Genomic DNA, 115,343 nt, shown 5'->3' with positions numbered 1-115,343 from the left:
CTTGGGCATGTCTTGGGGCGGGATACCCGTACCGTTATCGGTGACGGTGATTAGATTTTTTCCTTGCTCTTTGTGAGCTGAAATCGTGACTTGTCCGCTGATCGTGTCAGTTTGTTCACCATCGGGGGAAGAAAATGCATGAGTGAGGCTATTGGTGATCAAAATCGTCAGCACTTGAGCTAATGCACCCGGACAGGTAATCAGGTGAAGATCTTGCTCAATGCTGATAGAAAGGGTGTGAGGCGTTTTCTTAAAATTGGGTTGCATGGTTGCCACGATCTTTGCGAGATATTCTTGTACAGAAATCGTCCGGTAGTCCGGGCTCGATTGATCAACGGCGATTTCTTTAAAATTAGAAATGAGCTTGGACGCTTGTTTCAATTGTGAACTCATTAAGTCTGTCGCTTGTTTGGCATCCTCAACAAAATCGATAAGCGCATTTCGGGTCAGCTGACCGGATTGTACTTTGGTATATAGCTCTTGGACTTCTTCATGGAGGTGGGAGGTTCCGGTAATGGCAATGCCTAATGGCGTGTTAATTTCATGTGCAACCCCGGCAACTAATCCACCTAATGCTGCCATTTTTTCTGACTCCACAAGTTCACGTTGGGTTCTTTTGAGATTCTCAAGTGTGGTTTGTATCTCTTGATTGGCCCGTTGCAGAGCAATGGTTCTGGCAACAACCCGCTGTTCCAGCGTTTCATTTAGCTCTTGGAGTTCAACTGTTCTTTCGGCGACTTTATCTTCCAGTTCGTTATTGGTGGTCAGCAAATTCTCAGCAAGGTTATTAAAACTGCGTGCCAGTTCATTCAGCTCCTTCGCTTGAGTCGGACTGACTTTCGCTCTCAACTGATGTTCTCCGAGACGAATTCTGCGACTATCGGTTGCCAGTTTGACAATCGGAGATGAAATCGCCCGTCCAAGCGCCTGACCAATCATGATCGCGATGATTCCCAACACACATGCCGCGATCATCAGCAAATATTGATAATGCTTCATCGGTTGCATGATTTCATGTTGATCGACCTTCACGATGATGGTCCAGTTTAATGCTTTCAAATAACGCGCTACAGCGATTACATCGGTATTGCGATAGTCATTTGACCGAATTATATCTTGGGTATGATGTTCAATCGCCTGAACCAGTGAGTCACTGTTGACGAGAGCAAAAGATGTTGCATCCTCGGGTTTGATTAGATGCTGAGGGTAACGCAGAGGCGTGACATAGACTAACTTCCCGGCTTGGTTTTCAGTAAAGAGTACGGTCTCCCCAGAGACGCCCATGCCTGTGTAACTTTGCGTACTGTTCAGAAGTTCATCGGCTGCCAGTGTTACCACCATGACAGCGATTTTTTCATTTTGAAGGAGCAGCGGGGACTCGATGTGTACGTACAGTCCTCCGTTTAAGTCACGGGTCATGGTCTTCAATATAATATCGCTTTGACTGTGGTCAGTCAGATGAAGTGTGGCTGCGACTTTATTGGATTGATTCGGTGCTGTCCGGGTGATGATTTCACCATTGAGTTTTTTCAGCTGAATTAACTTCACTTTTGAGACGGCATTGATGGCATCTTCAATGATACTGTCTATTTTTTGTAAGGATTGCGGATTGGGATTGCGTAAATACTCGTGAAGACTTAAACGCAACTGCGTTCTGCTTGCAATCAAGGCGACCCGATCTTTCCATGCATGAATGAGATTATTGAGTTGGTCTTGCTGGTTGGTTGCAACCACATTTAAGAGCTTATCCACCGATTGATTGAGTAGCTTTGCACCCGCTTGATTTGAGATGTAGCCAAATGCTCCCATACATAAGAACACCAGAAGTAAGCAAAAAATTGTGATTCGGTAATAGATAGACATGTGCTATCTCCAGTCATCGCAGCTGAGAATCATAAGGGTCTAGTTGCTATCCACTCAGTTATGTAAAAGTTTATTCATATACTAAAATTGATTAACAAAGCAGCAAAAATCAAGTTCCACATGATGAATGGACGAATGAAAAGTGATCAGATTTGGTTGGGATCAGCGAGGTAGGGAAAATGTCAGAGCAGGATATGCTATTTGATGAGTCGGGTAATCTCAGTCAATCAGCGCCAACGAATGCATCTAATGAGGCGCCTTCAAAGTGGAAAATCCTGATTGTCGATGATGAGGAGGGGGTCCACACAATCACGAAGCTCGCTTTGAATCGGACTCAATTCGCCGGGAAAGGACTCTCATTTCTCAGTGCATATAATGTGGCTCAGGCAAAAAAAATTCTGTCATCTGAAAACGATATTGCCGTCATTTTATTGGATGTGGTGATGGAAACGGAAGAGGCCGGTCTGGAAGTCGCTGAATATATTCGTGATGTACTGAACAACCATCTGATTCGGATTATTTTGCGGACCGGTCAGCCGGGGACTATTCCGGAAAAAGATATTATTGAACAGTATGATATTAATGATTATCGGGAGAAGACCGAACTGACCAAACGTAAACTGCATTCGACTGTTTATACGGCGTTGCGCTCCTATCGTGACATGTTGGCTCTAGAAAATCACAAGATCGGTCTGGAAAAAGTCATTGCTGCAACAGCCAATATCCTCAAACAAAAATCAATGGCAAGTTTTGCTCAAGGTGTGTTGGAGCAAGTCTCATCGTTACTGTATATGAATGACGGAACCATGCAGCCGGAAATTAAAGGCGTACTGGCTGAAAAAGATAGCGATGATGTACATGTGCTGGCTCAGGTCGGCGATGTCTCCGCGCAAGCGTTTCAATCATCAATCTCTCAGGAAGAGCTCGATGTGATTGAGGACAGTGATCAGGCGCTTCATTACCAAGAAGACAATATTTGCCATATTTCCAAGATGAATGGTGTGGAGACCATCCTGAATATTACCGGGAAACATGAGTTCAAAGATGTTGATGTTCATCTTATCGAGATGTTCTGTAATAACATGGCAATCGCTTTGGATAATTTACGGCTCAATGATAGTTTGAGAAATACGCAAAAAGAGATTGTTTATGCGATCTGTGGGCTGGCTGAAAGTCGCTCTAAAGAAACGGGGAACCATGTCCGGCGCGTTGCTTATTATTCCCGGCTCATGGCGGAAGAGATTGGTTTGAGCCCGAACCAGTGTGAAGAACTTTTCTATGCGGCCCCACTCCATGATATCGGTAAAATTAGTGTGCCTGACTACATTTTGAATAAGCCGGATAGATTGAATGATGAAGAATGGGAACTGATGAAAAAGCATACCACTGTGGGTGAAAATTGTTTGAAGTGTTCCCATCAGCCTGTCATGCAAGCCGGGGCAATCATTGCCAGTCAGCACCATGAAAACTGGAATGGTCACGGCTACCCGCAAGGCCTGTCCGGTACGGATATCCATATTTATGGTCGTATTGTTGCGTTGGCGGATGTTTTTGATGCGTTGGCCAGCAAGCGTTGTTATAAAGAACCCTGGGGTGAAGAAGAGATTGTCGCTTATATTCATAAACAGTCAGGGGTGAAGTTTGATCCACAATTGGTTGAAATCTTTGAGCGCCGACAAGCGGACTTTTTCCGGATTCTTCAAGAGTATGACGATAATCAGTCATATCTGTCCTCAGTATAATCAACGGATGCGGGAACCCAATTGAAAAGCGCAGCCGAATGGCTGCGCTTTGGTTTTGGTCATTAGAGATAACGTTTCAGTTGATAGAGCTGTTCGAGCGCTTGTCTCGGAGTGAGACTGTCAGGATCGAGTTCGGCAAGGCGTTTCTCAACTTCAGATGGCTCCGGCATCAGGCTCAGTTGGTTGGCAATATCAACCATTGGTGATTGTTTGGTCCGTTTGCCATCCAACTGGTGACTTTGCTCTAGCTGGGATAGTTTCATCCGGGCATTTTTAATGACGGCTTTGGGGACTCCGGCGAGACCGGCAACCGCGAGTCCGTAGGATTTACTGGCTGCGCCTTCTTGTACTGCGTGCATAAATGCAATGCTATCGCCATGTTCAACGGCATCAAGGTGGACATTGGCCAGATGCGGCAATAAATCAGGGAGTTCGGTTAATTCGAAATAGTGTGTGGCAAATAATGTTAACGCGCCAATTTCAGTTGCCAGCCATTCAGCACTGGCCCAGGCCAGAGAAAGACCATCGTAGGTGCTGGTCCCCCGTCCGATTTCATCCATCAAGACTAAACTGCACTGGGTAGCATTGTGTAAAATATTGGCGGTTTCTGTCATCTCAACCATGAAGGTTGAACGCCCTGAAGCCAGATCATCCGAGGCACCAATACGAGTGAAAATACGATCCATCAGGCCAATTTGGGCCGATTCAGCCGGGACGTAACAGCCAATATGCGCCATTAAAGCAATCAGCGCGGTTTGGCGCATATAGGTTGATTTCCCTCCCATGTTGGGACCGGTAATAATCAACATCTTGCGTTGCGGGTGGAGTGCCACCGGATTGGCAATAAAGGGATCCTGCATCACTTGTTCGACAACCGGATGACGGCCAGATTGAATATGGATGCCCGGCTCATTCGTCAGTTCAGGACGGCAGTAATCGAGCGTATCAGCGCGTTCTGCCAGATTTTGCAGTACGTCCAGTTGGGAAACGGCAGCAGAGAGTTCCTGCAGCCGGGCCAGATCAGGCAATAATTGGTCAAATAATGCTTCCCAGAGTTGTTTCTCCAGTGCCAGTGCTTTTGATTTCGAGTTCAGCACTTTATCTTCATGTTCTTTGAGCTCGGGAATGATATAGCGCTCTGCATTTTTCAAAGTTTGACGACGCACATAATGCGGTGGTACCAGATGGCTTTGTCCACGGCTGACCTGAATATAAAAACCATGGACATTGTTATAACCGACTTTCAGCGTATCAATCCCGTGACGCTCCCGCTCGTCATGTTCGAGTTGTTCCAAGTATTCGGTGGCACCATCGGCCAGATTACGCCATTCATCCAGTTCGGCATGATAGCCGGGTGCGATAACCCCCCCATCGCGGATGACGACCGGTGGATTTTCGACAATGGCCTGTTCCAGCAAGGTGGCGACTGACTCGATCGGTTGACAGTCTTGAGCCAGTTGCTGTAGATGCGGATGGCTCAGTGACGACAGACTGGTCTGTAATGCCGGGAGTTGATGAAGCGCATGACGCAGCCGGGCCAGATCTCTCGGGCGGGCTGAACGGATGGCTAAACGAGCCAGAATCCGCTCGATATCACCAATCTGTTTTAAGACCGGTTGCACATCACTGAAAATTCCCTGCTCTTTGAGTTCTCCAATCGCATCAAGCCGGTGATTCAGCACTTCAATCTGACGCATCGGTTGGTGAAGCCACCGTTTGAGCATCCGGCTACCCATCGGGGTGGCACAGTGATCGAGAATTTCCGCCAGTGTGTGTTCCGTTCCCCCGGATAGATTTTGGGTTAGCTCCAGATTCCGTCGGGTAGCCGCGTCCATAATCACGGTTGTGTCTTGGCGATCATAGGTCAGGGAACGAATATGCGGCAGGGCCGTTCTTTGCGTATCTTTCACGTATTGAATGAGACAACCGGCCGCGCACAGGCCTTTTTCCGCATTCTCGACCCCGAATCCGATTAAATCTTTGGTGCCGAACTGTTGATTTAACTGCTGTCTGGCCGTTTCCAGTTCAAATTCCCATACCGGGCGGCGACGGTTTCCTTTCCGGCTGCCCATCAGATGAACGGCTTGAAAGTCCTCAGGAAAGAGCAGCTCTTTTGGCGTGGTTCGCTGTAACTCGGCTGCCATAGCTTCTTCACTGTCCAGCTCACAGAGCTGAAAACGGCCCGACGTCATATCTAGGGTGGCATAACCAAATTGCTGGCCTTGTTGGTATATCGCCGCGATCAGGTTGTCGAGTCGTTCAGGGAGTAGCGCTTCGTCAGTGATGGTTCCCGGTGTAACGATGCGGACAACCTTTCGTTCTACCGGGCCTTTACTGGTCGCGGGATCACCGATTTGCTCACAAATAGCAACGGACTCACCGAGCTGAACCAGCTTGGCCAAATACCCTTCAACTGCATGGAAAGGGACGCCCGCCATGGGGATCGGTTCTCCGGCTGATGCCCCCCGTTTGGTGAGAGAGATGTCGAGCAATTGCGACGCACGTTTCGCATCATCATAAAATAGTTCGTAAAAGTCCCCCATACGATAAAACAGCAAAATATCAGGATTTTCGGCCTTGAGCTTCAGATATTGTTGCATCATGGGCGTATGTTTACTTTCTGGTGCTTTATTGGCGGTGGGATGTTCGATCATGTTTTATATTCAATACCAATTGGTCGTGATAAATGACTCACCGGGAAATTCCACAATTGGGGATGTGCTGGTGGCCGGAATCATAATGATGAAGCTTTGCGCTCGGAATCATGACACACGAGTGCTGAGCAATGGGTGAAAAGAATAGCAAACCTGCGATGAAGAGCGCAACAAACGCTTCGACTAAGGGGGGATGAAACGTTTGTGCGCTCTGTGAATATATCTGAGAGAGGCACAATACCTCTCTCTGGCGCGCGGAGATTATTTCAGTTCGCTCGGCAAGTCGGCAATATAGACCGCCGGTACGCCTTCAAAATCACTGGTAAACAACACGCCCTGATCATTGGGTGTGAATGAAGGGTGGGGATGGGTGATTTGGCGGTCACCATCGAGCACCTGCCAGGATGTACTATGCTTGGCTAGCCGGGCAAATGTTTTCTTACGGGTATCGAGAATATAAAGAAATGGATCATTCTCGATATTATAGCTATCCGTGTCATTGACATCCGGTGGTGTATCACAGCCGTCCCCGACCATCAGCGACCCGTCAAAGTTACTCATTAAGTGAGAGCATGGCGGCATTTCCATCACCACTTCATTCTTGAGTGTTTGAGGATCAACCCGGCAGATCACCCGTTCGGTTTGTCCTTTCATATACGAGACATAAGCCATCGCACTGCCGTCAGGAATCCAAAATTCGTGGGTACAGGATTCTCCCGGCGCATGAGATTTCACTTTCCGGACATGATTGCCGTCACCATCGACCAGCCACATTCTGGCATCGACGAGATCATGCGGCCCTTCATGACAGAATCCGATCGTATCATCATCAAATGGACGATAAATCGGGTGACCGAGCCAGGCATCTTCCTGATGGATAACTTTGACATTGCCAGTGGCAATATCGACCTGAATCAGGCGGCAGGTTGGATTGGTATGATAAAACTCAGCAAATTTTTCCCATGAGGTCAGTGGTTGCCAGCTATCTTTATGGATTTCGATCCCGACCAGCTTAGTACAAGAGGAATTGGCAACCCAAGTGCCGTAACCTTTCCACATCTCATCGACAGTATAAATTCGAGTTTCTTCGAGCGTCTCGAAATCAACCTTCATCAAATTGCGTTCATTTTTGACGTAGAAGAAGCTCCGGTCATCGGATGAAATAAAACCACCAAACGTGTTGTCGCCGGGGCCTTCTGTTAATTGTGTTGCTTGTTGCGTGGTCAGATCGACCAAATAGTAATTGCGGTTCGTGTCGAAGTCCCCGGCAAATAACAGTTTTTGCCCGTCTTCAGTAAAGCACTTTTGATAAAAATAGTTGCGATGACAGATGACATCTTTGGGAGTCAGTCGCGTCACTTTGACCTGTGTATCTGAGTCGATGAAGCTTTCAAAATCAAGGCTGATGACATCACCTTTAGCCATGAATATTCTCCTGTTCTGTCAGGCTGCCACGTCGGTGGCAGCCTTTATATGATGGTTTAACAAACATTCAGCAAACTGAGCTAACAAACTTTGTGTTAACGCACGGGAATCGCCTTGCCCTGAAGTTCGTCTATCCGGGCACTCTTTTTCAATGCAAAACCGACGATGAAAATGACGGCTGCGCAGGCTAGGAACATCAGCCGTCCCCATAGGGGGTTCGGGATGAGTACCATCAGGGTCAGACCACAAGCCATATAGGTCACTAAGGTGCCGAGTTTAGCGCGTTGCATCCGGTCAAATTGATCCTGATCTTTATCGGTGACCACACATTCTCTCTCTACATCGGCAAAGAACTTTTCAGTTTCAACTTTATAGGTATCTTGAGACTCTTTGTAAAAGAGTGTGGTCAGACAGAAGAATCCAGCGGTCAGGAACAGATGCGCGGCAATGGTAATCATGGTCCGCATTTCGCTGGTTTCTCTGCCGGTCAGGGTGTCAATACCAAACCAGCCAGCAACGAATTGTGGGGTGAAGACTTTCACCACTAACAGTGAGACCAACATGCCGAATACAACGGTTGCCCATGGTGCCCATTTCGGTGTTTTACGGATTAAGATACCCAAAAACAGTGGCACAAGAATCGGGGATTGCAGTAAGGTCGCAACCTGCATCATTAAGTCAAATAAGCTCAAGCTCTTCAACGAGTTAAAGAATTGAGCCATCAAGATGACCAAAATCCCATTGACCAGACAGGCCAGTTGGCCGACGCGCAGCAGTTCTTTGTCATTGGCCTGACCACGACGGACAATATTGGAGTAGAAACTACGCACGAAGATCCCTGAGTTGCGGTTCAATGCCGAGTCCATTGATGACATTGTGGCTGCGAAAAGACCGGCCATCAGCAATCCGACGGTACCTAACGGCATTGTTTCACGGGCAAAAACTAAATACACAGCGTCTCTGGCTTTCGCGCCGAGCTCCGGATACGCTTTGGCTGCGTCAGGGTACAGAATCGCGGATGCCCAAGGCGGAATGAACCAAATCACAGCACCGACCATCATCATGATTAACGCCATTAAGGCCGCTTTACTTGCATTCCGTGAATCTTTGGCATTCAGGAAACGATATGATTCCTGCATGTTGTTGATACTTTGTAACTGTTTGACAATGAAGAAAATAAAGGTACAAACCAACAACAGTGGATAATTCATATCTGGACCGGAAACAAACCCGCCGGGGAATTCACGGATAATTTCTCCCGGACCACCGACGAAGTATAGAGCAACCACGGCACAGGCGACTGAAACTACAGCAACCACCAGCGTTTGGATAAAGTCTGATGCGACGACACCCCATGCGCCACTCAGCAGTGAAATGATGAGTACTGCCGCGCCTGTAACATAAATCGTGGTAATGATATCGGCATTGAAGACTGCTGATGCGAAAACACCCAGTCCATTCAGCCAAACACCGGCATTAATGACACTCAGTGGAATAATCACCCAAGTAAAAAATTGCTCGTTCCCATTACCGAAACGGCGTCTGATGCCTTCGGTTGGTGTATCAACACGCATTTGGCGGAAACGGCGGGCAAAATAGAAGTGGGCAAAAACATAAGCCACCATATTACCGATAAAAACAGCAAGTACCGCGAACCCATCGTTAAATGCTTTCCCGGCCGCGCCGGTAAATGTCCAGGCAGAAAATTGGGTCATGAATGCGGTTGCACCAACCATCCACCACAGCATCTTACCGCCACCTCGGAAGTAATCACTGGTACTGGCGCTCGCCATTTTTTTAAATATGAGACTGATTGCGATCATCAGCACGAAGTAACCTGCAATCACAAGATAGTCATATTGCATTGCTTATCCCTTTATGAGTATTTGAATGATGCTATTTTTATCCAAAAAAATAAAAAGGTGTGTGATTAATATCAAAACGATGGTTCATTTTTAATTTTTTATAATTAAGTGTGAGCTGTGTCGAGATTCAGAGCGAGCCACTGATCCGAATTGGATCCGTCGGTTTGCCCGAGGGAAGCAGAGATAGATCACCGGATAGATAAAGTGCTGACTCACAAGTGGTGATTGAATGAGTGTAGGACACCTTGGCGGACAGGGAATGAGAATCTATATAAATCAGCTGGTTATATTGATTTATTTGCGAGGGATGTCAGGTTTCTGGGTGAAACCTGACAAGTCACATCAAAGTAGGAAAGAGGTTGATCAGGGGTGTTGATTCAACCAGGTTTGAATATGTTGTACCGCGGTTTGCCCGGGGATTTTTGCCTGTGATGAAATTTTGGCAGCTTGTTTCAGTTTTGATAATGCCTCTGTAGCAGGGTGCAATCCCTGATCATCGGTAGACTGGCCGTTGACAATCAGTGTGTTGTCCCGACGAGTTTCTGCATTCACAACATCATCATATTGACTGTTTGAATAAAAGCGATAAGAGCGATTACCTGTGAATGTGCCCTGTTTCTGTGTCGCCGTGTAAGGACTTTTTCTAATCAGGAAATTGAAACGTTTGTTATCAATGGCAACGTTGTTTTCGAGGGTCAAACGCCCCGGATTGAAGTTATCGGTGAAGCCGTCCATATTATTTTGATAAGCAAGGTTATTTTTAATGATATGTGCGACGGGGAGTCCTTCTCCGCCAAGCTTGAATCCGTTCCCCCGGCTGCCGCCTCTGGCTTTGACCTGAAGCGTCTGACCATTTTTATAAGAGATCGAGTCGATAATGGTTACAACACCATTGGGGCCATCTTCCACTTTATTGAATAAATCCCAGCCGTCATCGATGTTGTGGTGAGAGATACAGCGGATAAAGGTATTGCCATCTCCGATACGCATTTTCGCAGCAAAACCGTCGGCATTGATCTGGGATGGATCCATATTGTTATAGCTTTGACTGTTCTGGACAAGGTTATGACTGGCCCAGAATGCGCGGGGAGATTTTGCCGGTGACGTAATTTGAAAACCCGTATCTGAAGCATCATGGGTAATAATGCGATCAAATGTATTGTGACTGCCATGGACAATATAACGAGCGCCTGCGACTTCCAGATGAGATACATGCCAGTAGTTTGCCTGATGGGTAATGTCACCGGTGAAACGAACATGATCCCCGCCGGCCTGCAAGGTTTTGACCTGACCATCGCGGCCACTGGCGGTGATTGGAATGAGTAGCGCGCCATATTCACCATCTTCTAGTGTGATGGTACCACCCGGAGGAAGGAGTTGAATCGCTTTTTCGAGGGTGAGTCGGCCATGATCTCCGTTAGGATTAACGCGTAAATGCATCGGATCTTTGAGTGCAACTTTGGTCACGGTTTGCTGATATTGTCTGACAGAACGGTCGGCACCTTCGGTCGGGGTAAAGCGGAGCGAAAAGTGCGTTGTCGGCGTTGCTAAATGCGTTTCAGCGCTGAAGAGTTGCCCGGCGACTACTTTTTGGTTGTTCACCAGTAATTTATCGTCCTGATAGAGCGTAAATGATCCGGTGCTGCTGGCCCGCGACTGAAATTGATAATTCGCGGTGGTAGATTGTTTGGGAGAGGCTGCCTGTAATACCAATGGTGCTGGTTGGGGGTGATAGGCTGGCACATTGGTCAGTGTCCCCGGCTGAACCGTCAGGTGAGCATTGCTGATGGTGACTTTGGCATTCCGTGAGGCAAAAAAACCAACATACTGATACTTTGGATCCTGCATGGCGATGATATTGGTATTCGCCCCTTTGATGTCATGGCTCTCTTTAACGTCGCCATAGTGATAAGTCACGCGATAGCCCGTATCGCTGCGGCTGAGTGACATCTGATAAGTGATGTTGTTGCCGTAGGGGACGCCTTTGATAAATTCATCCCGGACGATATGGTTTCCTTTGGTTCCCCAAGGCTGATAAACGCCTTCCCGGTACGTGGCATTGAGATTGACCAGCCCGTTATTTTTCTTTTTATTCGCACGCAGGGCATGCATGACCATATTGGATGCCGCCGGGAATTCTTCCGCACCGGGAGGTTGTGGATCTAAACGCGGAGAGCCGAGAATGTCACGGACCATGATGCCGGCACCTTCCTGACGATTGGGGCTGGAACCCGTTTCCGGACCAAGCTGATTGAGCGTCATGTCGGCTGATAAAGTGAAATTCGCATTGGCGGGAAGTCTGGTGTAATAGAACGTCATCCCTTCGTGTGAATTGGCCAGCTTGCCCCCACGACTTTCAATCGTAAAAGTGTTGAGCAATGGGCCCGGTTGTACAGGTTGACCATTGATGGTGACAGCATTGAGTCCGATTTTTTCCGGTAAAATTGTCGATGCGAAATTCAGGTCGGTTGACTGACCGAAGGTAATTGCCTGCCAGGTTAAATCCTGAGGCGCGGGGAGGGCGCTATATTGTGAGCAGGCAGATAAAGACAAAATCGACGTCATCAGTAGTGTCGTTCTGTGCAGTTTCATCATGGTGAACCTCATATTGAAAAAGAGAAGGCTGAGCTCGAAGCCGTGTGAGATCTCCACATGTCTTCATATGACAGCCTGAGACTGTGTTAGCGCTATTTATTCCAGCGCTATTTGTTCAAGAGCGACGTTGTACTTATCGCTATACTGTTCCTGAGTTTATGTTCCCGATCTATGGTTTTGCGGCAGTTCAGTTTGTGTCACGCTTGCGAAGAGCGACTTTTTAGAGGGGGCAGATATCGATGAAATACGGCGGGTCCCGATGATTGGGGGGCCGCATCCCCAGTGCAGTGCGGATTCGATATCTGCCAGAATGATCAATAATTAAAATCAGTCACTTAGAAGTTGTATTTCAAACCGACCCGATAGCGGGGAACGTATTGATCTTTACCTGCTGTACTTTTGGTGGTTTCCTGAGATGTCAGCCCGAATTCGACAAATGGACGCCAGCCGCTGTCCCAACCTTGGTATTCCGCGAAAAAGTTAACCAAATTCAGGTAATTGTTATCGCCGTTATAACCACTGGAAACCGACTGCTCGAACTTGCCTTCAAAATCAACCCCGACTTGGTATTGATCGAATTTATAGGCTGTGACGAAGTTGATTTGACTGTAATGTGAATTCGGTGAATCGTTGGACGGCACTTTCATTCCGTAGCGATAACGGAGGGATGCGTTCCAGCTGTCACTGATTTTATAAACGCCTTTCAGATCAAATTTATGCACGATGGCACTTGAAGATGAGTCAAGCGCATAGGCCGGTTGAATTTTAAAGTCTTGATTGATGGTGTAGTTGTAGCCGATTTTGGTTTCGTGACCAGCACTCTTCATTTCACCGAAATTGACCGTGTCTTTTTCGTAACCCCATTTCACTTCTTCGCTGATACCAATGCCATTCTCAAACACATGTGAAATTGCCAATCGATCACGATGGCGTGCGGCTTTTTCACCTTCCTCAGGAATGAATTCATGGCGGACGTTCAGTGAAGTCGCATGAGCTGCGCTTGCAGTTAAACCGAGGAGTAGAGCAGAGATAATTAGTTTATTATTCATATTGAAACACCGTTTTGTTATTTGTATTCTCATGGTTCAATTTATATCCACTTTCAATGTCTTTGAACTGGTTGGTATAAATAACGTGATCTGTGAAGCGGTGTTTTAATATAAATGTATCAATAAACGTGATCTCTTTAGTGTTTGTGGGATTTTCTTGATGGTCTGGTGGCCATGAAAAGACGGAATGGCATGGTTTTTAATGTTGATGATTTTATATGATTGATAATATTTATTTTTTAAGCATGTTTCTTCTGGGGCTCGATGCGTGTCATTGACCGTGCTCTGAAGGATTGCTGAGATTTTACGGTGTTCTCTCCATAATTTGAATTCATATTAGGTTTGTTTTGATATCCAATGTGCCGCATATGTTTGCTTGAAATGAATAAATTGAACGGTGTTTTTATTAAAAATATAAAAATGAAACCGTATTTCACATTTTTTGTTTATTAATTTACGAAATGGTATTCAAGATCACAAATATGAGCTTGAGTACTGGCAGTTCAGATAGGATTCAGTTTAATAGAAATTATGAATCCGAATGAGAAGTTCACCTGAATTGACCATTCGGCCACTGTTGATTTTTTTTCAGAGGACGAGATCAATATGTATGAAAGTCGTAAGTTGGGACTTGCTTACTTGTCGCCTTATATTATCGGGCTATTAGTTTTTACTGCATTTCCCTTTGTATCGTCATTTCTGATGAGTTTTACCGATTACGATCTGATGAGGTCACCCGAGTACGTCGGTGTTAAAAATTATCGGTATATGCTGACGGAAGATGATTTGTTCTGGAAGTCAATGAGTGTCACATTCTTATATGTGTTCCTGACCATTCCAGTGAAGTTGGCGTTTGCCTTATTCATTGCTTTTATCCTGAACTTTAAGTTACGGGGAATTCGCTTTTTCAGAACAGCATATTATATCCCTTCAATCCTTGGCAGTAGTATTGCGATTGCAGTGTTATGGCGAGCATTGTTTGCCATCGACGGGGTATTAAACGGCATGTTGGCTCTGGTTGGTATCGATGCGGTCAACTGGCTTGGTGAGCCATCTTTTGCGCTGTTTTCTATCACGCTGCTGCGGGCGTGGCAGTTTGGTTCGGCCATGGTGATCTTTCTGGCTGCTTTGCAGAATGTTCCTCAGTCTCAGTATGAAGCCGCATTGATTGATGGTGCCAGCAAATGGCAGATGTTTATCAAAGTTACGGTGCCACTCATTACCCCGGTCATTTTCTTCAACTTTATTATGCAAACCACGCAGGCTTTTCAGGAATTTACTGCACCTTACGTTATTACCGGTGGCGGGCCGATGAAGTCAACTTATCTGATCTCGCTCTACATCTACGAAACCGCATTTAAGTTTTTTGATATGGGTTACGGGAGTGCACTGGCATGGGCATTGTTTATCGTCGTGGCCATATTTACATCGATCACATTCCGTTCTTCGAAGTACTGGGTGTTCTATTCAGGTGATAAGGGAGGTAAATAACGATGGCTTCAGTCATAAGTGTTTCTGCCGAGCAGAACAAAAGTAATCATAGCTATGTGGAGAACAATCGCACCATTCGCCGTGAAAAAATCAATGCTGCGATTCGTTATACCATTCTGATCATTGTCGGTGTGATGATGCTTTATCCGTTGCTGTGGATGTTTTCTGCCGCAATGAAACCGAACCATGAAATCTTTTCGTCGATGAACCTGATTCCGAGTGAATGGAGTCTGGACGGATTCATCAATGGGTGGAAAACCGGGACGGAATACACATTCGGACATTATATCCTGAACACCTTTGCTTATGTACTGCCGAAGGTTTTTGTCACCGTGGTTTCATCAACAATAGTCGCTTATGGCTTTGCCCGGTTTGATATTCCATGGAAAAAGTTTTGGTTTGCTACGCTCATTGCGACGATTTTGCTGCCTCAGTCGGTGCTGTTGATCCCGCAGTATTTGATGTTTCGTGAAATGGGGCTGCTCGATACCTATTTGCCGCTTTATCTACCTTTCGCATTTGCCACGCAGGGATTCTTTGTCTTCATGTTGATTCAGTTTCTGCGTGGGGTTCCGACGGATATGGAAGAAGCTGCAATGATTGATGGATGTAATTCTTTTCAGGTGCTCTGGCATGTTGTCGTGCCCGTTATTCGGCCTGCGATTATCTCTGTGGCGCTGTTCCAGTTTATGTGGTCGGTAAACGACTTTCTTGGTCCGCTTATCTACATTTCCAGCGTTGAAAAGTATCCCATCGCATTGGCACTGAAAATGTCTATCGATGTTACGGAAGGTGCAAGATGGAACGAAATTCTGGCAATGGCTTCAATCGCCATCATTCCTTCAATTCTGGTGTTCTTCATGTCACAGAAATATTTTGTCGAAGGTGTCACCAGCAGCGGTATTAAAGGTTAAATTTTGAGGAGTAATCACAATGGCTGAAGTGAAGTTTAACAAATTAGAAAAGGTTTACTCGAATGGTTTTAAAGCTGTCCATGGTGTTGATTTAACCATTCATGACGGTGAGTTTATGGTTATCGTCGGTCCTTCTGGCTGTGCGAAATCGACGACCCTGAGAATGCTTGCCGGATTGGAAAATGTAACCGGTGGCGAAATCGTCATCGGTGGACAAGTTGTCAATAATCTGGCCCCGAAAGATCGGGGAATCGCGATGGTGTTTCAGAATTATGCGTTGTATCCCCATATGACTGTCCGGGAAAATTTGGGCTTTGGGCTAAAACTGCAAAAACTGCCCAAGCAGGAAATTGACCAGCGCGTCGAAGAAGCAGCCCATATTCTTGAAATCGAAGAACTACTCGACCGGTTACCCAGACAACTGTCTGGTGGTCAGGCGCAACGTGTTGCCGTCGGACGGGCGATTGTGAAAAAACCCGATGTATTTTTGTTTGATGAACCGTTATCAAACCTTGATGCCAAACTGCGGGCATCCATGCGTGTTCGAATTACCGACCTGCATCGCCATCTGAAGCGTGAAAATCACCCGGCAACAGCGGTTTATGTTACCCACGATCAAACTGAAGCGATGACGATGGGGGACCGAATCTGTGTGATGAAGCAGGGCGAGATCATGCAGGTCGATACTCCGGATGAACTGTACAACAACCCTGTCAATATGTTCGTTGCTGGATTTATCGGTGCGCCGGAAATGAACATGTGTGATGTCACGCTGGTTGAGCAGGGAGATGACATGGCTGCCCTGTTAGACGATCAAGTTTTACAAATTCCTCCGCATAAGGCGGCCAGAATCCGCAGTCATGGATATCAGAAAACTGTGTTGGGGATTCGTCCTGACAGTATCACGCTTGCGCTGACGGAGCCGGGTATCGATCAACAAACCATCACCGGAGATGTGATTCGGATGGAAAATATGGGGCATGAAGTGTATGTCCATTTCCGTGCCGGACAGCATGAATTTATCGCCAGAATCCCGATTGATGATGTGCGCGATAAGCTCAACATGGAATTAAGAACCGGGGTGACATTTATGGTGGATATGAATAAAGCACACATCTTCGACAAGGAGACGGAAAAGAATATCTCTATACAACAATAAATAAACTGGAGAATAACAATCACTTATTTGGAGACTAATCCATGAATAAAAAGGTACTGACTACACTGATTTCTGCTGTTATTGCAACCGCTTCTGTGGCGGTTCAGGCTCAAACAGAACTACGCATGTCATGGTGGGGGGGGAATAACCGCCATCAGGCTACGTTACAGGCATTGGAAAAATTTCAGGAAAAATATCCTGATATTAAAGTCAAAGGTGAATACACCGGCTGGGACGGGCATTTATCTCGTCTGACGACACAAATTGCGGGCAATACTGAACCGGATGTGATGCAGACGAACTGGAACTGGATGCCGCTCTTTTCCCGCGACGGGAATGGGTTTTATGATATGAATGCTCAGGCTGAAACGCTGCATTTGTTTAATTTCCCCGGTGCGCTCGGCCTGACGACCATTGATGGCAAACTGAATGGGTTGCCGGTCAGCATGACTTCCCGTGTATTCTTTTATAATCGCAATATGTGGATGAAAGCTGGCGTTGGTTATCCTCACTCATGGGACGAATTGATGAAAGTCGGACAGGCTTTCAAAGAAAAGCTTGGGGATGACTACTATCCGTTGGTCATTGAAGCGCGTGATGTTTTTGCCATGAACCGTTCTTATTTTATTCAGAAATATGGCAAAGATATCATTAATCACGACACCAACCTGATCAACTTCAACCAAGAAGAGATGACACAGTTCTTCCAGCTTTATGTCGATCAGGTTAAAAGTCATCTGTTCCCGTCAACCAAAGAGTTTGCGTCTTACGGAAAAGGGAACATGTACGAAATGCGTCCGTGGATCGATGGTCGTTTTGGCGGGTTGTATATGTGGGATACCGCGATTGGTAAATATGCAGCGAACTTAGCGCCACCGATGACTCTGGAACTTGGCCCCTATCCGATGCTTGACGGGGCAACGGACTCAGGGTTGTTAGCAAGACCTTCGATGATGTTTTCTATCGGGCGGAATACCAAACATCCGAAAGAAGCTGCTTTGTTGGTTGATTTCTTGCTCAATGATCCGGCCGGGGTAAAAGCGATGGGCTTGGCTCGTGGTATGCCCATCAGTCTGGCAGGATTTAAAACCTTACAGGATGATGGTCAGATTGATGACAAAAGCTTGCCTTATCAAGGCTATCGTTTAGCTCAGCAGTTGCCGAAGCATATTATCCCGACACCCTATACCGATAATGCACAGTTGCTGGAGTTATTTGAAGAGTCAATGCAGCAGTTGGATTATGGTCAGACCGATGTTGAAGGTGCAGCGAAAGGTTTTCTGCGGCGTGGCAACCGGGTATTAAAACGGATTGCTGATTAGCAACATGGTTCTGTTCGCCGGATGAGTGGCGTTTTTATACTGTATTTCCATTCGATAAAAGCCCCGGTCACGGGGCTATATCTATTTTAAATTGGAGGATTTGCATGTCTGCATTGCGACATTCGCGTCTGGCGCTTGTGACTCGGTTTTATCAGCAAGCGCTGACATTGGCACATGCTGATGCTTCGCCACTGCTGGCGGATGGCATTTGTGTCACCTCCGGTGAGCCGGTTTGTTGGACCTACCCCGATGGCCGGCGTGTGGCGATGAGTAACTTTGCCAGTCAGCAAAATCTGATGCGTGGGCTGACAGCAATCAGTATCGTCACCGGAGATAAGACTTTTCTACAACAGGCACAAGAGACGACAGCCCATTTTCTGGATCACCATGTTGATCCGCACAGTGGATTATTTCACTGGGGTGGCCATCGGTTTGTTGATCTGCATTCCGGTCATCCGGAAGGACCGGAGAGTAAAGCACAGGTACATGAGCTGAAACATCATTTTCCTTATTATGACCTGCTACATCAAATTCGCCCTGAGGTGACGACGAATTATCTGAAAGGATTCTGGGCTGCCCATGTCACCGACTGGCAAAAACTGGATCTCACTCGACACGGTGAGTATGGTCAGCCGTTTCCCGAGAATATTTTTCAACAGCACACGCCTGAGCCGGTCGTTGATCCCCGCCAATGGCCGCAATTGCCGGAGACGGTCGGTTTAACGTTTGTTAATGCCTCAACCGATCTGATCTATGCCGCGGTACATTACTACCGCTATAGCGGTGATGAGGATGCTTTAAACTGGGCCAAGCACTTATATCATCAGTTTGTTTTAGCTCGTCATCCTGCGACCGGGATGCCGGTTTACCAGTTTTCTTCTCCACAGCAGCGAGAACCGGTCCCGGATAATGATCGTTTAACTTATTCTTGGTTTGGCGATCGGGCTGCCCGCCAGTTTGGTCTTGAGTTTGGCGAGATTGCCCGTGAGGCCAATGTCCTGTTTCGTGATTGTTGGCCGCTCATTATGGATAACCCGCTGGCGATGATGGCTTGTGCCGAGCAAGTCGGTGATCGGCAGTGGCTTGAATGGGTGAGTGACGGATTGAAAGCTTATTTTCGTTATGCATGGGATGAACCGGATAACCTCATGATTCCTATGTGGAATAGCGGATTAGATATGACTGGCTATACCTTCGTCCGGGATGGCTACTACGGCGATAAAGGGACAACCTTAACGCGTCAGCCTGCCGACCCGGCTTATTTGTTGCCGTTAATGAAAGCCGCATTTTTGACGGAGGATCCTGAATTATACCAACTGGTGAGCCGTATGTTTGCGCGCTTTAATTTAGGAGAACTTGATCCGGCGACACTTGCTCCGGTTCATCTTGCTCAAACAACGACGTGCGCATCGGCATATTTGATTTTTGCCCTGTTAGAGCTGAATCAATACCATCCCACTGCTGATGTGTTGCATTTGGCCGATGCGGTGGCTGAGAATCTGTTGGCACACCATTACCATGCCGAGAGTGGATTGTTTATTGCGCACTCTCAACAGGAGAATGCACGGCTCGATGACCCGATTCCCTATGCCTTAGTTGCGATTGAAGCGGCATATCAACAGTGCTATGCACAGCTCCCGCCATTATTCTCGACCGGTGGCTATTTACACGGGGAACAACGTATTCACGGAGACATCAAAATTGTTTACGACCGCGATGTCATTTATGACCAGCCTTATCCTGAGATGGCTATGGTAACAGGACCCAATGTGTGAATCCCAAATGTGTCAATCAAATCAGATCCGCACTCGCTTATCCCGGCCTGCGGAGGGTGATACGTCATCGGTATTGGGTGTTATTTCAACGGGATATTTGGCCATTTACCTGGCCGATTTTTATTGAACTGACTTGTGTGGTCATGATGGGCATCATCAGTACGATTCTGGTGAGCCGACTCGGGGCACAAGAGACGGCTGCCGTGGGGATTACGGATAGTATCACTTGGGTCGTCATTTCACTGCTGTCTGCGATTGCCTTGGGGGGATCGGTGGTGATCGCACAAGCTTTTGGCCGCTTGGATCGACAAAAAGCCGAGGATTGTGCCAGTCAGGTGATGTCATTAAGTGTCCTGATGAGCCTGTGCGCTTTAGTGCTGATCTATTGTCTGGTTACACCGGTTATCTCAGTCGTTGCTTATGGGGCAACCGAACAGGTCATGAATTTGAGTGAGCTCTATCTGCAGCTTATCGTTTTCAGCTACCCGGCCTTAGCTATCACACTCGCTGGTAGTGGGGTGCTGCGAGCCGTCGGAAATTCTCGTCTGCCGGCGCTCAGTAATATTCTGATGAATCTACTCAATGTTGCGTTCAGTTACCCGTTGATTTATGGGACTGATGCGTTTTTTCCCGGGAGCTGGAGTGGTTTGGGCGTGGTTGGTTCAGGTATCGGCATCATTGCTGCCCGATGGATGGGGGCGCTCCTTATCTTGGTTTGTCTGGTGAAAAATTCAGTGCTTCGGGTGCGGCTTCAGCAGTACTTCCGCCCTTTTCAGCGAGAAACACTGGTGGAGATTCTGGCGATCGGCATTCCATCCAGTGTTGAGTCGCTGATGTTTAATCTGGGCAAACTGATCACGCAGATCATGGTTGCCGGTATGGGGACGGTTGCGATGGCGGGGAATGTTGTGACCTTTTCGGTATTGCTACTGTTAAATATCCCCGGTAATACATTAGCGATGACATCGACAGTATTAATTGGCAAACGTCTGGGGCAGCATAAACCGAATGTTGCATCTCAGGAAATGAAGTTAATTTTCTGGCTTGCCACCGGGCTGTTGACGTTGTTTGCGTGTCTGATTGTGCCAATGGCTGAAACAATTGCCCGTTTTTATATTGCTGACGATCAAGTGGTCGGTGTGGTCACCCATTTGCTGTTGATCAATGCACTCATGACACCAGTTTGGGGCGCTTCTTTTGTTTTACCGGCAGCATTTAAAGGGGCGAGAGATGCAACATTCTGTATGTGGGTTGCGATTGCCAGCATGTGGGGCGGACGGATGATACTGGGATATTTTCTCGGGATTACGCTGGGAATGAATATCTATGGTGTCTGGCTGGGGATGTATGCCGACTGGTGGATCCGTGGCAGTATTTATTTTTATCGGATGGTGACCCAAGGGTGGCTAAGTGTTTATCGGCGACATTCACCCAGAGTAAACTAGCAAAAAAGCACCTGAGTCAGTAACACAGGTGCTTTTTTTGAAAGAGAGATATGGCTGTGCGATCAGCCGATGATTGTGGCAACTTCTTTGACCAGCGCGGCCAGTTCATCCCATTTTTCATCATTGATGAGTTGATTCGGAACCATCCATGTCCCACCGCAAGCCAGCACACTTTTGATATCCAGATAGGTTTTAATATTCTGAGGACTAATACCGCCGGTAGGCATAAATTGGACAGGATAAACGGCTGAGAGTGCTTTGAGCATGGCAGTACCGCCCGATGGTTCAGCCGGGAAGAACTTGAGTGTTTTCAGTCCCATTTCCATAGCCTGTTCAACCAGACTTGGGTTATTGACTCCCGGGATAATGGCGATTTGTCTCTGCTGGCAATATTTTACCGTGGTTGGGTTCAAGCCCGGGCTAACAATAAAGTCTACGCCTGCCGTGATCGCTGCATCTACCTGAGCGGTTGTTAGCACTGTTCCGGCCCCGATTAGCATGTCTGGATAAGCTTCACGCATATTGGCGATGGCTTGTGCCGCTTGTGCTGTGCGAAAGGTTACTTCAGCACAAGGAAGTCCGTTTTCGATCAGAACCTGAGCCAGTTTGACGGCTTTTTGTGCATCTTCCAGCGCAATGACCGGGATAACCCGGATGGTGGCTAACTGCTGTTCGAGTGTTTTCATTTTTTTTCCCTTATTTTCAAATGCTTGGTGTTATATCCATACAGCTTCATCTGTCCCTACACGGACTGACTGTCAATCTTCGGCATGTGCTGTTGAGGAATAATCGCGCCACGATGTTGAATCACCAATCCTGCCAGCTGATGCGCTGACCGGGCAGATGCTTCACAGGATTTGCCTAACAGGCGGGCGGCGAGATATCCGGCACTGAAAGAATCACCGGCTGCCGTTGTGTCCACGATCTGTTTAACCGGCTCAGGGGAGACCGACCATTGAGATGAATCGCAAGCGACGATACAAGCCTCTCCGCCCTGTTTAATCACAATCTCTTTCACTCCGAGCCCTTGCGTCCGCGCAAGTGTCTGACTGATTTGAGTATCTCCCCAAAGCGCCGTTTCATCATCAAATGTCAGGAACGCATAATCGGTAATCGCTAATACTTGGGTGTACCAATGTTGGGCTTCCGTTGCATTTTCCCATAACGTTGGGCGGTAATTATTATCAAACGCAATGGCTATTCCATCTTGATGACAGAGGCGCAGTGATTCAAGTAAAATTTCGCGGCAGTCTGAAGGCAGAATTGCCAGACTAATACCACTTAAGTAAATTAAACCATGTTGTGCTAAACGTGCTGCAAGCTCGGTTGGCGTTTGCTGTCGTAACCAATACTTAGCCGCAGAGTCATTACGCCAGTAGAAAAAGCTACGCTCACCATCGTCTGCGGTTTCTATCGCATAAATGCCCGGTAATTTGTCAGGGGAGATGTCAACCATCCGGGTATCAATGCCTTCCTGTTGCCAGGCGTTGAGCATATCTTGACTGAATGGGTCTTTTCCCAAGCCTGTCACATAAGCGGTGGTAATCCCTTGCGAATGCGTTAATCTCGACAGATAGATCGCGGTGTTGAGTGTATCCCCGCCAAACCCTTGTTCGACCCGATGATTGGTTCGCCGCAATTCAACCATACATTCACCAATAATGGCGACCTGAGTTATTGGCAACATAAGAAGCTCCTGAGAATAACAACCGAATAAAAGGCTATCTTATTTTTTATTGATTTAAAAATAAAATAAGGTTTCATTTTTATGTGATTAAGATCTTTGATTATTGATTCTTCGCACGAGACATCAAAACTCACACGTCATCGTTTCTGGGTGTCAGGTACAGAAAAAGTCAGCCTATGACAGGCTGACAAGCAACTGATTCTTAATCTTTGGTAGGTAGAACAAATCAGTGAAACTATTTCAGCAAGTCACGCACATACGCGGCAATGTCTGGCTTTTTACAATTGTCGAAGAAACATTCTTGGAAACGTGGTCCTGATACAGCTGTTTTGACCAGTTCTTGATCAATGGCTTTTAATGTATCGAGATAGTTATCTTTAACAACCGCAGATTTGACCTGATTCAGGATTCCGGCATTTTGCTTTTGTGGTGCTGCGCGCTCCAGTGGGTAACCCTGTCCACGTTCGCCAGTGGTGAATGCTTTTTCAAAAATATAGCGGATATTGAGTTCTGCTCCCCAGCCATAGCCTTTGGCAAAGGCGAGTGAAAGTGCATTACCGTTGTTGATCTGATTGAACAGAAATGCATCCGATGGTTCCAGACAGTATCCACAGACAACACCCGGATGAATGTTGAGAGACATCATTGCTCCCTGACCCGTACCACATCCGGCCACAACGAAATCTACGGCTTCTGAATTGAGCAGCAGACTGGCCATGATGCCAAGATGAATGTAAGTCAGGTGGTGATCGTTTTCATCACTCATCCCCACGTTGTAGACTGAGTCACCTTGTGGTGTCACGACTTGAGTCAACTCATTCAGGACCACAGCGTTTTTAGCCGCTTGACTGTTTTCCATCATTAACGCGATTTTCATGTTTATGCTCCTGCGGTTGAATACCGCAATATAGATTTATGATTTGAGGAAATCTTGCCGCATCGGTGTAAAGTTATCGAGTAACACGCCGGGCTCGAGACAGACACACCCGTGCATGACATTCGGCTCTTTATAAAGCACGTCTCCAGCTTTGACGATTTTTGTTTCATCGCCAATCGTAAATTCAAATTCACCGGATAATACATAAGTCAGTTGTTCGTGGGGGTGGTTATGCATCGGACCAACAGCGCCTTTTTCAAAATGAACTTCAACGCTCATGATATTATCGCTGTAGGCGAGTATTTTCCGTGACACACCACTCCCAAGATCTTCCAGCGCGACATCTTGGTTATAAACGAACATTTTTTCCCCTCTTTAACTGGATTGAAGGTTCATCAATCGGAAATCATTGCAGATTCCCGATTCTGTCTATGGCTCCAAATTAACGCGCGAGCCAGCCGCCATCAACAGCAATGGTATAGCCATTGATATAGTCTGACGCAGACGATGCCAGGAATACACAAGGGCCAGCTAAGTCTTCAGGTAGTCCCCAACGTGCCGCTGGAATTCGTTCAACGATTTCTTGGTTACGAGATTCATCAGCCCGGAGAGCTGCTGTATTATTGGTTGCCATATAGCCGGGGGCAATGGCGTTGACATTAATCTGATGCTGTGCCCATTCATTCGCCATTAAGCGTGTAATGCCCATTACACCACTTTTGGATGCTGTGTATGAAGGAACCCGAATACCGCCTTGGAAAGAAAGCATAGAAGCGATATTAATGATTTTGCCGCCAGTACCCTGTGCAATAAATTGTTTAGCAACCGCCTGAGACATAAAGAAAACGGATTTCACATTGATGTCCATGACATCATCCCAGTCTTTTTCTGAAAATTCGATCGCGTCATTGCGGCGAATAATGCCAGCATTGTTGATCAGAATATCAATGTGACCAAGTTCAGTAACCGCACGATCAATAATATTGGGGATATCGTCCAGCTTCATCAGGTTGGCTTGAATGGCAACAAACTTGCGGCCGAGCGCTTCAACCTTTTCAATGGTTTCAGTCGGGTGAGCAATATTGACTCCGACAATATCACAGCCAGCACCTGCTAAACCTAATGCCATTCCTTGACCTAATCCGGTGTCACATCCAGTGACGATTGCAACCTTTCCTTGCAGGTTGAATGAATCGAGAATCATATTCTGCTTCCTCCAGTGGTAACATGCAGCGCGAATGAATCATGGTCGTTCACGTTTTGTATGAATCACACTACACAAAAAAAACATTGATGACAATTTTTTTTGAAACAGTTTTTCATAAAATATGATTCATGTATTTATTTTGGGTCATTCTTGTGTTGGTTCTAAATTTTTGAAATGCCTTTTTTAAATTACTGGCCCTCTGAATTCTCTTCGTTATAATGAAAAAAAGACTAATTTGAGGAATAGGTTATTCATGCAAAAATCTACCCAGCCAGAAGCCGTTTCTTCGGTATTGAAAGTATTTAGTATTCTTCAGGCGTTAGGTGAACAAAAAGAAATCGGTGTATCTGAGTTATCTCAACGACTCATGATGTCTAAGGCAACAACCTACCGCTTTTTGCAGACGATGAAGTCTCTCGGGTATATCTCACAGGAAGGAGAAGCGGATAAATATTCTCTGACCCTTAAGCTGTTTGAACTTGGTGCAAAATCCCTTGAGTACGTTGATTTGGTTTCTCTCGCTGATAAAGAGATGCACTGTATCTCTGAAAAAACCAATGAAGCAGTGCATTTGGGGGCTTTAGACGACGGCGCTATCATCTATATTCATAAGATTGATTCCGGCTATAACTTACGGATGCAGTCCCGTATCGGACGACGTAATCCACTCTACAGTACCGCAATTGGTAAAGTTTTACTGTCTGAGCGTGATGAGTCTTTTGTGCGTCAGGTTCTTCAATCTGTTGAGTTTGTGAAGCATACCGATAAAACATTAGAGAATGTGGATCAGTTGTTAGCGGAACTGGCGTATGTCAGAGAAAGACATTTTGCTGAAGATAATGAAGAGCAAGAATCTGGTTTGCGTTGCCTCGCTGCGCCGGTTTATGACCGATTTGGGAATATTATTGCCGGGTTGTCGATTTCGTTTCCAACCATTCGTTTTGATGAAAAACGGATGTCTTATTATGTTGGGTTACTTCATCAGGCCGGCAAAAATATTTCTGAGCAACTCGGGTATCATCAGTATCCGGTTTAAATGCAACAGGCTCGGTTTGTAAAATGGCAGCTCAGGCTGCCATTTTTTGTGAGAATCAAACGTTGTGAATCCGGCTTTCACAGCGTGGGAGCGTCCGATATTCGGTTGACGGTTTGCTTTGACTTAATGAGTCTCTAAAATGAATGGATTGAGAGATCATGAATCACGGCGATACAAAGGGAACATCAATGGAATTACATGAAGCTTTAAGTCAGCGTGTCGGAGAATTACTTGCCACATATGGTGATATTTTAGTCACTGCCGAATCCTGCACCGGTGGCGGTATTGCCACTGCCATTACCGAGATCGCCGGGAGTTCGGCTTGGTTTGACCGGGCGTTTGTGACATACAGTAACGAGGCCAAAATGCAAATGCTGGATGTCCGGGAAGAAACGTTGTCGCAATGGGGCGCTGTCAGTGAGCCGACGGTTTTAGAAATGGCCGCAGGCGCTTTATTACATTCTCCGGCATCACTGGCTGTTGCGGTCAGTGGGATTGCCGGTCCCGGTGGCGGCAGTGTTGAGAAACCGGTCGGCACCGTCTGCTTTGCCTGGAAAGATCGTTCGGGCTGGGAAAAAGTGGCAACAGTCCACTTTTCAGGAAGTCGCACGCAAGTTCGTTCACAAGTGGTTTACCATGCTTTGCAGACGATTCATGATTATCTGCAACATGAGCGTGTCTCACCGTAATACCGTCATGAAAGCAACCCCACGATTTGATCCTCTGAATCGCTTCATTCATTTTTCATAGCTTTATTGATGAGATTGAATACGTGATATCCCCAAGGGATGACCTGAAAGTGATCTGATCCCAAGGATTCAAACCTGTCAGGAAAATTCATCAACAGGTCTGGACACTGTATGAATTTACAGTATAATCATTCAACATATTTCGGGGAACAACCCATAGACTTAATATCTGAAAGTGACTGTCTGGAGAACGTAATGGACGAGAACAAACAAAAAGCACTGGCCGCGGCACTGGGACAAATTGAAAAGCAGTTTGGTAAAGGGTCAATCATGCGTCTTGGTGATAACCGTACCATGGATGTTGAAACGATCTCTACCGGGTCTCTTTCTCTGGATATTGCTTTAGGTGCCGGCGGTTTGCCGATGGGGCGGATTGTTGAAATCTACGGCCCGGAATCTTCAGGAAAGACCACCTTAACTCTGGAAGTGATTGCTGCTGCGCAACGTGAAGGAAAAACCTGCGCATTTATCGATGCGGAACACGCATTGGATCCGGTTTATGCGAAGAAGCTTGGTGTTGATATTGATTCGTTATTGGTCTCTCAGCCAGATACCGGTGAGCAAGCATTAGAAATCTGTGATGCACTGGCACGTTCCGGTGCAATTGATGTGATGGTAGTTGACTCGGTTGCAGCATTAACGCCGAAAGCCGAGATTGAAGGTGAGATGGGCGATAGCCACATGGGGCTTCAGGCGCGGATGCTATCTCAGGCGATGCGTAAGTTGACCGGTAACCTGAAACAATCGAATTGTATGTGTATTTTTATCAACCAGATCCGGATGAAAATCGGGGTCATGTTTGGTAACCCTGAAACCACTACTGGTGGTAACGCACTTAAGTTCTACGCCTCTGTTCGTTTGGATATTCGTCGTACCGGATCAATTAAAGAAGGCGATGAAGTCGTCGGTAATGAAACGCGTATCAAAGTGGTGAAAAACAAAATTGCTGCGCCATTTAAAGAAGCAAATACGCAAATCATGTATGGTCAAGGGTTTAACCGCGAAGGTGAACTGGTTGATTTAGGCGTGAAGCATAAACTGGTTGAAAAAGCAGGGGCTTGGTATAGCTATAACGGAGATAAAATTGGTCAGGGCAAAGCGAATGCTTGTAAATACCTGCGTGAAAATCCTGAAGTTGCCAAAGTCATTGACCATAAAATTCGCGACATGTTGCTGAATAATAATCCGATCCCTGAAGATGATCAGGAAGTGATTGAACCCGCATTTCAGCAAGAAGAAGAGAATTAATTCGCGACGTACTCAGATGACGCGCTAAGCGATAAGATGTCAAACAGCCCTGCAGTGATGCGGGGCTTTTTTTAAGGGGGGATTGCCGATGCATAAAGCACATCCGAGAACTTGTCTGGAAACAGCGATCCAGCTCTTAAGCCGCCGGGATCACGGTCGAACTGAGTTGTACCGAAAACTAGTGGTGAAAGATTTTGACGAGAAAGACGTCGAACAGGCTGTTCTGGCTTGTGAACAGTATGGCTATCTGGATGATGTCCGCTATACACAAGGGATGATCCGGCATCATCTGGCGAAAGGTCACGGTAAGCTGAGAATCTATCAGGCACTGAAGCAAAAGCAAATCGATGAGTCAATCATCGCTGAGCAGTTAGCTGAACTGGATGTTGATTGGTTTGAATTAGCAAAATCAACGGCTGAGAGAAAGTTTGGTTCCGGCATTGAAACGTCTGAGAAAGATCCGAAAATGTATGCTAAACAAGTCCGTTTTTTACAGTATCGGGGCTTTGATTTCGAACAGATTCAGTATGCCTTGGCTTCGGACAACAGCGATTGATGTTATCCCCGAACCCGGAAACATGCAGCACTGGCCAACATCGTGCTCGGCCTGTTATTGAACGGTCATTGGCGAAGATCAGACCGGGGGCGTTATCCTGACGTCATCCCACATCGTTTTTATCCCTCTCTGTTTCATTTCATCTCAAGGGGCTTCCGACAGGAATATATACCTTTTCAAGCGCATAAAGTCGATGAGCGACTTGGTTTATCTCGGGTGACACTTCAAAACAAAACTAGGCGAACCTTTATCCATGCTTTACAATAGTGCGCAAATTTTTAGTTGAATCTTTGAATATTTCAGGAATAGCACATGTACATGAGCACTGACGAGGTTCGCCGGGCGTTCCTCTCGTTCTTTGAGACAAAAGGACACCAAATCGTAGACAGTTCATCTTTGGTCCCTGCCAATGATCCAACACTGCTATTCACGAATGCGGGGATGAACCAGTTTAAAGACTGTTTTCTTGGTTTAGAAAAGCGTGATTATACCCGTGCTGTGACAGCACAACGCTGTGTTCGTGCCGGTGGTAAACATAATGACCTGGAAAATGTTGGTTTTACTGCGCGGCACCATACATTTTTTGAAATGTTGGGTAACTTCAGCTTCGGTGATTATTTTAAGCAAGATGCTATCCACTATGCGTGGGAGTTTTTGACTGAAGTCCTCAAGTTGCCTCAGGAGCGTCTGTTAGTCACGGTGTATCAGACTGACGATGAAGCGTTTGATATCTGGCACAAGCAAATTGGTCTTCCTGCCGATCGCATCATCCGTATTGGTGATAAACAGGGAGGCAAGCCTTATGAGTCGGATAATTTCTGGCAAATGGGTGATACCGGTCCATGTGGTCCGTGTTCTGAAATCTTTTATGATCATGGGGACAGCATCTGGGGCGGTCCTCCGGGATCACCAGAAGAAGACGGTGATCGATTCATCGAAATCTGGAACAACGTTTTCATGCAGTATAACCGCCATGCGGATGGAACCATGGAACCGTTGCCCAAACCATCTGTCGATACAGGTATGGGGATTGAGCGTATTTCTGCCATTATGCAGAGCGTGCATTCTAATTATGAAATCGATGTTTTCCAGACCCTGATTAAAGAAGCGGCACAAGTGATTGGGTGTGATGATCTGTCAAATCAGTCGCTTCGTGTGGTTGCCGATCATATTCGCTCTTGTTCGTTCTTAATTGTTGATGGCGTCGTCCCATCAAACGAAGGTCGTGGTTATGTCCTGCGACGCATTATTCGCCGTGCAGTGCGCCATGGTAACAAACTCGGTGCTGAGGGCGCATTCTTCCATAAATTGGTGGGACCGCTGGCTGAGGTGATGGGCAGTGCCGGTAACGAGTTGAAAAAACAGCAGGCTGTGGTTGAAAAAGTACTGCGTATCGAAGAAGAAAACTTTGGCCGAACGCTGGAACGCGGGATGTCGATTCTGAATGAAGCGCTGGAAAACCTGGATGGCAAAGTTCTCGATGGCGCAACCGTCTTCAAACTTTATGATACCTATGGTTTCCCTGCGGATTTGACCAATGATGTGGTGCGTGAACATGGACTCAGCATTGATGAAGCCGGATTTGAACAGGCTATGGAAGCACAGCGTCAACGTGCGCGTGAAGCCGGACAGTTCGGTACGGATTACAACACCATCATTAAAGTTGATGCATCAAGTCAGTTCTGTGGTTATACAGGCACAGAAGGGCAGGGCAAGATTGTTGCGATGTTTGTCCATGGTGAAGCGACAGAAACGTTATCATCCGGTGATCATGCGATGTTGGTCTTGGATGAAACGCCATTTTATGCCGAATCGGGTGGCCAGTGTGGCGATGCCGGTGTGATTCGTACCGATAGCGGTGTGTTTCAGGTGGTAGACACTCAGAAGCAGGGCAATGCAATTATCCATTATGGCTCATTGGTTGAAGGCGTTCTGAATCAAGGTGAATCCGCCAAAGCTCAGGTTGATGCTCAAAGACGTTGCGCCATATCTCTCAACCATTCAGCGACGCATTTGCTGCATGCAGCATTGCGCCGCGTTCTGGGTGAGCATGTGACGCAGAAGGGGTCATTGGTTCGGGCGGAAAACTTGCGGTTTGACTTCTCTCATATGGAGGCAATGACTGCTGAAGAGCTGAAAGAAGTTGAACGGTTGGTCAACCAGCACATTCGACGGAATCATACAGTTGAAACCGACATCATGGGACTTGATGAAGCGAAAGCAAAAGGTGCGATGGCTTTATTTGGTGAAAAATACGATACCAAAGTCCGCGTCTTATCTATGGGCGACTTCTCGACTGAACTGTGTGGTGGTGTTCATGTGAGTAATACCGGTGATATCGGCTTATTTAAGATTGTGTCTGAAAGTGGTATTGCTGCAGGGATTCGTCGGATTGAAGCTGTGACGGGTGAAGCTGCGCTGGACATGATTGAGCAGCAGCAGGCAATTTATGAAGGGAAACTGGCTGAAGCAGCCCAGAAATCAAGACAGCTGGAAAAAGAAATCCAGCAGATAAAAGATAAACTGGCATCTCAGGCGAGTTCCAATCTACTTCAGCAAGTCAAAGAGATTGCCGGCGTGAAGGTTTTGGTCGCACAGCTACAGGGAGCGGATAATAAAGCGCTCCGTGGTATGGTTGATGAACTGAAAAATCAGCTGGGCAGTGGTGTGATTCTGTTAGGCAATGTCAATGATGATAAAGTTGGCCTCATTGCCGGTGTGACGAAAGATCTGACGAGTCAGGTCAAAGCCGGTGAGCTTGTTAATCTGGTGGCTCAGCAAGTTGGTGGTAAGGGTGGTGGCCGTCCCGATATGGCTCAGGCTGGCGGGAGTGATGTGAATGCATTGCCTCAGGCTCTGGCATCAGCAGAAACATGGATTGAATCCCAGTTGTAATCTGAGTTGAGTTACATGTAACTTTAGATTGATTCAAAATAATTATTTATCCCTGACCAAGTGGTTTAATTAGCGTCTGTAAACTAAGCTGATAAGCCACTTGGTTTTGTTTTTATCATATTTTTACGGCGATGTTCTTTGGATCTGAGATGACATCGCCATGTACCGAATGATACTCAAACAGATTGTCTGAGTTGATTTCTGAGTGAGACTTTGTCTTAGGAAGGTGACGACTGGTGAAAACTCCCCTTATAGTTCAAAAATTTGGTGGGACATCGATGGGTTCGATTGAACGAATCCATACGGTAGCGCAACATGTAATCGATGCGAAAGCGCGTGGTCAGCAGGTGGTGGTCGTGGTGTCGGCCATGTCTGGTGAAACCAATCGATTATTAGATTTAGCCCATCAGGTTGATCGGGTTCCAAATGCTAGGGAATTGGATGTGATTTTATCGGCTGGTGAGCAGGTTTCGATGGCTCTGCTGGCAATGACGCTGCATAAAATGGGGTATTCAGCGCGTTCATTCACGGGTTCCCAGCTTGGTATTGTGACGACAAATCAGCATAATGATGCGACGATTCTACAAGCGGATACTGCGAAAATTCAGCAGCTATTGAATGACGATACGATCGTGATTGTTGCTGGCTTTCAGGGCGTGAATGAGAATGGTGATATCACGACGTTAGGACGTGGCGGTTCTGACACGACGGCGGTGACGCTTGCCGGAATGCTGGCAGCTGATGAGTGTCAGATATTTACCGATGTCGATGGCATTTACAGTACTGATCCCAGAATTGTCGGCAATGCCCAAAAACTCGATGTTATCGATTTCCCGTCAATGGAAGAAATGTCCCGCAAAGGGGCAAAAGTGCTCCATTTGCCATGCGTTCAATATGCGTGGCAAAATCAGGTGCCATTGCGGGTTTTATCGACCTTTGAACATAATGAGGGAACCCTCATCCGTGGGGAAGACTCACCGTATGACGTGTGTGGCATTGCGGTACAAAAAGAGATGATCAAGCTGAGCTTTGAATCTCATCATGTTGATTCCATTCTGAAACAATGCCATTTGTTAGGAATTGATGTATGGAATGTGATCGGTGATGCAGAATTTACAGCTTTACTGATTAAACAGGATGCCAGTGCCAAGTTGGGACTGGTGTTTGAAGATAAAATCCGTAATAGTAAGCCAGTTAGCTTACTGACGGTTGTCGGCAAGAAAGCGAATGATTTGATTGATTCAACATATCAATTGCTTTGTTCTGCCAATATTCTGATAGATAGTGGTTATTCTGACAATTTATCTCATAGTTTGGTGATCGCGCCTGAACAAATAGATAGTGCAGCAAATGTCATTCATGAAGCTTATGTCATTTCCGGTTCATTTGTTGATCATGAGCCCAAACAGCGTTTTATGGGCTGATTTTGTATGAGACAGTTTACCCCTATAGGGTTTTTAATAGATAATAATGTGGTTAAGGCAAAGCAGAGATGACTCAAGGAGCCAAAGAATGCTAATTTTGACTCGCCGTGTAGGCGAAACGCTCATGATAGGTGATGAAGTCACGGTAACTGTCCTCGGTGTGAAAGGCAACCAAGTGAGAATTGGTGTCAATGCTCCCAAAGAAGTATCTGTTCACCGTGAAGAAATATACATGCGTATTCAAGCAGAAAAAGGAGGAAGTAGTAGTTCAGGTACACCGAGCTATTAATTCCCGAATGAAAGGTTGGCAATTATTTTGTCAGCCTTTTTTATTGCTACGCGATAGCGATAATTCTCACTATCTTCTTCATTTTTATCGCACTGATGAGACGATTCACAAATCCAGTTGTTTGGTGATTTCAGACGAGTTATGACTTGGCTGGCGATAAAAGAATCAATTTATTTCACATTGATTAAATAGCCAACGCTTAATGCGTTTTTTCCCGTTTTTTCCAAGAAAATGTTTGACATATTTTTGGTAAATCGTAATATGTGCCTCCGCAAGACGGTGAGGTGGCCGAGAGGCTGAAGGCGCTCCCCTGCTAAGGAAGTATACGGTTTGTAGCCGTATCGAGGGTTCGAATCCCTCCCTCACCGCCATGTCTTGCCTGATACATGAAGTATTGCGCGCTCGTAGCTCAGCTGGATAGAGTACCTGGCTACGAACCAGGCGGTCGAAGGTTCGAATCCTTCCGAGCGCGCCACTTTGTGACTGTGTTGTGGTGAGGTGGCCGAGAGGCTGAAGGCGCTCCCCTGCTAAGGGAGTATACGGTTTGTAGCCGTATCGAGGGTTCGAATCCCTCCCTCACCGCCATTAGCGGCGACACAGTGTCAGTGAATATTGAAGTATTGCGCGCTCGTAGCTCAGCTGGATAGAGTACCTGGCTACGAACCAGGCGGTCGAAGGTTCGAATCCTTCCGAGCGCGCCACTTTGACACTCAGTGACAATATCAGTAAATTGATTTAACAGTGCGCTCGTAGCTCAGCTGGATAGAGTACCTGGCTACGAACCAGGCGGTCGAAGGTTCGAATCCTTCCGAGCGCGCCATTACTTCAATTTATATAAAGATGCATTTCATCAGCGCGCTCGTAGCTCAGCTGGATAGAGTACCTGGCTACGAACCAGGCGGTCGAAGGTTCGAATCCTTCCGAGCGCGCCATTTCTTTACTTTTCTTCTTATTTTCTTTCCGATTATTCTTTTATTTTTTGATAGCTTACTCACGTATTACTGTCTTGATTTATTCCTTTTTTCTATCTTTCTCTCAGCATTTGCATAAACTTTATTCGATACTGTTCGCGTTGAATTTTTGATGTGATATTCGGGCTCTCGGCCATATGTCTGGTGGCATGACGTCAGTCAAACTGGAGAGTAGCCCGTTTTGAATTTGTTGATACGGATGTTGAACAAATACCTACCCAGAAAATCGATGAAAAGGAAATAGAATGAATCATATAGGAAGCTTATTGTCGGAAGCTGCTACCTTAATGATGACAGGAATGTTGGTCGTCTTCGCATTTCTGACGATCATGGTCTATCTGGTCACTCTGATGTCTAAAATTGTTCCTCAAGAGACACCACCATTATCGCCTGACGTCAGTCAGTCTCCACAAAAGCCTACCCATTCAACGGATGTTAGCCCTCAGGTTGTTGCTGCCATTTCAGCAGCTGTACACCAATATCGCTCATCAGCCAAACATAAATAATATAAATAGGAGTGTTGTATGTCTAAACCATTGGCACTTACTGATGTTGTTCTCCGCGACGCGCATCAGTCTTTGTTTGCGACTCGGATGCGTATTGAAGATATGTTACCCATCGCATCGGCGCTTGATCAGGTTGGTTATTGGTCTTTAGAAACTTGGGGAGGCGCAACGTTCGATTCCTGTATCCGTTTTCTGGGAGAAGACCCGTGGGAACGCCTCAGAACGCTGAAACAAGCGATGCCGAAAACCCCGATGCAGATGCTGTTGCGGGGGCAGAATTTGTTGGGATATCGTCATTACGCAGATGATGTGGTCGAAAAGTTCGTCGAGCGCGCGCATCGTAATGGGATGGACGTGTTTCGGATTTTTGATGCGATGAACGATGTCCGTAACTTCGAGAAAGCGGTTCAATCGACGATTAATGTCGGTGCTCACGCGCAGGGCACACTGTCTTATACCACGAGCCCCGTTCATAATATTGATATGTGGGTTGATCTGGCGAAGCGTTTGGAAGATTTGGGCTGTCACTCCCTTTGTATCAAAGACATGTCAGGGTTATTGAAACCGTATGAAGCGGAAACATTAATCCGGAGAATTAAACAGGCTTGTGATGTACCGTTAGCATTGCATTGTCATGCAACGACGGGTTTATCGACTGCGACAGCTATCAAAGCCGTTGAAGCCGGAATCGATATTTTAGACACAGCGATTTCATCGATGAGTCAGACCTATGGACACACGCCGACAGAGACGGTTGTCGCTATGCTTGAGAACAGTGAGCGAGATACCGGTTTGTCTCTGGCTCAGTTGGAACCGATCGCCGCTTATTTTCGTGATGTCCGTAAGAAATATGCGCAATGGGAAGGACAGCTTAAAGGCGTTGACTCTCGTATCCTGATTGCTCAGGTGCCCGGAGGGATGCTCACCAATATGGAAGGCCAGCTAAAGGATCAGGGTGCGGCGGATCGGATTGATGAAGTCTTGGCTGAAATTCCGCAAGTTCGTCATGATCTCGGTTATATCCCTCTTGTCACACCGACATCACAAATCGTCGGGACTCAGGCGGTGATTAACGTACTGATGGGTGAACGTTATAAAAATATTACCAAAGAAACTGCTGGTGTTTTGAAAGGGGAATACGGTGCGGCGCCTGCACCAGTTAATGCTGAACTTCAAGCCCGGGTCCTTGAAGGACAGCAGCCCATTACCTGTCGTCCGGCGGATTTGATTGAGCCTGAAATGGCGCGATTGACTGAAGAGCTGACTGAGAAAGCAAAAGGGGAAGGGATTACTTTAGCGGAATCGGTTGTTGATGATGTTCTGACATATGCGCTTTTCCCTCAGGTTGGTTTGAAATTCCTCAAAAACAGAAATAACCCCGACGCTTTTGAACCCTCACCGACCGTTGTAACCGGTGCTGGCGTTGATGCGCAAGGTGTCAATGCTGCTCATGGGGGAGACGCTTCTCTGAATGTTGCAAACTCTCAGGTTGTTGAAAGTTCTCCGATCGTTGAAACTTATAGTGTGAAAGTCGATGGGCAAGTCTATGAAGTTGAAGTCGGGCCTCAAGGTCAGTTAACGACTGTCACACCCGTATCGAAGAACGCATCACAACCGAGTGAGACGGTTTCGACAAGTCATGCTGAGGTCATTGCTGCGCCTTTGGCCGGCACGATTTTTAAAGTGAATGCTTTGCCCGGTCATCCTGTGAGTGAGGGGGATGTACTGATTGTCTTAGAAGCGATGAAAATGGAGACCGAAGTCCGTGCGGCTAAAGATGGAACGGTGCAGGATGTTCTGGTCAAAGAAGGGGATTCGGTACATGTCGGTTCACCTTTATTTAGTTTGGCATAAGGGTGACTCATGGACGGATTACTAACCTTATGGGCAGAGACTGGCATCGCAAATTTTGAATTTGGTCAAATTTGCATGATTCTTGTCGGATGTCTGTTGCTATTTCTGGCCGTCGCCAAAGGGTTTGAGCCCTTACTGCTATTGCCGATTGGCTTTGGTGCTATTTTAGCTAATATTCCGAACGCCGGTTTTACCGAGCCGGGGGGATTACTTTATTACATTTATCATGTCGGTATCGAATCCGGTGTCTTTCCGCTGTTGATCTTCATGGGGGTCGGCGCCATGACAGATTTCGGGGCGCTGATTGCCAATCCCAAGACGTTATGGTTGGGCGCTGCAGCTCAGTTGGGAATTTTTGCCACGTTGATAGGCGCTATTTTACTCAACTTAGTACCGGGGATGGCGTTTTCGATGGCTGACGCGTCATCAATTGCCATTATCGGTGGTGCTGATGGCCCGACAGCAATATTCCTGGCGAGTCGCTTATCTCCTGATTTATTAGGGGCGATTGCAGTTGCAGCATATAGCTATATGGCTTTAGTACCGATTATTCAGCCACCAATCATGAAAGCGCTGACTACGCCGGCAGAACGGCAAATTCAAATGGCGCAGTTACGGTATGTGGGCAAGCTGGAGAAAATTTTCTTTCCGATGCTGGTGTTATTGATGACGATCCTCTTTTTGCCGTCAGCGACGCCTTTAGTCGGGATGTTTTGTCTTGGTAATCTCATGCGGGAAGTCGGGGTTGTCGAACGTTTATCAAAAACGGCCCAGAATGAACTGATTAATATCGTGACGATATTTCTTGGTTTAGGGGTTGGTTCCAAATTGCAGGCAGATAAGTTTCTAAATCTCGAAACATTAGGCATTTTAGCATTAGGGGCTGTGGCATTTAGTATTGGCACGGCTGGTGGGGTATTGATGGCTAAATTGTTGAACAAACTTTCTAAAGAAAGTATCAATCCATTGATTGGCGCTGCAGGCGTTTCGGCTGTCCCGATGGCTGCACGCGTGGTTAATAAGGTTGGATTACAGGCAAATCCGCAGAACTTTTTACTGATGCATGCGATGGGACCGAATGTGGCCGGTGTTTTGGGTTCAGCGGTCGCGGCGGGGATTCTTTTAGCGCTAGTCGGTTAATTTTTCTGCAAATTTACCGTCAGAGGTTCACGATACAGGGCAAAATGATATATATTCAAAGGAATACCCTCGGGTATTCCTTTGATTTTTACATCGTTATGAATAGGTAAAGGAATTTTGGATATGGACAACAAGCAAATTGCGATAACCCAGTTTGGTGACGAAGATGTATTGGTGATTCAATCCAATTCGATACCTGAACCCGGAGCCGGAGAAGTGTTGGTCAAAGTTGCTTTTGCCGGAATCAATCCAATCGATGTAAAAACCCGTTCCGGTTTAGGATGGGCTGCTGATCAGAATAAAGATCAACTGCCATGGGTTCCCGGTTACGATATTTCCGGGACGGTGGTTCGATGTGGTCAGCATGCTGAACGCTTCCAGATTAATGATTTTGTCGCTGGCTTTATTGGTTTTCCTTTGAAAGGTGGGGGCTATAGCCAGTATATCTGCGTGCCAGAAAGTGAATTAAGTTATGTGCCACCGTCAGTCACACTGGAAGCGGCTGCAGTATTACCATTGGCTGGCCAGACTGCGGTGCAGGCGTTAAATAAAGCGCAGGTCAAAGAGGGGGATCGGGTCTTGATCCTTGCCGGTGCCGGCGGGGTCGGGCATTTAGCGGTTCAGATTGCCGTGGCTGCAAAAGCGGAAGTTTACACCACTTGCAGTGAAGAGAACCTGGATTATCTGGCAACGCTGGGCGCTCATGCAATCAATTATAACTTTGCTCCGGTTTCGGAACGGCTTGAAGATGTGGATGTGCTCATCGATCTGGTCGGTGGTCAGGTCGCATTAGATGCTTTGAAGTGTTTAAGAGATCAGGCCACGGTCGTTACCGTACCGACTGTGACGGCTGAGATGATTTGTGAAAAAGCCAAGTTACTTGGTTTTGATGCCATGGGCATGTTAGTTGATCCGGATCCTGAGCAACTGGATACCATGCTCTATATGGTTGGTGTCGGCTTGTTGAAAACAGAAATTCAACACATTTATCCGCTTCATGAGGTGCAAGAAGCACATCGCCAAGTCGCTACGGGTCATACGCGAGGCAAAATTTTGCTTGATATGCAATGTTAGAATTCTTGGAAACCTTTATTTCAGGATTCGGTTTTTCTTTTCAGGAATCAGCGCTTTGGGCGCTCTTTATCGGTGGTTTTCTGAGTGCCACAATTCTACCCGGTGGCTCTGAAGCTGCTTTGATTGCGACGCTCAACCTTCACAAATATCCGACGTTTACAATTATTGCTGTCGCCACTTTGGGCAATACGCTCGGTGGCATGGTGAACTACTGGATCGGGATATGGCTGCCGAACAGAACTCAGGAGAATAAACGCGGTCAGAAGTCTTTAGCCTGGTTAAGACAATACGGTTACTGGGCTTTGTTATTTAGTTGGTTGCCCGTAATTGGTGATGCAATGTGTATTGCCGCTGGCTGGCTGCGGATGCGCTTTCTTCCTTCTATGTGTTTGATCCTGATCGGTAAAGCGATTCGCTATGCCATTTTGGCAGCATTATTTTATGGTTTGTTTTAAGGAGATAAGATGAGAAAGCTATTGCTTTGCCTTCTCTGTCTGGCTATTTTTTCCGGTTGTTCTTCCGTTCGCGATTCAGATGCTCTTCCTCAAGGTGTGACTTTGGTTGAAAAGCAGTTGCCTCAGCCAGGGAAAGTTCAAATTCCGTATTCCAAATATAAATTAGCCAATGGCCTGACGGTCATTTTATCTCCGGATCATTCTGATCCATTAGTGCATGTTGATGTCACTTATCATGTCGGTTCAGCCAGAGAGTCTCAGGGAAGAACCGGATTCGCTCATTTTTTTGAACATATGATGTTCCAAGGTTCAAAGCATGTGAAGGATCAACAGCATTTTAAGTTGGTTACTGAAGCCGGTGGAACTTTGAATGGGTCTACCAATCAGGACCGCACTAATTATTATGAAACGGTGCCTGCTAATCAACTTGAAAAAGTGTTGTGGCTTGAGTCTGACCGAATGGGCTTTTTGCTAGATGCGGTCTCTCAGCGAAAATTCGAAATTCAGCGTGACACCGTTAAAAATGAACGGGCTCAGAATTATGATAATCGTCCCTATGGTTTGATGTGGGAAAAAATGGGCGAAGCAATGTTTCCGCCGGGGCATCCCTATTCATGGCAGTCAATCGGATACGTTCAGGATTTGGATCATGTTGATGTCAATGATTTAAAGGCATTCTTTCTCCGTTGGTATGGCCCGAATAACGCGGTTTTGACGATTGGTGGCGATATTGATACTGAACAGACATTAGCTTGGGTCGCAAAGTATTTTGGCTCTATTCCTCGAGGACCAGAAGTAAAGTCTCCCCCAAAACGTCCGGTTACATTGACGGCAGACCGATATGTCACGATGGAAGATCGTATCCAACAGCCGATGGTTGTCATCGGGTGGCCGACCGAATATAAGGGTGCCAAAAGTCAGACGGCACTGGATGTTCTGGCGCAGGTGCTGGGGGATGGAAATAACAGTTTACTCTATCAGTCACTGGTCAAAACCCAACAAGCGTTAAGTGCCGGTGCTTTTCAGCGATGCGGTGAGCTTGCCTGCACATTTTATGTATATGCGATGGCACCATCGGATAAACAGCATGATTTGCAACAACTATCTCAGAAGCTACTCAATATTGTCGGCCAGCTTGAACAGCAAGGGGTAGCGCAACAACGACTGGATGAGATTAAAGGGATGGCAAAAGCGGATGCTGTTTTTGCTCTGGAAAGTGTCAAAGGCAAGGTTGCTCAGTTAGCCAGCAATCAGACATTTTTCGGCCAGCCGGATCGGTTGCAGCAGGAGCTGGACAAGCTTGAAATGGTTTCTTCTGCGTCAGTTCAGCACGTGCTACGACAATTTATTGTTCATCATCATAAAGTGACTTTAAGTGTGGTACCACGAGGTAAGCGTGAGTTGGCAGTCAGGTCTGCAAACTTTGTTGCCCCTAAACATATCAGTGCTGCCCCACGTCATATTGATGATCAGGATCTGGCATTCCGGAGCGTATCCGACTCGTTTGATCGTTCGGTGATTCCTTCAGTGTCTGGTCCTGTCACACTGCATATGCCGAAGCTCTACAGTGCCTATTATGAAAATGGGATTGAACTGATGGGGACGGTCATGACGGAAACACCGACCGTTTTGGTGAACATTAACTTACCGGCAGGAAACCGTTTTGTCCCTCAGGGAAAAGAAGGACTGGCTGAATTAACGGCTCACCTGTTATCGGAAGGGAGTCTGACTCACTCAGCCGAGCAAATTCAATCCGAGCTGGATAAACTTGGCTCTGTGATTTCTGTTGATACGCAAACCTACAGTACCCGTATTACTATCTCGAGTTTGAGTAAGAATTTGACTCAGACACTGGCCATTGTTGATGAGATGTTGTTTCAGCCTAAGTTTGCCATGTCAGATTTTAAGCGGCTTCGCAATCAGATGATTCAGGGCGCGATTTATCAACATCAAAAGTTAAGTTGGTTAGCCTCGCAAGCCACTCAGCAAGTTTTGTTCGGTGATTCGTTGTTTGCACGTATCAATGAAGGGACAGAAACATCGCTTGCTGCCATCACCTTGGATGATGTGAAGTCGTTTTATCGCCAACACTACACGCCGCATGGCACTCAGATTGCTGTCGTGGGTGATATTTCCAAGCAAGAAGCAATTAAATCCATTGCTTTTTTGTCGGATTGGCAAGGTGATGATGCGCCATTGTTGGATCCTCAGATTGTCCCTGAACTGCACGGGCAGAAAATCTATCTTGTTGACAAGCCCGGTGCGATGCAAAGTATTGTTCGCTATGTCCGTCGGGGATTACCGTTTGATGCGACTGGTGAGCCGTTCCTGACACAATTGGCGAATTTTAACCTGGCAGGAAACTTTAATAGCCGGATGAATCAGAACCTGAGAGAAGATAAAGGCTATACCTATGGTGTGAATAGTACACTGGCGGGAAACCGGGAAATTGGCGTCATTGTCTATAGCGCCTCGGTTCGCAATGATGCGACAGTGAATGCGATTCAGGAAATACAGCATGAAATGAAGCGTTACAGCCAATCGGGCATGACGGCTGAAGAGATGCATTTTATGCGTCAGGCTGTCGGACAACAAGATGCGCTGGCTTATGAGACGCCGTCACAGAAGTCTCAATTGCTCAATGGTATTATGGCCTATAGTTTGGATCATGATTATCTTCAGCAAAGAAATCAGATCGTTGCGACTGTTGGTCGAGATGTATTGGATCAACTGGCAAAAAAATGGTTCAATCCGAAGGATTATCAGATTATTGTTGTGGGTGACATGAAGACCCTGAAACCGAAGTTAGAAAAGTTAAATATCCCGATGGAAGATCTTGAAATCGTCCACTAGAGTACACATAAAGACAATATGAGAAGCAGATTATATTGTCGGTGTGTCTTAGGATTTTCTGACTGGGTACGACAAACTTACAAGAAGCGAATAATATTTTGACTAATTTTGCCACACGACTAAAGTTGGTTGCTCAACAACCGGGTATCGTTAATGCTTTTAATCGAGGTGTTGAACGGGAGACATTACGATATACCAAGGATGGACAGTTAGTACAGACACCACATCCTAAAGCCTTGGGCGCTGCACTGACCAACCAGTTTATTACCACAGATTTTGCAGAGCAGCTGCTTGAGTTTATCACACCGGTGAGTCAGGATATTTCGACATTGATTCAGCAACTATCCGATATCCATCATTTTGCTCAGGTTACGATCAATGACGAAGGGCTATGGCCGATGTCGATGCCTTGTTATGTCGGTGATGAAGAGAATATCGAACTCGCAAAATACGGGACGTCGAATATTGGTAAAATGAAAACGCTGTATCGTCAGGGATTAAAAAATCGTTACGGCAGTCTGATGCAGATTATTTCCGGCGTTCATTTCAACTTTTCTTTTCCTGAAACCTTCTGGGATGCTTTATATGGTAAGCAATCCGATAGTGAACGTAGTGCTTCGAAGTCGGATGCTTATCTGGGTGTGATTCGAAACTATTATCGATTCGGCTGGTTGCTGCCTTATCTATTTGGTGCATCACCGGCATTATGTTCATCATTTATCAAAGGTCGCGAAACATCACTACCTTTTGAAAACATCGGTGAAACGCTATTCCTGCCACATGCAACCTCGTTGCGACTCAGCGATTTGGGTTATACCAATAGTGCTCAGAGTGTTCTTAAGATCGGCTTCAATAGCCTCGACGAGTATCTTGAAGGGCTTCGTCAGGCGATTCATTCGCCATCGGAAAAATTTGCTCAGATCGGTGTGAAAGTGAATGGTGAGTACCGTCAGCTGAATAGTCATGTGCTTCAAATCGAAAACGAATTGTATGCGCCGATTCGGCCTAAGCGGGTCACACAAAGTGGTGAAAAACCTTCTGAAGCATTAGCGAACAGAGGTATTGAATATATTGAAGTGCGTTCATTGGATGTGAATCCATTTAGTCCGATAGGGATTACTGAAACGCAAATACGCTTCTTGGATTTGTTCTTAACTTGGGCTGCTCTATCGGACTCTGAGCCGATGGATGACTGTGAATTGGGTTGTTGGAGAGAAAACTGGCAAAAGGTAATTCTCGAAGGAAGAAAACCCGGGTTAGCGCTACAAATTGGCTGCCATGGTGAAGTTTTGACGCTGCAAGACTGGGCGAAGCGCGTTTTCGGTGAATTAAAACTTGTCGCTGAATGGATGGATCAAGCCGCGGGAGATCGTGCTTATCAGGATGTTTGCCAACAGCTATCGGCTTGTATTGATCTGCCGGAAAATACCTTATCCGGGCAGTTCCTTGAACAGATCAAACAATCTGGCGGATTAGGTAAAACGGGCAGAGCCCTCGGTGAAACTTATCGCCAACAGCATCTGGCGTCTAGCTATCAGTATTACACGCAAGACTTGATGGAACAGGAAGTCACCCGTTCCGTGATGGAGCAATATCAGATTGAACAAGATGATCATTGTGATTTCGATGTATTTTTACAGCAGTATTTTGCTTATCTGAATGATCAGGAAGAGCAGCCCGTCCGGGCCGCATGTGAATAATTACCGGGAATACAGATGTTCGGTTGTCGTTGTTGTGACTGATTCTCTAAACATCAAGTGTGTAGTTTAGTGAAGGTGATTTGAGATAACCTTGTATGACCAAGAGATACAATTGATACTGGTGTTTAAAACCAGTCAAACGGAGAATTGTCATTATGCCATTATTAGATAGTTTTACGGTCGATCATACACGTATGAATGCACCGGCCGTTCGTGTTGCTAAAACCATGAATACCCCTAAAGGCGACACGATCACAGTATTTGATTTACGCTTCACTGTTCCGAATCAGGATATCCTTTCTGAAAAAGGTATTCATACACTTGAGCATTTATTTGCTGGCTTTATGAGAGCACATCTCAATGGTAATGGTGTTGAAATCATTGATATCTCTCCGATGGGATGTCGCACTGGTTTTTACATGAGCTTGATCGGTGTACCTTCTGAACAGCGAGTTGCTGATGCTTGGTTAGCCGCAATGCAAGATGTGCTGAAAGTTGAAGACCAGAACAAAATCCCAGAATTGAACATTTATCAGTGCGGAACTGCAGCAATGCACTCTCTGGGCGAAGCAAAAGATATTGCTCAGGCTGTTATTTCCAGTGGGATTCGCGTGAATAAGAATGATGATCTGGCGCTACCAGAATCAATGCTTCAAGAGCTGAAAGTGGACTGATATTTACGCCACGAATGGTTTCATCAAAAAAGCTTGGCCTGTGGCCAAGCTTTTTTACGTTTGATGGGTTCTTAAGTTTGAGCGTTCTCAGTGATTATGAGATCTGCGACAGCGTGAATGAATCGATGTGAAACGAGGTGTCAATTCGGTTACGACTTTTTGGCTTTGTTTGGAAACACTTTCACAAGCTTAATTCGATTCTCTTCAACATCAATAATTTCCATCGCATGTTGGGCAACATTGATACTCAGTTGGGTTTGAGGGATATCTTCCAGATGTTCTAAAATTAACCCGTTTAAGGTTCTTGGGCCATTGGTTGGTAATTTCCATTTCAGGCCTTTATTGATATCCCGGATATTCGCACTCCCTTCAATTAAGAAGCTGCCATCACTTTGCGGGGTAATTTCATCCGCAAGACTTGGCGAAATGGAGGTTGTAAATTCACCCACGATTTCTTCGAGAATATCTTCCAGTGTGACCAAGCCATTGATATCACCGTACTCATCAACGATCAGTCCAATCCGCTCTTTATTTCGCTGAAATTTTAATAACTGTACGTTGAGTGGTGTCGATTCAGGAATAAAGTAGACTTCATCGGCTGCACGCAGAAGCATCTCTTTATTAAACTCATTCTTTTCAAGCATCAGACGGAAGGGATCTCTTAGCTTTAAAATTCCGACGACTTCATCAATATTATCCCGATAGAGTACGACCCGGCCATGAGGTGAATGAGTTAACTGACGAACGATTGATTTCCAGTCATCATTGATATTAATACCAGTAATCTCATTACGAGGAACCATAATATCGTTCACCGTCACGTGCTCTAAATCGAGAATCGATAACAGCATATCTTGGTGTCGTTTCGGAATCAGTCCACCGGCTTCATTGACGACGGTTCTCAGCTCTTCCGAACTGAGATGATCATCGCTGTGTTGTCGCGCAGAGACACCCAGTAGTTTAATGAATCCATTTGTGATCAGATTGATGAACAACACTAACGGGGACAGGAGCTTCATCAGAATACTCAGTAGGAAACTACTGATATAAGAGACTTTTTCTGGATAAAGTGCAGCCAGTGTTTTGGGGGTAACCTCGGCAAAAACCAGAATCACCAATGTCAGAGCGCCCGTGGCGATCGCAACACCGAGGTTTCCACCCAGTCGCATTCCGAGAATCGTAGCAATTGCAGAAGCTAAAATATTGACTAAGTTGTTGCCGATCAGAATCAGACCGATCAGACGATCAGGACGGCTTAATAGTTTTTCAACACGCTTTGCACCTTTATGGCCAGTTTTAGCCAGATGCTTCAGGCGATAGCGGTTCAATGCCATCATGCCTGTTTCTGAACCGGAGAAATATCCTGAAATGATGATAAGACACGCAAGTAGCGTAAATAAGACACCAGTTGATATGTCGTCCAAAATAAATTGCTTCCTTTATTGATGTTGTGATCTTTTATGGCTGAACTCGATTTGGGTGTCAACCCATAAAGTATTTCAACAAGTTAATGTAAGATGAATTCTCGGACAAAACGGCTGCCGAAATAAGCCAGAGTTAAAATGAAAGCCCCGGCAATTGCAAACCAAGTTACTTTTCTTCCTCGCCATCCTTTCTGATAGTGGCCCCATAACAGAACGGTATACACCACCCAGGCAATGACTGACAGAATTCCTTTATGCGCTTTCCCTTGTGCAAAAATTTCTTCGATGAAGATAAACCCGGTGATTAAGGTACCGGTTAACAGCACATTACCGATCAGAATGATACGGAATAGCTGTCTCTCTATCTGGAGTAACGGGGGAAGATTTGGATTGATTGCCAATGACTTTTTCTTTTTCAGTTTATGGTCCAGCCAAGCCAGTTGGAGTGCATACAGTGCACCGATGGTCAGTGTTGAATAAGAGAATAATGCCAGGAAAATATGGATCAGCAGCGGTAGGTTATCTTCCATATGAGTGATGAAGTTGCCGGGAAGGCTTGCTGCTGCCGACAGATTAATCGCGGCAAAACCGTAAACAACGGGTAGCATAAACCACAACCGCGTTTTGAGCATCGCACCACTCATCACTAAGCCAATGATGAAACTGATGAGGGAACCCACGTTCAGAATGCTGAGATTCTGTCCGTTCGGGTGAAAGATCAGATCACTGAGCAGCCACGCATGTAATAACAGCGCAGTTGCAGCACAAATCAAAACGGCTTTTGCTTTGATACCCGTTTGATTGACCAGTCCCGGAATGATGGTTGCAATAGCGAGAAAGTAAAAAAGCGAAGCGACTATTGCGATAAACTTATCCATATATCTCATCAAAAAAGAGTTTAAAGAAGGTGAATTATACATGTCTAAGCATCAATGAGCCACGATTGGCTACTTAATTTTGAATGACATAAAACAAATCGTTTACAACTGAAATGAGAGATCCGCTGTTGCGGTAGAGTATTGGGGCGAGAGCGGTGACGTCGTTGACTGAACAGATATGACTATCTGCTTTGGCTAAGGTATACTCGGACCTAATTTATCGAAATTCACAGCACCGCGAAGAGATGCAGTATGTTTGAGAATCTAACCGATCGTTTGTCCAAGACGCTGAAGAATATCAGTGGTAAAGGTCGTTTGACCGAAGAAAACATCAAAGAAACACTGAGAGAAGTGCGAATGGCCTTGCTTGAGGCCGATGTCGCACTGCCTGTTATCCGTGAATTTATCAATCGGGTGAAAGAAAGCGCTGTTGGCGTTGAAGTTTCTAAATCACTGACTCCGGGCCAAGAGTTCATCAAGATTGTACAAGCTGAACTTGAAGCGGTGATGGGGGCTTCAAATGAGGCGCTGAACCTTGCCGCTCAGCCACCTGCCGTGGTCTTGATGGCAGGCTTGCAAGGTGCCGGTAAAACGACCAGTGTTGGTAAGCTGTCAAAATTACTGAAAGAACGAGACAAGAAAAAAGTCTTGGTGGTTTCTGCGGACGTTTATCGTCCTGCCGCAATCAAACAGTTGGAGACACTGGCAAGTGACATCGGTATTGATTTCTTCCCTTCAACGGCTGATCAGAAACCGATTGATATCGCTTTAGCCGCAATCGACCAAGCACGGAAAAAATTCTACGACGTGCTCATCGTCGATACCGCAGGACGTCTGGCTATCGATGAACAGATGATGTCTGAGATTCAGGATCTTCACCGAGCGGTTAACCCGGTCGAGACTCTGTTTGTTGTTGATGCGATGACGGGTCAGGATGCGGCAAATACCGCGAAGGCTTTTGGCGATGCTCTGCCTTTGACGGGGGTGATCTTAACCAAAGTTGATGGGGATGCGCGTGGTGGTGCGGCGCTGTCTGTTCGTCATGTGACTGGTAAGCCCATCAAGTTTTTGGGTGTCGGAGAAAAAACCGATGCTTTAGAACCCTTCCACCCCGATCGTGTCGCATCACGAATTTTGGGAATGGGGGATGTCCTTTCTCTGATTGAAGATTTACAGCGTAACGTTGATCAGGAAAAAGCCCAGAAACTGGCTCAAAAATTCAAAGAGAAAAAAGGCTTTGATTTGGAAGACTTCCGTGAGCAACTGGGGCAGATGCAGAATATGGGTGGCATGATGGGAATGCTGGATAAACTTCCCGGCATGGCAAACATGAAAGAAGGTATCAAAGATAAAGTTGATGATCGGATGTTCAAACAGATGGAAGCGATTATCAGCTCTATGACAATGAAAGAGCGTCAGAACCCCGATGTGATTAAGGGATCCCGGAAGAAAAGAATTGCAGCCGGCTCCGGAACACAGGTTCAAGATGTGAATCGTCTGCTGAAACAGTTTACACAAATGCAGAAAATGATGAAGAAAATGCAGAAAGGCGGCATGAAAGGCATGATGAGAAACATGCAAGGCATGATGGGAGGGGGCGGTTTCAACCCCTTTGGCCGATAAACGCTGGCGTTGTGTGTATGCTGGTTCACAATGGCTAAAAAATAGCTAAAGCCCTTGCAATAGCTCGGAATAAGAGTAAAATTCGGGGGCTTTAAATTGGCACGAGACCCCAATCGGCTGTTGTTGAAACAGTTCTTGGGGTTAATTTTATTATATAAGCAAGCAAAGAGGACGATATGGTAACCATTCGTTTGGCACGTCACGGCGCTAAAAAGCGTCCATTTTATCAAATTGTAGTTGCGGATAGCCGCAACGCTGCTACTGGTCGTTTCATTGAGAAAATCGGCTTCTTCAACCCGACTGCATCTGGTCAGGAAGAAGGTCTTCGTCTTGACCTGGATCGTGTAAACCACTGGGTTGGACAAGGCGCATCTCTGTCTGAGCGTGTAGCAAAACTAGTAAAAGACGCTCAAAAAGCGGCTTAATCTATCTGTAGATGACTAGTAAATGTCGATGGAAGGTCAAGGCACAATGAGTGAACCGAAAAGTAAAATTGTTGTTGGTAAGTTTGGATCAACTTACGGCATCCGCGGTTGGCTTAAGGTTTTTTCCTTCACAGACAATCCGGAAAGTATTTTTGATTATAGCCCTTGGTATATTCACCGTAAGGGAGAGTGGATTGAATACAAAATTGAAAGCTGGAAACGCCATAACAAAGGGATGGTAGTGAAGCTTGAAGGATTGGATCTTCGTGAAGATTCTCATCTTTTAACCAATTTTGAAATTTCAGTTGACTCGGCTTCACTGCCTGAACTGTCAGAAGATGAGTTCTACTGGCGAGAATTATTTGGGATGCAGGTGATCACGACCGGTGGCTACCACTTGGGTGAGGTTGTTGACCTCATGGAAACCGGCTCAAATGATGTTTTGGTTGTGAAAGCGAATCTAAAAGATGCTTTTGGACAAAAGGAACGCTTAATTCCGTTCCTTGAAGAGCAGGTGATTAAGAATATTGATCGCTCGGCTCAACGGATCGAAGTTGACTGGGATCCTGGATTCTGATTCTACAGTACAGAGCGAGAAAATGATGTGGGTTGGCGTAATTAGCCTTTTTCCTGAAATGTTTCGTTCTGTGACTGATTATGGGGTCACAGGTCAAGCGGTAAAAAAAGGGTTACTATCAGTTGAAGTCTGGAATCCGAGAGACTTTACACATGATAGACATCGTACAGTCGATGATAAACCCTATGGGGGTGGGCCTGGTATGCTCATGATGGTACAGCCTTTGCGTGATGCCATCCATGCAGCCAAAGCATCTGCTCCCGGAAAGACGAAAGTGATATACCTTTCTCCACAAGGAAGAAAACTCGACCAATGTGGGGTTGAAGAATTGGCCGCAAATGAAAATTTAATTTTGATTTGTGGTCGGTACGAAGGGGTCGATGAGCGTATTATTGAGTCTGAAGTCGATGAAGAGTGGTCTATCGGAGACTTCGTAATGACTGGTGGTGAGTTGCCGGCAATGACAATGATTGATGCAGCCGCTCGGTTTGTCCCCGGTGTTCTAGGGGATTTTGCATCAGCAGCAGAAGATTCTTTTGCCAATGGATTGCTGGATTGTCCACATTATACGCGCCCGGAAATATTGGATGGGAAAGAAATTCCCGCCGTATTGAAATCGGGAAACCATCGTGACATTCGTCGTTGGCGGCTGAAACAGTCGCTAGGCCGTACTTGGCTAAGAAGACCGGAGCTCCTGGAAAACCTAGCTCTGACTGACGAACAGGAACAGTTACTAGTTGAATTCATTCAAGAATATCAAGCTAAGTAACTTCAATTAATTGAGTATCAGTTTATTCTAGGAAAATTAACAATGAGTAATATCATCAAAGCTCTAGAACAAGAGCAAATGAAACAAGACCTACCTAAGTTTGCACCAGGCGATACTGTCGTTGTGCAAGTAAAGGTTAAAGAAGGTGAGCGTGAGCGTTTACAGGCATTTGAAGGTGTTGTAATCGCCGTTCGTAACCGTGGTCTTCACTCAGCATTTACCGTTCGTAAAATTTCTAACGGTGAAGGTGTTGAGCGTACGTTCCAAACACACTCTCCAGCTGTTGATAGCATTGAAGTGAAGCGTCGTGGTGCAGTACGTCGTGCCAAGTTGTACTATCTACGCGAACGCTCTGGTAAGTCTGCTCGTATTAAAGAGAAACTTGCTAAGAAGTAATGCTGTCTCAGACATGCGTTCTCAAAAAACGGAGCCATTTGGCTCCGTTTTTTATGTCTTCTATTCAATATTGGGCATAAAGAAAATATGACTGAATTAATCCCGGGTATCTTCGGCGACAGTCACTGGTATGGTGATCTCCTTGCCTTTTCTGATGACATCAACGTGAATGGTTGTTCCCGGACGCAGATCGGTCACTAAATCCATAACGCTTTGACGCCCGTTAATTTTCTTACCATCAATTTTGATAATGATATCTTGGGGTTTAAAGCCTGCCGAAGCTGCCGGGCCATTCGGATCAACACCGAGAACGATGATCCCACCGATATGTTCATTGCCGAGAAGTCGGGATGCAACCGAGCTGATATCTTGCCCGTCAATCCCGATATAACCTCGAATTACGCGCCCGTCAGCAATGATTTTTTCCATGATCTTATTGGCAAGCTTATAGGGAATCGCAAACGATATACCGTAAGTTTCCAGATCGGTGGCTTGCTGAAATGAAGCCGTATTAATTCCGACGAGTTCACCTTGGGTATTGACTAGCGCCCCACCGGAATTGCCTTCATTGATTGCTGCATCCGTTTGAATAAATGCCTGCCGGCCATCAACACTGATAGATGAGCGTCCGGTGGCTGAAATAATTCCGAAAGTGGTGGTTTGACCTAGGTTATAGGGATTACCAATCGCGAGTACAACATCACCGACCTGAGGCGAGTAGTTTGGATTCTGGGGAATAACCGGCAGGTTTGAGTCTTCAATTCTGAGGACTGCAATATCAGAACGACGATCTTTTCCGACTAGCTGTGCTGCTGCAACCCGACCATCTTGAAGTGCCACGATCACTTGGTCGGCCTGAGCAATAACGTGGTAATTCGTGATGATATAACCTTTCTCACTGACAATGACGCCAGACCCGAGCCCTTGAGTTGATAGCTTTGAACGGTCGTTAGCTGCATATTTGCGGCTATAAATATTCACCACCGCTGGTGCCGCCCTGCGTACCGCTTGGTTGAACGTGATCTGTAGTGAGTTGATATTCGTTGGAGATGGATTCTTTGTCGGCGGGAAAATATGGTTTCTCAGAGAAGGAACAGAAATAATGACGATTAGTGCAGTCACTAATCCAATTCCAACAGAACGAAGTAAGTTAGCTATCATATTTCAATCCACAGAACCATCATAAACATGTATACAGGTGGAAAGGATAGCACTCTCTGAATCAATAGAAAATGGGCCTTTCATCAGAAAGGCCCAATAATGAATGAATTAACGAATGACGAGATAGATAGTCCGATCATTACGTTGAATATTCAGGGCAAGAATACTCGGTGATTTGTCCAGAATCTTTCTCAAATCAGCGATATTTTTTACACGATGTTTGTTCAGGCCGATAATGATATCTCCCTCTTGAAGTTGATAGCCTTCTGCTGGAGAGCCTTTCTCTACATGTGTCACTTTGACCCCTTGAATTGGGTCGCTTGAGGTTGTGTTGGACAGTTCTGCGCCTGAGAGTCCTTCATATAAAGCTTTCGCTTGAGTTTTTGTCTCGCTCTGCTTGTCTAACGTGACATCGAATGTTTTCTCTTTGCCATCTCTGAGAACGCCCAGTTTGACTTTTTTACCGGCTCCCAGTGTTGCTACTTTTGCCCGGAGTTCAGAGAAAGAATCAATATCTTTACCATTGACGGAGACAATAATATCACCCGCTTTTAATCCGGCTTTATCTGCTGCACTATCAGGAACAACCTGACTGACAAAAGCCCCTTTGCTTGACTCATAGCCCATCGCTTGTGCCAGTTCAGAGGTCACTTCTCCACCTTGGACACCCAGCATGCCACGTCTGACTTCACCATATTCTAGAATCTGATCAGTCAGGTTTTTCATCATGTTGGCTGGAATTGCAAAACCAATACCGACGTTGCCGCCGTTCGGGCCAAGTATTGCTGTATTAATTCCGATCAGTTCACCTTTTAGGTTCACCAGTGCGCCACCCGAGTTACCACTGTTGATTGCAGCATCGGTTTGGATAAAGTTCTCGAAGTTTTCAATATTCAACCCACTTCGACCTAAAGCCGAAATAATACCGGATGTGACAGTCTGTCCCAGACCGAATGGATTACCAATCGCAACGGCAAAATCACCCACCCGAATTTTGTCTGAATCGGCTAGTTTAATCTGCGTGAGGTTTTTCGCCTTATCCAATTTTATGAGCGCGATATCTGACATTTTGTCGCCACCGACGAGTTCGGCTTTATATTCACGACCATCATAGAGTTTTACTCGAATCTTATCAGCACCGTTAATCACGTGGTAGTTGGTTACGACATATCCTTTGTCTGCATTAATGATGACCCCTGAACCCAGCGCTTTAAAAGGGCGCTCCTGAAGCTGCTCAGTTGGAAAATCCGGACCAAAGAAAAAACGGAATTGTTCTGGAAGGCGTTGATGGGATACTTGTGTGCCTTCAACCGCGATAGAAACGACTGCGGGTGTCACATGCTCAAGCATTGGTGCCAGACTTGGTAATTGTTCTCCGTTAACGGCGATAGGCAGAGCTGCCGCTGCTGGTAGCGGGGTGATGATAGAACTCATGCATAATGATAGGGTTGCTAATGCAAGCAAAGGTTTTTTCATCTTAAAACTCCTCTATGGAAATCACCTGTTGTAACTATTTGATATCTTGATATAAAAGTTTCAACAGCGTCAGTGTGTTTTAAGACTCAAAAACCTTTGCAAAGTTCACAAAAATTTTTAATTTGGTTGTACGTTGATAATATCTTTTGAGTGGATGATCGGTTTTTCTTCATTTCTTAGCTGACCAGAAGCGCCTAATGCGTAGTCTTTCGGCGGCAGATTCTGGTCTTGAGATTCTTGTGATTCAACCTCTTGATGCTTGACGATCGTTTTGACGAATGGATTGTCTTGCTCAGGAAGATTCGGAATAAGATCTGAAGATGTTTTCGCTAAATGTTGATAGAGCTTGGTGTAATCTTTGCCGATAGTGTCCAGCATTTCTGCGGTTTGGGCAAAATGATCCATCAGTTCTTGCCGTTGTTGTTCCAGCTCAAACTTCGCATTATCCAAGTCTTTCTGTATGGACTTCTGGTTTTTATACTGGGGGGTAGTCAGACGAGTAATCACCACACCGACGACACATCCAATCAGCAAACCTATGATGGTATAGATCCAAGGCATAACCGCTCCTTATTGTTGTTATTTAACATGTTTTTTACCAAAAGGTTACACATGCTCAAAGGACATGGTACTATGACTTTCTTAGCTGATAAAGCAAAAAGCATGTGTTGCGCTGCACACTTTCCTCTCTTCTTATTTTATTCGATATTTATGACACCTAGGCAACGTTACGATCAAGATTTGAAAGACAGCAATTTTCAGAAAGATGACGCCCAGTTGATGGCGGTCGATGCTTTAGATGATCTTTATCACCGATTTCTCGACTACCAGAAAAGACCGGTTGAACGAGAGTCGTTATTCACTCGTCTGCTCAGAAAAAAAGCCCAGAGTCCGGTTCCTCCTAAAGGGATATATTTTTGGGGTGGGGTCGGAAGAGGTAAAACTTATCTGATGGATACGTTTTATGAGTCGTTACCCACGCAGAAAAAGATGCGGGTACATTTCCACCGGTTTATGTATCGGGTTCATGAAGAGCTGAAGCAACTTCATCATGTGAATGATCCACTTGAAATTGTTGCGGATAAATTTAGCGCAGAAACTGAAATTATCTGTTTTGACGAATTTTTTGTTTCAGATATTACCGATGCCATGATTTTAGGAACGCTTTTTCAGGCACTCTTCGCCCGTAATATCGTTTTGGTTGCGACCTCGAATATTCCACCAGACGATTTATATCGCAATGGTTTACAACGAGCTCGTTTCCTTCCTGCAATCGAGTTAATCAAAACGCATTGCCTTGTGATGAATGTGGATAGTGGCATTGACTATCGGTTGAGAACACTGGAACAGGCAGACATTTATCATTTCCCGAATGATGAACAATCCAGAGCCAGCTTGGAGAGCTATTATCGTCAACTGATCAGTCATGAGTCAGATTCCACGTCAAGTATTGCAGTCAATCATCGGCAAATACCGGTTCTAAAAGCAGGTCATGGTGTCTTGTTCGCTACATTTGCGCAGCTATGTCAGAGTATGAGAAGCCAGAATGACTATATTGAATTGTCGCGTTTGTACCATACTGTTTTATTGGCTGATGTGAAGCAGATGAATGCAACGATGGACGATGCGGCCCGACGCTTTATCGCGCTTGTCGACGAATTTTATGAGCGCCACGTTAAGTTAATTATTTCAGCAGAAGTTGCATTGGATAGGTTGTACCAAGGTGGGCTGTTAGCATTTGAGTTTCAGCGTTGTCGTTCTCGTTTAATCGAGATGCAAAGTCGCGAATATTTACTCAAAGAGCATTTGTCATAAGGTTTAACAAGCTTTTGAATGGAGCGGGTTAAAAAATAAATTTTTGTCAGAAAAAAGATGATTTTTTTTTCTCACTTCTCTATAATCCTGCGACCCACCGTTACTGTAGGTCTGTTTTTTGATTCAGACCGAGAGTGCCAACCACTCGAAGGGGTGATGACTGGGCTCTAGACAGTGGGAGCAATTGCTCCTTAAGTGTAAATTTTAAATAACGGGTTATTATTAGCATGAAAACTTTCGTTGCTAAACCAGAAACTGTAAAACGCGACTGGTATGTTGTGGACGCAGAGGGTAAAACTCTTGGTCGTCTAGCAAGTGAAATTGCATCTCGCTTACGTGGCAAGCATAAAGCTGAATATACGCCTCACGTTGATACTGGTGATTACATCATCGTTGTTAACGCAGAGAAAGTGACTGTAACAGGTAATAAATCTGCAGCTAAGACTTATTATCGTCACTCTGAGTTTCCTGGTGGCATCAAGTCTATCACTTTTGATAAACTGATCGACCACAAACCAGAGATGGTTATCGAGCTAGCGGTTAAAGGTATGCTTCCACGTGGTCCTCTAGGCCGTGCTATGTACCGTAAACTGAAAGTTTACGCTGGCGCTGAGCACAACCATGCTGCTCAACAACCAAAAGTACTAGACATCTAATTGGGGATTTCGAAAATGGCAGAGAATCAATACTACGGCACTGGCCGTCGCAAAAGCTCAGCTGCACGTGTTTTTATTAAACCCGGCAGCGGTAACATCGTAATCAACAAGCGTAGCCTTGATGAGTACTTTGGTCGTCCTACAGCTCGTATGGTTGTTCAACAACCGCTTGAGTTAGTTGAGATGACTGACAAACTTGATCTGTACATCACTGTAAAAGGTGGCGGTATTTCAGGTCAGGCAGGTGCAATCCGTCACGGTATCACTCGTGCTCTGATGGAATACGATGAGTCTCTACGTCCTGCTCTACGTGCAGCTGGCTACGTTACTCGTGACGCTCGTCGCGTTGAACGTAAGAAAGTTGGTCTGCGTAAAGCACGTCGTCGTCCACAGTTCTCAAAACGTTAATTACGTTTTATGTGGTTTCGAAAACCCGGCTATATGCCGGGTTTTTTTATATTTGTCGCCGATGAGATCTCATTCGGTGATTCTGCGTTCTCTGGAGAAAGAGTGTTGGCGTGATGTGCGCGAATTATGCTATTATACCGTGCTGTTTGTCAGGGTTTTGAATTACCAATGGAGGCTTGCCTCCATTGTTTTTATTATTTTTGTGTGCTGGAGGGTTCCATGGCTGTTGCTGCCAATAAACGTTCTGTGATGACTTTATTTTCAAGTGCCTCAGATATGTATAGTCATCAGGTGAGAATTGTTCTGGCTGAGAAAGGTGTGAGTGTTGAGGTCGAACTTGTTGATGAATCAAACTTACCTGCGGAACTGATCGAGTTAAATCCATATAAATCAGTACCGACCCTAGTCGATCGTGAGCTTGCACTATATGACTCAAAAATTATTATGGAATATTTGGATGAGCGTTTTCCGCATCCACCGCTAATGCCAGTTTATCCTGTAGCACGTGGTAATAGCCGTTTGATGGTTTATCGTATTGAACGGAACTGGTATTCACTCGCTGACAAAATTATCAATGGTTCTGTGAGCGAAGCTGAAACGGCAAGAAGTAAATTACAGAATGATTTACTGACATTGGCGCCAGTGTTTGCTGAATTTGAGTATTTCATGAGTGAAGAATTTAGTCTGGTGGATTGCTATCTTGCACCATTATTATGGCGTTTGCCTGTCTTGGGAATCGATCTCATTGGTCCGGGTTCAAAAGAGTTAAAAGTATATATGAACCGTGTTTTTGAACGAGATTCATTCTTGGCTTCTTTGACTGAGACTGAGCGTGAGATGCGTTTATCTCGTTAATTCGGGTAGGATGTATAACTCATGGATAATATGACGCCTCGACGCCCGTATATGCTGCGGGCCTTTTATGACTGGTTATTAGAAAACGATTTGACTCCTCATTTGGTGGTTGACGCAACGCTTCCTGGTGTTCGGGTTCCTGTCGAATTTATTCAGGATGGGCAGATTATTCTGAACATTGCCCCAAGGGCTGTCGGGAATCTTGAGTTAGGCAATGACGTGCTTACGTTTAACGCTCGTTTTGGCGGTCGCCCTCATTCTGTCATTGTTCCCATTTTCGCAGTTCAGGCAATTTATGCGCGAGAAAATGGTGCCGGAACAATGTTTGAGCCGGAAGATTCATATATTCAGCAACTTGAACAAGCTCAAGAGCAGGAAGAGGAAGAGCTGCAAAATATTGAAGTTGTAGAAACAACAGTCGCTGATGATTCGGTTTCTTCTGATGAGCCTTCCCGGCCTCGGGGAAAACCGAGCCTGAGAGTAATAAAATAGACTATCGGGTTGAGATTTCGTCAAATATTCGTGATAAAAAAAGCAGCGTATGCTGCTTTTTTATTTGGGAAATCAATAAGATGGGAGTGTATCTATTACCGGGTGTCCATTATGGCTTCTGTTGACTCGGCGCATATTGAAAGGCTTTAATCACTCGCTTCACACCAGAGATATTACGTGCAATTTCTGCGGCGTGATTACCATGCTCTGGCGTGACATAGCCAAATAAGAACACTTCTTTATCTTCAGTGATGACTTTAATCTTAACACCACTGAGTTGATTGTCCGTTAATAGTGATGATTTCACCTTGGTGGTAATCCAACTGTCCTGACTGATGTCTGATGTACTTAAGGGCTGACGGATTCTCACCTGATCATGCACTTCTCTGACGCCTTTTATCTGTTGTACATCTTTCTCCAGGGACGTTAATAGGTCGTTATCTTGGGATTGTCCCATTAAGACCACGACACCACGAAAAGAGTTGGAAACAATTCGGGTTTTACTGCGATAAGGTGGTTTTCTGATCACCCCGGTGATTTCAGCTTCAATATAATTGTCATCCCAGATTTGCTGGGTGGTTCGTGGATCCGTGACGATATCGGCTGTTGTTGCTGCACCAGCAATAAACAACCCAACACATCCAGATAACATGACAGCAAGAGATAACGTAATCAGAATGGTTAAGTTTTTCATGATTTACTCTTCATGGGGAGGAAATAAAACTTGATCTATCAGGTCACAGAGACAGTGCAATGTGACCATATGGACTTCATGAATCCGAGCCGTTCGGAGCGATGGGATGCGAATTTCAACATCATTTTCTCCCAGCAAACCGGCCATTTCACCACCATCTTTGCCTGTCAGGGCAATGATCGTCATATCTCGGGTCACTGCCGCTTCCATCGCTTTGATAATATTTTTACTATTACCACTGGTTGAGATGGCCAACAAGATATCGTTTGCTTGTCCGAAGGCCCGCACCTGTTTGGAAAAAATTTCTTGATAATGGTAATCATTGGCGACAGCCGTCATGGTTGTATTATCTGCCGTCAAGGCCATCGCCGGAAGGCTAGGGCGCTCAGTTTCGAAACGGTTGAGTAGGCAAGAGGCAAACTGTTGCGCATTTGCTGATGACCCACCATTGCCGCAACAAAGGATTTTATTACCATTGAGCAAGCTGGCAACCATCGCTTGTGCTGCATGTGTAATAGCATCTGGTAATGCTTCAGCGGCAGCAATCTGAATTTGGATACTTTCAGTAAAACTAGCTTTAATGCTTTCGAGCATCGGTTATTCCTGCGTTATTGCATTTTGAAACCAATCGATGTGATCGCCATCTTGATGAATGGCAATCACATCGAAACGAAAATCAGTGTCATAAGGTGACAAACCTTGTTTTAATAGCCAGAACTGAGCGGTCTGAATTAATTTTTTTGTTTTTGTCGGTGTCACGGCTTCTGCCGCATGACCGAAGTATCGGTTCTTTCTATATTTAACTTCAACAAATACCGTCGTTTGTTGATCTCGCATAATCAAATCAATTTCACCCGTGCGACATGAAAAATTTTGGGTGATCAATTGTAAGCCTCGTTCCAATAAAAAGGCCGACGCTGCTTGTTCATAGCGAGCACCAATTTCCCGGTGGCTAAAGCGAGCCATATTCTCCCCAGCTTAATTCCTGCTGGACGATACATTGCTTATCAATACTGAGAGTGCCCGTTTGCCCCTGAACTTGATACCCCTCGACAGCTTTCATTTGCGGGAGAGATGTCATTAACGTGTACGCATCCATTCCCATGGCTTTCAAGCGTTTTTCGGCATTCGAATCTTTAGACCACAATGCGTCCATCTGTGTTTTGGTCGTGGCTTGAGGTTTGAGCAAAAGCGGAATATCACTGAAGGTTACCCCTGAGAGATCTTCATATTGATTACCGCTATTACTCCGAGAACTTGAAAACAGTTTCGGTTGCGTGGTGTCCGGGTTGATCGCTACTTCGATAAATGGTTTGAGTAGTGTGAGCTCCGCGCTATTGGCAACAATATAGACTGTATCGATATCACGTCGGCTACGGGGCTGACTTTCCAGCTTCATATCCAGTAATGATTCCATTTGTGCAATATTTTTCTGACTGTCCTGAAGGCCGAAAACCGCATTGATATTTTGCTGTAAATGGCGCTTATCACCAAATTCGCTGATAGTGAGTGGGTGTTTACTATATTTCTGCCACTCTTGTTGGAACGCATCTGCTACTCTTTCACCGTAACTGCCTTGAGGCACAAGAATCAACGGATACTGATATCCCTGACGGAATAAATATTTTGCGGCCTGACTGGCTTCTTGTTCTGGAGACAAGGCAAAATAGCATGCGGCTGAATTCGGATGAATGTTTTCAGGAATATTCAAGGCCAGCATTGGAATTTGGTGTTTTTTCTGTTGCTCGATTTGTTGCAACTGGGTGATATCTTCTTTAATCAACGGGCCGACAACGAAGTCGATATGTTCTTGCATCAACTGATTGACCGTATCTGAAAATGATTGTTCGTTGGTATCGATCACACTCAGCGTCATGTCCGGATCTCTGTTCTGATCATTCATCATCGCAAACATAAATCCATCCCGGATTAACTGCGCCTGCTGAGAAAATTTACCGCTCAGAGGTAGCAGCAAAGCCGTTTTCTTCGGCGTTGAAATCTTCATCGCCAAAACCGCTTTGACACCGCCGGGCATATGTAGTGCTGCCGGATGATGGCTATTTTCTGCTAACCATTTTTCGAGTGTATTTTTGAGTTGGGTGAGATCGCCATCGAGCGTTTTCATATAAATGGCGAGTTGCAGCCAACCCGCTAACTCATCTTCATCTGATGAAACATTTAACTCTGTTATTTCTGTTGCGGAATAATGAGAAAGATTTTGCCAGATCTGACGGGCAACTTTCGGTTGGAGATTCTCCGGGCTCAGATCATAAACTTCGACTAAAGCCCGGGCAGCATCAAACCATTTTTCAAGACTGATAAAAATATCGGCTCTAGTCTGATAGAATGCTAACCATTGAGCATCAGGCAGTTTCCACCACGGTTTAAACGTTAGTCTTTCCAGTGCAGCTTCATTCTGATTATTGTTGAGAAAGAGTCTGGCCCGGGCAAGTTGCCATTCCGCTTGTTGCGTTTCACTCAGGTTTTGTTTGGTGAGCCGGAATAGCAGTAAATTTGCTTGAGCAACTTGGTTTTCTTTCACCGCTGCTTTGAGTGCCATGATCAGCCAGTCATTTTGTATTGACCCTTCATTGCTGTCGGCTCTCATGAGATAGTCCTGAGAACTGAGTGTCGGGCTTTGTGTAATATCGACACGGTTCGAGTCTGGTGAATTGGAAGCACATGCCGCAAGAAGGATTGTGAAGGTAATCTGAGCGATTAGGCGTGCCACATTGAGTCTGTTATGCTTTTTCTGAGCCATGAGCTATACATTATTCCGGTAAAATTGTCTCTATAATAATCTTTGAAGTGATGATAAACAAATGACGAATCATAAAACGTTGCAGGAGCAAGCGCCAACACTATACATTGTTCCTACACCAATTGGTAATCTCGGTGATATAACGCAAAGAGCCATTGAGGTTCTTTCTCAGGTTGATCTGATTGCTGCTGAGGATACACGCCACACAGGGAAACTTTTATCTCACCTGAATATTCAAACCAAAACCTTTGCTCTGCATGACCATAATGAACAGGATAGAGCTTCAGTCTTGGTTGATAAACTGCTATCCGGACAGTCCATTGCTTTAGTCTCTGATGCAGGAACGCCATTGATCAGCGATCCAGGATATCATCTTGTAAAACTTTGTCGTCAGGCTGATGTAAAAGTCGTCCCTTTGCCGGGGCCTTGTGCTGTGATTACCGCATTAAGTGCGTCTGGGTTACCATCGGATCGGTTTAGTTTTGAAGGTTTCCTTCCTCCGAAAACAAAAGCTCGTAAAGATAAACTAGCAGCGATTGCGCATGATGAGCGAACTTGTATTTTCTATGAATCGACCCATCGCATCGTTGAATCACTGCAAGATTTACAGGCGGTTCTTGGCCCAGAACGAGAAGTTGTTCTGGCAAGAGAGCTGACCAAAACCTTTGAGACGATTCAGGGGTTGCCACTGGGAGAACTGATCCCGTGGGTGATGGCCGATGAAAACCGTCGTAAAGGTGAAATGGTTTTACTGATTCATGGGTATCGCCGTACTGAGTCAGATGAATTTTCTGAGGATGCCGTTCGGATGCTGAAAATCCTCGTTCAGGAGCTTCCTTTGAAAAAAGCGGCGGGGCTCGTGGCTGAAATGTATCATCTGAAGAAAAACGCACTCTATAAGTGGGGACTTGAACATCTGGATTGATGCGATGAGTCGTGAGCAGAAAACCCCGTTCAGTGTATGCTGAACGGGGTTTGAACAAACGTTACAAAATTCTCTTTAAGACATCATTTTTTCTGTCGAATAAACGGTGCCGTAACGCGCCAAGTATGTGTAATGTAATCAGACCGATTAATACAAATGACAGCCATTTATGTAATGTGTTGGCGACCTCATAGACCGCTTGATTCTTTGGTAAGAGCTCAGGTAAATCAAAAAAGAAGAAATGTACCCCATCACTATACTCATAAGAGCTCGATTGGATGTATCCCAGCAGGGGAATCGCCACCATCAAAATGTAAAATAATTTATGGGCCAGATTGACAATCACTCTCTCCGTTTTTGATATGCCATCTGGTAACGGGGGTAATTTACTTCTTCTGCGCACAAATATACGCACCAGCACAATGATGAAAAATAGTACCCCAAACGACTTGTGCCAAAAATATAAGTTATCTGCAAATGCAGCATTTGCTTCATCATACGGCGTCATATAGATACCTAAAGCAAGTAAACCTATAACGATAGTCGCGCTTAACCAATGTATTGTTCTGATCGATTTAGAGTATTTCAATTTGAAGTACCTCGGAATTTCCATATTACTGAGTGACAAGTAATAAAGGCATAAGTTAATCGGATGTTATTTTTAACTGTTTAAAACAAGCTTTTTATATGTCTGACATATATGTATTACGACGGTATTACGATATGAGGCAAGGGGAGAATTAGTCTGAGAATGAACGAATAATTCTTCCTTTGCCTGCGGATTATTTCAACGTATTCACAACCTTAGTCATGCTGGCAAAGCGAGCCGGATTGGCTTGATGCAATCGCTTGGCGATCACAAAGCCCAGTACCGCAAAAGCGACGACTAAATAAGGTAACGCTCTGACTACCGGTGAGTTCGATCCACTGAGGACGTCGAGATTATTAATCACCATATATAAGGAAAGAACCATGCCGATAGCTGCCAGCGCCGGCGAAATTAAGCGGCTCCAAAGGGAGGCTTGTAACGACGGATTTCTCATAAAGAAAGCCACGACAGCAAATGAAACCGCACACTGTAGGGCGAGTATGGAGATTGCACCAAGCGCAGATGCCCAAGCAAAAATATTAGCCATTGGATCAAGGCCCATTGAGACCAGTATTAGCAAACCAACGACGATGGCGACCCCTTGAATCAGGCTGGCGACATACGGCGTGTGATATTTGGGATGCAATGTTGAGAACTTTGACCAGCACAATCCATCACGGCTTAAAGAGAATAAGTAGCGTGAAAGTGTATTGTGGAAGGCCTGAGTCGCAGCAAAGAGACTCGTGATCAGTAAAACGGACATGACTTGACTCGACCAAGGGCCCAGTAATTGATCTGCAATGTTGTAAATGAACATCCCCGGGTCTTGTGCCGCAACTTCACCAACTTTGGTGTCGCCCACGTATTGGACGATGGCCCATGCTGTGAAAGCATAGAATATGGTGATAATTGCGACCGCCACGAGCGTAGCCCGGGGAATTGTTTTTTCCGGCGTTTTGCACTCTTCCGAATAAATTGCAGAGGCTTCAAAACCGATAAAAGAACAGATAGCAAATATAAGTCCGACGCCAGCGTTGCCACTGAATGTTACAGAAGGTGTGAAAGAGGTAAATTCCATGGCAATCGGCTGTTTGATGATCACCAGGTCAACTAAGAGAATAATCGCGACCTCAAGTAGCATGAGAACCCCAAGAATCCGTCCGCCAATTTCTACTTTAGCAATCCCCAGTAATACCACGATCACCTGATTGGCGATAGCCAACATCCACCAGGGCACATCGATACCAAAATTACTCGCTAAGAAAATGCTGGCAAAGAAACCGAATAATGAGCTGACAGAAAAAACCATCGACAGATAGGCCAGAATCGCAACAAAGAAAGCCGCTAAACCAGAAGAAGGGCCAAGCCCTTTGCTCACGTAGGAGTAAAATGCACCTGAGTTAACGACATGACGGCTCATTGCAATAAAACCAAAGCTAAACAACGTCAGCAGAATCCCCGCAACAACATAGATTCCGGGAATACCTGGACCATTTCCAGCCATAAAAGCAATAGGTAATGCACCCACCGCACCGGTTAGAGGAGACGCGGCGGCTATGACGAAAAATACTATCGACCATAGTCCTAAGCTCTCTTTTTTTAATGTGGTCTGTTTCATATCAAAGATTCCTAACGAGTTTAATTGTTACTTCTGCTTAACGAGTGGGTGAAGTCTTCGTTAATTATGTGTTAAGGAGATGTTATATGAGGGTGGCGCGTTTTTCTACAAAAAAATTAAAAAAATATCATAAAATGAGATTTTGTTGTTTTTGGGTGGTTGTTTTTAAGGGTTTTTTGTTTTGATTTATCTTTAATAAAACAGTCAATAAGTGAGCTCTTCGAGAAAAATGCGATAAGAAAGATGTGATAAATAGTCGAGCAAGAAGCGTTTGTTCTGCGAGAGAAGATACTGAGCCAAAAAATCACTTCGCGTCTTTGTGAAGCAAATTTGCTGATCGGGAATGGATGGGCTTTCGTCCGAATTTGGGTGATTAGCGGAAGGCTGATGGTGGGTGTCGCTCGAGAAAAACTCGTGATTGGCTTATGTTTGGTCACTTGACGGGCAATCTCGGTGTAATGCTTGCGGCCGTAGACAAGTTAGGCATACCGCCGATTGATTCATAACAAAACCGTTGTTTATCGGGACCAATCAGTCATACATCATTGTTGAATGGCTGATTGGTCCTCATCGATAAAAATGCCAGCATACCTGAAGTGCTACTGGCGTGAGCGAAGGGAGACTTATACTTCCTGGGGGAATTTAAAGTCGCTCAAATCTGTATGGGCTAGGGTCAATAAGCGGAGCCGCGTCGGTGACAATATCTGCCGCTAGCTGTCCTGCTGCTGGCCCCGTACCAAAACCGTGACCAGAAAATCCTGTGGCAATCGTTAAACCGGGGATAGCAGGAATTCTGTCGATGATTGGATTCGAATCTGGGGTTATATCAATCACCCCTGCCCAAGACTCCTCAATTTCAGCTTGTTCAAAAATGGGCCAGGCTTTTCTTAAGTTAGTGAGTGCTTCGTGATTCAGCGCTGGGTTGGCACTCGGATCTAAGGTTCGGATCTGTTCAAAAGGTGATTGACTGTCAGCCTTCCAGCGACGAGCAAGTTTCAGGTCTTCAAAGAACGCTTTCCCAAACGAGGTGCGTAAGAAACTGCGCTGGGTTCGGAGTTGACTGAAGTAGCGCCAGCCGATTAGTAAATGATCCAAGGTAATATGGGCATCTAGGGCACCACGCTGGGTGATGATGAATCCACCATCTTTATGTTTTCTGAACGAAAAATCTGGGCCGCCAACTGCGATGTCAGTCGGGCCTTCCATCGGTTTGGTCCGCATGACAGAACAAATCAGAGGCAGCGTTGGCAGAGAGATACCATGATTTCCCAGAAAACGTCGCGACCACGCGCCACTGGCCAGAAGAACTTGCTGACAACGGATTTCACCTTTTTCGGTGACAACCCCACTAATTTTTCCGCCGCTTGTCGCCAGCGTGCGAACCGCACAGTTTTGTACCATGATTGCGCCTTGCTCAATCGCTTTTCTGGCCATTGCCGTAGTCGCAATCGACGGTTCAGCCCGTCCGTCAGAGGGGGTATATATGCCACCTTGCCAGTTGCCTTTACCGCCGGGAACGTGTTGTTCAATTTCTTGGCTGCTGAGCATGTGTGAGTCCAGAGACAGCGATTCCACCGATTTTAACCAAGCTTCATGCATGGCAACCTGCGCTTCGGTTTTGGCTAAGAACATAATGCCGGATGCTTTGTAGCCGACAGATTGACCGATTCTCTCTGGCATACCTTGCCATAGTCTGTCGGCGGCGAGCGCCAGTGGCACATCGTGTAAATGCCGATTGGTTTTTCGGACCCACCCAAGGTTGCGAGAAGATTGCTCTCCGGCGATATGACCTTTCTCGATTAATACAACGGGAATGTTTCTTTCCGCCAGTGTTAAGGCGGCTGTGACACCGATAATACCGCCACCGATAATCACAACGGTTGTGGATTCTGGTAGTTCATCCTGTGTATGAATAGCATCAAGTGTTTTCGTCATCATTTATTTCCTGAAAAGTGCCCGAAAAGCAGAGCCTGTGATGCTCTGCCTTATCAATCCGTTCTATTGAGCAATGGTAATAGTCTTCACATCCGCGTTGGCGGCACCCCGATAAGCCGTGACTTCTAGCTCCATCTTATAGATGGTTGAACCCAGTGGCGGACAGGTCACTGTCGTGGCCGGATCGACACCACGGAATTTATCCCCGATGAGCGTCATCACTGCCGGCGTATCTTTGGGATCCTGAATGAACACTCGCGACATCACCACATCGGCAAGACTTGCCCCGACGCTTTTCAGGGCGGCTTCAACATTGCTGAACACTTGGTGCGTTTGTTCAAGGACATCTTCCGGGATTTCTTGGGTAACAGGGTTTCGGCCAGCCGTATTGGAAACAAATATCCAGTTATCGACGCATACGAGACGAGAGTAACTGCTTAATTCTTCCAGTTTTGAGCCGGTTTTTACCTTGGTAATCATGGTCATTTGAGTTTTCCTATCGATAAGTGGGGAGTCGTTCGGGGACGTTTAGCGTAAAACCGGTGTATCCCAAAGGTTGAGTTTTACGCCAATGCCTTGTTCGATGGCATTGCGATAAATGACCGTAGCCCAGGCAACATCTTCGACGGGCATCCCACCGACCGACATGATGATGATTTCTTCATCGTTGTGACGACCCGGTGCATCGTTCGCCACAATCTTGCCGATGTCTTCCAGTTCGGTTTTATCCAATTGACCGGCGGCTATCATGTCCATAAACCGCACGCCAATCAGCGGCACACAGTTATGGGCGGGTTTTGGTAATTCTTCATACCATGCTTCATACAGACGGGTATTATCTAATACTTTACGAACCTCGGGCCCTTCCATCCCTTCATCTAAAGAACAGCTCGCTGGCATCGCTAAGAATGCCCCGGGTTTGACCCATTCGCGTTTCACGATGGGATAAGTGGATGGATCGCCGGTTTCTCCGGAATTACAGTAAGTGACAAGGTCCGATCCCCGGACCACGGCTTCAATACTGTCAACGACCTGAATATTAGTAATTTGTGGGAAGGTTTCTTTTAGCCATCCGATAAAATCATCGAGACTTTTTTGACCACGGCCTTTAATTTTGATCGTGTCAATATTGGGGCAGGTCGCCATAAATGCAGAGACCGTCGTTTTCCCCATCACCCCCGGACCTAACAAGCCAATGACTTTAGAATCTTTACGGGCTAGGTGGCGAGCTCCGACTCCCGGAATCGCGCCGGTACGGTAAGCCGATAAAAGGTTGGCGGACATAAAGGCCAGCGGTGCACCGGTATCGATATCATTGAGAATCAGTGTGAGGATGGAACGCGGGAGACCTTTTTCGCGGTTGGCAATATTAGAACCGTACCATTTCACGCCGGAGGTTTGAAAGTCACCGCCAAGGTATGCTGGCATGGCCATCAAACGACGATCAGCTGTCGGTTTTGGCATCGTTGGAAAAGGCGATTGATCCGGAAAAGTAATTAAGGCGCCATGTGAGTCACTATTTGCCCCTGCCATTCTGTAGTCGCCCTTATATAAAAGTGCGAACATTGCTTCCATGGTATCTACACAACGAGGCATATCCATGACACCAGCTTTAATCATGTCTGGCTCAGAAAGGTAAATAAAATCGATTTTTGTGTTCTCTTGCATGGTTTCACCTCAAAGGATCAATTGTTATTTTAATGAACTGTTTTTATGTTTAATTCTCACATTACGATAAAAAAATGTTTTTTAAAGTGATTTTTATCATTTTTTTAACATTTTTCTATTTTTTATCCTTGCAGTCATGAGATGAAAATTGTGCTGAATGGCGAGAGTGTGGTTTTTGAGATGAGTTGATGTGAGCGATGTTTTTTGTGGATCAACAGGCTCACCCAGCAGTGATGAGATATTGAATCAAAAGAAAAAGCAGCGAGGCTTACGCCTGACGCTGCTGCTTCTTTTATTGCTGTATATTGACGGCCTTTTTCACGTTTTATCCGCGGCTTGCTCATTATCGAGATAGGCCCCTTTTTCGATGCGAGCCGTGGCTTGTTGCAGCCGGTCAACGACTGCCTCGAGGCGGAAGAGTTCGAAGGCGCTGGTGGTACCGACAAAAGCGATACTGCCAATAATATCATCATTTTCAAGGTTCAGAATTGGTGCGGCAATCCCGGTCAGACCGAGGTTGAGTTCATCATGCGTGACACAAAAGCCATCTTTGCGGATTTTTTTTGTTTCTGAATTAAACTCTTTCCAAGTGAGATTGTAATCTTCACTCGGCTCGATCTGTTCATCATAGATTTTTTTCAGACGATTGGTTTTTTGAAACGCCACCAAGACTTTCGATTGAGCCCCTTTAAAAATAGGCAAAGGACGTCCCCGGCCAAAAGTAAACCCATACTTTTTAATATCAGATTCGATATGAGTATTGATGATATGACCATCATAAAACACACTCATGTACACCGTGAGTCCGGTACTATTCGAGAGCTCAGCCATCACCTCGCGTCCATGGGATATCAGCGGATCATGCTGGCGCATCATCCAATCCAGTTCGATGATTCTCGGGCCAAGCGTGTAGCTTGTCTCAATACGGGTTAATAAGCCGGCATCACACAGTTCCCGGACATAGCGATAGGCGGTTGCACGGGAAAGAGACAACTGTTTTGCAATGTCATCCACATTGATGACGAGAGAACCTGGCCCAAAAATATTGAGGACGTTTAACATTTTATTGAGACTGGACACGTAAACCTCTTCGTGATCGATAAGTGTTTAGATTATATGTTTGAATACGTTATTTCACTAATATCTATCTTGTTTTTTTATATAGTGAGACTTTTGCTCTTTTATTATCGTGCCAATATAGCATTTTATTTGCTACTGAAAAATGACGTTATTCTCATATTCTGGATAATAACCAGAGATAATTGCAGGGCTTTTCTCTATTTTTGTTAGGTTTGTTTCTTAATTTGAGAAAAAATGTAAAAATTTCGTTTACACAGGCATTTTTGTGTGCAATAAATCTTACATTGTGTTTTTAGTGCTATGTCTTGGCGAAATCAGTGACGTTGATATCCATATGCTGATGGCGCTGTTTGGTTCAATCTATTATCTGTGTCATACCGCAGTAGTGTTCCCGGTATCGCAAGCCGGTGGAGGTTAGCAATGAGTCGTCATTTTAAATGTCTGATTAATGGGGAGTGGGTTGAAGGGAATCATGCGCCTTTCAATGTAATTAACCCAGCCACATTTGATGTTGTCGCAACGTGTGCAAATGGGGATAAATCCCAATTAGAAGATGCCGTCAAGGCAGCCCAAGCGGCATTCAAGCGCTGGTCTGTGTCCAGTCATGAAGAGCGTAAGCGCTGTTTAAATAAGGCTGGCGATGAATTAGAACAACGTGCTCGTGAAGTCGCTGAGTTGATCGTTGCAGAGCAGGGTAAACCTTTAGCACTTGCTATGGGGGAAGTGGAAGCGGGTATTGCTTGGTTACGTTTTGCTGCTTCGCAAGACATTCCGGTAGAAGTAGCAGAAGAGACCGAGACCAAACGCATCGAGATCCATCATAAACCCCTTGGTGTGGTGGCTTCTATAACGCCTTGGAACTGGCCTTTAATGATTGCTATCTGGCATATTATTCCTGCCCTGCGAGCGGGGAATACGGTCATCAATAAGCCTTCTGGTTTAACGCCTCTCAGTACGATTAAATTGGTAGAAATTATCAATAATCATGTTCCGAAAGGGGTCATTAACATTATTACGGGTGAAAGTGGGATTGGCAGTGGCATGACCGCACATCCTCAGATTAGTAAGGTCGTATTTACCGGTTCAACGGAAACGGGTCAGTCTGTGATGCGCAATGCGGCGGATAACCTGAAGCGTTTGACCCTTGAGCTGGGCGGTAATGATGCGGCGATTGTGTTAAAGGGCACTGATGTCGCGAAAGTGGCACCGGATATTTTTGCGGCTGCTTTCTTAAACATGGGGCAAACCTGTGGCGCGATTAAACGTCTCTATGTACATGAGTCTGTCTATGACGATATGTGTGCGGCTTTGGTTGCCATTGCCAATGAGCAAGTGGTTGGTAACGGGATGGACGACGGGGTGAACTTTGGTCCGGTACAAAATAAAGACCAACTGCAAATTATTATCGATTTGGTAGAGGATGCCCGTAAAGGCGGCGCAACGATATTAACGGGTGGGCAGCCTCTTGAAGGTGTGGGTTATTTTTATCCGCCGACGCTTGTTGCTGATATTGCTAACGAGGCCCTGTTGGTTCAGGAAGAACAGTTCGGTCCGGCACTGCCGATTATCAAATTCTCAGATGTTGATAAAGCAATCGAGATGGCGAATGGGGTGGATGTCGGTCTGGATGGCTCGGTGTGGGGGCCGGATACGGCGGAGGCCACAGTATTGGCGGCTCGTCTGGAGTGCGGGACCACATTTGTCAATACTCATGCGAAGATTCAGCCTAACATCCCGATGGGGGGCTGTAAGATGTCCGGTTTCGGTGTGGAGTTTGGTGAAGAAGGGTTACTGGAGTTTACCGCTCTGCAGGTTGTCCATATTAATAAATAAGTGTTTTGAGCCATTCCTTTCCTGTTTGACAGCGTCAGCAGTTTATCTGCTCACGCTGTTTTTTTATGTTTTTCGTATTTTGAGAATTACAAAAGAATAATCAGCAAAAAGACGAAAATCATCACAAAAATCTTATATTAGTTCATTTTTATTCGTTTTAAATCGTTTTTAACATTGACAGTTTATAGTTGTTTCGCATAATGTGAGAATAAGTTAAATAAAGAGGTTCTCGTATGAATGGTGCAGAAGCAATTGTTAAAGCGGCAGTCGACTCCGGTGTTGAGTACTGTTTCGCAAATCCAGGAACCACAGAAATGCCGTTTGTAGCGGCGATGGACAGTGAGCCAAAATTTCGCCCTGTTCTCAGCATGTTCGAAGGTGTCTGTACTGGTGCAGCGGATGGTTATGGCCGGGTCTCTGGTCGTCCGGCATTGACGCTGACCCATTTAGGGCCTGGTTTTGCCAACGGGATTGCCAATTTGCACAACGCACGCCGTGCGAACAGTCCGATTGTTAACTTGGTGGGGGATCATGCTTCATGGCATGTGAATTATGATCCACCGCTGGCAAGTGATATTGAATCTCTGGCGCGTCCGGTTTCTGCATTTTTCCGCACCTCAAAATCTGTGGATCGAATCGTGGAAGATTTTGGGGCAGCGATGCGCGCAGCCTGGCAGCCTTGTGGGGCAATTTCGACGCTGGTATTACCGATGGATTTACAGGCCAAAGCGTTATCCGGAGATATACCGAAAGTATCAATCTTGCCACCAAAACGTCATTTTAAAGCCGATTATGTTGAAGCCGTGGCTGAACGTATTAAGGCGGGCAAGCGTTTGGTCTTTATTGTCGGTGATAACGGTTTAGATGAAAGAGGGCTTAAGGCGGCAGGCCGTATCGGTCAGTTACCCGGTATGAAGATGTTTGCCGAGACCTTTCCGCGGATTTCTCACCGGGGTGGGGGGTTGCCAGATTTGGATCGGCTGCCTTATTTCCCCGAAAAAGCGATTGCTGAGTTAGAGCAATATGATCAAGTGGTTTGCGCGGGTGTGGTTGAGCCCATTGCCTATTTCGGTTACGAGGGGATGCCATCCCGTTTAGCTGAAACAGATCGTTTAGTGACGCTGGCTGATGTGGGGGACGATGTTTCCGGTGCGCTGGAAGCACTTGCCGAATTGCTTAATGCACCGGCGCATCAAGATCTGGTTGGCACGATTGAGTTGCCTGCTGCTAATGAGGCTTTGACCCCGCAGTCTATCGGCAAAATCCTCTCCTGCACCTTACCGGATAACTGTATCGTCTCGGTTGAAGGGGGCACCTGCGGTTACCCGTTTTTCACAGAATCAGCTTTGGCGCCACGCCATCGCGTCCTTACCAACACCGGTGGTGCGATTGGGCAAGGCATTCCGGCAGGCTTTGGGGCGGCATTGGCCGAGCCGGGGAATACTGTGGTGTGTTTGCAGTCGGATGGCAGTGCTCAGTACACCATTCAAGCCTTATGGAGTATCGCCCGCGAAAACCTGCCTGTGGTGATTCTGATCGCCGCGAATCATAAATACAACATTTTGCAAAATGAACTGCGTCGTTATGGCGTCACCGAGTTTGGTGCCAATTCTCTGGCCTTAACCGAGTTGGACAGACCTCGCGTCGATTGGCAGGCCTTGGCAAAGGCTTACGGCGTGGATTCCGTCTGTGTCACGAATAACGCAGAACTGATGCGTGAATTTAAAGCGGCGTGTGACGCAAAAGCCCCACGCTTAATCGAAATGTCTTTGTGAGGTTGATGATGACTACCATGCCACTGTTTCCAGAAGTTCAAGGCTTTCTTGCCGAACAAAAACGTTTATTTATCGGCGGGGAGTGGGTTGAGCCGACCACCGGCGAATATTTTAACGTTGAAGATCCTGCAACGACTCACACCATTGCCAGTGTCGCTAAAGCCACTGAAGTTGATGTGGATCACGCCGTTCATGCTGCCCGTCAAGCTTTAGAAGGTGAGTGGCAGCGTGTATCACCGGCTCAACGCACCAAACTCATGCTGCACTTAGCCGATTTAATCGAAGCCGATGCGGAAAACCTTGGGCAAATCATTTCACTGGAAAATGGCAAACCCTATAGCAATGCCAAAAACGGTGAGGTAGTCATTACCGCGAGCATTATTCGTTACTTTGCCGGTTGGCCTTCCAAAATTGAAGGCAGCACGATTCCGGTCTCACCTCGCACCGGCGAGCGCATGCTCAACTATACGGTCAAAGAGCCGGTGGGTGTTTGTGCCCTGATCGTGCCTTGGAATTTTCCGCTGTCGATGTGTGCATGGAAACTGGGTCCGGCGCTGGCAACCGGATGTACTTCGGTGTTGAAACCGGCGGAACAAACACCACTATCGGCGTTGCGTTTGGCTTATTTAATTGAAAAAGCCGGTATTCCGCGTGGGGTGGTGAATGTCATCACGGGCTTTGGCGAAGGGGCCGGTGCACCGCTGGCTGCGCATCCCGGAGTCGACAAAATCGCCTTTACCGGTTCGACCGGTGTCGGTCGTCTGATTGCGCAAAGTGCGGTCAGTAATATGAAAAAAGTGTCTCTCGAACTGGGTGGCAAGTCACCCAATATCATTCTGCCTGATGCCGATATTATCAAAGCGGCAAAAGGGGCTGCTGACGGTATTTTTTATAATCAGGGCCAAGTCTGTACTGCTGCCTCTCGTCTTTATGTTCATGAAAGTGTACTCGATCAAACCCTTGAGGAATTACGCAAACATGCGGCTGCCCACGTGGTGGGACCGGGGTTAAATGAACGGACCACGATGGGGCCTTTGGTCTCAGCGGCGCAATTTAATGTCGTCAAAGGTTACGTCGACAGTGCGGTATCTGAAGGGGCGGAGCTGATTTGCGGCGGGCATAAACCCAGCGAGTTGGGCGATGGTTACTTTATGTCACCGACGGTTTTTCTGGATAAACAGGAACAGGCCCGGATTGCCCGTGAAGAAATTTTCGGCCCGGTGGTCACGGTCATGAGTTGGTCCGATGTGGATGAATTGGTGCATCGCGCCAATGATACACCTTATGGTCTGGCCGCCGGGCTGTGGACCAATGATCTGACTCAGGCGCATACCATTGCCAGCCGTATCAAAGCGGGTTCTGTATGGATTAACTGCTGGAATGTGGTGGATCCTGCGTCGCCATTTGGTGGCTACAAGCAATCGGGATGGGGGCGTGAAATGGGCAAAAATGTCATTGATGCCTATACCGAAACCAAAAGCGTTTTCGTCAATTTAGGGTAACAGAGAGCAGGGTATTGATTATGGATTTAGAAATTAAAGATAAAGTCGCTATTGTCACCGGCGGTGGGATGGGAATCGGCAAAGATGTTGCCAGATTCTTAGCAGAAGAAGGCTGTGATGTGGTGATCTGTTCGCGCACCATGTCTGTACTGGAAAAAACCGCCGCTGAAATTGCCGAAGCGACGGGGCGGCGTGTCTTGCCTGTGCAGTGTGATACCACCGATATGGACTCGGTTGAAACGATGGTGGCTGTCGCGGTGAAAGAATTTGGCCGGGTGGATATTTTAGTCAATGGTGCGGCGGCGCCTTCAGGCGTGGTGCGTAATTCGATTGAGTTTGCCAATGACCACGAATTGCTGGGCGATTTAGATACCAAAGTGATTGGCTATTTCCGTTGTGCCAAAGCCGTTACCGCTCATATGAAGAAACAAGGCTTTGGTCGCATCATCAATATCGGCGGCCTAACCGGTCGTAGCAGTAAAGTGATGTCCGGTATGCGGAATCTGGCGATTGTCCATATGACCAAAAACCTCTCGGATCAACTCGGTCCACACGGCATTACCTGCAACATTATTCATCCGGGCGTGGTCGATACCCCACATATTCAAGAGTTGTACGAGCGTGAAGGAAAGCTCCAAAACAAAACGCCGCAAGAAGTTGAGCAGGGTTACATTGATGTCACTCCGATTCGTCGGACTTTAGCGCCGGTTGAAATTGCCTATTTGATTGGCTTTTTAGCCTCACCGAAAGCTGGTGCTGTAACGGGTGAGTCAATTGGTATTGATGGTGGGTTAACACGCGGTATTTTCCTATAGGAGGCAGTATGAGCGGCACAATTTTAGTATCGACTGTTGGTCAGGGTGTGGTGAAAAGTTCGGATAACGGGCAAACATGGCATCGTCTTGGTCTGGGTCAGGACATCGAATTTGATGCGATCACGCGTTCTCTGGATGTGGATCCGACCAATCCAAGTACCTTATATATCGGGACAGATACCGGCCTGTGTGTCAGTCAAGATGCGGGGACCAAATGGACACGGATCGATTCTCCTTTTAATGGTGAAACCGTCTGGAAAGTTGCGGTTGACCCGCAGAACCCACAGCGCATTTTTGTCGGCACCGGCGCGCCCTCCCGGGCGGTGCTATGGCGCACGAAAGATGCAGGCGAAACCTGGGAGCGAGCACCGGTTGAGATTCCTGAGTTTTGCGCTGGGGTGAGTAAACCGCGTTTATTGGCTTTTGCCTTTGATCCGACCGATTCGAATAAGGTCTGGTTTGGTTTAGAGGAAGGGGGTTTGTTTAGGAGTGATGATGGTGGTGATTCATGGGAACGGATTGATGACCGTTTGCTATGGGACTTTAATTCCGACATCCATACGATTCAAGTCCTGCCCAATCATGGTAAAAAGGTTGTGGTCGCTGTTTGTGTCAATGCTGTCTATCGTAGCTTTGATGATGGTGAAACTTGGGAAGGTGTGATCGCCAAAGAAGCCTTTGGTTTGTATTACGCCCGGGCCACCGCGGTGCCAATGGGGACAGAAAGTACCATTTATTTAAGTGTATCCGACGGAACGCCGGGCACGACCAGCCAAGTTTATGTTTCTCACGATGCCGCAGCAACATGGCAATTGTTGCCGTTGCCACTGCAACCTAATTCGTGTGTGTGGGGAATTCATATCAACCCTGCAAATCCTGAGCAAATGGTTGCCGGGACAAAATACGGACATTTGTTTACCAGTGAGAAAGCCGGGTTATCCTGGAAAAAAGAATGGCGTGAGTTCAGTGAAATTTCTGATGTTCTCTGGACACCCGCAGAAGCTGTCATTGAGGCCGCTCATGCCTCTGTAATCAAAAAATAGTCGGTGATCGCAACACAGCGTGACGTGTGATCACATAAAAATAGGTGATGAAGATGAAGGTGAAAGTCAATCGTACTCATATCTCTTTATTTGTATCCGACCCCGCTGCTTCCGCAGAGTGGTATGCAGATGTGTTATCTATGGAGAAAAATGCCCGTAATGGTGATGAGTGGGTGATGATGAGTTTTGGTGATAAGCACCATGATATTGCTTTGATTAAAGCGCCGGAAGGAGCGAGCAAAGGCATCATTGGCCTCCAGCATTATGGGATGGAGATTGATGGCGACCTGACCACTTTGCGCCGACTGTATGGCATGTTATTGACCAAAAATGTTCCGATTGTCAAAACCACGGATCATGAAGTGGGGATTGGGCTGTATTTTGAAGACCCGGATGGCAATCGTTTAGAGTTTTTCTTAGAAACTGAGCACGATGATGAGCTTGGCAAGTATCGCTTTAAACATGCGCATGCGCCGAGTCGTCCGATTAAGCTCGAACCTATTTTTGACTAAGGATTTTAAACCATGAAAGAAGCAAACTTCTGTTCATACCATATTCGTAAGTGGTTCTACCATTATGAAGAAACGCTGGCCAATGAGACAGGGAAACTGGCCGACGGTGAGCCGGTTAAAAAATATGTAATTGCAGCAGCAATTCATAACCCCTTGGCGAATACCTATTCTGAAGATTTATCTGTCCTGATTGAAAATTCCCCTGAACTTGGCAAAGAGTTTGGCCGCCGTATTCAAGAATTAGCGGGCGATAACGAGATCGTCAGTTATGGTAAAGCCGTGCTGGTGGGAGCTTTTGGCGAGTATGAACACGGGAATGCGTTTTTGACCAATCCTGCAGCAAACCCGGTCCGTGATGCGGTTGGTGGCGGGAAGTCTTGGGTGCCTTCTACCGGTAAAGTCGGTGCGCCCGGTGCTGTCATTGATGTGCCGTTAGCCCATAAAAATGCGCTCTATGTACGCTCTCATTATGATTCTATTGCCGTGTCTTTTAATGATGCACCGCGCAATGATGAAGTCCTGATTATCTGGTCATTTGCGACTCGTGGTCGTTTACATGCACGTTTAGGTGGCTTAGCAGCACAGGATGTCAAAGGAGAAGATGGCCTCGTTTAGCGGTCATTTTTGATGGAGGGATTCAGCATGACAATGTCCAGTAGTAGCCATTTTTTTACCAGTGACGGACTGAACCTGCATTACCTGAAATGGGGCAATGGCAAGGTACCGGTGGTGATGTTGCATGGGCTGCGCGGTTTTGCACAGACCTGGCAAGATCTGGTTGATGCGCTGGGGGATGGATTTACCTGCTTCGCCTTGGATCAACGGGGACGCGGTGACAGTGATTGGGGGCCGGCCAAGGATTATCACGCACAAACTTATGTACAAGACCTCACCCGCTTGGTCGATCATTTGGGATTGCAGCGTTTTGTCTTGATTGGCCATTCACTCGGCGGTCAGAACGTCGCTGAGTTTGCACGCTTATATCCGGAACGTGTCATGGCGATGGTGATTGAAGATATTGGTCCGGGCTCTTCCAAACAGGGAGACGGGGCTGAACGCATTCGTCGGGAAATGAGCAATACGCCGTTAAGTTTTGATTCCTGGCAAGCGGCGCAAGATTTTTGGACCAGTTCGCGTCCGCACTTAACCGAACAGGCGTTACAAGCCCGATTGACGCATTCGTTTCGTGAAGTGGACGGAAAAGTGACGTGGAAGCACGATCAACAAGGCATTGCCGAGGCACGTTTAACCATTGAACCGATTGATTTATGGCCAGCATTTCGTGCGATTGCCTGCCCGACGCTCTTAATTAAAGGGGGGGATTCGGACTTTTTATCCAGTCAGACCGTGGCGGATATTATGGCGTCAACGGACTGGGTTCAGACGGTTCAAATTGATCATGCCAGTCATTATGTGCACGACGACCAACCGGAAAAATTTAATGCGGCGGTGGTACGTTTCATACGAACAGTTCTTACTGATTAGAGGTTTTGAGGGATGAAAACACAAAAAGCAGATGTTGTGATTGTTGGCGGTGGGCCAAATGGCGTGACTTTAGCCAATTATATGGGGTTGTACAACATCAACACCGTTTTGCTTGAAGCCTCAGAAGAGATTCTGCCTTACCCGAGAGCGGTAGGAATGGATGATGAAGCTTTGCGTGTTTTACAGGGTGTCGGACTGGCCGACATGGCCGTCAAAGACATGATCAGTAATGTGCCGTTGCGCTATTACAACGCCCGTGGTGTCTGTTTTGCCGAAGTGAAACCGAAAGCTGCTCAGTATGGCTGGCCGATGCGTAATATGTTTATGCAGCAACTCTTAGAGGTGACTTTACGGGATGGCTTGAAGCGCTTCGATTCGGTGGATTTACGCTTGGGGCATTCCATGACGGGCATCCAAGACGACAACGATAAAGTCGTGTTGAACGTCACCGATCCATCCGGCGAAGAATACTGTCTGGAAGCCGATTATGTGATTGCTGCCGATGGCGGACGTTCTGAGATTCGTAAGCAATTAAATATTGGCTTTACGGGGCTGACTCACCCGGCAAAATGGGTGGTGGTCGATGCGGCTAACGACACTCTGGATGCGCCGTTTACGGCCTTACACGGCGATCCGGTGCGACCTTTCGTATGTATCTATCTGCCTTATCAACATCGCCGCTGGGAATTTATGTTGTTCCCGCATGAGAAAGAAGAAGAGATTTGTCAGGAAGCGGTGATTCGCGATCTGATTCGTCGTCACATCGGCGACAAAGTGGATGATTTGGATATTGTCCGTATTCGTGCCTACACCCATAACTCCCGGGTGGCGGATACGTTTGTCAAAGGGCGGGTACTCTTGTGTGGTGATGCTGCCCATATTACCCCGCCCTGGGCCGGTCAGGGCCTGAACTCCGGAATTCGCGATGTGGTCAATATCGGCTGGAAAGTGGCGGCAGTGGTGAAAGGCTTTGCTTCTCCGGGTATTTTGCAAACCTATGATGATGAGCGGCGTGGTCATGCAACGGATCTGGTTGGTCTGGCAGACAACATGGGCGCGGTATTAGGCATGACCAATCCGATTATGGCGGGCATTCGTGACTGGATGTTCAAAGCAACCGATTCGGTCGATAGCCTGCGTGAACACTTGGTGGAATTCAAATTCAAACCCAAGGCGCACATTACCAAGGGGATTGTGTATCACGAAAGTGAAGAAATCTATGAAGACAGTCTGGTCGGCAAACTCTTTATTCAGCCAAATGTTGAAACGGCGGAAGGTCACAAGGAGAAGTTGGATACCGTATTAGGCGATTGGTTTTCTATCGTCGGTTATCGTCTCAATCCGACTGATTTTATGTCCGATGAGAATCAAGCATTTTGGCATGAGATGCAGACCCGGTACGTACAAGTAAACCCTTCTCGCAGTGGGTTGAGCCATGATGAGCGCTTGACGGCATCGGGTTGCTGTTGCGTTGAAGATTTAGAGAACAGTCTGGCCGATTGGTTTAGTCAGGCACGGGATAAAATCGTGGTGATTCGTCCTGATCGTTTTGTCGCAGCCTTAACCTCACCCAGACGTCTCAATGAAGTTTTAGATGAGCTGCGCGCCAAACTATTACCTGGTCAATAAAAGCGTGCCTAATCCATAGAAGAGTGCCTAATCCATAAAAGATTGCTTCATCCAGAACAATAGTCGCGAAAACTGGTGAGCGAATGTCGTTACCGCGACGTGAGTGAGAAGCAGAAGCGAGTCCCTTATGCCAGAGAAAAACATTGCAGCAGAAACGCTGAACACAAGAACGGTCACCGAAGAGAGTATCGCAAAAATTTTGATGCGTGCCCGTCATGAATGTACGGCGATTCCCTTGATTGATGCCCTCTCCGAACAAGATATTGCATTTGGTTACCAAGTACAAAAAGCGGTAATTGAGCTGAACCAACAAGCGGGGAATGCGTTGATCGGCTGGAAAGTCGCTTTGTCCAGTCAGCCAGCCTTAGACCGTTTTGCCCTACAAGCCCCGATTTATGCGCCGCTGTTTGCTGCCAATCGACTGTCTGGCCCGTTAACTCAGGATCAGGTGATAGCGCCTAAAATTGAATCTGAAATTCTATTTGTGTTAGGGAAAGATCTCTCCGGCAAAGATGTCTCTGATGACGAGATTCTGGCAGCGATTGCGTGGATGGCGCCGGCGATTGAAGTTGCTGACTGTCGTCTTCAGGGCTGGAAGTTCGATATCCCCCATTTTGTCTCCGACAATGCGGCGGCGGGTTTTTATCAGGTGGGGACAATGATGCCGTTTGATGCTCAGGTACTTGAACAGTCCGGTTGTCCATGCCTGCTCGAAACAGACCGTACCAGCGAAGTCGGCGCTGCCGTGAATGTTCTGGGCGGGCCGCTGGGGTCCGTCGTATGCATGATAAAAGGCATATTGACGCTCTTTGGTGAAGTAAAAGCAGGACAGCATTTTCTGAGTGGTTCTCTGACCAAACCTGTCGATATGGTCTCAGGACACACCTATCTCCTCCATCTGCTCGATCAGACGGTCGTGCTTCAATATCAGTCAGTTATAGGTAACGTGATGACAGATAAATTTGATAAAGGCCTTGCCACCCGTAAGGCGGTTTTAGGCGCAGAATACGTCGATAACTCAATCAATCAGGCGACTCACTTTACACGTCCGCTGCAGCAGTTGGTCACTGAATATTGCTGGGGGGATATCTGGCAACGGACCGGGTTGGAACAGCGCGAACGCAGTCTGATTAATTTAGCGATGATCTCAGCGTTGAACCGTCCTCATGAGCTAGCCTTACATGTGCGGGGTGCCGTGAACAATGGTGTGACGGTTGCAGAAATTCGCGAAGTTTTATTGCAAGTTGCCATTTACTGTGGTGTGCCGGCGTCGATCGATGCCTTTCGTACGGCAGGCAGCGTATTAAAGGAAATGGGGTTGGATTTAGACGCGCCTGACCTCGCTTAACCTTATCAAAAAGAGAAACAGACCATGCTGAAATCGAGTTACCCATTTTATCTGGCTAACGAAGCCGTTTATGCCAACACGGATTTGTCAGTTCACAATAAGTACTCCCATGAAGTTGCGACCAAGGTCGCTATGGCCAGTGCGGCTGACATCGATCAAGCTATTGCTGCTGCAGATGCGGCCAAAGACGCAATGAAAGCCCTGCCGGCTTATCAGCGTCAGGCGATTTTGCAGCACTGTATTACGCGTTTTAAAGAACGTTTTGAAGAGTTGGCCTATGCGTTGTGTATTGAAGCCGGGAAACCGATTAAAGACTCGCGTGGGGAAGTGACCCGGCTGATTGATACCTTCCAAATCGCGGCGGAAGAAGCCACACGGATTTATGGCGAAGTGATGCCGATGGATATTTCTGCCCGTGCTGCGAATTACCAAGGTATGTGGAAGCGTGTTCCGATTGGCCCATGCTCATTTATTTCCCCGTTCAACTTTCCCCTGAATTTAGCCGCTCATAAAATTGCCCCTGCGATTGCCGCTGGTTGTCCGTTTGTTCTCAAACCTGCCAGCTTAACCCCGGTGAGTGCGTTGATTGTCGGTGAGATTCTGGCCGAGACCGAGCTGCCAAAAGGTGCTTTTTCTATTTTGCCTTGTCATCGTGAAGGGGCTGACTTATTCACCACAGACGAGCGTTTGAAATTGCTCAGCTTTACCGGTTCGCCGGATGTGGGGTGGGCGCTGAAGGCTAAAGCGGGTAAAAAGCCGGTTGTGCTGGAGTTGGGAGGCAACGCTGCCTGTATCGTTGATGAAGGCACTAACTTGGACGATGCGGTACAACGCATTGTCTTTGGGGCTTATTATCAATCAGGGCAAAGCTGTATCAGCGTGCAGCGCATTATCGTACATGAAGCGATCTATGATGATATGAAGCGGCGTCTTACCGAAGCCGTCAGCGCATTGGTCTCCGGCGACCCATTAGATGAGAACACCTTTATTGGTCCGATGATTAGTGAAAAAGAAGCGCAGCGTTTGCAGACCTGGATTGAAGAAGCGGTTACCGGCGGAGCAAAAGTACTGGCGGGTGGTCAGCGAGATGGCGCTATGCTGACGGCAACGCTCATGGAAAACGTTGATCCCGCCATGTCGGTTTCTTGTCAGGAGGTGTTTGGCCCTGTTGCGATTTTATCGTCGTTTCGTGATTTTGATGCGGCACTGGCTGAGGTCAATCACTCGGTGTTTGGCTTACAAGCGGGCATCTTTACCAAAGACATTTATAAAGCCTATAAAGCATGGGATGTGCTTGATGTGGGTGGTGTGGTCATTGGTGATGTGCCTTCTTGGCGGGTTGATCATATGCCTTATGGTGGGGTTAAAGACAGTGGCTTAGGGCGTGAAGGGGTTCGCTTTGCTATCGAAGATATGACGGAAATGAAACTAATGGTACTGCGTGATATTTCGTGATCCGGGTTCCTTTTTATACAACGAAAAGCCATTGAAGGAATGATAGTGTTTCGTTTTACTGTATTTTTATTTTAATGATAAGCATAAAAATCTAGTGATTATTATGAAGCGATCCGCGTTGATCGCTTCCTCCGTGGTGAGCCGCGTAACGTGGCTGTTCTCATCTCATTTTAATCTGCGCCGTATTGGCGATTCCTTTAAGCTCAAGCAATTTCTCGGACACTGAGGGGCTTTTCTAAGTAAAAACAGAAGTGCTCTATCACAAACAACGACCGAGTGATTTATATAAAAAAAGACTAATCTTTATGGAGGGGCATCCGGTATTTTGACTGACACAGTTGTGGGTGCGACTTAAATTTAAAGGTATGTTTTCTTACTAATGCAGGTTTAGAAAGTATATGCGGTATGACTTGAGGTATTTTTATGTCTAAATATAGTATCAGAATAAAGTTGGTTGTGATTACCGGCGTCTTCTTTGCTTGTCTTATTGGTATACTGACTTACCTATCCGCTCACTCGATTCGTTCTTTGAGCGACTTCTCTGCCAATGAACTGAGAGTATATCAAGACGATCAAGCCGCACTTTTATTAGAATCCGCAGCCAGTGAAGTTCATGCTCAGGTCTCAAATTATCTTGGTGATACTGCGGCAGTCGTCTCCAGCTTTGCCAAAGTCTTAACCGATACGGCAGCGGGCAATGGTGGCACTCCTTTTATGCGTCAACAAGTTAAAGACATGACCCTGTCGTTACTCAAAAGCTCACCCAATATGAATGCGTTATACGCACAATTTGAACCCAATGGTTACGATGGAAAAGATCAGGCGTCAATGGGAACCGGGGATCATACGTCTTCAGTCGGTACGCTCGACACCTATTGGTTAATCGGTGATAACGGGGATTATATTTATAGTCCGGGACAGCCTGAGCTGAAATATATTCAGGATAAAGATGAAAATGGTGTTCGGGGTTCCGAATGGTATTTGTGTCCGATGGATACGAAAAAATCCTGTCTGTCGGACCCTTATTTATTTCAGCTGACCAGTGGGCAAAAGGTATTAATGACAACATATTCAGCGCCGGTCATGGCCGATGGCAAGTTTGCCGGTATGGTGGGTGCGGATATTAATTTGTCTGAGATTCAAAAAAAGCTGGAGCAAATGAGTCGTCATTTATTTAACGGTGAAGGTAAAATCACTATTGTCAGTGAAAAAGGTTTGATTGTGGGCTCCAGCGAACTGCCCGATGCGATTGGTAAAAACGTAAACAAACTGAAATTAACTTTTGCCAATCAAACATCAGGGTTGACCAAAGGCGCTGAACAATGGGTATACAGCGATAGCATGACGATTAACACGGCTCCCAATGCCTGGAAAATTTATGTCTCTGTACCAACCTCGGTATTATTGGCTCCTGTGACCAAAATGTCCGGTCAGCTGAGTGATAAAACCCGCAGTTCAATTACCTTATTTGTGAGTTTGTCGGTCGGGCTTTTACTTACCGGGCTTGTGTTAGTCTTTTTAGTCGTCAATACCGTGACATCTCCGCTGCGTAGTATTGCTTTACGGATGGAAAAACTGGCGTCTGAAGACGGAGATCTAACCCAGCGCCTTGATAAGCAAAAACATTTAGAGTTGATGTTGTTAGCCAAAGGGTTTAATCAGTTTACGGGTAAATTGCAGGATATGATTACGCGTCTCATCCAGCAGCGAGATGTGGTTGCTACAACCAATGATGAGTTTACCAAGGCGACAGCAACCGCCCATCAGTCGACTCTGCTACAGGCGGAACAAATCGATTCAGTGGTTTCTGCGGTAACAGAAATGTCCAGTTCGGCAACCGAAGTGGCAAATCTGGCACGGCATAATGGTGAAGCTGCCACGGAAATCAGTCAGTTCCTCTCCGAATCTTTTGAGCTGGTTCAATCGAACCGCCAGATGGTTGAAAGTCTTGCCGATCAGTTAAATGATGCCAGTAATCAGGTGGCGCAAGTGTCTCAACGCAGTGATTCTATTAACACCATTCTGGATACCATCCGAGCGATTGCTGAGCAAACCAATCTATTGGCATTAAATGCAGCCATTGAAGCCGCACGGGCTGGTGAACAAGGGCGGGGGTTTGCTGTGGTGGCTGATGAAGTGCGTAATTTGGCCGCGCGGACTCAGGAGTCGACAGAAGAAGTCGATGAGTTGATCAAAGGTTTGCAACAGGATGTTCAATCGGCAGTCGCACTGATCGTCAAGAGTCAGGAAAATGCCCAGCAAACGGTGACTTCTTCTGTTGAAAATGCCGATAAATTGGGGGTTGTTAACCAAAGAGTCGCAGGCATTTCAGATAATACGATTCAAGTTGCTTCTGCTGCTGAACAGCAATCCAATGTGGCTGAGGATATTAACCGGAGTCTGGTCGGGATTCATGAATCTTCTGCCAGACTGAAAGACATTGTCAGTGAATTGGAAAGCAGCAATAGTCATAATACCAGAGCTGTCGGTGAATTAACCGCCATTCTGTCTTTGTTGAAAGTGAAGTAATCAGCGGTTCATACATGGTTTCCATAAGCGTGGTATTTTCATCCGAATGCCACGCTTTTTTATGGATAGAGGCTATTTTGAGCATCAAGACATCGCTACTTTGATAGCACACACTTTGAGTGCAGAGAGCTGCTTGTTCACTCAGAGCATGATCGGGTTATGGCGTTGTCTTTTCACTCGGGTTATTTGCCATTAATTGACGCATTTGGGCCATGATCCAATCGGTTAGCGTCGAGCGAGGGCTTTGAATCAGTGTGACAATACCGACTTCCATAAAGCGGTCCGATAATATGTCACTTTTGGCAATTTTGAGTTGTTGTGAAAACCATTCCGTGCTGGCTATGTGTTCAGGCACAATCGCCCATCCTTGATTTTGTGTGACCAATTCACAAATTAAATAATAACTGTCGATATCCCAATGATCCGGACTGAAGGCGTGTTCGCGATTTTCTCCTGAACGATTGCATAAGACGAATTGTCGATATTGTTGTAATTGCACCAGACTCAGAATCTCTTCTTTGGCCAGAGGATGCTGTTGACCGACAATGAGTACCTTTTTTAAATAGCCAAGCGTGTGCAATTGTAATTTGGCAGGCAATTGATTGTGGCTGATCATGAGACCAATATCGGCATTGTGATTGGCAATGGCCATCGCAATGTCATCTCGGGAACCATTGGTGATCACTAAGTGGGTGTTGGGAAAGGTATCACCGAGTTGCGGAAACATGGTATGGATGGTTGCTAAGGGAAGCGCCTCATCAATGGCAATCCGTAACGAAATTGGTTCTTGACTCACTGCCGTTAAGGCTCTTGATTCCAAACGTAAGCATTGGTTCAGAACGGCTTGCGCTTCAGGGAGCATCTCGTTGCCTAATGATGTGAGTACCGGAAACTTAGAGCGGCGATCAAACAACTCGAAGCCTAAATCCAGTTCTAAATTGGCAATGGCACTGCTAATACGCGATTGCGCCTTATTCAGTTTTCTTGCCGCAGCCGAAAAAGATCCCAATTCGGCGGCAGTCACAAAGGCGAGTAGTTGGTCAAGGGTCCAGTTCACATACATCTCCTGTTCAAACATGTATCCAAAGCTTGCTAAAGAAGTCTGTTACCTATCCTATAAACGGATAGTAACTAACTTTGTTATATCTTAATTTGTCATATGATGCGCTCTCTTTTTATGCAATGGGAGAGGCAACATGCCAAACGAGACAACAACTCAGCTACCCGAATCGGTCGCACAGGCCTTTTGGCGCTTTGCGATTCCCTCGATTGTTGCCATGCTGGTGAGTGGGTTGTATCAGATTATTGATGGCTTATTTGTCGGGCAATATGTCGGAAGCGAAGGACTCGCCGGAGTCAATATGGCGATGCCATTATTGGGACTGATCATGGGCTTTGGGCTTCTCATCGGCATGGGGGGTGGCAGTGTGTTGTCCCAGTATCGCGGCGAGAAGAACCGCTATGCAATGCAAGCAACATTAGTGACCGCTCTGTTTTTGGTGGTCGGTATCGGTTTATTGGCCACGCTGGTGTTTATCTCTTTCGGTAAAACTGGCTTACACCTGCAAGGCGCAACGAGTCACACGCTGATGCTGAGTTGGCAATATGTTGAAGTCATGTCGTACGGGGCTTTGATTTCGATCGGTGCCAGTGCCATGCCGATGCTAGTGCGTAATGATGATAGCCCGAACATGGCCACACGCTTCATTGTGGCGGGGGCGTTATTAAACATCGTATTGGATTATGTTTTGTTAGGGATATTCGGCATGGGGCTAAAAGGAGCGGCCGTCGCGACCTTGATTGCACAGCTTGCAACGTGCGTTTTGTGCCTGCGGTATTTTACTTCGGCGAAAGCAAAAACCGTTTTATCGCTGCATCAGTTTGATAAGAATATTGCGCAGCGAATCATGCAGCTTGGGGCATCGAACTTAGTCATGTTTATCTATATGAGTTTTATCATTGCGCTGCATAACCGGTTATTTATGGACTATGGGGATACGACCCAATTGGCGGCGTTCGCCATCGTCGGTTATTTAGCGAGCTGTTATTACTTCTTTGCTGAAGGCTTAGTCAGTGGCTTGCAGCCGCCTGTCAGTTATTATCTGGGGGCGAAGCAGTACCCACGGATTATCCAAACCGTGAAGTTAGCGTTTTCTGTCACGATTGGTTCAGGGATCGTTGTCGTCCTTGTTTTGAATCTCTTTCCCGCATTTTTCGCCAGTTTTTTTACGCATGCGAATCAGCCGTTAATTGAGGCCACCAAGGTCGGGATTCGGTTGCATCTGATGGCGCTGTTTTTAGATGGCTTCTTATTTATGGCATCGATTTACTTTGTTGCGGTAGGGAAGAGTGGTCAGGCGCTGTTTGTCTCCGTAGGAAACATGGTCGTGCAATTGCCGTTCTTGTTTATGTTACCGAGGTTGTTTGGTATTGAGGGCGTGTGGTTGTCGGTACCATTATCGAATATCGCCTTCACCCTCGTTGTCTTACCTATGCTATGGATGAACTTAAAAGGTTTAAGAGAGAAACCAACGACCGCTGCAAACCGATGCTTGTCTCATCTCTGAGAGGGCGAGACGCTGTGACGAAAGATCGCAATGGTTCTGCTTGAATTACTGTGGGAGCGGATGGAAAACCATCAGTCGTTTCTTCATCGCTAGACAGCGTTGTCCTTTCTCTATACAATTCGCGCTCGGAGTTGACTGGGTAGTCGCTGCTTTATTGATGTCCCTTGGCTTTGGCCGGGGAGACTGATAAAGGGGAGGAAAGTCCGGGCTCCATAGAGCAGGGTGCCAGGTAACGCCTGGGGGGCGAAAGCCTACGACAAGTGCAGCAGAGAGAAGACCGCCGATGACCCTTGTGGTCAGGTAAGGGTGAAAGGGTGCGGTAAGAGCGCACCGTGCGACTGGCAACAGTTCGTAGCAAGGTAAACTCCACCCGGAGCAAGACCAAATAGGCTCTCGTATGGCGTGGCTCGCGTCTGGGAGCGGGTAGGTTGCTTGAGCCAGTGAGCGATTGCTGGCCTAGAGGAATGGCTACTACCGTTGCAAAACGGAACAGAACCCGGCTTATAGGTTAACTCCGGCTATTCTTGACCCATCATGATTTTCAGTCATGATGGGTTTTTTGCTTTATATTGACGTTATCTGTCCCAGATCGTTTAAACTTGGCGCAATATCACGTCTGGTATTCAGGAAGGGAGTAGCAGTGTTTCTGGCATTCTACTACCATAGTGTCCTGAGCAAGTTAAACGTATTCGGATCCTTATATGTATTGCATATGGGACGGGTTGCTTGCAGAGGTTTTACGAGAGAACGAATGACGCAAACAGCATTTCAGCATATTTCCGTCCTGTTGGATGAATCCATCCGCGGACTGGACATCAAACCAGACGGTATTTACATCGACGGCACCTTTGGCCGGGGAGGACATTCGCGTACGATTTTGTCCAAACTTGGGCCACAGGGAAAACTCTACAGTATTGATCGGGATCCTCAGGCGATTGAAGCCGCCCGGCAGATCGATGATCCCCGCTTTACGATTATTCATGGTCCTTTTTCCGCGATTGCTGATTATGCCGAAACATATGGTTTGAGCGGTAAAGTCGATGGGGTGCTATTCGATTTGGGGGTCTCTTCCCCCCAATTGGATGATGCCGAGCGCGGGTTCAGCTTTTTAAAAGATGGTCCGCTGGATATGCGTATGGATCCGACATCAGGTGTGCCGGTTTCTCAGTGGCTGAATGAGGCGGACTTAGATGACATTACTTGGGTCATTCGTGAATTTGGTGAAGACCGCTATGCCCGGCGAATAGCCAAAGCGATTATTGATTATCGCAACAATGAAGAGAATGAACCGTTACAACGGACACGTCAGCTGGCTCAACTGATTGCCGATGTCGTGCCGAAAAATTATAAAGAGAAAAAACATCCGGCAACGCGTGCTTTTCAGGCGTTTCGCATTTATATCAATAGTGAATTAGACGAAATTGACTGTGCATTAAAAGGCGCGTTATCGATACTTGCACCTCAGGGACGTTTATCGGTGATTAGCTTTCATTCACTGGAAGACCGGATGGTGAAGCACTTTATGCGTAAAGAAAGCAAAGGACCACAGGTTCCGCATGGACTCCCTTTGACCGATGCTCAGATTCAGGCACTGGGAAGTGCTCGTCTTAAGACGGTTGGTAAGGCGATTAAACCATCTGAACACGAAGTCGCACAAAATACCCGTTCCAGAAGTTCGGTGCTTCGGATTGCGGAAAAACTAGCATGACACAGACAAAAAACAGCCAATCCAGTCCGAATCTGGTGCGAGTGATTTTAACCGATCTATTCACCGTCGGGCGTTTAGCGCTGTTTTTGCTATTCATCATATTCGTGACCGCGATGGGCATCGTATTTACGACACATCAAGCTCGCATGGCTATCACCGCGAGAGAGCATGAGATGGTTGAAAGAGAACACTTAGATAGTGAATGGCGTAACCTGTTATTGGAAGAAACTGCGCTTTCAGATAACAGCCGGGTTCAGGACTTGGCTCAGAAAGACCTGAATATGATTCGTCCCGATGCAGACAAGGAAGTGGTAGTTCCTCTGAAATGAAAAAGATCGAGCCTTCCCCACAAAAGCAGCCTTCTCAAAGCCATGTATTCATTCGTTGGCGCTTCTATATTATTTTATTCTTTATTTTCTCCGCCTTTGGCATTCTGATTGGGCGTACCGCTTACATTCAGGTCATTGAGCCTGATAATTTAGTCTATCAGGGCGACTTGCGTTCGATCCGCGCGAAAACCATCCCGTCAGCGCGGGGAATCATCTCTGATCGGAATGGCGAACCGCTGGCGGTGAGTGTCCCGGTTGATGCCGTATGGGCCGATCCGGCCACTATTTTTAAATATCATGAATTGGATGACCGAAACCGGTGGTACGCTTTAGCCGATGTGCTGGGGCTCGATCGTCAGGATTTGATTGATAAAATTTCTGAAAATAAAAATCGTCGTTTTATCTATTTACAACGGCAGGTGAACCCACCGATGGCCAAATATATCCGTGAGCTGAAGTTAAAAGGGGTTGGCCTGAAATCTGAATCGCGGCGTTATTATCCATCCGGTGAAGTTAGTGCTCACTTAATTGGGATGACCGGGATTGATGGTCACGGCTTAGAAGGGGTCGAGAAAAGTTATGATAACTGGCTGAGTGGCGAAGCTGGTAAGCAGGTCATTCGGAAAGACCGTTATGGACGGGTCGTTGAAAACATTGCCTTGGAAGCCAAGCAGGAAGGGAAACCGTTACAACTGACCATTGATCAACGAATTCAGGCCATCGCTTATCGAGCGGTGAAACAGGCGAAAGCAGATCACCGGGCCACATCCGCATCTGCGATTATTGTGGATGTCAAAAGCGGCGCCATTCTGGCGATGGTCAACGCACCATCATATAACCCGAATAATCGTTCGGATTTGCAAACCTTTCGGATGAGAAACCGAGTATTGACCGATGCAATGGAACCGGGCTCAACCATTAAACCGTTTACAGAAATTGCTGCGCTTGAAAACGGTGTCGCGGATAAGAATACGGTGATTGATACCGAAAATGGTGTGTTCCGTATTGGCGGCAGCCGGGTTCGGGATGTGTCGCGGGTCGGAAAAGCCAATTTACAAAAAATTCTCCAAAAATCGAGCAATATCGGGGTGGCTAAACTGGCTTTACGAATGCCAATTCAGGCACTGTTGGGATTATATGGCTCCGTCGGGTTCGGGGAATTATCAGGATTGAATATTGTCGGCGAATCCATTGGGATTTTTCCGACTCGAACGCGTTGGTCCAGATTTGAAATTGCGACGTTAGCGTTCGGTTATGGTATCTCGGTGACCCCGATTCAGCTGGTCCATGCCTATGCCACGCTGGGAAATTACGGGGTTTATCAACCATTGCATATTATTGAAAACAATCAGCAGGATCTATCCAAGAAAGTGATTGATCATGATATCGCTAAATTAGTGCTGGGATATATGGAAACGGTCACTCAGCCCGGCGGAACGGCGACCAAAGCTGCGATTCCCGGATACCGGGTTGCGGCGAAAACGGGAACAACACGAAAAGCAACCAAAGGGGGGTATAGTGATGAATATGTTAATATCACCGCTGGGATTGCCCCGGTCAGTGATCCTCGCCTGGCTTTGGTTGTGGTGGTGAATGAGCCGCAAGGGGATGAATATTACGGTGGTTCGGTTGCCGGGCCTGTTTTTGCTGAAATCATGAAAGGGGCACTCCAGATCATGAATATTGCGCCTGATGATAATCAGTCCCGCAGTCAATAAGGAAGACGTATGTGTGAAAGTATATCGATTGCTGAATTGATTTCTCCCTGGCTTCAACTTGAGGCTACCACATATGCGGATGTTCCGGTTCGCAGGCTGGTACTTGACAGCCGACAGATTCATTCCGGAGATACTTTTGTTGCGGTCATCGGACATCAAATTGATGGGCGGACGTTTATTGATACGGCAATTGCCGCAGGCGCTAACCTAGTCATTGCGCAGTCCGATTCTCAGACACAACACGGTACCATTGAAGCCCGGGCGGCTGTACCAGTCATCTATTTGGATGAACTGAATACGCATCTCTCTGAATTAGCCGGGCGGCTCTATCAGCATCCGAGTCAACACCATTCGCTGGTGGGGATCACCGGAACCAATGGCAAAACGACAATTTCTCAATTGATTGCACAATGGCTGAATATTTTAGGTCAGCGCTGTGCGGTGATGGGTACGACAGGGAATGGGTTTCTTGATCAGTTACAGCCCGCAGGCAATACCACCGGCAGTGCCATTGATATTCAAGAAACGCTCTCTTCACTGATAAATCAGGGTGCTAATTATACGGCAATGGAAGTCTCATCGCATGGTCTGGTGCAAGATCGGGTCAAAGCATTGCACTTTGATGTCGGCGTATTTTCCAATTTAAGCCGTGATCATCTGGATTATCATGGTGATATGGCAACCTATGCGCAGGCGAAAAAATTATTATTCTGCACCCACCTGTGTCAACGGGCGGTGATTAACGTCGATGATCAAGTGGGGCGTTCATGGTGTGATGAGCTGAATGATGCGATTGGCGTTTCGCTCTCGGAACGTCCTCAGACCCGGCTTGGTCTTTGGGCGACAGATGTCCGTTATCGTGAAGATGGTATCCTCCTTTCTTTTGACAGCGCATGGGGAAGTGGCAATTGTTCCGTGCCTTTAATTGGTGCCTTTAACGCCAGTAATGTGTTACTGGCATTGACGACAATGCTGGTACTGGGATTTGATAAAGATGATTTAGTCGCGACAGCCGGGCATTTATGTCCCGTTGTCGGCCGTATGGAGTTATTTCAAACAGCAGGGCGCGCCAAAATTGTTGTGGATTATGCCCATACCCCGGATGCGCTGGAAAAGGCTCTCTCTGCGCTGAAAGTTCATTGCCGTGGCAAGTTATGGGTCATCTTTGGTTGTGGCGGGGATCGGGATCGGGGTAAGCGCCCGCTGATGGCTGCTATTGCGGAGCGATTGGCAGATCATGTTGTTCTGACCGATGATAATCCACGTCGTGAACCGGCTGAGCAGATTATTGAAGATATGTTGCAAGGCTTACAGGTCCCGGCGAATGTACATGTTGAACATCAACGGCAAAAAGCGACTGAATTCGCATTATCTCAGGCCGGTGAAAACGATATTATCCTGTTGGCCGGTAAAGGCCATGAAGATTATCAGGTTACGGCGGAAGGTACGCATCACTATTCTGATCGAGAGACGGCAATAAGACTGTTGGAGTTAATGGCATGATTCAGGTTTCATTATCGCAATTGGCAAATATTCTCGAAGCTGAACTTATCGGCAGAGATCTTGATATCCGTGCTATTTCAACGGATACCCGGCATATTGACAAAGGTGCACTGTTTATTGCCCTGACTGGTGAACGGTTTGATGCGCATGATTTTGCCGAGCAGGCTATCGAGCAAGGGGCACTGGCTCTTCTGGTGAGCCGACCATTACCAGTCAATGTGCCTCAGATTGTTGTCAGTGATACCCGCCAAGGATTAGGAAAAATTGCTGCATGGATTCATCAGCAGTGCCAGACGAAAACCGTTGCAATCACCGGGAGTTGCGGTAAGACGACCGTGAAAGAGATGGTGGCGGCGATTTTATCTCAAAAAGGTCGGACGCTTTATACGCAAGGCAATTTCAACAATGAAATTGGCGTACCTTTAACACTACTCCGATCTTGCCCTGAAGATGATTTTGCTATTATTGAGCTGGGCGCGAATCATATCGGTGAAATCGCGTATACGACTCGATTAGTCAGACCGGATGCGGCATTGGTTAATAATGTTGCTGCATCACACTTGGAAGGATTTGGATCTTTAGATGGCGTCAAAGTTGCCAAAGGTGAGATCTTTGAAGGACTGAAACCCGGAGCGACAGCGGTTATGAATCTCGATAGTCAGGGAGAGACATTGTGGCAACCGGTTCTCGCGGATAAACATGTGGTGACTTTCTCACGACAAGATGCGTCGGCTGATTTTTATGCACAATCCGTTCGTCTGGATACATCTGCTCGCCCAAGTTTTACTCTGATTGCACCACAAGGTCAGCGAGAAATTCAATTGAATATCATCGGTGAACATAACATTGCCAATGCTTTGGCTGCGGCGGCATTGGCAACCGCTGTCGGTGCAACGTTAGATGAAATAAAAACCGGATTAGAAAACGCGAAAAACGTGCAGGGGCGTGTCGATGTATCGATGCTAACCCCAAACATTCGCTTGATCGATGATAGCTATAATGCCAGTGTGCCAGCGGTGAAATCTGCGATTGATCTTTTGGCAACATTTTCTGCAGTACGATGGCTTATTTTAGGCAACATGGCTGAGCTCGGTGATGAAAGTCTTGCACTTCACCGCCAAGTTGGTGAACATGCATCAGCCTTTGGGTTCGATTATGTGCTGACATACGGCGAAGATGCCAAAATTATCAGTGAGGTGTGTCAAGGCGAACATTTCTCTTCACACCAAGACATGATGAAGTATATCGAGCGGCAACTCGATAATAATAATCAAAATCAAGAGCATGTTTTACTGGTCAAAGGCGCACACAGTGCCGGGATGGGTAAGATAGTTGCTGCTCTCAAGGAGAAATACGCATGATTATTTGGCTTGCAGAATTATTACAGCCATATTTTTCTTTCTTTCGTCTGTTCGAATATCTGTCATTCAGAGCCATTCTCAGCATTTTGACTGCATTGGGGCTTTCTCTCTGGATGGGACCTCGCCTGATTAAGCGACTTCAATTGTTACAAATCGGACAAGTGGTGCGCAATGATGGCCCTGAATCTCACTTCAGCAAACGCGGCACACCGACGATGGGCGGGGTGATGATTCTCGCATCGATCTTGATTACGGTGCTATTGTGGACGGATTTGTCCAATCCTTATGTTTGGGCTGTGATGATTGTTCTCCTCGGTTACGGGGCTGTCGGTTTTGTGGATGATTATCGTAAAGTTGTACGTAAAAATACCGATGGTCTGATCGCACGATGGAAGTATTTTTGGCAATCTCTGATTGCTTTATGTGTCGCATTTGCTTTGTATCTGCATGGCAAAGATACCAGCGCGACGGAGCTTGTGGTGCCTTTCTTTAAAGATGTTATGCCACAATTGGGGATGTTTTATATTATTCTGACTTATTTCGTCATTGTCGGAACCAGTAATGCGGTCAATTTGACCGATGGACTGGATGGACTGGCGATTATGCCGACGGTGTTAGTTGCTGCCGGGTTTGGGGTTATTTCCTGGGCGACAGGCAACGTCAATTTTGCCAATTATCTTCATATTCCTTATATCGCTTACGCTTCTGAGCTTTCCGTTGTTTGTACTGCCATTGTCGGTGCCGGACTGGGCTTTCTATGGTTTAATACTTATCCGGCACAAGTATTCATGGGCGATGTCGGCTCACTGGCCTTAGGTGGTGCGCTGGGAACTATTGCTGTGCTTGTGCGGCAGGAGTTTGTGCTGGTAATCATGGGCGGCGTCTTTGTGATGGAAACGCTCTCGGTGATCCTTCAGGTCGGGTCTTATAAATTGCGTGGACAACGTATCTTCAGAATGGCTCCAATCCACCATCACTATGAGTTGAAAGGTTGGCCCGAACCGCGCGTGATCGTCCGTTTCTGGATTATTTCAATTGTGTTGGTTCTGATTGGCTTGGCGACTCTGAAAGTCCGTTGATGCTTTGTTTCATCCGGTTGCTGTGGTTGGTATAGCACTGGGCTGTGATGGTTTGGGATGGCGATGCTGTTTATCTTTGGATGATCGTTTAAGCATCGACTAAAAATGGCGTGGTAAAAGATGAATGATTGGCAAGATGTAAACAATGTGGTTGTCGTTGGCTTGGGAATTACCGGCCTGTCGGTCGTGAAGTATCTTCGCAGATATCATCCCGATATTGCAGTAAAAGTCATCGATACTCGGGATAATCCACCGGGCCTGAGTGAATTACCGGCTGGTATTGCATGTTATCAAGGCGGCTGGTGCAATCAATGGTTAGCCGCAGCCGATCTGGTCGTCATCAATCCTGGTATTGCGTTAGCCACACCAGAAATCCAGCACGTTATTCAGGCCGGTACACCCGTTGTTGGTGATATTGAGCTATTTGCCCGGCATATCGATAAACCAGTCATCGCGATTACGGGATCCAATGGGAAAAGTACCGTCACCGATTTAACCGGAAAAATGGCCGCAGCGGCCGGTCTTCGGGTTGCTGTCGGTGGTAATATCGGCGTTCCGGCACTGGACTTGATTGATGAATCTGTCGACTTATATGTACTGGAACTTTCCAGTTTCCAGCTAGAGACAACGAGTCACCTCAAACTTAAAGCTGCCGCATTTTTGAATTTGTCTGAAGATCATATGGATCGATATCGAGATATTGATGGATATCGTCAAGCAAAACTGCGTATTTTTATGCATGCCGAAGCTGCGATCGTCAATCGTGACGATCCCGCGACATTTCCTGAGATGTTCTCCGGTGAGGTTGTCACATTCTCTATTTCTCAAGCGGCCGATTTTGCTCTGCAGTCAAACGATGGCCGTGAGTATCTGATGGCGAAGGGACATCCGGTGATTGCCTGTGACCAACTCCGATTAGTCGGACGCCATAATCTGGCTAATGTCCTGACCGTATTCGCTTTGTTGCAACAGTCCGGTATTTGCTACGAAAAAGGGCTTGAAGTCCTCAAGTCTTACACAGGACTGACACATCGGTGTCAGGTTGTTGAAGATAATCGTGGCATTCAGTGGGTCAATGACTCTAAAGCGACGAATGTTGCCAGCACTTTGGCGGCGCTCTCCGGTCTGACTCTCAACGGGACTTTGTATCTGTTGGTCGGCGGTGTCGGTAAAGGGGCTGATTTTTCGCCGCTGGCACCGGTTCTCAGTTCACTCAATGTCCGGCTTTGCTGCTTTGGGCGTGATGGTCAGCAGTTTATGCAACTGCATCCGGCTGCAAAGCAGTATGAAACAATGGCTGATGCGATTGCCGATATCGCCCCTCAGCTGTTACAGGGAGATATCGTGATGCTTTCACCTGCTTGTGCCAGCTTTGATCAGTTTAAGAATTTTATGGCAAGAGGTGATGCCTTTGCCGATTTAGCACACCAGTACGCATAGTGTAGGGTTATTGTGTCACTCGTATCGAAAGCAACCGCCAGAATGATTCGATGGCTGAAGACGCCAAGTCCTCAGGTACTGTTTGATCGACAACTGGTATGGATTGCACTGGGACTGATGTTAATCGGTTTGGTGATGGTAACATCGGCATCGTTTCCCGTGAGCTCACGGCTGACCGATCAACCGTTCCATTTTATGTTTCGGCAGGCAACTTTTTTAGCGTTGGCATTAGTGGTCTCTGCTGTCGTTTTGCAAGTTCCCTTACATCGTTGGTTTCAGTACAGTTCACTGCTATTAGCGATCTCATTTGTGCTGTTAGTGATTGTACTGATTGCCGGAAAGTCCGTGAATGGCGCATCTCGTTGGATTCCTTTGGGCCTGTTTAACCTACAGCCTGCTGAGGTGGCAAAACTGACGTTATTTATTTTTATGTCTGGCTATTTGGTCAGAAAGCATGATGAAGTCAGGCAAACCTTTTTTGGCGGATTCATGAAACCGATTATGGTGTTTTCATGTCTGGCTATTTTGCTACTGCTTCAGCCAGACTTGGGAACCGTGATTGTGATGTTGGTGACTTTATTCGGCATGCTATTTATTGCCGGGGCAAAGTTGTCACAGTTTATTGCCTTGATGGTTGCCGGGGTTCTTTCCGTCATTGGACTGATCATTGCTGAACCATATCGGATCCGCCGGGTCACATCGTTTCTCGACCCTTGGGAAGATCCTTTTGGTAGTGGGTATCAGTTGACACAATCACTGATGGCTTTCGGGCGTGGTGGCTGGTTTGGTCAGGGGCTCGGAAATTCAATTCAAAAACTGGAGTATTTACCTGAAGCGCATACCGATTTTGTCTTTGCCGTCTTAGCCGAAGAACTGGGGTTCGTCGGCGTTGTTCTGGTCTTGCTGTTACTGATGTGGTTAGTCATGAAAGCGGTATTCATCGGTAAAAAAGCATTTGAGCATGAGCAACAGTTTGGGGGGTATCTGGCCTTCGGCATTGGTATTTGGTTTGCTTTTCAGACATTGGTCAATGTCGGTGCAGCAGCAGGGATTGTTCCGACCAAAGGACTCACGCTGCCACTGATTAGTTATGGTGGTTCGAGCTTAATTGTAATGTCTGTCGCGGTTTCAATTTTATTAAGAATCGATTTTGAATGCCGGCTCGCAGATATGGAAAAAGAAGTTGTAAAGAACACAAATGATCAAGAATAAACGTTTAATGGTAATGGCGGGTGGCACCGGGGGACACGTTTTCCCCGGGCTTGCCGTTGCCAAAGCATTACAAGCGCAAGGGTGGGAAATTCGTTGGTTGGGAACCGCCGACAGAATGGAAGCCGAATTAGTCCCTAAGCACCAGATTGATATTGATTTTATTCAGGTCAAAGGATTACGGGGACAGGGTATTGTTCGGCTATTAAAAGCGCCTTTTCAAATTATCAATGCCATCTTTCAGGCCCGGGCCTATATCAAACAGTGGCAACCGGATGTTGTGTTAGGGATGGGAGGCTATGTCAGTGGTCCCGGTGGTGTTGCCGCTTGGTTATTGGGCATTCCCGTTGTCTTACATGAACAGAATGCGGTAGCGGGGTTGACCAACCGTTGGCTTTCTCGTATCGCCCGCCGTGTTTTTCAGGCGTTTCCTGGAGCATTTCCGAATGCTGATGTGGTTGGCAATCCGGTTCGTACGGATGTCGTCCGATTGGCTGCGCCCATGCAGCGAATGCAAGACCGTCATGGCCCCATTCGGATTTTAGTGATGGGGGGAAGCCAAGGCGCCCGTATTTTGAATCAGACAATGCCTGAAGCGATGGCATTGTTGGCGCATCATGAATTTGAAATTCGTCATCAGGCCGGTAAAGGTAATCAATCGGCGGTTGAGGAACAATATCACCACCAACAGATTGCGTCGGTGCATGTCACGGAGTTTATCGATGATGTGGCTGAAGCGTATGCATGGGCTGATTTGTTGATTTGTCGGTCTGGCGCGTTAACGGTTTCTGAAATTGCAGCCGCTGGTGTCGGGGCGATTTTTGTTCCTTTCATGCACAAAGATCGCCAACAAGCACTGAATGCTGATCATTTGGTTGCATCAGGGGCTGCGATGATGATTGAACAGCCCGAACTGAGCGCGCAGAAAATGGCAGATGCCATTGCTCAGCTTGACCGAAGCCGATTGCTTGATATGGCTGTGAAAGCCAGACAACTTGCACAGCCTGATGCTGATAAGATCGTTGCGAATGCGATCATCTCTTTAACTGAATAATGGAAAGTTTCATGACAATGACCTATACGCCCGATATATCCCAGCTCAGAACCGTCATTCCTGAAATGCGTCGGGTGAAGTGTATTCACTTTGTCGGGATCGGTGGTGCGGGTATGAGTGGTATTGCCGAGGTTTTATTGAATGAAGGCTATCAGATCACGGGGTCTGATATCGCGGCCAATGCTGTCACCGATAATTTAACCGCCAAAGGTGCAGTGATTCATATCGGTCATCAGGCGGCAAATGTTGCACAAGCGAGTGTTGTCGTTGTTTCTACAGCAATTGACATGAATAACCCTGAGCTTATTGAAGCCAGAGAAAGACGAGTGCCGATTGTACGTAGGGCTGAAATGTTGGCTGAACTGATGCGCTTTCGCCATGGGATTGCGGTTGCGGGGACACACGGTAAAACGACGACGACCGCTTTAGTGACACAAATCTATTCCGAAGCCGGGTTAGACCCGACATTCGTCAATGGTGGATTAGTTAAAAGTGCCGGAACCAATGCAAGGTTGGGAAGTAGCCGTATTTTAATCGCAGAAGCGGATGAAAGTGATGCCTCCTTCTTACACTTGCAGCCAATGGTCAGTATTGTGACTAATATTGAAGCGGATCATATGGACACCTACCACGGGGATTTTGAAACCCTGAAGCGGACGTTCATCGATTTTTTACATAATTTGCCTTTTTATGGACAAGCGATTCTTTGTATCGATGATCCGGTGGTGCGGGAACTGATTCCGCAATTGAGTCGTCATGTTGTGACTTATGGTTTCTCACCGGATGCCGATGTTCGTATCGAAAATTATCAGCAAAATGGTCAGCAGGGTAAATTTACCGTGGTCCGTAAAGGGCGTTCTGATTTATCGATAACCTTGAATATTCCCGGTCGACATAATGCAATGAACGCAGCGGCTGCGATTGCCGTCGCAACGGAAGATGACATTGGTGATGATGCCATTTTGAAAGCGATGGAAAGTACGCAAGGGACCGGCCGCCGCTTTGATCATTTGGGCGTATTTGATTCTGGTCGGGGGCAAGTCATGCTGGTTGATGACTATGGTCATCATCCGACAGAAGTTGATGTGACCATTCAGGCGGCCAGAAGTGGTTGGACAGAAAAGCGTTTGGTGATGATTTTTCAGCCGCATCGCTATAGTCGAACCCGCGATTTATATGATGATTTTGCCAATGTTCTTGAGCAGGTTGACGTGCTGATCATGCTCGATGTTTATCCGGCAGGTGAAAAACCGATTGCCGGTGCTGACGGACGTTCATTATGCCGGACGATTCGGAGCCGCGGCAAAATTGATCCGATTTTTGTCCCTGATAGTCAGACGTTACCGGGTGTGCTCGCAAATGTATTACAAGATGGTGACTTAGTGTTGACGCAAGGCGCGGGTGATATTGGCAAAGTAGCGAGACAATTAGCGTTGTTGCAATTGAATATCGAAAAAATGCAACAAGTAGGATAAAAAGCTAATATTTATCTGTTTCAAATGATAGGGAAGTTGGCATCAGGGCTAAATTTCTGTTTTTCTTTATTTGATACTTTTAGTGAGCTCAGTATAATCCGAAAGTTATAGTGAATGTTTTTGCCACAATTGTAATTCGAAAGCAGGATATACAAAGTCAATTGATGGCTGACGGTGAACTTGAATGAAGCAAATATTAATGAGAAGCCATCAGCTGTCACTGTCACCATGGCTCAGAGAACGAGTCTGGGGTGGGATTTTTCTGTTTTCGGTGACTTTTTTCATCGGCTTACTCCTTTATTCTGCATTAAGTTGGATGTGGGATGAAAACCGATTACCTCTGTCTCGAATCATTTTGCAGGGGCATTTGAAGTATGTGACGGCACATGATGTTCAGCAGGCCTTTGCTTCGTTGGAGCATATCGGAACATTTATGTCTCAGGATGTGGATCAGTTACAACGTCGTGTTCAAATGATTCCGTGGGTTGAACATGCCTCGATTCGTAAGCAATGGCCAGATACGATTAAAGTGTTCCTGACTGAGCACCAAGTTCAGGCGATATGGAATGGTCAGGCACTTTTGGACGAACATGGTGTGGTGTTTCATGGCGATTTAGGGCTTGTGCAAGGCGAGCATGTCAAATTATATGGCCCGGAAAATTCGTCGGTTGAAGTCCTTGATATGTGGCGAGAATATAATCCTGAATTTCAAAAATTAGGATTGAATATTTCCTCTCTGTTGCTGAATGAGCGCAGAGCTTGGCAGATCATACTGGACAACGGTATTCGCCTTGAATTGGGGAAAGAGTCGATCAAGGAACGAATCATGAGGTTCGTTGCACTTTATCGTTATTTTGGTCAAAAAGCTGAAAAAATAAGCTATATTGACCTCAGATATGATACCGGAGCTGCTGTCGGGTGGTTTTCGGAACAAGAGTTAGAACAAGAGAATACAACGGATGACAAAAATGACCGATGACAACATAATTGTAGGTCTCGATGTTGGCACGGCAACTGTTTCTGCTTTAGTCGGAGAAATATTGCCTGACGGGCAGATTAATATCATCGGTGCAGGAACCAGCCCATCCAGAGGCATGGATAAGGGTGGTGTTAATGATTTGGAATCGGTTGTAAAGTCGGTTCAGCGAGCAATCGACCAAGCTGAATTGATGGCTGAGTGCCAGATTCGCAACGTTTTTTTATCAATCTCTGGCAAACATATTGCGAGTCGGATTGAAAAAGGAATGGGAACCATTTCTGAGGAAGAAGTTTCTCAGGAAGATATGGACCGGGCCATTCATACCGCAAAATCAATTAAGATTGGCGATGAGCAGCGAATCCTGCATGTTATCCCTCAAGAGTTTACGATTGATTATCAGGAAGGCATTAAAAATCCACTTGGGTTATCGGGTGTGCGCATGGAAGTGAGCGTGCATCTTATTTCCTGTCATAATGATATGGCGAGAAATATCATTAAGGCTGTGGAGCGTTGTGGACTGAAAGTTGAACAGTTAGTCTATTCAGGGCTGGCTGCCAGCAACGCGGTGATCACTGAAGATGAGCGAGAACTCGGTGTCTGTGTGGTCGATATCGGTGCCGGAACGATGGATATTGCGATTTGGACTGGTGGGGCACTGCGCCATACGGAAGTTTTTTCGTACGCTGGCAATGCTGTAACCAGTGATATTGCATTTGCATTCGGGACGCCAGTCAGCGATGCTGAAGAGATAAAAGTAAAATATGGATGTGCGTTGAGTGAGTTAGTCAGTAAAGATGACACGGTCAATGTACCAAGTGTTGGGGGGCGACCTTCCCGGAGTTTGCAGCGTCAAACCTTGTCGGAAGTGATAGAGCCTCGCTACACTGAATTAATGGGACTGGTTCACCAGACAATCGATACTGTGCAGGAAAAGTTACGATCTGAAGGGATCAAACATCATTTAGCTGCTGGGGTCGTTCTGACGGGTGGTGCCGCTCAGATTGAAGGACTGGTCGAGTGTGCGGAACGTGTTTTCCGCAATCAGGTCCGTGTTGGAAAACCACTTGAAGTGAGTGGCCTCACGGACTACGTCAAAGAGCCGTATCATTCTACGGCGGTTGGTTTACTCCATTATGCAAGGGATAGCCAAATTAACGACGAGACAGAATATAGCGAACCTAAACGCCAATCGATGTCTGGACTATTTGGTCGTTTGCGTAATTGGATACAGAAAGAGTTTTAACCTGAGTTGCAGGAAAAACGGAGATAACACATGTTTGAACCGATGATGGAAATGTCTGACGATGCTGTAATTAAAGTCGTTGGAGTTGGTGGCGGCGGCGGTAACGCTGTAGAACACATGGTGCGTGAATCCATCGAAGGCGTGGAATTCATCAGTGTTAACACAGATGCACAGGCACTTCGTAAGACAAGTGTAAGTACTGTGATTCAAATTGGTGGGGATATCACCAAAGGGTTAGGTGCTGGTGCAAATCCTCAAGTAGGACGTGATGCTGCTCTTGAAGACAAAGAAAAAATTAAAGAATCCTTAACCGGTGCCGATATGGTGTTTATCGCAGCTGGTATGGGTGGTGGTACCGGTACGGGAGCAGCGCCAGTGATTGCGGAAGTCGCAAAAGAACTGGGTGTGTTAACGGTTGCTGTCGTTACCAAACCTTTTAGCTTTGAAGGGAAAAAACGTTTAGCCTTTGCAGAACAAGGCATCGAAGAGTTATCAAAGCATGTTGACTCTTTGATTACGATTCCGAATGAGAAGCTGCTTAAAGTATTGGGACGTGGTATCACCCTACTTGAAGCCTTTGCCAGTGCGAACGACGTATTGAAGAATGCGGTTCAGGGGATTGCTGAATTGATTACCCGCCCCGGCATGATCAACGTGGACTTTGCAGATGTGAGAACCGTCATGTCTGAAATGGGACACGCAATGATGGGAAGTGGGGTCGCCAAAGGTGAAGACCGAGCTGAAGAAGCCGCTGAAATGGCGATTTCGAGTCCGTTACTGGAAGATATCGACCTTGCTGGCGCACGTGGTGTACTGGTGAATATTACCGCTGGTCTTGATATGCGTCTGGATGAGTTTGAAACAGTTGGTAATACGGTCAAAGCATTTGCTTCGGATAATGCAACGGTTGTTATCGGTACTTCGCTTGATCCGGATATGGCGGATGAGATTCGCGTGACGGTTGTTGCGACTGGGATCGGTAATGAGAGAAAACCGGATATCACGCTCGTTGCGGGTGGCAAGGCAAACTCACAACAGGCTGTTGGTTCTCAGCAACCAGCCGCTTCATCACAGCAAAGTGGTGTTCCTCATCATGTTGCTGCGAAGACTGAAGAAAAAGTGGCACCGAAGTTGCAAGGGAATGTTGAGTCAAAATCTCAGCCTTCATCGGCAAATTCTCAAGGCGCTGGTCAGAGTACGGCCCCGAAAGAGAAAGAAAGTGGTTATCTCGATATTCCGGCTTTTTTACGTCGTCAGGCTGATTGATTTATCATAATTTGACACCGCTCACAATTATGATATTATATGCGGCCAATATATAAGTTGGCCGTGTTTTGTAGCACTGACATTGAGGCAAGCAGATGATCAGACAACGTACGTTGAAAGAGATAGTGAAAACAACTGGGGTGGGACTTCACTCTGGTCGAAAAGTCACGTTAACTCTTCGCCCTGCCGCTGCAAATACCGGTATTATTTATCGCCGTACAGATTTAGCACCACCTGTTGATTTTCCGGCAAATCCTGAAAATGTACGTGACACAATGTTGTGTACAGCGCTTGTGAATGACGACGGTGTGCGGATTTCTACCGTAGAGCACTTAAATGCTGCTTTAGCCGGGATGGGAATCGATAACGCGGTGGTTGAAGTCGATGCACCGGAAATTCCAATTATGGATGGTAGCGCGAGTCCATTTGTCTTCCTTTTACAGCAAGCTGGTATTGAAGTTCAGAATGCGCCCAAGCGGTTTATCCGGGTGAAAAAGCCTGTTCGGTTCGAAGATGGTGATAAGTGGGCTGAATTAGTCCCTTACCAAGGTTTTCGGATGGATTTCGAGATTGATTTTAATCATCCGGCCATTGAATCCGATGAGCAGCGACTATTATTTGACTTCTCATCTCAATCGTTTGTTCGTGATATTTCCCGGGCGAGAACGTTCGGTTTCATGCGTGATATTGAATACCTACAGTCACAGAATCTTTGTCTGGGCGGTAGCTTTGATTGTGCTATCGTTCTGGATGACTATCGTATTCTGAATGAAGATGGCCTGCGTTTTGCCAATGAATTTGTGACGCATAAAGTGTTAGATGCTATCGGTGATTTATACATGTGTGGTCACTCAATTGTGGGTGAATTCAGAGCTTATAAATCAGGACATGGTCTGAACAATCAATTATTACGTGCACTTTTAGCAGACCAGGAAGCTTGGGAATGGGCAACGTTTGGTGAAGATGTTGGTTCACCGGTTGCGTTTGCAGACCCGAGTTCTGTATTGGCTTAAACAAGCGTATTTGCCAGTATAAAAAAACCAGACATCTGTCTGGTTTTTTTATGTCCGGATGTTGGAGTGTGCCTTCATCTATTTATTTTTGTTGTTTGCAAGATGGGCAATATTCTCCAGTCTCTTTTTCACTTTGGGTGAAGCATGATCCGCGATGCATTTGAGCAGTTCTGCGGTTTGAGAAGAAATTTTGCGTGGATTTTTTGGCACTTGCTCTTCTTCTGAAGATGAGTCAATTCGATAAATTGACGGATTGATCACAACTTCAAGACTAATCAAATGAGCAAATCCCTGATTGCGTAAATGACTCAGAATTTGTAAGCGTTCATAGTCCACTTTCATCTTAATTGCCGCACTGGCGACTTCCAACACTAAATGGCTGCGGCGAAGATTTGCCACGCGCACATAAGGCTGAGAGCCTTTCGGAAGCAACGGTAAAATAGTCTGGCTGAGTCGGTTAATTGACTCAGCATGTTTCTGAATCTCTTTCAGCTTTGAATGGCTGATTAGCTCATTCGTTGCAGTCGGGCGGTGGTTTCTCATCATGGGATCCAGTTTGCATCATTCTTGCTGTTCTATTCTATCTCAAATCACTCATTAATGGCGTGTTCAGCGTTTCTTTCTTCGTTTGATGAATCATTTTAAGTATTGTAATCAAACAAATCGTTGGTGATGTTGGTGATCAGACTAAAAATTCCTTACACTATAGCCTTCTTAAAAAGGATTGCCTTGAAAAACCATCGATAAGCCTCAATATCGGATAGACATGATTTATCTCAGTACACTTAGTTGATGACTGGTAGAGACTGATGGAACAAGAATAGATCTCAAGTGATCTAAGATAGAGAGATTCGGATTAAAATGATAACTAAGCTACTGACTAAGGTTATTGGTAGCCGCAATGACAGAACATTGCGACGCCTGAGAAAAATTGTTAAAGAAATCAATAATTATGAACCCGCCTATGAAGCGTTCTCTGATGAAGACTTAAAAGCGAAAACGATTGAATTTCGGGAGCGTTTGGCTCAGGGAGAAACGCTCGACCAACTTCTTCCGGAAGCGTTTGCAACGGTTCGTGAAGCATCAAAACGTGTGTTTGGCATGCGTCATTTTGATGTTCAGCTAATTGGTGGGATGGTTCTCAATGGTGGACAAATTGCCGAGATGCGGACTGGTGAAGGGAAAACCCTGACAGCGACGCTGGCTGCTTACCTCAACGCTTTACCGGGACATGGTGTCCATGTCGTCACCGTGAACGATTATCTTGCCAAACGGGATGCTGAAACCAACCGACCGTTGTTTGAATTTTTGGGGATGACCGTGGGTGTCAATGTCCCGGGCATGATGCCTCAGGAGAAGCAACAAGCATATCTGGCCGATATTATTTATGGGACAAACAATGAGTTTGGCTTCGATTACTTGCGCGACAATATGGCATTTCGCAAAGAAGACCGGGTTCAACGTGCTCGCTTTTTTGCCATTGTCGATGAGGTGGATTCCATTCTGATCGATGAGGCCCGAACACCATTAATTATCTCTGGTCCTGCCGAAGACAGCTCTGAGTTGTACACCCGAATTAATACCTTGATTCCTTCGCTGGAAAGACAAGAAAAAGAAGATTCGGAAGATTACCGTGGTGATGGACACTACACCGTTGACGAAAAAGTCAAACAGGTTTATCTGACCGAAACCGGGCAAGAATATGTTGAGGAATTGCTGGTTAAAAATGGTCTGATGAATGACGGGGATACACTATATTCTCCGGCAAATATCAGCTTGCTCCATCACGTCAATGCAGCGCTCAGAGCTCATGTTCTGTTTGAAAGAGATGTTGATTACATTGTTTCAAACGAAGGTGAAGTGATTATTGTCGATGAACATACCGGACGGACCATGCCGGGGCGTCGGTGGTCTGATGGTTTGCATCAGGCAGTTGAAGCCAAGGAAGGGGTGAAAATTCAAAATGAGAACCAAACCTTAGCGTCGATTACCTTCCAGAACTACTTCCGCCTCTATGAAAAATTGTCGGGAATGACCGGGACTGCTGATACTGAAGCATTTGAGTTCCAAACTATTTATGGTTTAGAGACCGTTGTCATCCCAACCAATAAACCGATGATCCGTAATGATATGGCGGACGTTGTGTACCGGACCGAGGCCGAAAAATTTGCTGCGATTATTGAAGATATCAAAGAGCGTGTGCAAAAAGGCCAGCCAGTACTGGTCGGAACAATTTCAATTGAGAAATCTGAATTACTGTCTCAGGCACTGAAAAAAGCCAAAGTAAAACACAATGTATTGAATGCTAAGTTTCACGAAAAAGAGGCTGAAATTGTTGCAGAAGCGGGTAAACCGGGAGCTGTTACGATTGCCACCAATATGGCTGGTCGTGGGACGGATATCGTATTAGGCGGTAGCTGGCAGGCAAAAGTGGATGCATTGGAGAACCCGACTCAGGAACAGATTGATCAAATCAAAGCGGAATGGCAAAAAGTCCATGAACAGGTCCTTGAGGCCGGCGGGTTGCATATTATCGGTACTGAGCGGCATGAATCCCGCCGGATCGACAACCAGTTAAGAGGTCGTTCCGGTCGTCAAGGCGATGCCGGTTCATCTCGTTTTTATCTTTCTATGGAAGATGCCCTGCTAAGAATCTTTACTTCAGACCGAATGGCTGGTTTGATTCAAAGCGGTATGGATGAAGGGGAAGCCATTGAAAGTAAGCTGTTATCCCGTTCCATTGAAAAAGCACAACGTAAGGTCGAAGGACGCAACTTCGATATTCGTAAGCAGTTGCTCGAATATGATGATGTTGCCAATGACCAGCGTAAAGTCGTGTATGAACTCCGCGATGAGTTGATGGATGCCGAAGATATTCAGGAAATGCTTGAGCAGAACCGTTTTGATGTCTTTACCGCTGTCATTGATGAATATATTCCACCCCAGTCTCTGGAAGATATGTGGGATATTCAGGGATTACAAAATCGCCTGAAGCACGATTTTGATCTGAATTTGCCAATTCAGTCATGGCTGGATGAAGATGATAAGCTGTATGAAGAAGTTCTTCGTGAGCGGATTATTCAAGAAGCCGTCAATGTTTACCAAGAGAAAGAAACGTTGGTTGGTGCGGAAGTACTGCGTAATTTCGAAAAATCCGTCATGCTACAAACGCTCGATACTTTATGGAAAGAGCATTTGGCAGCAATGGATCATCTGCGGCAAGGTATTCATTTGCGTGGATATGCGCAAAAGAATCCTAAGCAAGAATATAAACGTGAGTCGTTTGAATTGTTTGAAGGCCTGCTGGATTCTCTGAAATCAGATGTGATTACTATTTTGTCAAAAGTTCGGGTTCAACAACCAGAAGAAGTCGATGAGATGGAAGGGCGTCGCCAAGCCCAAGTTGAAGAGGCCGCTCGTTATGCACAAGCACAGCACGCTGCGAGTGAGTCTTTACAAGATGATGAATCACAAGAAGGGCAGCAGCCGCTGGTTCGTGAAGAGAAAAAAGTGGGCCGTAATGAGCCTTGTCCATGTGGTAGTGGTAAAAAATATAAGCAGTGCCATGGGCGTATTGCATAACCATTCAATATGATTTGAGAGCCGCTGAAAAAGCGGCTCTTTTTTTGCCAGGCAATTATCGTTAGACTCGATGAATGACACCGTGCCAGAGGAATGTATGAAAAGAACACATATTGTTGCTGCAATTATTTTTAGTCAGGATCAATCACAAGTTTATATTACCAAGCGGCCTGAACACGTGCATAAAGGCGGATTTTGGGAGTTTCCCGGTGGTAAAGTTGAAAGCGGAGAGTCAATCGAAGCGGCGATTCATCGTGAATTAGATGAAGAGATTGGTATTCAGGTTACGACTCAACATCTATATCAGCATTTGACACATGATTATCCGGACAAGTCACTGGTATTTGACTTTATCTCGGTCACGGAATTTACCGGAACACCATATGGCAGAGAAGGACAGGATGGTCGATGGGTTTCGATTGCCGGGCTGGTTGATTATCAATTTCCTGAAGCGAATGAACCGATCGTTGCACAACTCATTCATGACTTTTCCCGCTGATCTGGACGGCGTTAATGGCGTGACATTCGGTCATGAAGTGTGAACAAGCCTAGCCACATTCATTGAATGTTGGTAGTTTAGACAAATAAATCGATATATATGAAACACGGATGGGATTTCCCGATTCGTATCTGAGCAGAATGGAGAAGTTAGCAATGGTTAAAATTGCAATAGCAGGTGCTGCTGGTCGAATGGGCCGCAACCTAGTCAAAGCTGCACATCATCATGATGTTGCAACGGTGGGAGCCGGTTCTGAACGTCCGGAGTCTTCACTGATAGGGGTTGATATCGGTGAGTTATGTGGCGAAGGACATTTTGGCGTCACATTGGTTGATAATCTCGAAAATGCAATTGAACAGTTTGATGTCATCATTGACTTTACGTCACCCGTGAGCACGCTGGCAAATATCGCGTTATGTAAAAAATATAATAAAAGTATTGTGATTGGCACGACTGGATTTACTGAGGCTGAAATTGCACAAATTCATCAGGCCGCACAAGAAATTCCGGTCGTGATGGCGCCTAACTATAGTGTTGGTGTGAATCTGGTATTTAAACTTCTGGAAAAAGCGGCCAAAGTGATGGGCAGTTACTGCGATATTGAAATCATTGAAGCTCACCATCGTCATAAAGTTGATGCACCTTCCGGAACGGCCTTAGGTATGGGAGAAGCGATTGCGCATGCGATGGGGAATGAACTGAAAGATGTCGCAGTCTACGCCAGAGAAGGGATTACGGGCGAAAGACGCCGTGAAGAAATCGGATTTGCGACAATTCGTGCCGGCGATATTGTAGGGGAACATACGGCGATGTTCGCTGATTTGGGCGAGCGGGTCGAGATTTCACATAAAGCATCCGATCGGATGACATTTGCTAATGGTGCGGTAAAAGCCGCAACCTGGTTATCGGACAAACCATCCGGTTTCTATACGATGACAGATGTCCTTTCTCTTAATCAGCTTTAAATACATAATTATGCGCCGGATGCTTCCGGCGCATCTGATTCTTGCTTAAATTATAAATTTTATTTTTACATTCACTTCCGTGCTGGGAGTGTCTTTTTTATTTTATATAATAAAAGATATGGTGTTTTATTTGTATTAAAGGCAAGAAAAGCTATCTTTTGGTGCTTCCGTTATCGATTGCGTTGGTTTATTTATTTTTTTGTGAGTTTTTTTTCTACATTTCTTCTTTTTTTGACTTATGTCTCCCTTTAGTTGTTTGATAATGCATATTTAATGTGTCTTTTTACTCTGTTCATTTTGTTTTTTTATGTAACTCGGTAAAAAAACATATTTGATAAGTTTTGAATATTGACACAAATCACACATATCTATAGAATGCGTCTAATTTGTCCGAAATACACTATGGTTGTAACCTATAGTGTTCAGGGAAGGCAAATTTGCAGTTTAATCTAAATTTTTTGCATTTTTATTCTGGAGGTTGTCTTGAGCAAGTCAGCACTGTTAGTCCTAGAAGATGGGACAGTGTTCCACGGACTGTCCATTGGCGCAGATGGCGTCTCCGTTGGTGAAGTCGTTTTTAATACCTCGATGACGGGGTACCAAGAAATCCTCACTGATCCTTCCTACTCCCAACAAATCGTCACTCTGACTTATCCCCACATTGGCAATACCGGCACCAACTCAGAAGATGAAGAATCCTCAGATATTCATGCCCAAGGACTGATCATTCGTGATTTGCCATTGATTGCATCAAACTTCAGAAGTGAGCAGAGCCTCTCTGACTATTTGAAGAGCCGAAATATTGTTGGCATCGCTGATATCGATACACGTAAGTTGACTCGTATCCTGCGTGAGAAAGGTGCTCAAAGCGGTTGTATTATGGCTGGTGATAACTTGGATGAATCGCTTGCTTTAGCCAAAGCGAAAGAGTTTCCGGGCCTGAAAGGTATGGATTTGGCAAAAGTTGTCACAACCAAAGAAGCTTATGAGTGGACACAAGGATCTTGGTCTCTGGAAAGTGGACTCCCTCAAGCTCAACATGAAAGCGAGCTACCTTATCATGTCGTGGCGTACGATTTTGGTGCCAAACGAAATATTCTGCGGATGTTAGTTGACCGTGGATGCCGTCTGACCGTTGTACCGGCAGAAACGTCGGCAGAAACCGTTTTAGCGATGAATCCTGATGGTATTTTCTTATCGAATGGACCGGGTGACCCAGAGCCGTGTACTTACGCGATTGAAGCAACAAAAACCTTTTTAGATAAAGGTGTGCCAGTTTTCGGTATCTGTTTAGGACACCAGATTCTTGCCCTTGCCTCGGGTGCCAAAACGATCAAAATGAAGTTTGGCCATCATGGTGCCAACCATCCGGTGAAAGATCTTGAGCGCAATGTTGTCATGATTACCTCACAAAACCACGGTTTTGCTGCCGATGAAACCAGTTTGCCGTCAACGCTGAAAGCAACCCATAAATCATTGTTTGACGGTTCTCTGCAAGGCATTCATCGGACAGATAAACCTGCGTTTAGTTTCCAAGGGCATCCTGAAGCGAGTCCCGGGCCCCATGATGCAGCGCCTCTATTTGATCACTTTATTGAACTTATCCAACAACACCGTGCTTAATTCGGAGCGAGTAAACGATGCCAAAACGTACTGACATACAAAGTATTCTTATCTTAGGTGCCGGCCCGATTGTAATCGGTCAAGCCTGTGAGTTTGATTACTCCGGAGCACAAGCATGTAAAGCGCTGAGAGAAGAGGGTTATCGGGTCATTCTGGTTAACTCGAATCCAGCAACGATTATGACTGATCCTGAAATGGCGGATGCAACATATATCGAGCCGATTCAGTGGGAAGTTGTGCGGAAAATTATTGAAAAAGAACGTCCCGATGCAGTCCTGCCAACGATGGGCGGTCAGACAGCGTTGAACTGTGCGCTTGAGCTGGATCGTCAAGGGGTACTGGCTGAGTTTGGTGTTGAAATGATCGGCGCGACTGCCGACGCGATTGATAAAGCAGAAGATCGTTCTCGTTTCGATGCTGCGATGAAGTCGATTGGTTTGGAATGTCCGCGTGCAGATACCGCGAAAAGCATGGAAGAAGCTTACGCTGTCCTCGATATGGTGGGTTTTCCGTGTATTATCCGTCCTTCATTTACGATGGGGGGAACCGGCGGCGGTATCGCGTATAACAAAGAAGAGTTTGAAGAAATCTGCCACCGTGGCTTAGACCTTTCTCCGACCAATGAGCTATTGATCGATGAATCGCTGATTGGTTGGAAAGAGTATGAGATGGAAGTTGTTCGTGATAAGAGCGACAACTGTATCATTGTCTGCTCGATTGAAAACTTTGACCCGATGGGGATTCATACCGGTGATTCCATCACGGTTGCTCCGGCTCAGACACTGACCGATAAAGAATACCAACTGATGCGTAACGCATCTCTTGCAGTATTACGTGAAATCGGTGTCGAAACCGGTGGTTCGAATGTGCAATTCGGGATTAATCCCGAAGATGGCCGGATGGTGATTATTGAAATGAACCCGCGGGTTTCTCGTTCGTCCGCATTGGCATCGAAAGCTACAGGGTTCCCGATTGCTAAGATTGCCGCCAAACTTGCCGTCGGTTTCACGCTGGATGAACTGATGAATGATATTACCGGCGGTGCAACACCGGCATCATTCGAACCGACAATCGACTATGTCGTAACCAAGATTCCACGTTTTAACTTTGAAAAATTCGCCGGTGCCAATGCCAAGCTGACGACGCAGATGAAATCGGTCGGTGAAGTAATGGCGATTGGACGTAATCAACAAGAGTCTCTGCAAAAAGCCCTGCGCGGTCTTGAAGTTGGTGCTGATGGCTTTGATGAAATGGTTGATTTGGATGCGCCGGATGCGCTGACTAAGATTCGTCATGAGCTGAAAGAGGCGGGCGCAGAACGAATTTGGTATATCGGTGATGCTTTCCGTGCTGGTATGTCTGTTGACGCAATTTTCAATCTGACGGGCATTGATCGCTGGTTCCTTGTACAAATTGAAGAGTTAATCCAGTTGGAAGCCGACATTAAAACCAATGGTTTTGCCGGCTTGACTCAAGATGTGCTCCGTCGCATGAAACGCAAAGGCTTTGCCGATGCGCGTCTGTCTAAGTTGGTCGGCGTTTCTGAACATGAAATTCGTCGCTTGCGCGATCAGTTCGACATTCATCCGGTCTATAAGCGGGTGGATACGTGTGCTGCTGAATTTGCATCTTCAACAGCTTACATGTACTCCTCTTATGATGAAGAGTGTGAAGCCTATCCAACGGATAAGAAGAAAATTATGGTGTTGGGCGGTGGTCCGAACCGTATCGGTCAAGGGATTGAATTCGACTATTGCTGCGTTCATGCCTCACTGGCACTGCGTGAAGACGGTTATGAAACCATCATGGTGAACTGTAACCCTGAAACGGTTTCAACTGACTACGATACCTCTGACCGTCTCTACTTTGAACCGGTGACGCTGGAAGATGTGTTGGCGATAGCACGGATTGAGAAACCTACGGGTGTGATCGTTCAGTATGGTGGTCAGACACCGCTAAAATTGGCGCGTGCATTAGAAGCTGCCGGTGTGCCCATTATCGGTACCAGCCCTGATGCCATTGACCGGGCTGAAGACCGCGAGCGCTTCCAACAGGCCGTTGAGCGTTTAGGCCTCAAACAACCTGAAAACGCAACCGTGACTGCAATTGAACAAGCGGTTGATAAAGCAAAAGAAATTGGTTATCCGCTGGTTGTCCGTCCCTCTTATGTTCTTGGCGGTCGGGCGATGGAAATTGTTTACGATGAAGCTGACTTACGTCGTTATTTCAATGAAGCCGTCAGCGTTTCGAATGAGTCTCCGGTCTTGCTGGATCATTTCCTTGACGATGCTGTAGAAGTGGATATTGACGCGATTTGCGATGGTGAGCGTGTTGTGATCGGTGGCATCATGGAGCATATTGAACAGGCTGGGGTTCACTCGGGTGACTCTGCATGTTCATTGCCAGCCTATACATTGAGTCAGGAAATCCAGAATGTGATGCGTGAGCAGGTTGAAAAGCTCGCATTTGAACTGGGTGTTCGTGGATTGATGAATACGCAGTTTGCGGTTAAAAACAATGAAGTGTATCTGATTGAGGTCAACCCACGGGCTGCGCGGACGGTCCCATTTGTTTCTAAAGCAACCGGTGCGCCACTGGCAAAAATTGCTGCACGGGTAATGGCCGGACAGAGTCTGGAACAGCAAGGGTTTACGCAAGAAATCATACCGCCATATTACTCGGTTAAAGAAGTTGTCTTGCCGTTTAATAAATTCCCAGGCGTGGATCCGTTGCTTGGCCCTGAAATGCGCTCAACCGGTGAAGTGATGGGCGTTGGCAGAACCTTTGCGGAAGCGTTTGCAAAAGCGGAGCTAGCCTGTGGTTGTGTCTATCCTGAAGGCGGACGTGCACTGATTTCTGTGCGTGAAGGTGATAAACAACGTGCTGTTGCTTTGGCTGAAAAGTTGATTCAGTTAGGTTATCAGCTGGATGCAACTCATGGCACGGCTGTGGTGTTGGGTGAAGCCGGAATTAATCCGCGTTTGGTTAACAAGGTTCATGAAGGTCGTCCTCATATTCTTGATCGGATTAAGAATAATGAATACACCTACATTATCAACACGGCTTCCGGGCGTCAGGCCATTGAAGATTCAAAAGTTCTGCGCCGCGGTGCGCTGGCTGAGAAAGTCAACTATGCAACGACCCTGAACGCCGCATTTGCCACAGCAATGGGACATACAGCGGATCCAAAAGCTTCTGTTATTTCTGTACAAGAAATGCATGAGCAAGTGAGAAATGCTTAATCTATCATCGCGCTTGTGACCAGATATAAAGGCCCGGGATTTCCCGGGCTTTTTTTGATCGTCACGACTTGCCAGCAGATAGACATAAATGATGAATATATGGAATAGGATCGTATCCATGTTTTCACTATATCTCTTTATTTTTAAATGATAATTTTGAGCCCTATCTAATCGCTTAAGGAATGATATGGAGATTTCACTTGATATACTCGCGTTGCTTTTTTTGGCGGCAGCGATAGCAGGATGCATCGATGCGATTGCCGGGGGTGGCGGTTTGATTACACTGCCGGTATTACTGGCAACCGGGATTTCTCCGGCACAAGCGATAGCAACCAATAAACTCCAGAGTTCATTCGGCAGTTTTTCCTCGACCTTTTACTTTGTCCGTAATGGACTGGTGTCTCTGCGGCAAATGTGGTTAGCCATTGTGTGCACCTTCATTGGTGCAGCGACCGGGGCTGAGTTAGTGCAGATTCTTGATTCTGAATTATTGACCAGTTTGGTTCCCGGATTGCTGATTGCGATTTCGTTGTACTTTTTACTGGCCCCCCAAGCCAAGGTTGAGACCAATAAAAAAGCAGCGCTCTCTGATGGACTGTTTGCTTTGTTAGTCGGCACCAGTATCGGTTTCTACGATGGCTTCTTTGGCCCGGGGACCGGTGCAATCTTTGCCGTTTGCTTTGTTGTGTTAGGTCGGTTGTCGATTATTGAGGCGACTGCGCGTGCCAAGGTGTTGAACTTCACCTCAAATATTGCGGCGCTGATTTTCTTTCTGGCAGCCGGATTACCGATCTGGAAACTCGGATTAGTGATGGCGGTCGGGCAATTTCTCGGCGCGAGAGT

General features: G+C 46.3%; 94 protein-coding genes, 6 tRNA genes and 1 other RNA gene (2 of these 101 cut by a window edge). 73 read left to right on the top strand and 28 right to left on the bottom strand.

Going from position 1 to position 115,343, the window contains the following annotated elements; genetic code table 11:
- A protein-coding gene (locus OCV37_RS12270) for a sensor histidine kinase (protein ID WP_051680681.1) crosses the window boundary here: on the bottom strand, positions 1–1,863 show its 5' portion. It extends 195 nt beyond the left edge of the window; the window shows 1,863 of its 2,058 coding nt (coding positions 1–1,863); the start codon lies at positions 1,861–1,863; its stop codon lies off the left edge, out of view.
- 179 nt (positions 1,864–2,042) lie between these two features.
- On the opposite strand from OCV37_RS12270, the gene OCV37_RS12265 reads away from it, so the two are divergent.
- A complete protein-coding gene (locus OCV37_RS12265; RefSeq protein ID WP_038183091.1) occupies positions 2,043–3,605 on the top strand; it encodes an HD domain-containing phosphohydrolase in 1,563 nt (520 codons plus the stop codon).
- 62 nt (positions 3,606–3,667) lie between these two features.
- Here OCV37_RS12265 and mutS read toward each other — a convergent pair whose 3' ends face one another.
- The 5 genes from mutS to OCV37_RS12240 form a co-directional block, all read right to left on the bottom strand.
- On the bottom strand, positions 3,668–6,259 hold the full coding sequence (mutS, locus tag OCV37_RS12260) for a DNA mismatch repair protein MutS (protein WP_038183093.1): 2,592 nt from the start codon (positions 6,257–6,259) through the stop codon (positions 3,668–3,670).
- A gap of 261 nt (positions 6,260–6,520) precedes the next feature.
- The gene (locus OCV37_RS12255) at positions 6,521–7,684 is read right to left on the bottom strand and encodes an oligogalacturonate lyase family protein (RefSeq protein ID WP_038183095.1); all 1,164 of its coding nucleotides are present in this window, start codon (positions 7,682–7,684) and stop codon (positions 6,521–6,523) included.
- 95 nt (positions 7,685–7,779) lie between these two features.
- Positions 7,780–9,549, bottom strand: a complete 1,770-nt coding sequence (locus OCV37_RS12250) for a sodium:solute symporter family protein (RefSeq protein WP_038183096.1) — start codon at positions 9,547–9,549, stop codon at positions 7,780–7,782.
- A 363-nt stretch (positions 9,550–9,912) separates the two neighbouring features.
- Positions 9,913–12,141 carry a right-handed parallel beta-helix repeat-containing protein gene (locus tag OCV37_RS12245; protein WP_038183847.1) on the bottom strand — a complete coding sequence of 743 codons (2,229 nt, stop codon included), beginning with the start codon at positions 12,139–12,141 and terminating at the stop codon, positions 9,913–9,915.
- A 338-nt stretch (positions 12,142–12,479) separates the two neighbouring features.
- Positions 12,480–13,193, bottom strand: a complete 714-nt coding sequence (locus tag OCV37_RS12240; protein ID WP_038183098.1) for an oligogalacturonate-specific porin KdgM family protein — start codon at positions 13,191–13,193, stop codon at positions 12,480–12,482.
- Between the two features lie 606 nt (positions 13,194–13,799).
- Here OCV37_RS12240 and OCV37_RS12235 point away from each other — a divergent pair.
- The 6 genes from OCV37_RS12235 to OCV37_RS12210 all read left to right on the top strand — a co-directional run bounded on the left by OCV37_RS12235 (position 13,800) and on the right by OCV37_RS12210 (position 21,299).
- On the top strand, positions 13,800–14,684 hold the full coding sequence (locus OCV37_RS12235; RefSeq protein ID WP_038183100.1) for a carbohydrate ABC transporter permease: 885 nt from the start codon (positions 13,800–13,802) through the stop codon (positions 14,682–14,684).
- Between the two features lie 2 nt (positions 14,685–14,686).
- On the top strand, positions 14,687–15,598 hold the full coding sequence (locus OCV37_RS12230) for a carbohydrate ABC transporter permease (RefSeq protein ID WP_038183101.1): 912 nt from the start codon (positions 14,687–14,689) through the stop codon (positions 15,596–15,598).
- A gap of 19 nt (positions 15,599–15,617) precedes the next feature.
- Positions 15,618–16,757, top strand: coding sequence for an ABC transporter ATP-binding protein (locus tag OCV37_RS12225; RefSeq protein WP_038183102.1), 1,140 nt, complete (start codon positions 15,618–15,620; stop codon positions 16,755–16,757).
- A 41-nt stretch (positions 16,758–16,798) separates the two neighbouring features.
- Entirely contained in the window at positions 16,799–18,079 is a 1,281-nt protein-coding gene (locus tag OCV37_RS12220; RefSeq protein ID WP_038183103.1) for an ABC transporter substrate-binding protein, read from the top strand.
- A gap of 104 nt (positions 18,080–18,183) precedes the next feature.
- The gene (locus tag OCV37_RS12215; RefSeq protein WP_051680684.1) at positions 18,184–19,854 is read left to right on the top strand and encodes a pectate lyase; all 1,671 of its coding nucleotides are present in this window, start codon (positions 18,184–18,186) and stop codon (positions 19,852–19,854) included.
- Positions 19,851–21,299, top strand: a complete 1,449-nt coding sequence (locus tag OCV37_RS12210) for an EmmdR/YeeO family multidrug/toxin efflux MATE transporter (RefSeq protein WP_245609138.1) — start codon at positions 19,851–19,853, stop codon at positions 21,297–21,299. Before OCV37_RS12215 ends, OCV37_RS12210 begins: the two co-directional genes overlap by 4 nt.
- A 62-nt stretch (positions 21,300–21,361) precedes the next feature.
- Here the strand turns inward: OCV37_RS12210 and OCV37_RS12205 are convergent, their stop codons facing one another.
- The 5 genes from OCV37_RS12205 to kduD all read right to left on the bottom strand — a co-directional run bounded on the left by OCV37_RS12205 (position 21,362) and on the right by kduD (position 25,067).
- Entirely contained in the window at positions 21,362–21,985 is a 624-nt protein-coding gene (locus OCV37_RS12205; protein ID WP_038183104.1) for a bifunctional 4-hydroxy-2-oxoglutarate aldolase/2-dehydro-3-deoxy-phosphogluconate aldolase, read from the bottom strand.
- Positions 21,986–22,041: 56 nt separating this feature from the next.
- Positions 22,042–22,986 carry a 2-dehydro-3-deoxygluconokinase gene (locus tag OCV37_RS12200; protein WP_157635041.1) on the bottom strand — a complete coding sequence of 315 codons (945 nt, stop codon included), beginning with the start codon at positions 22,984–22,986 and terminating at the stop codon, positions 22,042–22,044.
- Positions 22,987–23,221: 235 nt separating this feature from the next.
- Complete coding sequence (locus OCV37_RS12195) at positions 23,222–23,863, bottom strand: RpiB/LacA/LacB family sugar-phosphate isomerase (protein WP_038183105.1); 642 nt, start codon at positions 23,861–23,863, stop codon at positions 23,222–23,224.
- A gap of 36 nt (positions 23,864–23,899) precedes the next feature.
- Positions 23,900–24,226: a cupin domain-containing protein gene (locus OCV37_RS12190; protein ID WP_038183106.1), complete on the bottom strand. Its 327-nt coding sequence runs from the start codon at positions 24,224–24,226 to the stop codon at positions 23,900–23,902.
- 79 nt (positions 24,227–24,305) lie between these two features.
- Positions 24,306–25,067, bottom strand: a complete 762-nt coding sequence (gene kduD / locus OCV37_RS12185; protein WP_038183108.1) for a 2-dehydro-3-deoxy-D-gluconate 5-dehydrogenase KduD — start codon at positions 25,065–25,067, stop codon at positions 24,306–24,308.
- A 256-nt stretch (positions 25,068–25,323) separates the two neighbouring features.
- Between kduD and kdgR the strand changes: the two genes are divergently transcribed.
- The 21 genes from kdgR to luxS all read left to right on the top strand — a co-directional run bounded on the left by kdgR (position 25,324) and on the right by luxS (position 44,494).
- Positions 25,324–26,106 (top strand): DNA-binding transcriptional regulator KdgR, encoded by a 783-nt coding sequence (kdgR, locus tag OCV37_RS12180; RefSeq protein ID WP_038183109.1) that lies wholly within the window; start codon positions 25,324–25,326, stop codon positions 26,104–26,106.
- A gap of 188 nt (positions 26,107–26,294) precedes the next feature.
- Positions 26,295–26,795 carry a CinA family protein gene (locus OCV37_RS12175; RefSeq protein ID WP_038183859.1) on the top strand — a complete coding sequence of 167 codons (501 nt, stop codon included), beginning with the start codon at positions 26,295–26,297 and terminating at the stop codon, positions 26,793–26,795.
- 255 nt (positions 26,796–27,050) lie between these two features.
- Positions 27,051–28,103: a recombinase RecA gene (gene recA, locus OCV37_RS12170; RefSeq protein WP_038183110.1), complete on the top strand. Its 1,053-nt coding sequence runs from the start codon at positions 27,051–27,053 to the stop codon at positions 28,101–28,103.
- Positions 28,104–28,191: 88 nt separating this feature from the next.
- Positions 28,192–28,659 carry a recombination regulator RecX gene (recX, locus tag OCV37_RS12165; RefSeq protein ID WP_038183112.1) on the top strand — a complete coding sequence of 156 codons (468 nt, stop codon included), beginning with the start codon at positions 28,192–28,194 and terminating at the stop codon, positions 28,657–28,659.
- A 312-nt stretch (positions 28,660–28,971) separates the two neighbouring features.
- On the top strand, positions 28,972–31,554 hold the full coding sequence (gene alaS, locus OCV37_RS12160; RefSeq protein WP_038183114.1) for an alanine--tRNA ligase: 2,583 nt from the start codon (positions 28,972–28,974) through the stop codon (positions 31,552–31,554).
- 236 nt (positions 31,555–31,790) lie between these two features.
- On the top strand, positions 31,791–32,978 hold the full coding sequence (locus OCV37_RS12155; protein WP_038183116.1) for an aspartate kinase: 1,188 nt from the start codon (positions 31,791–31,793) through the stop codon (positions 32,976–32,978).
- 88 nt (positions 32,979–33,066) lie between these two features.
- Positions 33,067–33,267: a carbon storage regulator CsrA gene (gene csrA / locus OCV37_RS12150; protein WP_038183117.1), complete on the top strand. Its 201-nt coding sequence runs from the start codon at positions 33,067–33,069 to the stop codon at positions 33,265–33,267.
- A gap of 278 nt (positions 33,268–33,545) precedes the next feature.
- Positions 33,546–33,638, top strand: a tRNA-Ser gene (locus OCV37_RS12145).
- Positions 33,639–33,665: 27 nt separating this feature from the next.
- Positions 33,666–33,742 (top strand) — tRNA-Arg (locus OCV37_RS12140).
- 17 nt (positions 33,743–33,759) lie between these two features.
- Positions 33,760–33,852 (top strand) — tRNA-Ser (locus tag OCV37_RS12135).
- Between the two features lie 39 nt (positions 33,853–33,891).
- Positions 33,892–33,968 (top strand) — tRNA-Arg (locus OCV37_RS12130).
- A gap of 42 nt (positions 33,969–34,010) precedes the next feature.
- Positions 34,011–34,087 (top strand) — tRNA-Arg (locus OCV37_RS12125).
- A gap of 35 nt (positions 34,088–34,122) precedes the next feature.
- Positions 34,123–34,199, top strand: a tRNA-Arg gene (locus OCV37_RS12120).
- 284 nt (positions 34,200–34,483) lie between these two features.
- Positions 34,484–34,744 (top strand): oxaloacetate decarboxylase subunit gamma, encoded by a 261-nt coding sequence (locus tag OCV37_RS12115; protein WP_038183118.1) that lies wholly within the window; start codon positions 34,484–34,486, stop codon positions 34,742–34,744.
- 18 nt (positions 34,745–34,762) lie between these two features.
- On the top strand, positions 34,763–36,598 hold the full coding sequence (gene oadA / locus OCV37_RS12110) for a sodium-extruding oxaloacetate decarboxylase subunit alpha (RefSeq protein WP_038183120.1): 1,836 nt from the start codon (positions 34,763–34,765) through the stop codon (positions 36,596–36,598).
- 9 nt (positions 36,599–36,607) lie between these two features.
- The gene (locus OCV37_RS12105; protein WP_038183123.1) at positions 36,608–37,738 is read left to right on the top strand and encodes a sodium ion-translocating decarboxylase subunit beta; all 1,131 of its coding nucleotides are present in this window, start codon (positions 36,608–36,610) and stop codon (positions 37,736–37,738) included.
- Between the two features lie 123 nt (positions 37,739–37,861).
- On the top strand, positions 37,862–38,812 hold the full coding sequence (locus OCV37_RS12100) for an NADP-dependent oxidoreductase (RefSeq protein ID WP_038183125.1): 951 nt from the start codon (positions 37,862–37,864) through the stop codon (positions 38,810–38,812).
- Positions 38,806–39,267 carry a YqaA family protein gene (locus OCV37_RS12095; protein WP_038183127.1) on the top strand — a complete coding sequence of 154 codons (462 nt, stop codon included), beginning with the start codon at positions 38,806–38,808 and terminating at the stop codon, positions 39,265–39,267. The genes OCV37_RS12100 and OCV37_RS12095 overlap by 7 nt, the downstream gene beginning before the upstream one ends.
- A gap of 9 nt (positions 39,268–39,276) precedes the next feature.
- Positions 39,277–42,120 (top strand): M16 family metallopeptidase, encoded by a 2,844-nt coding sequence (locus tag OCV37_RS12090; RefSeq protein ID WP_038183129.1) that lies wholly within the window; start codon positions 39,277–39,279, stop codon positions 42,118–42,120.
- Positions 42,121–42,218: 98 nt separating this feature from the next.
- Positions 42,219–43,820, top strand: a complete 1,602-nt coding sequence (gene gshA, locus OCV37_RS12085) for a glutamate--cysteine ligase (protein ID WP_038183131.1) — start codon at positions 42,219–42,221, stop codon at positions 43,818–43,820.
- 155 nt (positions 43,821–43,975) lie between these two features.
- Positions 43,976–44,494, top strand: a complete 519-nt coding sequence (gene luxS, locus OCV37_RS12080; RefSeq protein WP_038183133.1) for an S-ribosylhomocysteine lyase — start codon at positions 43,976–43,978, stop codon at positions 44,492–44,494.
- 149 nt (positions 44,495–44,643) lie between these two features.
- On the opposite strand, the gene OCV37_RS12075 is transcribed toward luxS, so the two are convergent.
- Both OCV37_RS12075 and OCV37_RS12070 read right to left on the bottom strand, forming a co-directional pair.
- The gene (locus tag OCV37_RS12075; protein WP_038183135.1) at positions 44,644–45,918 is read right to left on the bottom strand and encodes an HlyC/CorC family transporter; all 1,275 of its coding nucleotides are present in this window, start codon (positions 45,916–45,918) and stop codon (positions 44,644–44,646) included.
- Between the two features lie 83 nt (positions 45,919–46,001).
- Complete coding sequence (locus OCV37_RS12070) at positions 46,002–46,796, bottom strand: cytochrome C assembly family protein (RefSeq protein WP_038183137.1); 795 nt, start codon at positions 46,794–46,796, stop codon at positions 46,002–46,004.
- A gap of 252 nt (positions 46,797–47,048) precedes the next feature.
- On the opposite strand from OCV37_RS12070, the gene ffh reads away from it, so the two are divergent.
- From ffh to rplS, 5 genes are all read left to right on the top strand, one after another.
- Complete coding sequence (gene ffh / locus OCV37_RS12065; protein WP_038183140.1) at positions 47,049–48,419, top strand: signal recognition particle protein; 1,371 nt, start codon at positions 47,049–47,051, stop codon at positions 48,417–48,419.
- A gap of 176 nt (positions 48,420–48,595) precedes the next feature.
- Positions 48,596–48,844, top strand: a complete 249-nt coding sequence (gene rpsP / locus OCV37_RS12060; RefSeq protein WP_038183143.1) for a 30S ribosomal protein S16 — start codon at positions 48,596–48,598, stop codon at positions 48,842–48,844.
- Positions 48,845–48,866: 22 nt separating this feature from the next.
- Positions 48,867–49,421, top strand: a complete 555-nt coding sequence (gene rimM, locus OCV37_RS12055; RefSeq protein ID WP_038183146.1) for a ribosome maturation factor RimM — start codon at positions 48,867–48,869, stop codon at positions 49,419–49,421.
- A gap of 25 nt (positions 49,422–49,446) precedes the next feature.
- A complete protein-coding gene (trmD, locus tag OCV37_RS12050; RefSeq protein WP_038183862.1) occupies positions 49,447–50,190 on the top strand; it encodes a tRNA (guanosine(37)-N1)-methyltransferase TrmD in 744 nt (247 codons plus the stop codon).
- Between the two features lie 42 nt (positions 50,191–50,232).
- Positions 50,233–50,586 (top strand): 50S ribosomal protein L19, encoded by a 354-nt coding sequence (rplS, locus tag OCV37_RS12045; protein WP_038183148.1) that lies wholly within the window; start codon positions 50,233–50,235, stop codon positions 50,584–50,586.
- A 96-nt stretch (positions 50,587–50,682) separates the two neighbouring features.
- Here the strand turns inward: rplS and degS are convergent, their stop codons facing one another.
- From degS to zapG, 3 genes are all read right to left on the bottom strand, one after another.
- Positions 50,683–51,747 carry an outer membrane-stress sensor serine endopeptidase DegS gene (gene degS, locus OCV37_RS12040; RefSeq protein WP_038183152.1) on the bottom strand — a complete coding sequence of 355 codons (1,065 nt, stop codon included), beginning with the start codon at positions 51,745–51,747 and terminating at the stop codon, positions 50,683–50,685.
- A 108-nt stretch (positions 51,748–51,855) separates the two neighbouring features.
- Complete coding sequence (locus OCV37_RS12035; RefSeq protein WP_038183155.1) at positions 51,856–53,223, bottom strand: DegQ family serine endoprotease; 1,368 nt, start codon at positions 53,221–53,223, stop codon at positions 51,856–51,858.
- Between the two features lie 117 nt (positions 53,224–53,340).
- Positions 53,341–53,784: a Z-ring associated protein ZapG gene (zapG, locus tag OCV37_RS12030; RefSeq protein ID WP_038183158.1), complete on the bottom strand. Its 444-nt coding sequence runs from the start codon at positions 53,782–53,784 to the stop codon at positions 53,341–53,343.
- A 150-nt stretch (positions 53,785–53,934) separates the two neighbouring features.
- On the opposite strand from zapG, the gene zapE reads away from it, so the two are divergent.
- The 5 genes from zapE to sspB all read left to right on the top strand — a co-directional run bounded on the left by zapE (position 53,935) and on the right by sspB (position 57,449).
- Positions 53,935–55,038: a cell division protein ZapE gene (gene zapE / locus OCV37_RS12025; RefSeq protein ID WP_038183864.1), complete on the top strand. Its 1,104-nt coding sequence runs from the start codon at positions 53,935–53,937 to the stop codon at positions 55,036–55,038.
- Between the two features lie 227 nt (positions 55,039–55,265).
- Positions 55,266–55,694 carry a 50S ribosomal protein L13 gene (gene rplM, locus OCV37_RS12020; protein ID WP_038183160.1) on the top strand — a complete coding sequence of 143 codons (429 nt, stop codon included), beginning with the start codon at positions 55,266–55,268 and terminating at the stop codon, positions 55,692–55,694.
- Positions 55,695–55,709: 15 nt separating this feature from the next.
- A complete protein-coding gene (gene rpsI / locus OCV37_RS12015; RefSeq protein WP_038183163.1) occupies positions 55,710–56,102 on the top strand; it encodes a 30S ribosomal protein S9 in 393 nt (130 codons plus the stop codon).
- 219 nt (positions 56,103–56,321) lie between these two features.
- The gene (gene sspA / locus OCV37_RS12010; RefSeq protein ID WP_038183165.1) at positions 56,322–56,957 is read left to right on the top strand and encodes a stringent starvation protein SspA; all 636 of its coding nucleotides are present in this window, start codon (positions 56,322–56,324) and stop codon (positions 56,955–56,957) included.
- Between the two features lie 30 nt (positions 56,958–56,987).
- Entirely contained in the window at positions 56,988–57,449 is a 462-nt protein-coding gene (sspB, locus tag OCV37_RS12005; RefSeq protein ID WP_157635053.1) for a ClpXP protease specificity-enhancing factor, read from the top strand.
- 109 nt (positions 57,450–57,558) lie between these two features.
- On the opposite strand, the gene OCV37_RS12000 is transcribed toward sspB, so the two are convergent.
- The 4 genes from OCV37_RS12000 to OCV37_RS11985 are packed head-to-tail and all read right to left on the bottom strand — an operon-like array spanning position 57,559 to position 60,904.
- On the bottom strand, positions 57,559–58,143 hold the full coding sequence (locus OCV37_RS12000; RefSeq protein ID WP_038183170.1) for a BON domain-containing protein: 585 nt from the start codon (positions 58,141–58,143) through the stop codon (positions 57,559–57,561).
- 3 nt (positions 58,144–58,146) lie between these two features.
- Complete coding sequence (locus tag OCV37_RS11995; RefSeq protein ID WP_038183172.1) at positions 58,147–58,737, bottom strand: phosphoheptose isomerase; 591 nt, start codon at positions 58,735–58,737, stop codon at positions 58,147–58,149.
- 3 nt (positions 58,738–58,740) lie between these two features.
- Positions 58,741–59,109, bottom strand: coding sequence for a YraN family protein (locus OCV37_RS11990; protein WP_038183175.1), 369 nt, complete (start codon positions 59,107–59,109; stop codon positions 58,741–58,743).
- Positions 59,096–60,904, bottom strand: coding sequence for a penicillin-binding protein activator (locus tag OCV37_RS11985; protein WP_038183177.1), 1,809 nt, complete (start codon positions 60,902–60,904; stop codon positions 59,096–59,098). Before OCV37_RS11985 ends, OCV37_RS11990 begins: the two co-directional genes overlap by 14 nt.
- 61 nt (positions 60,905–60,965) lie before the next feature.
- On the opposite strand from OCV37_RS11985, the gene rsmI reads away from it, so the two are divergent.
- Positions 60,966–61,829 (top strand): 16S rRNA (cytidine(1402)-2'-O)-methyltransferase, encoded by an 864-nt coding sequence (gene rsmI / locus OCV37_RS11980; protein WP_038183179.1) that lies wholly within the window; start codon positions 60,966–60,968, stop codon positions 61,827–61,829.
- 61 nt (positions 61,830–61,890) lie between these two features.
- Here the strand turns inward: rsmI and OCV37_RS11975 are convergent, their stop codons facing one another.
- From OCV37_RS11975 to OCV37_RS11950, 6 genes are all read right to left on the bottom strand, one after another.
- Entirely contained in the window at positions 61,891–62,418 is a 528-nt protein-coding gene (locus OCV37_RS11975) for a cytochrome b (RefSeq protein ID WP_169739374.1), read from the bottom strand.
- Positions 62,419–62,611: 193 nt separating this feature from the next.
- Entirely contained in the window at positions 62,612–64,036 is a 1,425-nt protein-coding gene (locus tag OCV37_RS11970; RefSeq protein ID WP_038183185.1) for an APC family permease, read from the bottom strand.
- Between the two features lie 642 nt (positions 64,037–64,678).
- Positions 64,679–65,971, bottom strand: coding sequence for an NAD(P)/FAD-dependent oxidoreductase (locus tag OCV37_RS11965; RefSeq protein ID WP_038183189.1), 1,293 nt, complete (start codon positions 65,969–65,971; stop codon positions 64,679–64,681).
- Between the two features lie 63 nt (positions 65,972–66,034).
- Positions 66,035–66,457 (bottom strand): Rid family hydrolase, encoded by a 423-nt coding sequence (locus OCV37_RS11960; protein ID WP_038183191.1) that lies wholly within the window; start codon positions 66,455–66,457, stop codon positions 66,035–66,037.
- 42 nt (positions 66,458–66,499) lie between these two features.
- Complete coding sequence (locus OCV37_RS11955; RefSeq protein ID WP_038183194.1) at positions 66,500–67,639, bottom strand: tyramine oxidase subunit B; 1,140 nt, start codon at positions 67,637–67,639, stop codon at positions 66,500–66,502.
- 318 nt (positions 67,640–67,957) lie between these two features.
- Positions 67,958–68,719, bottom strand: coding sequence for an IclR family transcriptional regulator (locus OCV37_RS11950; protein WP_038183197.1), 762 nt, complete (start codon positions 68,717–68,719; stop codon positions 67,958–67,960).
- Positions 68,720–69,139: 420 nt separating this feature from the next.
- Between OCV37_RS11950 and OCV37_RS11945 the strand changes: the two genes are divergently transcribed.
- The 12 genes from OCV37_RS11945 (at position 69,140) to OCV37_RS11890 (ending at position 84,645) form a co-directional block, all read left to right on the top strand.
- Positions 69,140–70,552 (top strand): aldehyde dehydrogenase family protein, encoded by a 1,413-nt coding sequence (locus OCV37_RS11945; protein ID WP_038183200.1) that lies wholly within the window; start codon positions 69,140–69,142, stop codon positions 70,550–70,552.
- 233 nt (positions 70,553–70,785) lie between these two features.
- Complete coding sequence (locus OCV37_RS11940) at positions 70,786–72,327, top strand: acetolactate synthase large subunit (RefSeq protein WP_038183203.1); 1,542 nt, start codon at positions 70,786–70,788, stop codon at positions 72,325–72,327.
- A gap of 17 nt (positions 72,328–72,344) precedes the next feature.
- Entirely contained in the window at positions 72,345–73,829 is a 1,485-nt protein-coding gene (locus OCV37_RS11935) for an aldehyde dehydrogenase family protein (protein ID WP_261888089.1), read from the top strand.
- Positions 73,830–73,849: 20 nt separating this feature from the next.
- Positions 73,850–74,644, top strand: coding sequence for an SDR family NAD(P)-dependent oxidoreductase (locus tag OCV37_RS11930; RefSeq protein WP_038183209.1), 795 nt, complete (start codon positions 73,850–73,852; stop codon positions 74,642–74,644).
- A gap of 8 nt (positions 74,645–74,652) precedes the next feature.
- Positions 74,653–75,687 carry a WD40/YVTN/BNR-like repeat-containing protein gene (locus OCV37_RS11925; RefSeq protein WP_038183211.1) on the top strand — a complete coding sequence of 345 codons (1,035 nt, stop codon included), beginning with the start codon at positions 74,653–74,655 and terminating at the stop codon, positions 75,685–75,687.
- Between the two features lie 53 nt (positions 75,688–75,740).
- A complete protein-coding gene (locus OCV37_RS11920; RefSeq protein WP_038183214.1) occupies positions 75,741–76,199 on the top strand; it encodes a VOC family protein in 459 nt (152 codons plus the stop codon).
- A 12-nt stretch (positions 76,200–76,211) separates the two neighbouring features.
- Complete coding sequence (locus OCV37_RS11915) at positions 76,212–76,814, top strand: amino acid synthesis family protein (protein WP_038183217.1); 603 nt, start codon at positions 76,212–76,214, stop codon at positions 76,812–76,814.
- 27 nt (positions 76,815–76,841) lie between these two features.
- Positions 76,842–77,684 carry an alpha/beta fold hydrolase gene (locus tag OCV37_RS11910; protein ID WP_211252073.1) on the top strand — a complete coding sequence of 281 codons (843 nt, stop codon included), beginning with the start codon at positions 76,842–76,844 and terminating at the stop codon, positions 77,682–77,684.
- 12 nt (positions 77,685–77,696) lie between these two features.
- Positions 77,697–79,313, top strand: a complete 1,617-nt coding sequence (locus OCV37_RS11905; protein WP_038183219.1) for a bifunctional 3-(3-hydroxy-phenyl)propionate/3-hydroxycinnamic acid hydroxylase — start codon at positions 77,697–77,699, stop codon at positions 79,311–79,313.
- A gap of 127 nt (positions 79,314–79,440) precedes the next feature.
- Complete coding sequence (locus OCV37_RS11900; protein ID WP_245609139.1) at positions 79,441–80,661, top strand: carboxymuconolactone decarboxylase family protein; 1,221 nt, start codon at positions 79,441–79,443, stop codon at positions 80,659–80,661.
- A 24-nt stretch (positions 80,662–80,685) separates the two neighbouring features.
- Positions 80,686–82,116: an aldehyde dehydrogenase family protein gene (locus OCV37_RS11895; protein WP_038183222.1), complete on the top strand. Its 1,431-nt coding sequence runs from the start codon at positions 80,686–80,688 to the stop codon at positions 82,114–82,116.
- 423 nt (positions 82,117–82,539) lie between these two features.
- On the top strand, positions 82,540–84,645 hold the full coding sequence (locus OCV37_RS11890) for a methyl-accepting chemotaxis protein (RefSeq protein ID WP_038183225.1): 2,106 nt from the start codon (positions 82,540–82,542) through the stop codon (positions 84,643–84,645).
- A gap of 157 nt (positions 84,646–84,802) precedes the next feature.
- On the opposite strand, the gene OCV37_RS11885 is transcribed toward OCV37_RS11890, so the two are convergent.
- Positions 84,803–85,702: a LysR family transcriptional regulator gene (locus OCV37_RS11885; protein ID WP_038183871.1), complete on the bottom strand. Its 900-nt coding sequence runs from the start codon at positions 85,700–85,702 to the stop codon at positions 84,803–84,805.
- A 139-nt stretch (positions 85,703–85,841) separates the two neighbouring features.
- Here OCV37_RS11885 and OCV37_RS11880 point away from each other — a divergent pair, with 139 nt between their 5' ends.
- The 16 genes from OCV37_RS11880 (at position 85,842) to lpxC (ending at position 104,589) form a co-directional block, all read left to right on the top strand.
- Positions 85,842–87,212, top strand: a complete 1,371-nt coding sequence (locus OCV37_RS11880; RefSeq protein ID WP_038183228.1) for an MATE family efflux transporter — start codon at positions 85,842–85,844, stop codon at positions 87,210–87,212.
- Between the two features lie 127 nt (positions 87,213–87,339).
- Positions 87,340–87,732: RNase P RNA component class A (rnpB, locus tag OCV37_RS11875), an RNA gene on the top strand.
- Between the two features lie 231 nt (positions 87,733–87,963).
- Entirely contained in the window at positions 87,964–88,920 is a 957-nt protein-coding gene (gene rsmH / locus OCV37_RS11870; protein WP_038183231.1) for a 16S rRNA (cytosine(1402)-N(4))-methyltransferase RsmH, read from the top strand.
- Positions 88,917–89,249, top strand: coding sequence for a cell division protein FtsL (gene ftsL, locus OCV37_RS11865; protein ID WP_038183235.1), 333 nt, complete (start codon positions 88,917–88,919; stop codon positions 89,247–89,249). The genes rsmH and ftsL overlap by 4 nt, the downstream gene beginning before the upstream one ends.
- The gene (locus OCV37_RS11860) at positions 89,246–90,967 is read left to right on the top strand and encodes a penicillin-binding transpeptidase domain-containing protein (RefSeq protein WP_038183238.1); all 1,722 of its coding nucleotides are present in this window, start codon (positions 89,246–89,248) and stop codon (positions 90,965–90,967) included. Before ftsL ends, OCV37_RS11860 begins: the two co-directional genes overlap by 4 nt.
- 9 nt (positions 90,968–90,976) lie before the next feature.
- Positions 90,977–92,470 carry a UDP-N-acetylmuramoyl-L-alanyl-D-glutamate--2,6-diaminopimelate ligase gene (gene murE / locus OCV37_RS11855; protein ID WP_038183241.1) on the top strand — a complete coding sequence of 498 codons (1,494 nt, stop codon included), beginning with the start codon at positions 90,977–90,979 and terminating at the stop codon, positions 92,468–92,470.
- Positions 92,467–93,831 carry a UDP-N-acetylmuramoyl-tripeptide--D-alanyl-D-alanine ligase gene (murF, locus tag OCV37_RS11850; protein ID WP_038183243.1) on the top strand — a complete coding sequence of 455 codons (1,365 nt, stop codon included), beginning with the start codon at positions 92,467–92,469 and terminating at the stop codon, positions 93,829–93,831. The genes murE and murF overlap by 4 nt, the downstream gene beginning before the upstream one ends.
- A complete protein-coding gene (gene mraY / locus OCV37_RS11845; protein WP_038183246.1) occupies positions 93,828–94,910 on the top strand; it encodes a phospho-N-acetylmuramoyl-pentapeptide-transferase in 1,083 nt (360 codons plus the stop codon). The genes murF and mraY overlap by 4 nt, the downstream gene beginning before the upstream one ends.
- Positions 94,911–95,030: 120 nt before the next feature.
- Positions 95,031–96,350 (top strand): UDP-N-acetylmuramoyl-L-alanine--D-glutamate ligase, encoded by a 1,320-nt coding sequence (murD, locus tag OCV37_RS11840; RefSeq protein ID WP_038183248.1) that lies wholly within the window; start codon positions 95,031–95,033, stop codon positions 96,348–96,350.
- 42 nt (positions 96,351–96,392) lie between these two features.
- Complete coding sequence (gene ftsW, locus OCV37_RS11835; RefSeq protein WP_038183249.1) at positions 96,393–97,562, top strand: cell division protein FtsW; 1,170 nt, start codon at positions 96,393–96,395, stop codon at positions 97,560–97,562.
- Entirely contained in the window at positions 97,549–98,613 is a 1,065-nt protein-coding gene (gene murG, locus OCV37_RS11830; RefSeq protein WP_038183251.1) for an undecaprenyldiphospho-muramoylpentapeptide beta-N-acetylglucosaminyltransferase, read from the top strand. Before ftsW ends, murG begins: the two co-directional genes overlap by 14 nt.
- 11 nt (positions 98,614–98,624) lie before the next feature.
- Entirely contained in the window at positions 98,625–100,088 is a 1,464-nt protein-coding gene (gene murC / locus OCV37_RS11825) for a UDP-N-acetylmuramate--L-alanine ligase (RefSeq protein WP_038183873.1), read from the top strand.
- 184 nt (positions 100,089–100,272) lie between these two features.
- The gene (locus OCV37_RS11820; RefSeq protein ID WP_038183253.1) at positions 100,273–101,067 is read left to right on the top strand and encodes a cell division protein FtsQ/DivIB; all 795 of its coding nucleotides are present in this window, start codon (positions 100,273–100,275) and stop codon (positions 101,065–101,067) included.
- Positions 101,048–102,310 (top strand): cell division protein FtsA, encoded by a 1,263-nt coding sequence (ftsA, locus tag OCV37_RS11815; protein WP_038183255.1) that lies wholly within the window; start codon positions 101,048–101,050, stop codon positions 102,308–102,310. Before OCV37_RS11820 ends, ftsA begins: the two co-directional genes overlap by 20 nt.
- Before the next feature lie 30 nt (positions 102,311–102,340).
- Positions 102,341–103,576 (top strand): cell division protein FtsZ, encoded by a 1,236-nt coding sequence (gene ftsZ / locus OCV37_RS11810; protein WP_038183258.1) that lies wholly within the window; start codon positions 102,341–102,343, stop codon positions 103,574–103,576.
- A gap of 95 nt (positions 103,577–103,671) precedes the next feature.
- Entirely contained in the window at positions 103,672–104,589 is a 918-nt protein-coding gene (gene lpxC, locus OCV37_RS11805; RefSeq protein ID WP_038183260.1) for a UDP-3-O-acyl-N-acetylglucosamine deacetylase, read from the top strand.
- A gap of 78 nt (positions 104,590–104,667) precedes the next feature.
- Here the strand turns inward: lpxC and OCV37_RS11800 are convergent, their stop codons facing one another.
- Positions 104,668–105,132, bottom strand: coding sequence for a DUF721 domain-containing protein (locus OCV37_RS11800; protein ID WP_038183875.1), 465 nt, complete (start codon positions 105,130–105,132; stop codon positions 104,668–104,670).
- 318 nt (positions 105,133–105,450) lie between these two features.
- Here OCV37_RS11800 and secA point away from each other — a divergent pair, with 318 nt between their 5' ends.
- The 6 genes from secA to OCV37_RS11770 form a co-directional block, all read left to right on the top strand.
- On the top strand, positions 105,451–108,171 hold the full coding sequence (gene secA, locus OCV37_RS11795; protein ID WP_038183265.1) for a preprotein translocase subunit SecA: 2,721 nt from the start codon (positions 105,451–105,453) through the stop codon (positions 108,169–108,171).
- A 97-nt stretch (positions 108,172–108,268) separates the two neighbouring features.
- Complete coding sequence (mutT, locus tag OCV37_RS11790; protein ID WP_038183269.1) at positions 108,269–108,670, top strand: 8-oxo-dGTP diphosphatase MutT; 402 nt, start codon at positions 108,269–108,271, stop codon at positions 108,668–108,670.
- Between the two features lie 155 nt (positions 108,671–108,825).
- Positions 108,826–109,635 carry a 4-hydroxy-tetrahydrodipicolinate reductase gene (gene dapB / locus OCV37_RS11785; protein ID WP_038183876.1) on the top strand — a complete coding sequence of 270 codons (810 nt, stop codon included), beginning with the start codon at positions 108,826–108,828 and terminating at the stop codon, positions 109,633–109,635.
- Between the two features lie 483 nt (positions 109,636–110,118).
- Complete coding sequence (gene carA, locus OCV37_RS11780) at positions 110,119–111,258, top strand: glutamine-hydrolyzing carbamoyl-phosphate synthase small subunit (RefSeq protein ID WP_038183272.1); 1,140 nt, start codon at positions 110,119–110,121, stop codon at positions 111,256–111,258.
- A gap of 17 nt (positions 111,259–111,275) precedes the next feature.
- Complete coding sequence (gene carB / locus OCV37_RS11775) at positions 111,276–114,500, top strand: carbamoyl-phosphate synthase large subunit (RefSeq protein ID WP_038183275.1); 3,225 nt, start codon at positions 111,276–111,278, stop codon at positions 114,498–114,500.
- Positions 114,501–114,687: 187 nt separating this feature from the next.
- Positions 114,688–115,343 carry the 5' portion of a TSUP family transporter gene (locus OCV37_RS11770; protein WP_038183276.1) on the top strand. It continues 127 nt past the right edge of the window, so the window shows 656 of its 783 coding nt (coding positions 1–656); its start codon is at positions 114,688–114,690; its stop codon lies beyond the right edge, outside the window.

It is taken from the genome of Vibrio rhizosphaerae, from assembly GCF_024347095.1.
In the GTDB taxonomy this organism is placed as follows: Bacteria; Pseudomonadota; Gammaproteobacteria; order Enterobacterales; family Vibrionaceae; genus Vibrio; species Vibrio rhizosphaerae.
Note: the sequence above shows the minus strand (reverse complement) of the source record. Positions and strands in the feature narration are given on the sequence as shown.

Coding starts and splice junctions, on each gene's coding strand:
- OCV37_RS11860 (WP_038183238.1), top strand. CDS start 89,246: ATGAAAAAGATCGAGCCTTCCCCACAAAAGCAGCCTTCTCAAAGCCAT.
- OCV37_RS11895 (WP_038183222.1), top strand. CDS start 80,686: ATGCTGAAATCGAGTTACCCATTTTATCTGGCTAACGAAGCCGTTTAT.
- rimM (WP_038183146.1), top strand. CDS start 48,867: ATGTCGATGGAAGGTCAAGGCACAATGAGTGAACCGAAAAGTAAAATT.
- OCV37_RS11820 (WP_038183253.1), top strand. CDS start 100,273: ATGAAGCAAATATTAATGAGAAGCCATCAGCTGTCACTGTCACCATGG.
- kduD (WP_038183108.1), bottom strand. CDS start 25,067: ATGATTCTCGATTCATTCAACCTGCAAGGAAAGGTTGCAATCGTCACT.
- OCV37_RS12240 (WP_038183098.1), bottom strand. CDS start 13,193: ATGAATAATAAACTAATTATCTCTGCTCTACTCCTCGGTTTAACTGCA.
- sspB (WP_157635053.1), top strand. CDS start 56,988: ATGACGCCTCGACGCCCGTATATGCTGCGGGCCTTTTATGACTGGTTA.
- mutS (WP_038183093.1), bottom strand. CDS start 6,259: ATGATCGAACATCCCACCGCCAATAAAGCACCAGAAAGTAAACATACG.
- murE (WP_038183241.1), top strand. CDS start 90,977: ATGTGTGAAAGTATATCGATTGCTGAATTGATTTCTCCCTGGCTTCAA.
- OCV37_RS11970 (WP_038183185.1), bottom strand. CDS start 64,036: ATGAAACAGACCACATTAAAAAAAGAGAGCTTAGGACTATGGTCGATA.
- rsmI (WP_038183179.1), top strand. CDS start 60,966: ATGACGAATCATAAAACGTTGCAGGAGCAAGCGCCAACACTATACATT.
- OCV37_RS12215 (WP_051680684.1), top strand. CDS start 18,184: ATGTCTGCATTGCGACATTCGCGTCTGGCGCTTGTGACTCGGTTTTAT.
- OCV37_RS12230 (WP_038183101.1), top strand. CDS start 14,687: ATGGCTTCAGTCATAAGTGTTTCTGCCGAGCAGAACAAAAGTAATCAT.
- mraY (WP_038183246.1), top strand. CDS start 93,828: ATGATTATTTGGCTTGCAGAATTATTACAGCCATATTTTTCTTTCTTT.
- OCV37_RS12000 (WP_038183170.1), bottom strand. CDS start 58,143: ATGAAAAACTTAACCATTCTGATTACGTTATCTCTTGCTGTCATGTTA.
- secA (WP_038183265.1), top strand. CDS start 105,451: ATGATAACTAAGCTACTGACTAAGGTTATTGGTAGCCGCAATGACAGA.
- lpxC (WP_038183260.1), top strand. CDS start 103,672: ATGATCAGACAACGTACGTTGAAAGAGATAGTGAAAACAACTGGGGTG.
- recA (WP_038183110.1), top strand. CDS start 27,051: ATGGACGAGAACAAACAAAAAGCACTGGCCGCGGCACTGGGACAAATT.
- OCV37_RS11955 (WP_038183194.1), bottom strand. CDS start 67,639: ATGCAAGAGAACACAAAAATCGATTTTATTTACCTTTCTGAGCCAGAC.
- OCV37_RS12035 (WP_038183155.1), bottom strand. CDS start 53,223: ATGAAAAAACCTTTGCTTGCATTAGCAACCCTATCATTATGCATGAGT.
- zapE (WP_038183864.1), top strand. CDS start 53,935: ATGACACCTAGGCAACGTTACGATCAAGATTTGAAAGACAGCAATTTT.
- OCV37_RS12250 (WP_038183096.1), bottom strand. CDS start 9,549: ATGCAATATGACTATCTTGTGATTGCAGGTTACTTCGTGCTGATGATC.
- OCV37_RS11880 (WP_038183228.1), top strand. CDS start 85,842: ATGCCAAACGAGACAACAACTCAGCTACCCGAATCGGTCGCACAGGCC.
- rpsP (WP_038183143.1), top strand. CDS start 48,596: ATGGTAACCATTCGTTTGGCACGTCACGGCGCTAAAAAGCGTCCATTT.
- csrA (WP_038183117.1), top strand. CDS start 33,067: ATGCTAATTTTGACTCGCCGTGTAGGCGAAACGCTCATGATAGGTGAT.
- OCV37_RS12175 (WP_038183859.1), top strand. CDS start 26,295: ATGGAATTACATGAAGCTTTAAGTCAGCGTGTCGGAGAATTACTTGCC.
- luxS (WP_038183133.1), top strand. CDS start 43,976: ATGCCATTATTAGATAGTTTTACGGTCGATCATACACGTATGAATGCA.
- OCV37_RS12090 (WP_038183129.1), top strand. CDS start 39,277: ATGAGAAAGCTATTGCTTTGCCTTCTCTGTCTGGCTATTTTTTCCGGT.
- OCV37_RS12200 (WP_157635041.1), bottom strand. CDS start 22,986: ATGTTGCCAATAACTCAGGTCGCCATTATTGGTGAATGTATGGTTGAA.
- OCV37_RS11930 (WP_038183209.1), top strand. CDS start 73,850: ATGGATTTAGAAATTAAAGATAAAGTCGCTATTGTCACCGGCGGTGGG.
- ftsZ (WP_038183258.1), top strand. CDS start 102,341: ATGTTTGAACCGATGATGGAAATGTCTGACGATGCTGTAATTAAAGTC.
- OCV37_RS11900 (WP_245609139.1), top strand. CDS start 79,441: ATGCCAGAGAAAAACATTGCAGCAGAAACGCTGAACACAAGAACGGTC.
- OCV37_RS11965 (WP_038183189.1), bottom strand. CDS start 65,971: ATGACGAAAACACTTGATGCTATTCATACACAGGATGAACTACCAGAA.
- rpsI (WP_038183163.1), top strand. CDS start 55,710: ATGGCAGAGAATCAATACTACGGCACTGGCCGTCGCAAAAGCTCAGCT.
- OCV37_RS12105 (WP_038183123.1), top strand. CDS start 36,608: ATGGACGGATTACTAACCTTATGGGCAGAGACTGGCATCGCAAATTTT.
- OCV37_RS12235 (WP_038183100.1), top strand. CDS start 13,800: ATGTATGAAAGTCGTAAGTTGGGACTTGCTTACTTGTCGCCTTATATT.
- dapB (WP_038183876.1), top strand. CDS start 108,826: ATGGTTAAAATTGCAATAGCAGGTGCTGCTGGTCGAATGGGCCGCAAC.
- OCV37_RS12220 (WP_038183103.1), top strand. CDS start 16,799: ATGAATAAAAAGGTACTGACTACACTGATTTCTGCTGTTATTGCAACC.
- OCV37_RS12115 (WP_038183118.1), top strand. CDS start 34,484: ATGAATCATATAGGAAGCTTATTGTCGGAAGCTGCTACCTTAATGATG.
- OCV37_RS12095 (WP_038183127.1), top strand. CDS start 38,806: ATGTTAGAATTCTTGGAAACCTTTATTTCAGGATTCGGTTTTTCTTTT.
- OCV37_RS11990 (WP_038183175.1), bottom strand. CDS start 59,109: ATGGCTCGCTTTAGCCACCGGGAAATTGGTGCTCGCTATGAACAAGCA.
- OCV37_RS11915 (WP_038183217.1), top strand. CDS start 76,212: ATGAAAGAAGCAAACTTCTGTTCATACCATATTCGTAAGTGGTTCTAC.
- murG (WP_038183251.1), top strand. CDS start 97,549: ATGATCAAGAATAAACGTTTAATGGTAATGGCGGGTGGCACCGGGGGA.
- murC (WP_038183873.1), top strand. CDS start 98,625: ATGACAATGACCTATACGCCCGATATATCCCAGCTCAGAACCGTCATT.
- OCV37_RS11935 (WP_261888089.1), top strand. CDS start 72,345: ATGCCACTGTTTCCAGAAGTTCAAGGCTTTCTTGCCGAACAAAAACGT.
- ftsA (WP_038183255.1), top strand. CDS start 101,048: ATGACAAAAATGACCGATGACAACATAATTGTAGGTCTCGATGTTGGC.
- OCV37_RS12205 (WP_038183104.1), bottom strand. CDS start 21,985: ATGAAAACACTCGAACAGCAGTTAGCCACCATCCGGGTTATCCCGGTC.
- sspA (WP_038183165.1), top strand. CDS start 56,322: ATGGCTGTTGCTGCCAATAAACGTTCTGTGATGACTTTATTTTCAAGT.
- murD (WP_038183248.1), top strand. CDS start 95,031: ATGAATGATTGGCAAGATGTAAACAATGTGGTTGTCGTTGGCTTGGGA.
- OCV37_RS11945 (WP_038183200.1), top strand. CDS start 69,140: ATGAGTCGTCATTTTAAATGTCTGATTAATGGGGAGTGGGTTGAAGGG.
- murF (WP_038183243.1), top strand. CDS start 92,467: ATGATTCAGGTTTCATTATCGCAATTGGCAAATATTCTCGAAGCTGAA.
- ftsL (WP_038183235.1), top strand. CDS start 88,917: ATGACACAGACAAAAAACAGCCAATCCAGTCCGAATCTGGTGCGAGTG.
- rplM (WP_038183160.1), top strand. CDS start 55,266: ATGAAAACTTTCGTTGCTAAACCAGAAACTGTAAAACGCGACTGGTAT.
- OCV37_RS12245 (WP_038183847.1), bottom strand. CDS start 12,141: ATGAAACTGCACAGAACGACACTACTGATGACGTCGATTTTGTCTTTA.
- OCV37_RS12070 (WP_038183137.1), bottom strand. CDS start 46,796: ATGGATAAGTTTATCGCAATAGTCGCTTCGCTTTTTTACTTTCTCGCT.
- OCV37_RS11985 (WP_038183177.1), bottom strand. CDS start 60,904: ATGGCTCAGAAAAAGCATAACAGACTCAATGTGGCACGCCTAATCGCT.
- OCV37_RS12255 (WP_038183095.1), bottom strand. CDS start 7,684: ATGGCTAAAGGTGATGTCATCAGCCTTGATTTTGAAAGCTTCATCGAC.
- recX (WP_038183112.1), top strand. CDS start 28,192: ATGCATAAAGCACATCCGAGAACTTGTCTGGAAACAGCGATCCAGCTC.
- trmD (WP_038183862.1), top strand. CDS start 49,447: ATGTGGGTTGGCGTAATTAGCCTTTTTCCTGAAATGTTTCGTTCTGTG.
- OCV37_RS12265 (WP_038183091.1), top strand. CDS start 2,043: ATGTCAGAGCAGGATATGCTATTTGATGAGTCGGGTAATCTCAGTCAA.
- oadA (WP_038183120.1), top strand. CDS start 34,763: ATGTCTAAACCATTGGCACTTACTGATGTTGTTCTCCGCGACGCGCAT.
- rsmH (WP_038183231.1), top strand. CDS start 87,964: ATGACGCAAACAGCATTTCAGCATATTTCCGTCCTGTTGGATGAATCC.
- OCV37_RS12195 (WP_038183105.1), bottom strand. CDS start 23,863: ATGAAAATCGCGTTAATGATGGAAAACAGTCAAGCGGCTAAAAACGCT.
- OCV37_RS12190 (WP_038183106.1), bottom strand. CDS start 24,226: ATGTTCGTTTATAACCAAGATGTCGCGCTGGAAGATCTTGGGAGTGGT.
- OCV37_RS11995 (WP_038183172.1), bottom strand. CDS start 58,737: ATGCTCGAAAGCATTAAAGCTAGTTTTACTGAAAGTATCCAAATTCAG.
- OCV37_RS11960 (WP_038183191.1), bottom strand. CDS start 66,457: ATGACCATGATTACCAAGGTAAAAACCGGCTCAAAACTGGAAGAATTA.
- OCV37_RS11890 (WP_038183225.1), top strand. CDS start 82,540: ATGTCTAAATATAGTATCAGAATAAAGTTGGTTGTGATTACCGGCGTC.
- OCV37_RS11925 (WP_038183211.1), top strand. CDS start 74,653: ATGAGCGGCACAATTTTAGTATCGACTGTTGGTCAGGGTGTGGTGAAA.
- zapG (WP_038183158.1), bottom strand. CDS start 53,784: ATGCCTTGGATCTATACCATCATAGGTTTGCTGATTGGATGTGTCGTC.
- mutT (WP_038183269.1), top strand. CDS start 108,269: ATGAAAAGAACACATATTGTTGCTGCAATTATTTTTAGTCAGGATCAA.
- OCV37_RS11905 (WP_038183219.1), top strand. CDS start 77,697: ATGAAAACACAAAAAGCAGATGTTGTGATTGTTGGCGGTGGGCCAAAT.
- ftsW (WP_038183249.1), top strand. CDS start 96,393: ATGATTCGATGGCTGAAGACGCCAAGTCCTCAGGTACTGTTTGATCGA.
- OCV37_RS11910 (WP_211252073.1), top strand. CDS start 76,842: ATGACAATGTCCAGTAGTAGCCATTTTTTTACCAGTGACGGACTGAAC.
- OCV37_RS11940 (WP_038183203.1), top strand. CDS start 70,786: ATGAATGGTGCAGAAGCAATTGTTAAAGCGGCAGTCGACTCCGGTGTT.
- carB (WP_038183275.1), top strand. CDS start 111,276: ATGCCAAAACGTACTGACATACAAAGTATTCTTATCTTAGGTGCCGGC.
- rplS (WP_038183148.1), top strand. CDS start 50,233: ATGAGTAATATCATCAAAGCTCTAGAACAAGAGCAAATGAAACAAGAC.
- alaS (WP_038183114.1), top strand. CDS start 28,972: ATGTACATGAGCACTGACGAGGTTCGCCGGGCGTTCCTCTCGTTCTTT.
- ffh (WP_038183140.1), top strand. CDS start 47,049: ATGTTTGAGAATCTAACCGATCGTTTGTCCAAGACGCTGAAGAATATC.
- OCV37_RS11920 (WP_038183214.1), top strand. CDS start 75,741: ATGAAGGTGAAAGTCAATCGTACTCATATCTCTTTATTTGTATCCGAC.
- kdgR (WP_038183109.1), top strand. CDS start 25,324: ATGCAAAAATCTACCCAGCCAGAAGCCGTTTCTTCGGTATTGAAAGTA.
- OCV37_RS12100 (WP_038183125.1), top strand. CDS start 37,862: ATGGACAACAAGCAAATTGCGATAACCCAGTTTGGTGACGAAGATGTA.
- OCV37_RS12225 (WP_038183102.1), top strand. CDS start 15,618: ATGGCTGAAGTGAAGTTTAACAAATTAGAAAAGGTTTACTCGAATGGT.
- OCV37_RS11800 (WP_038183875.1), bottom strand. CDS start 105,132: ATGAGAAACCACCGCCCGACTGCAACGAATGAGCTAATCAGCCATTCA.
- degS (WP_038183152.1), bottom strand. CDS start 51,747: ATGATAGCTAACTTACTTCGTTCTGTTGGAATTGGATTAGTGACTGCA.